Origin of the sequence: Pseudomonas sp. MWU12-2037 (assembly GCF_023242345.1) — a bacterium.
GTDB classification, from domain to species: domain Bacteria; phylum Pseudomonadota; class Gammaproteobacteria; order Pseudomonadales; family Pseudomonadaceae; genus Aquipseudomonas; species Aquipseudomonas gingeri_D.
Map to the genome: position 1 here is coordinate 340,180 of NZ_JALLIZ010000005.1, position 113,937 is coordinate 454,116.

The 113,937-nt window shown below is 61.5% G+C and carries 105 protein-coding genes, 1 tRNA gene and 1 pseudogene (2 of these 107 cut by a window edge); 73 read left to right on the forward strand and 34 right to left on the reverse strand.

The genetic code is table 11. The features are described from left to right. Positions 1-211: the start of a peptide-methionine (R)-S-oxide reductase MsrB gene (gene msrB / locus M5B42_RS11930; RefSeq protein ID WP_103495162.1), read on the reverse strand. 308 nt of this gene lie to the left of the window's left edge; only the first 211 of its 519 coding nucleotides appear in the window; the start codon lies at positions 209-211; its stop codon lies off the left edge, out of view. Between the two features lie 159 nt (positions 212-370). On the opposite strand from msrB, the gene M5B42_RS11935 reads away from it, so the two are divergent. Next, positions 371-1,087, forward strand: a complete 717-nt coding sequence (locus M5B42_RS11935) for a response regulator transcription factor (protein ID WP_177099060.1) — start codon at positions 371-373, stop codon at positions 1,085-1,087. Continuing rightward, a complete protein-coding gene (locus tag M5B42_RS11940) occupies positions 1,084-2,544 on the forward strand; it encodes a HAMP domain-containing sensor histidine kinase (RefSeq protein ID WP_152739734.1) in 1,461 nt (486 codons plus the stop codon). The genes M5B42_RS11935 and M5B42_RS11940 overlap by 4 nt, the downstream gene beginning before the upstream one ends. Before the next feature lie 3 nt (positions 2,545-2,547). On the opposite strand, the gene M5B42_RS11945 is transcribed toward M5B42_RS11940, so the two are convergent. Then, positions 2,548-3,135 carry a TetR family transcriptional regulator gene (locus tag M5B42_RS11945; RefSeq protein ID WP_248745939.1) on the reverse strand — a complete coding sequence of 196 codons (588 nt, stop codon included), beginning with the start codon at positions 3,133-3,135 and terminating at the stop codon, positions 2,548-2,550. 132 nt (positions 3,136-3,267) lie between these two features. After that, positions 3,268-3,855 (reverse strand): NAD(P)H-dependent oxidoreductase, encoded by a 588-nt coding sequence (locus M5B42_RS11950; protein ID WP_152739736.1) that lies wholly within the window; start codon positions 3,853-3,855, stop codon positions 3,268-3,270. A gap of 107 nt (positions 3,856-3,962) precedes the next feature. On the opposite strand from M5B42_RS11950, the gene M5B42_RS11955 reads away from it, so the two are divergent. Then, positions 3,963-4,868, forward strand: coding sequence for a LysR family transcriptional regulator (locus tag M5B42_RS11955; RefSeq protein WP_248745940.1), 906 nt, complete (start codon positions 3,963-3,965; stop codon positions 4,866-4,868). Here the strand turns inward: M5B42_RS11955 and M5B42_RS11960 are convergent. Continuing rightward, positions 4,813-5,736, reverse strand: coding sequence for a LysR substrate-binding domain-containing protein (locus M5B42_RS11960; RefSeq protein WP_152739737.1), 924 nt, complete (start codon positions 5,734-5,736; stop codon positions 4,813-4,815). The two genes, M5B42_RS11955 and M5B42_RS11960, sit on opposite strands and share 56 nt — an antisense overlap. 94 nt (positions 5,737-5,830) lie before the next feature. On the opposite strand from M5B42_RS11960, the gene M5B42_RS11965 reads away from it, so the two are divergent. After that, the gene (locus tag M5B42_RS11965) at positions 5,831-6,712 is read left to right on the forward strand and encodes an EamA family transporter (RefSeq protein WP_248745941.1); all 882 of its coding nucleotides are present in this window, start codon (positions 5,831-5,833) and stop codon (positions 6,710-6,712) included. Positions 6,713-6,723: 11 nt separating this feature from the next. Here the strand turns inward: M5B42_RS11965 and M5B42_RS11970 are convergent, their stop codons facing one another. Further along, on the reverse strand, positions 6,724-7,854 hold the full coding sequence (locus tag M5B42_RS11970) for a patatin-like phospholipase family protein (RefSeq protein ID WP_218222701.1): 1,131 nt from the start codon (positions 7,852-7,854) through the stop codon (positions 6,724-6,726). Between the two features lie 523 nt (positions 7,855-8,377). Here M5B42_RS11970 and M5B42_RS11975 point away from each other — a divergent pair. The 3 genes from M5B42_RS11975 (at position 8,378) to M5B42_RS11985 (ending at position 10,074) form a co-directional block, all read left to right on the forward strand. Next, the gene (locus M5B42_RS11975; RefSeq protein ID WP_218222702.1) at positions 8,378-8,803 is read left to right on the forward strand and encodes a YciI family protein; all 426 of its coding nucleotides are present in this window, start codon (positions 8,378-8,380) and stop codon (positions 8,801-8,803) included. A gap of 32 nt (positions 8,804-8,835) precedes the next feature. Further along, a complete protein-coding gene (locus M5B42_RS11980) occupies positions 8,836-9,252 on the forward strand; it encodes a VOC family protein (protein ID WP_177099245.1) in 417 nt (138 codons plus the stop codon). A 153-nt stretch (positions 9,253-9,405) separates the two neighbouring features. Beyond that, complete coding sequence (locus M5B42_RS11985; protein ID WP_218222703.1) at positions 9,406-10,074, forward strand: HAD family hydrolase; 669 nt, start codon at positions 9,406-9,408, stop codon at positions 10,072-10,074. Here M5B42_RS11985 and M5B42_RS11990 read toward each other — a convergent pair. Continuing rightward, positions 10,036-10,230, reverse strand: coding sequence for a hypothetical protein (locus M5B42_RS11990; RefSeq protein WP_218222704.1), 195 nt, complete (start codon positions 10,228-10,230; stop codon positions 10,036-10,038). The two genes, M5B42_RS11985 and M5B42_RS11990, sit on opposite strands and share 39 nt — an antisense overlap. A gap of 224 nt (positions 10,231-10,454) precedes the next feature. Here M5B42_RS11990 and M5B42_RS11995 point away from each other — a divergent pair. Continuing rightward, a pseudogene (locus tag M5B42_RS11995) lies at positions 10,455-12,170 on the forward strand (hydrogenase maturation protein). Here the strand turns inward: M5B42_RS11995 and M5B42_RS12000 are convergent. From M5B42_RS12000 to M5B42_RS12015, 4 genes are all read right to left on the reverse strand, one after another. After that, a complete protein-coding gene (locus M5B42_RS12000) occupies positions 12,167-13,240 on the reverse strand; it encodes an ABC transporter ATP-binding protein (protein WP_248745942.1) in 1,074 nt (357 codons plus the stop codon). The pseudogene M5B42_RS11995 and the gene M5B42_RS12000 overlap by 4 nt on opposite strands. Then, entirely contained in the window at positions 13,237-14,847 is a 1,611-nt protein-coding gene (locus tag M5B42_RS12005) for an iron ABC transporter permease (RefSeq protein ID WP_248746004.1), read from the reverse strand. The genes M5B42_RS12000 and M5B42_RS12005 overlap by 4 nt, the downstream gene beginning before the upstream one ends. Before the next feature lie 3 nt (positions 14,848-14,850). Further along, complete coding sequence (locus M5B42_RS12010; protein ID WP_152739743.1) at positions 14,851-15,867, reverse strand: iron ABC transporter substrate-binding protein; 1,017 nt, start codon at positions 15,865-15,867, stop codon at positions 14,851-14,853. Positions 15,868-16,131: 264 nt separating this feature from the next. Continuing rightward, positions 16,132-17,226: an AbrB family transcriptional regulator gene (locus tag M5B42_RS12015; RefSeq protein ID WP_248745943.1), complete on the reverse strand. Its 1,095-nt coding sequence runs from the start codon at positions 17,224-17,226 to the stop codon at positions 16,132-16,134. Positions 17,227-17,357: 131 nt separating this feature from the next. Between M5B42_RS12015 and M5B42_RS12020 the strand changes: the two genes are divergently transcribed. Then, positions 17,358-18,287, forward strand: coding sequence for a LysR family transcriptional regulator (locus M5B42_RS12020; RefSeq protein WP_103499620.1), 930 nt, complete (start codon positions 17,358-17,360; stop codon positions 18,285-18,287). Here M5B42_RS12020 and M5B42_RS12025 read toward each other — a convergent pair. The 11 genes from M5B42_RS12025 to M5B42_RS12075 form a co-directional block, all read right to left on the reverse strand. Further along, entirely contained in the window at positions 18,265-19,056 is a 792-nt protein-coding gene (locus M5B42_RS12025; RefSeq protein ID WP_248745944.1) for an amino acid ABC transporter ATP-binding protein, read from the reverse strand. The genes M5B42_RS12020 and M5B42_RS12025 overlap by 23 nt on opposite strands. Next, the gene (ehuD, locus tag M5B42_RS12030; protein ID WP_152739746.1) at positions 19,049-19,699 is read right to left on the reverse strand and encodes an ectoine/hydroxyectoine ABC transporter permease subunit EhuD; all 651 of its coding nucleotides are present in this window, start codon (positions 19,697-19,699) and stop codon (positions 19,049-19,051) included. Before ehuD ends, M5B42_RS12025 begins: the two co-directional genes overlap by 8 nt. 2 nt (positions 19,700-19,701) lie before the next feature. Continuing rightward, a complete protein-coding gene (gene ehuC / locus M5B42_RS12035) occupies positions 19,702-20,373 on the reverse strand; it encodes an ectoine/hydroxyectoine ABC transporter permease subunit EhuC (protein WP_103499617.1) in 672 nt (223 codons plus the stop codon). Between the two features lie 41 nt (positions 20,374-20,414). Beyond that, positions 20,415-21,290, reverse strand: coding sequence for an ectoine/hydroxyectoine ABC transporter substrate-binding protein EhuB (ehuB, locus tag M5B42_RS12040; protein WP_103499616.1), 876 nt, complete (start codon positions 21,288-21,290; stop codon positions 20,415-20,417). A 333-nt stretch (positions 21,291-21,623) separates the two neighbouring features. Beyond that, complete coding sequence (locus tag M5B42_RS12045; RefSeq protein ID WP_248745945.1) at positions 21,624-21,983, reverse strand: Na+/H+ antiporter subunit G; 360 nt, start codon at positions 21,981-21,983, stop codon at positions 21,624-21,626. Next, positions 21,980-22,258 (reverse strand): K+/H+ antiporter subunit F, encoded by a 279-nt coding sequence (locus M5B42_RS12050; RefSeq protein ID WP_100943305.1) that lies wholly within the window; start codon positions 22,256-22,258, stop codon positions 21,980-21,982. Before M5B42_RS12050 ends, M5B42_RS12045 begins: the two co-directional genes overlap by 4 nt. After that, on the reverse strand, positions 22,255-22,743 hold the full coding sequence (locus M5B42_RS12055) for a Na+/H+ antiporter subunit E (protein ID WP_177099044.1): 489 nt from the start codon (positions 22,741-22,743) through the stop codon (positions 22,255-22,257). The genes M5B42_RS12050 and M5B42_RS12055 overlap by 4 nt, the downstream gene beginning before the upstream one ends. Next, positions 22,740-24,407, reverse strand: coding sequence for a monovalent cation/H+ antiporter subunit D (locus tag M5B42_RS12060; protein WP_248745946.1), 1,668 nt, complete (start codon positions 24,405-24,407; stop codon positions 22,740-22,742). The genes M5B42_RS12055 and M5B42_RS12060 overlap by 4 nt, the downstream gene beginning before the upstream one ends. Then, positions 24,404-24,748 carry a Na+/H+ antiporter subunit C gene (locus M5B42_RS12065; RefSeq protein ID WP_177099042.1) on the reverse strand — a complete coding sequence of 115 codons (345 nt, stop codon included), beginning with the start codon at positions 24,746-24,748 and terminating at the stop codon, positions 24,404-24,406. The genes M5B42_RS12060 and M5B42_RS12065 overlap by 4 nt, the downstream gene beginning before the upstream one ends. Beyond that, entirely contained in the window at positions 24,748-27,666 is a 2,919-nt protein-coding gene (locus M5B42_RS12070; protein ID WP_248745947.1) for a monovalent cation/H+ antiporter subunit A, read from the reverse strand. Before M5B42_RS12070 ends, M5B42_RS12065 begins: the two co-directional genes overlap by 1 nt. 116 nt (positions 27,667-27,782) lie before the next feature. Beyond that, positions 27,783-28,733 carry a DMT family transporter gene (locus tag M5B42_RS12075; protein ID WP_177099040.1) on the reverse strand — a complete coding sequence of 317 codons (951 nt, stop codon included), beginning with the start codon at positions 28,731-28,733 and terminating at the stop codon, positions 27,783-27,785. A gap of 83 nt (positions 28,734-28,816) precedes the next feature. Between M5B42_RS12075 and M5B42_RS12080 the strand changes: the two genes are divergently transcribed. The 12 genes from M5B42_RS12080 to M5B42_RS12135 all read left to right on the forward strand — a co-directional run bounded on the left by M5B42_RS12080 (position 28,817) and on the right by M5B42_RS12135 (position 40,332). Further along, the gene (locus M5B42_RS12080) at positions 28,817-29,380 is read left to right on the forward strand and encodes an XRE family transcriptional regulator (RefSeq protein WP_103499610.1); all 564 of its coding nucleotides are present in this window, start codon (positions 28,817-28,819) and stop codon (positions 29,378-29,380) included. A gap of 281 nt (positions 29,381-29,661) precedes the next feature. Continuing rightward, positions 29,662-30,864, forward strand: a complete 1,203-nt coding sequence (locus M5B42_RS12085; RefSeq protein ID WP_248745948.1) for an SfnB family sulfur acquisition oxidoreductase — start codon at positions 29,662-29,664, stop codon at positions 30,862-30,864. A gap of 9 nt (positions 30,865-30,873) precedes the next feature. Beyond that, positions 30,874-31,329, forward strand: coding sequence for a hypothetical protein (locus tag M5B42_RS12090; protein WP_177099038.1), 456 nt, complete (start codon positions 30,874-30,876; stop codon positions 31,327-31,329). Next, a complete protein-coding gene (locus tag M5B42_RS12095) occupies positions 31,319-32,716 on the forward strand; it encodes an LLM class flavin-dependent oxidoreductase (RefSeq protein ID WP_177099037.1) in 1,398 nt (465 codons plus the stop codon). The genes M5B42_RS12090 and M5B42_RS12095 overlap by 11 nt, the downstream gene beginning before the upstream one ends. A 75-nt stretch (positions 32,717-32,791) precedes the next feature. Beyond that, a complete protein-coding gene (locus M5B42_RS12100) occupies positions 32,792-33,787 on the forward strand; it encodes an acyl-CoA synthetase (protein WP_177099036.1) in 996 nt (331 codons plus the stop codon). Further along, positions 33,784-34,560, forward strand: coding sequence for an ABC transporter ATP-binding protein (locus M5B42_RS12105; protein WP_177099035.1), 777 nt, complete (start codon positions 33,784-33,786; stop codon positions 34,558-34,560). Before M5B42_RS12100 ends, M5B42_RS12105 begins: the two co-directional genes overlap by 4 nt. Further along, positions 34,560-35,441: a branched-chain amino acid ABC transporter permease gene (locus M5B42_RS12110; protein WP_103494303.1), complete on the forward strand. Its 882-nt coding sequence runs from the start codon at positions 34,560-34,562 to the stop codon at positions 35,439-35,441. The genes M5B42_RS12105 and M5B42_RS12110 overlap by 1 nt, the downstream gene beginning before the upstream one ends. A gap of 3 nt (positions 35,442-35,444) precedes the next feature. Further along, positions 35,445-36,494, forward strand: coding sequence for a branched-chain amino acid ABC transporter permease (locus M5B42_RS12115; protein ID WP_248745949.1), 1,050 nt, complete (start codon positions 35,445-35,447; stop codon positions 36,492-36,494). Between the two features lie 35 nt (positions 36,495-36,529). After that, positions 36,530-37,870 (forward strand): ABC transporter substrate-binding protein, encoded by a 1,341-nt coding sequence (locus M5B42_RS12120; protein ID WP_248745950.1) that lies wholly within the window; start codon positions 36,530-36,532, stop codon positions 37,868-37,870. Positions 37,871-37,873: 3 nt separating this feature from the next. Next, positions 37,874-38,641, forward strand: coding sequence for an ABC transporter ATP-binding protein (locus tag M5B42_RS12125; RefSeq protein WP_103494300.1), 768 nt, complete (start codon positions 37,874-37,876; stop codon positions 38,639-38,641). A 14-nt stretch (positions 38,642-38,655) separates the two neighbouring features. Continuing rightward, the gene (locus M5B42_RS12130) at positions 38,656-40,110 is read left to right on the forward strand and encodes an FAD/NAD(P)-binding protein (RefSeq protein ID WP_248745951.1); all 1,455 of its coding nucleotides are present in this window, start codon (positions 38,656-38,658) and stop codon (positions 40,108-40,110) included. Between the two features lie 148 nt (positions 40,111-40,258). Continuing rightward, a tRNA-Cys gene (locus M5B42_RS12135) sits at positions 40,259-40,332 on the forward strand. Between the two features lie 281 nt (positions 40,333-40,613). Here M5B42_RS12135 and M5B42_RS12140 read toward each other — a convergent pair. Continuing rightward, positions 40,614-40,994: a hypothetical protein gene (locus M5B42_RS12140; RefSeq protein WP_152739211.1), complete on the reverse strand. Its 381-nt coding sequence runs from the start codon at positions 40,992-40,994 to the stop codon at positions 40,614-40,616. Positions 40,995-41,387: 393 nt separating this feature from the next. Here M5B42_RS12140 and M5B42_RS12145 point away from each other — a divergent pair, with 393 nt between their 5' ends. Further along, entirely contained in the window at positions 41,388-41,912 is a 525-nt protein-coding gene (locus M5B42_RS12145; RefSeq protein ID WP_248745952.1) for a hypothetical protein, read from the forward strand. Positions 41,913-42,328: 416 nt separating this feature from the next. Next, positions 42,329-42,934 carry a DUF6338 family protein gene (locus M5B42_RS12150; RefSeq protein WP_248745953.1) on the forward strand — a complete coding sequence of 202 codons (606 nt, stop codon included), beginning with the start codon at positions 42,329-42,331 and terminating at the stop codon, positions 42,932-42,934. A gap of 375 nt (positions 42,935-43,309) precedes the next feature. Here the strand turns inward: M5B42_RS12150 and M5B42_RS12155 are convergent, their stop codons facing one another. The 3 genes from M5B42_RS12155 to M5B42_RS12165 form a co-directional block, all read right to left on the reverse strand. Next, a complete protein-coding gene (locus M5B42_RS12155) occupies positions 43,310-43,984 on the reverse strand; it encodes a polysaccharide lyase family 7 protein (protein ID WP_248745954.1) in 675 nt (224 codons plus the stop codon). Between the two features lie 156 nt (positions 43,985-44,140). Then, positions 44,141-44,509, reverse strand: coding sequence for a VOC family protein (locus M5B42_RS12160; RefSeq protein ID WP_248745955.1), 369 nt, complete (start codon positions 44,507-44,509; stop codon positions 44,141-44,143). 136 nt (positions 44,510-44,645) lie between these two features. After that, positions 44,646-45,176, reverse strand: coding sequence for a GNAT family N-acetyltransferase (locus M5B42_RS12165; protein ID WP_152739193.1), 531 nt, complete (start codon positions 45,174-45,176; stop codon positions 44,646-44,648). A gap of 246 nt (positions 45,177-45,422) precedes the next feature. On the opposite strand from M5B42_RS12165, the gene M5B42_RS12170 reads away from it, so the two are divergent. The 3 genes from M5B42_RS12170 (at position 45,423) to M5B42_RS12180 (ending at position 47,434) form a co-directional block, all read left to right on the forward strand. Continuing rightward, complete coding sequence (locus M5B42_RS12170) at positions 45,423-46,115, forward strand: hypothetical protein (protein WP_177099030.1); 693 nt, start codon at positions 45,423-45,425, stop codon at positions 46,113-46,115. Positions 46,116-46,336: 221 nt separating this feature from the next. Continuing rightward, positions 46,337-46,969 carry a LysE family translocator gene (locus M5B42_RS12175; RefSeq protein ID WP_152739188.1) on the forward strand — a complete coding sequence of 211 codons (633 nt, stop codon included), beginning with the start codon at positions 46,337-46,339 and terminating at the stop codon, positions 46,967-46,969. Positions 46,970-47,035: 66 nt separating this feature from the next. Then, positions 47,036-47,434 carry a DUF3224 domain-containing protein gene (locus M5B42_RS12180; RefSeq protein ID WP_248745956.1) on the forward strand — a complete coding sequence of 133 codons (399 nt, stop codon included), beginning with the start codon at positions 47,036-47,038 and terminating at the stop codon, positions 47,432-47,434. 45 nt (positions 47,435-47,479) lie between these two features. Here M5B42_RS12180 and M5B42_RS12185 read toward each other — a convergent pair whose 3' ends face one another. Further along, on the reverse strand, positions 47,480-48,619 hold the full coding sequence (locus tag M5B42_RS12185; RefSeq protein ID WP_248745957.1) for a lactonase family protein: 1,140 nt from the start codon (positions 48,617-48,619) through the stop codon (positions 47,480-47,482). Positions 48,620-49,109: 490 nt separating this feature from the next. Here M5B42_RS12185 and M5B42_RS12190 point away from each other — a divergent pair, with 490 nt between their 5' ends. From M5B42_RS12190 to M5B42_RS12280, 19 genes are all read left to right on the forward strand, one after another. Next, positions 49,110-50,192, forward strand: a complete 1,083-nt coding sequence (locus M5B42_RS12190; protein WP_248746005.1) for an efflux RND transporter periplasmic adaptor subunit — start codon at positions 49,110-49,112, stop codon at positions 50,190-50,192. Positions 50,193-50,244: 52 nt separating this feature from the next. Next, a complete protein-coding gene (locus M5B42_RS12195; RefSeq protein WP_152739180.1) occupies positions 50,245-53,310 on the forward strand; it encodes an efflux RND transporter permease subunit in 3,066 nt (1,021 codons plus the stop codon). Beyond that, positions 53,310-56,423: an efflux RND transporter permease subunit gene (locus M5B42_RS12200; protein ID WP_283099743.1), complete on the forward strand. Its 3,114-nt coding sequence runs from the start codon at positions 53,310-53,312 to the stop codon at positions 56,421-56,423. The genes M5B42_RS12195 and M5B42_RS12200 overlap by 1 nt, the downstream gene beginning before the upstream one ends. A 2-nt stretch (positions 56,424-56,425) precedes the next feature. Further along, entirely contained in the window at positions 56,426-57,868 is a 1,443-nt protein-coding gene (locus tag M5B42_RS12205; protein ID WP_248745958.1) for an efflux transporter outer membrane subunit, read from the forward strand. A 181-nt stretch (positions 57,869-58,049) separates the two neighbouring features. Further along, on the forward strand, positions 58,050-59,096 hold the full coding sequence (locus M5B42_RS12210) for a phytoene/squalene synthase family protein (protein WP_177099027.1): 1,047 nt from the start codon (positions 58,050-58,052) through the stop codon (positions 59,094-59,096). A 63-nt stretch (positions 59,097-59,159) separates the two neighbouring features. After that, positions 59,160-60,362 carry a DUF3142 domain-containing protein gene (locus M5B42_RS12215; RefSeq protein WP_248745959.1) on the forward strand — a complete coding sequence of 401 codons (1,203 nt, stop codon included), beginning with the start codon at positions 59,160-59,162 and terminating at the stop codon, positions 60,360-60,362. After that, positions 60,349-62,514, forward strand: a complete 2,166-nt coding sequence (locus tag M5B42_RS12220; protein WP_248745960.1) for a hypothetical protein — start codon at positions 60,349-60,351, stop codon at positions 62,512-62,514. The genes M5B42_RS12215 and M5B42_RS12220 overlap by 14 nt, the downstream gene beginning before the upstream one ends. A 111-nt stretch (positions 62,515-62,625) precedes the next feature. Continuing rightward, complete coding sequence (locus M5B42_RS12225; RefSeq protein WP_103497472.1) at positions 62,626-62,856, forward strand: hypothetical protein; 231 nt, start codon at positions 62,626-62,628, stop codon at positions 62,854-62,856. A gap of 351 nt (positions 62,857-63,207) precedes the next feature. Then, positions 63,208-64,188, forward strand: coding sequence for a nucleoside-specific channel-forming protein Tsx (locus M5B42_RS12230; RefSeq protein WP_103497471.1), 981 nt, complete (start codon positions 63,208-63,210; stop codon positions 64,186-64,188). Between the two features lie 23 nt (positions 64,189-64,211). After that, positions 64,212-65,249, forward strand: a complete 1,038-nt coding sequence (locus tag M5B42_RS12235; protein ID WP_248745961.1) for a purine nucleoside permease — start codon at positions 64,212-64,214, stop codon at positions 65,247-65,249. A 67-nt stretch (positions 65,250-65,316) separates the two neighbouring features. Next, entirely contained in the window at positions 65,317-66,039 is a 723-nt protein-coding gene (locus M5B42_RS12240; protein ID WP_248745962.1) for an alpha/beta fold hydrolase, read from the forward strand. Positions 66,040-66,121: 82 nt separating this feature from the next. After that, on the forward strand, positions 66,122-67,603 hold the full coding sequence (locus tag M5B42_RS12245; protein WP_248745963.1) for a helix-turn-helix transcriptional regulator: 1,482 nt from the start codon (positions 66,122-66,124) through the stop codon (positions 67,601-67,603). Positions 67,604-67,744: 141 nt separating this feature from the next. Next, positions 67,745-67,987 carry a DUF1652 domain-containing protein gene (locus tag M5B42_RS12250; RefSeq protein ID WP_248745964.1) on the forward strand — a complete coding sequence of 81 codons (243 nt, stop codon included), beginning with the start codon at positions 67,745-67,747 and terminating at the stop codon, positions 67,985-67,987. 214 nt (positions 67,988-68,201) lie between these two features. Further along, the gene (locus tag M5B42_RS12255; protein WP_248745965.1) at positions 68,202-68,870 is read left to right on the forward strand and encodes a GntR family transcriptional regulator; all 669 of its coding nucleotides are present in this window, start codon (positions 68,202-68,204) and stop codon (positions 68,868-68,870) included. A 72-nt stretch (positions 68,871-68,942) separates the two neighbouring features. Further along, positions 68,943-69,749: an ABC transporter substrate-binding protein gene (locus tag M5B42_RS12260; RefSeq protein ID WP_103497465.1), complete on the forward strand. Its 807-nt coding sequence runs from the start codon at positions 68,943-68,945 to the stop codon at positions 69,747-69,749. 12 nt (positions 69,750-69,761) lie between these two features. Continuing rightward, a complete protein-coding gene (locus M5B42_RS12265) occupies positions 69,762-70,538 on the forward strand; it encodes an amino acid ABC transporter permease (protein WP_152739157.1) in 777 nt (258 codons plus the stop codon). A 2-nt stretch (positions 70,539-70,540) separates the two neighbouring features. Then, positions 70,541-71,320: an amino acid ABC transporter ATP-binding protein gene (locus tag M5B42_RS12270; protein ID WP_248745966.1), complete on the forward strand. Its 780-nt coding sequence runs from the start codon at positions 70,541-70,543 to the stop codon at positions 71,318-71,320. A gap of 30 nt (positions 71,321-71,350) precedes the next feature. Beyond that, the gene (locus M5B42_RS12275) at positions 71,351-72,961 is read left to right on the forward strand and encodes a gamma-glutamyltransferase family protein (RefSeq protein ID WP_248745967.1); all 1,611 of its coding nucleotides are present in this window, start codon (positions 71,351-71,353) and stop codon (positions 72,959-72,961) included. A 164-nt stretch (positions 72,962-73,125) separates the two neighbouring features. Continuing rightward, entirely contained in the window at positions 73,126-74,424 is a 1,299-nt protein-coding gene (locus M5B42_RS12280; RefSeq protein ID WP_248745968.1) for a chloride channel protein, read from the forward strand. A gap of 173 nt (positions 74,425-74,597) precedes the next feature. Here M5B42_RS12280 and M5B42_RS12285 read toward each other — a convergent pair whose 3' ends face one another. Further along, positions 74,598-75,017, reverse strand: a complete 420-nt coding sequence (locus M5B42_RS12285; RefSeq protein WP_103497461.1) for a hypothetical protein — start codon at positions 75,015-75,017, stop codon at positions 74,598-74,600. A gap of 82 nt (positions 75,018-75,099) precedes the next feature. Further along, positions 75,100-75,972, reverse strand: coding sequence for a LysR family transcriptional regulator (locus tag M5B42_RS12290; RefSeq protein WP_103497460.1), 873 nt, complete (start codon positions 75,970-75,972; stop codon positions 75,100-75,102). Positions 75,973-76,074: 102 nt separating this feature from the next. Between M5B42_RS12290 and M5B42_RS12295 the strand changes: the two genes are divergently transcribed. The 18 genes from M5B42_RS12295 (at position 76,075) to M5B42_RS12380 (ending at position 94,543) form a co-directional block, all read left to right on the forward strand. After that, positions 76,075-77,196, forward strand: coding sequence for a muconate cycloisomerase family protein (locus M5B42_RS12295; protein ID WP_103497459.1), 1,122 nt, complete (start codon positions 76,075-76,077; stop codon positions 77,194-77,196). A gap of 24 nt (positions 77,197-77,220) precedes the next feature. Next, positions 77,221-77,511 carry a muconolactone Delta-isomerase gene (gene catC, locus M5B42_RS12300; RefSeq protein ID WP_152739138.1) on the forward strand — a complete coding sequence of 97 codons (291 nt, stop codon included), beginning with the start codon at positions 77,221-77,223 and terminating at the stop codon, positions 77,509-77,511. A 53-nt stretch (positions 77,512-77,564) separates the two neighbouring features. After that, entirely contained in the window at positions 77,565-78,470 is a 906-nt protein-coding gene (gene catA / locus M5B42_RS12305) for a catechol 1,2-dioxygenase (protein ID WP_152739135.1), read from the forward strand. 99 nt (positions 78,471-78,569) lie between these two features. Beyond that, a complete protein-coding gene (locus tag M5B42_RS12310) occupies positions 78,570-79,538 on the forward strand; it encodes an AraC family transcriptional regulator (protein WP_248745969.1) in 969 nt (322 codons plus the stop codon). Between the two features lie 85 nt (positions 79,539-79,623). Next, positions 79,624-81,000 carry a Rieske 2Fe-2S domain-containing protein gene (locus M5B42_RS12315; RefSeq protein WP_248745970.1) on the forward strand — a complete coding sequence of 459 codons (1,377 nt, stop codon included), beginning with the start codon at positions 79,624-79,626 and terminating at the stop codon, positions 80,998-81,000. After that, positions 80,997-81,485, forward strand: a complete 489-nt coding sequence (benB, locus tag M5B42_RS12320) for a benzoate 1,2-dioxygenase small subunit (RefSeq protein WP_152739126.1) — start codon at positions 80,997-80,999, stop codon at positions 81,483-81,485. The genes M5B42_RS12315 and benB overlap by 4 nt, the downstream gene beginning before the upstream one ends. A 10-nt stretch (positions 81,486-81,495) precedes the next feature. Beyond that, complete coding sequence (benC, locus tag M5B42_RS12325) at positions 81,496-82,518, forward strand: benzoate 1,2-dioxygenase electron transfer component BenC (RefSeq protein WP_248745971.1); 1,023 nt, start codon at positions 81,496-81,498, stop codon at positions 82,516-82,518. A gap of 10 nt (positions 82,519-82,528) precedes the next feature. Further along, positions 82,529-83,290, forward strand: a complete 762-nt coding sequence (locus M5B42_RS12330) for a 1,6-dihydroxycyclohexa-2,4-diene-1-carboxylate dehydrogenase (RefSeq protein WP_152739120.1) — start codon at positions 82,529-82,531, stop codon at positions 83,288-83,290. A gap of 175 nt (positions 83,291-83,465) precedes the next feature. After that, a complete protein-coding gene (locus tag M5B42_RS12335) occupies positions 83,466-83,819 on the forward strand; it encodes a DUF2946 domain-containing protein (RefSeq protein WP_248745972.1) in 354 nt (117 codons plus the stop codon). Between the two features lie 85 nt (positions 83,820-83,904). Further along, positions 83,905-84,930: a hypothetical protein gene (locus M5B42_RS12340; protein WP_103497451.1), complete on the forward strand. Its 1,026-nt coding sequence runs from the start codon at positions 83,905-83,907 to the stop codon at positions 84,928-84,930. 26 nt (positions 84,931-84,956) lie between these two features. Continuing rightward, entirely contained in the window at positions 84,957-85,460 is a 504-nt protein-coding gene (locus M5B42_RS12345; protein WP_248745973.1) for a TlpA disulfide reductase family protein, read from the forward strand. Between the two features lie 335 nt (positions 85,461-85,795). Next, positions 85,796-87,280, forward strand: coding sequence for a carbohydrate porin (locus M5B42_RS12350; protein WP_218171191.1), 1,485 nt, complete (start codon positions 85,796-85,798; stop codon positions 87,278-87,280). A gap of 110 nt (positions 87,281-87,390) precedes the next feature. Continuing rightward, entirely contained in the window at positions 87,391-88,530 is a 1,140-nt protein-coding gene (locus tag M5B42_RS12355) for a hypothetical protein (RefSeq protein ID WP_103497448.1), read from the forward strand. Beyond that, positions 88,527-89,831: an iron uptake transporter deferrochelatase/peroxidase subunit gene (gene efeB / locus M5B42_RS12360; protein WP_103497447.1), complete on the forward strand. Its 1,305-nt coding sequence runs from the start codon at positions 88,527-88,529 to the stop codon at positions 89,829-89,831. The genes M5B42_RS12355 and efeB overlap by 4 nt, the downstream gene beginning before the upstream one ends. A 77-nt stretch (positions 89,832-89,908) precedes the next feature. Beyond that, on the forward strand, positions 89,909-90,934 hold the full coding sequence (locus tag M5B42_RS12365; RefSeq protein WP_177099012.1) for an iron ABC transporter substrate-binding protein: 1,026 nt from the start codon (positions 89,909-89,911) through the stop codon (positions 90,932-90,934). Next, positions 90,935-92,515, forward strand: coding sequence for an iron ABC transporter permease (locus M5B42_RS12370; RefSeq protein WP_248745974.1), 1,581 nt, complete (start codon positions 90,935-90,937; stop codon positions 92,513-92,515). It begins immediately after the preceding gene. An 8-nt stretch (positions 92,516-92,523) separates the two neighbouring features. After that, a complete protein-coding gene (locus M5B42_RS12375) occupies positions 92,524-93,582 on the forward strand; it encodes an ABC transporter ATP-binding protein (protein WP_248745975.1) in 1,059 nt (352 codons plus the stop codon). Positions 93,583-93,877: 295 nt separating this feature from the next. Continuing rightward, the gene (locus M5B42_RS12380) at positions 93,878-94,543 is read left to right on the forward strand and encodes a dienelactone hydrolase family protein (RefSeq protein ID WP_248745976.1); all 666 of its coding nucleotides are present in this window, start codon (positions 93,878-93,880) and stop codon (positions 94,541-94,543) included. Between the two features lie 47 nt (positions 94,544-94,590). Here M5B42_RS12380 and M5B42_RS12385 read toward each other — a convergent pair whose 3' ends face one another. Then, positions 94,591-95,667 carry an alpha/beta hydrolase gene (locus M5B42_RS12385; RefSeq protein ID WP_248745977.1) on the reverse strand — a complete coding sequence of 359 codons (1,077 nt, stop codon included), beginning with the start codon at positions 95,665-95,667 and terminating at the stop codon, positions 94,591-94,593. 297 nt (positions 95,668-95,964) lie between these two features. On the opposite strand from M5B42_RS12385, the gene M5B42_RS12390 reads away from it, so the two are divergent. The 4 genes from M5B42_RS12390 (at position 95,965) to M5B42_RS12405 (ending at position 101,886) form a co-directional block, all read left to right on the forward strand. Continuing rightward, a complete protein-coding gene (locus tag M5B42_RS12390) occupies positions 95,965-96,951 on the forward strand; it encodes a universal stress protein (RefSeq protein WP_248745978.1) in 987 nt (328 codons plus the stop codon). 95 nt (positions 96,952-97,046) lie between these two features. Next, positions 97,047-99,443: a phosphoketolase family protein gene (locus tag M5B42_RS12395; protein WP_248745979.1), complete on the forward strand. Its 2,397-nt coding sequence runs from the start codon at positions 97,047-97,049 to the stop codon at positions 99,441-99,443. 29 nt (positions 99,444-99,472) lie between these two features. After that, entirely contained in the window at positions 99,473-100,681 is a 1,209-nt protein-coding gene (locus M5B42_RS12400; RefSeq protein ID WP_248745980.1) for an acetate/propionate family kinase, read from the forward strand. A gap of 227 nt (positions 100,682-100,908) precedes the next feature. After that, positions 100,909-101,886, forward strand: a complete 978-nt coding sequence (locus tag M5B42_RS12405) for a 2-oxoglutarate and iron-dependent oxygenase domain-containing protein (protein ID WP_248745981.1) — start codon at positions 100,909-100,911, stop codon at positions 101,884-101,886. 54 nt (positions 101,887-101,940) lie between these two features. Here the strand turns inward: M5B42_RS12405 and M5B42_RS12410 are convergent, their stop codons facing one another. From M5B42_RS12410 to M5B42_RS12430, 5 genes are all read right to left on the reverse strand, one after another. Continuing rightward, the gene (locus M5B42_RS12410) at positions 101,941-102,705 is read right to left on the reverse strand and encodes an ABC transporter substrate-binding protein (protein ID WP_152739083.1); all 765 of its coding nucleotides are present in this window, start codon (positions 102,703-102,705) and stop codon (positions 101,941-101,943) included. Between the two features lie 136 nt (positions 102,706-102,841). After that, entirely contained in the window at positions 102,842-104,224 is a 1,383-nt protein-coding gene (locus M5B42_RS12415; RefSeq protein ID WP_248745982.1) for a heavy metal sensor histidine kinase, read from the reverse strand. Beyond that, complete coding sequence (locus tag M5B42_RS12420; RefSeq protein ID WP_103497435.1) at positions 104,221-104,892, reverse strand: heavy metal response regulator transcription factor; 672 nt, start codon at positions 104,890-104,892, stop codon at positions 104,221-104,223. The genes M5B42_RS12415 and M5B42_RS12420 overlap by 4 nt, the downstream gene beginning before the upstream one ends. A 145-nt stretch (positions 104,893-105,037) precedes the next feature. Beyond that, complete coding sequence (locus M5B42_RS12425) at positions 105,038-105,292, reverse strand: DUF2790 domain-containing protein (RefSeq protein ID WP_248745983.1); 255 nt, start codon at positions 105,290-105,292, stop codon at positions 105,038-105,040. 185 nt (positions 105,293-105,477) lie between these two features. After that, the gene (locus tag M5B42_RS12430) at positions 105,478-105,711 is read right to left on the reverse strand and encodes a hypothetical protein (protein WP_177099007.1); all 234 of its coding nucleotides are present in this window, start codon (positions 105,709-105,711) and stop codon (positions 105,478-105,480) included. Positions 105,712-106,122: 411 nt separating this feature from the next. Between M5B42_RS12430 and M5B42_RS12435 the strand changes: the two genes are divergently transcribed. The 6 genes from M5B42_RS12435 to M5B42_RS12460 form a co-directional block, all read left to right on the forward strand. Continuing rightward, positions 106,123-108,777, forward strand: coding sequence for a glycosyltransferase (locus tag M5B42_RS12435; protein WP_248745984.1), 2,655 nt, complete (start codon positions 106,123-106,125; stop codon positions 108,775-108,777). Then, on the forward strand, positions 108,777-110,216 hold the full coding sequence (locus tag M5B42_RS12440) for a radical SAM protein (RefSeq protein WP_248745985.1): 1,440 nt from the start codon (positions 108,777-108,779) through the stop codon (positions 110,214-110,216). Before M5B42_RS12435 ends, M5B42_RS12440 begins: the two co-directional genes overlap by 1 nt. Positions 110,217-110,228: 12 nt before the next feature. After that, positions 110,229-111,032 (forward strand): hypothetical protein, encoded by an 804-nt coding sequence (locus M5B42_RS12445; RefSeq protein ID WP_152739066.1) that lies wholly within the window; start codon positions 110,229-110,231, stop codon positions 111,030-111,032. Then, positions 111,029-112,192: an MFS transporter gene (locus tag M5B42_RS12450; RefSeq protein WP_248745986.1), complete on the forward strand. Its 1,164-nt coding sequence runs from the start codon at positions 111,029-111,031 to the stop codon at positions 112,190-112,192. The genes M5B42_RS12445 and M5B42_RS12450 overlap by 4 nt, the downstream gene beginning before the upstream one ends. A 45-nt stretch (positions 112,193-112,237) precedes the next feature. Continuing rightward, the gene (locus M5B42_RS12455) at positions 112,238-113,023 is read left to right on the forward strand and encodes a hypothetical protein (protein WP_248745987.1); all 786 of its coding nucleotides are present in this window, start codon (positions 112,238-112,240) and stop codon (positions 113,021-113,023) included. 177 nt (positions 113,024-113,200) lie between these two features. Further along, positions 113,201-113,937, forward strand: partial view of a substrate-binding domain-containing protein gene (locus tag M5B42_RS12460; protein ID WP_248745988.1) — the 5' portion only. 10 nt of this gene lie beyond the right edge of the window; 737 of the gene's 747 nt are visible here — the first part of the coding sequence; the start codon lies at positions 113,201-113,203; the stop codon falls past the right edge of the window.

The following is a 113,937-nucleotide window of genomic DNA, read 5'->3' on the forward strand; positions in this document are numbered from 1 at the left end:
GCTCGGTACCTTCATGGCGCAGCACTTCGTATTGCTCATCGCTGAGCATCGATTTCCACTCGGCGTCGGTATGGCTGACTTCGAAGGTCTCGCCGGTGTCGGCCGAACGACTGCCGCTGCCGAAGGTGGCGCCGACGGCGCGCCAGTCGAACAAACCGGCGGCGAGGAGGGTGGCGGCACTGGAAACAAGAAAGCGTCTTCTGGAGGACATGGCGTCGCGTCCACGGTGATTGATCAGGCTTTCATTGTTGAGCGGCGGGGGTCGCCAAATCCTCCCGTAAACTTAACTTATTTGTGAACATTGCCTCTTGGCGATCCGGCACAATGATTCAGGCGTCGTTTTCGCCGATTACCAGCACAAAGGTTGCCCATGGATTCACCCAAACGCATTCTGATCGTCGAAGATGACCTGCACCTGGCGGACTTGCTGAGCCTGCACCTGCGGGACGAGGGGTATGAGGTCACCCACTGCGCCGACGGCAACCTGGGCCTGGCGCAATTGAGCAAGGGCTCCTGGGATGCGCTGATCCTCGACCTGATGCTGCCGGGCGTCGATGGCCTGGAAATCTGCCGGCAGGCGCGGGCCATGGCGCGCTACACCCCGATCATTATCACCAGTGCCCGTTCCAGCGAGATGCACCGGGTGCTCGGGCTGGAACTGGGCGCCGACGATTACCTGGCCAAGCCGTTCTCGATGCTGGAACTGGCGGCGCGGGTCAAGGCCTTGCTACGGCGGGTCGATGCCCTGGCCAAGAGCCTGAAAATCGAGGCCGGGACCCTGGAGCAGGGCGGCCTCAGCCTTGATCCGCTGAGCCGTGAAGCCCGGGTCGACGGCAAGTCCCTGGACCTGACCCCACGGGAATTCGACCTGCTGCATTTCTTTATGAAAAACCCCGGCACCGTGTATTCGCGCATGGACCTGTTGAACCAGGTCTGGGGTTACCAGCACGACGGCTATGAACACACGGTCAACACCCATATCAATCGCCTGCGGGCCAAGATCGAAGTCGACCCGGCGCAACCCGAGCGGATTCTCACGGTCTGGGGTCGCGGCTATCGTTTCTCGCCGGTGAGTCGCCCGTCATGAACCTGACCCTTTCCCAGCGCCTGTCCCTGGCTTTTTCCATCCTGCTGCTGGCCTGTTGCGGGGCCTCGGTGTGGTTGCAGGTGCGGGCCAGCGACATGCATGAAAAGGAAGTGGTCCAGGGACTGTCCCGGGACCTGGCCCAGAGCATTGCCCTGGACAATCGGCTGGTGGGCACCGAAGGCCTGACCATGGAGGGCGTGCGTGCGCTGTTCGGCCAGTTGATGAACGTCAACCCGAGCGTGGAAGTCTATCTGCTCTCACCCAGCGGCAAGATCACCGGCGATGCCGCGCCCCAAGGCCACCTGCGCCGCGATCACGTCGACCTGGCGCCGATCCGCCGCCTGCTCGACGGCCAGCCGCTGCCGATCCTCGGTGACGACCCGCGCAGCGATGACGGGCGCAAGGTGTTCAGCGCGGCGGCCTTGCGCGGTGGCGGCAAGGAACTGGGCTATCTGTACGTGGTCCTCCAGGGCGAAGAGCATGATCGCCTGGCGGCCCAGGTGTCGGCCAGTTCGGTGCTGCGCACCACCTTGTGGGCCATGAGCCTGGTGGCTCTGTTGGGGCTGATCGCCGGCCTGATCGCCTTCCGCCTGATCACCCGTCCGCTGCGCCGCCTGACCGAGACCATGCGTGATTTCGATACCGATGCCGCCCCGGCACAGTTGCCGGTGTTGTCCCGGGCCGGAGCCGGGCGTCGCGATGAAATCGAGGTGCTGGAAGCCAGCTTTGCCCAGATGGCCACGCGCATCGGCGAACAGTGGCGCAGCCTGACCCAGCTCGATCAGGACCGTCGCGAGCTGGTGGCGAATATTTCCCATGACTTGCGCACGCCCCTGGCGTCCTTGCACGGTTACCTGGAAACCCTGTCCCTCAAGGACGCGGTGCTGGCGCCGGATGAGCGTCGACGTTACCTGGGGATCGCCCTGGCCCAGAGCAGCAAGGTCGGGCAACTGGCCCAGGCGCTGTTTGAACTGGCGCGCCTGGAGCATGGCGCGGTGCGGCTGCAGGTCGAGGATTTTTCCCTCAGCGACCTGATCCAGGACGTGTTCCAGAAGTTCGAACTGATGGCCGAGACCCGCCAGTCGAAGCTGCTGGCGGTCTTGCCCCGTGGGGCGTCGATGGTCAGCGCGGACCTGGGGATGATCGAGCGGGTCCTGACCAACCTGATCGATAACGCCCTGCGCCATACCCCCGAAGGCGGCACCATCGAGGTGGCGCTGACCCATGGCCGCGGCAAGCTTCAGGTCACGGTCAGCGACACCGGTCCGGGGATTGCCCCGAGCTTGCTGGAAAACCTGTTCCGCCGGCCGTTCAACCAGGACGGCGACCGGCGTTCCGGCGGCCTGGGGTTGCTGATTGTGCGGCGCATCCTGCAATTGCACGACAGTCAGATTCGCTTGTTGTCGATTCCGGGCAAGGGCGCGGTGTTCTGTTTCGAACTGACGGCGGTGGGCTGATTTTCAGCTCGCTTCGGCCAGCAGGAAATCCCTGGCTGCTGTCAGGAACTCGTCCGATAGCGCCTGGCCCCGGGTCGAACGGGCCAGGGTCAGGGCGCCGACCAGCAGCGCCTGCTGCACCAGGGCTTTTTGCCGGACCTGCGGGTCGTCGGTACCCAGCAGTGAGGCGTAGGTGTCGAGCAGTGTCTCCAGGCCCTTGACGTAGTTGCGATGCAGCGCGGTCCCTGGGGCTTCATGGGTCAGGTCGCCGCAGAAGGCCGCCACCGGGCAGCCTTCGCCCGGCGTGTCGCGATGTTTCGTACTGAGGTAGTGCTCGACAATGGACTGGCGCGCCGCTTCGCCGTGGCCCAGGGTCTCGGCCTTCTGCCGCCAGCGCTCGGTCGACTGCTGGAAGCTGCGGCTGCAGGCCTCGGCGGCCAGGGCTTCCTTGGACTCGAAATGCCCATAGAAACCGCCATGGGTCAGGCCGGCGGCGCCCATCACCTCAACCAGGCTCAGACTTTTCAGACCGCGCTCACGAAACAGCCGCGCGGCGGCGTCGGTGATGCTTTCGCGATTGAGTTCGGCCTGTTTGCGCGAGACGCGGGGCATGGGGGGCTCCTGAAGGGATGCGGTGATTGGCTTAGCATCCTTCAGATTATAGATTGTTGTAAACATCTATCTGTTCTTTTCCATACCTTGGACGACTTCCTTGTCATGAGTGGCAGGTGGCATGAACAACGCTTATCGAGTGTTGAACACCTGCTCCAGATGCCGCTTGTAGCGCAGCTGGTCGTTCTCATGTCCGGGGTTTTTCACGACGTCGAAGCAGGCGAAGGTCGGCAGCGCTTGCAACCCGATCAACTGATGAGCCTTGTGGAACGGGAAGTAGACGGCATCGATATCCTTGCCTTCAAAAAAATCATCTTCGGCTTCAAAAGCGTGCCTGGGGGCGTTCCAGGTTGCCGAGATCATGTATTTGCGACCCTGCAGCAGCCCTCCGGAGCCATAACCAAGGGAGGGGGTTTCAGCGCTGCGCCCATCGCTGGCATAGAGCTGGCCATGGCCCACGGTGAAGACTTCGTCGATGTATTTCTTCAGTGTCCAGGGCGCGCCCATCCACCAGGCCGGCATCTGATAGATGATCGCATCGGCCCAGAGGAACTTGGCGACTTCTTCCTCCTCCCGGTAACCCTCTGTCAGGTGGGTGGAGCGGACCTCGTACCCGGAGCGGGTCAGCAGGCTGACCGCGGTGTCATGCAGGCTGCGGTTCAAGTCGCCTTTGGCAAAGGCATAAGGGGTGCCGGCGTTGATCACGAATATCTTGTCCATCACGATGCTCCAGTTGAGTAGGAGTAGACGATAGCGATGAACATCGACTGGAAAAATGGTTTGTAGATCCGTTTAGAATGGACTCTGGAGTCATTAATGGGATGGGTATGGACAGTCTGAGTGCAATCGGTGTGTTTGTGCAGGCCGCCGAGGCCCGCAGTTTCGTGGCGGCCGGACGCTTTCTGGGGATTTCAGCATCGGCGGTCAGCAAGAGCATGGCGCGGCTGGAGGAAAAGCTCGGCGTGCGCCTGTTTCATCGCAGCACCCGGAGCATCGCGCTAACGGGCGAAGGGATGCTGTATCTGGAGCGCTGCAAGCGGGTACTTGGGGAGTTGGATGCCGCTAACGCCGAGCTGTCGCAGCTGTCGTCAATGCCCCAGGGGCGGCTGCGTATCAGCCTGCCGATGATCGGCAAGCCCTTTCTGCCAGTCTTTACCCAGTTCCAGCGACGCTATCCGGATATCCAGCTCGACCTGGAGTTTACCGACCGGGTGGTGGACGTGATCGAGGAGGGGTTCGATGCGGTGATCCGGACCGGGGAACCCAAGGATTCCGGGCTCAGTGCCAGACCGTTGGGGGGCTTTCGGATGCTGGTCGCCGGTTCACCGGCCTATTTCTCCCGGCGCGGGGTTCCACTCACGCCTGCGGATCTGTGGGCCCATGCCTGCATTCATTTTCGTTACCCCCTGACCGGCAAGCTACAGAGCTGGATGCTGTCGGGGGCTGGAGAGGACGCCGAAGCGGGGTTGCCCTGTTCGATGGTCTGCAATGCCCAGGATGGTCGAACGGCTTTCGCGGTTGAGGGCCTGGGGCTGATTTACGTGGCGGATTTCCTGATTGCGCGGGAGCTGGAAAACGGTGAACTGATTACCGTGCTGGACAGCTTCACCCAGGAAACCGGTCAATTCAATGTACTGTGGCCCTCAGGTCGGCACGTGGTGCCCAAGCTGCGGGCGTTTATTGACTTTCTGCAAGAGCACCTGCCGTTTCCGAAGTCAGCGACCGGGGCATGATGATATTCAACTCTTCCCCGAGGAAGCTTTGCAGCGCCTGGACCGCGGCGGCCTGGACCGCCGGTACCCGGCGGACATAGAGGGCGAAATCGACGATGGGCGGCGCCGGCAGGCCATCGGCCGGGCCCAGTACACGCATGCTTTCGCTGCGGATATTGCCTTCCAGCAACACCGTGATGCCCAGGCCGGCCTCGACCGCCGACTGTACCGCCGGCAGGCTGGTGCTGCTGCAGACCACGCGCCAGGGGATGTTCGCCCGCTTGAGGATTTTCACCACCTGGCCATGCCACAGGCAGCCACCGCCAAAGGTCACCAGGGGCAGGCTCTGGGTGCTCAGGTCGGCGGGCAGGGCCAGGCCGCGAGCCCCGACCCAGAACAACGATTGGGTCCAGCAGGCCTGGGGCTGGGCAGTGATCGCCGAGGCGTCACCGATGATCACATCCAGGGTACCGTCCGCCAGCTTGGCGGACATGGCCACGCTGCTGTCGATCACGATTTCCAGGGAAATGTGTGGATAGGCTGAGGAGAAGCGCCGTAGCGCCCGGGGCAGGCTGCCCACCGCAATGTCTTCGAGCAGACCCAGGCGCACGGTGCCGGCGATCTGGCTGGCGGACAAGGCCCGTCGGGCATCGGTCCCGGCGCCAAGAATGCTGTGGGCGTAAGGCAATAGCAGGTGGCCGGCCTCGGTCAGGCGCAGGCCCCGTGGCGAGCGGTCGAACAGGCGGCGTTCGAGGTCTTCCTCCAGCCGCCGCAACTGCATGCTGACCGCGGCCTGGGTGCGTGCCAGGCGCCGGGCGGCCGTGCCCACCGCACCGGTTTCGGCGACGGTGACGAAGGTTCGCAACAGACTGCTGTCGAGATCGCGCATTATCAATATTCGTGAAGTCTGGATAAGAAATATCAGCTTATTTGAAGTCTCTGCGACTGGCTAGGATGGCTCGACATTCACAGGAGACTTCAGCATGCAGGAAAATGCCACCGGACTACCGCTCTCCGATACCGGCAGGACACACCGCCGCGCGCTGTTATGGGCGGCCATGCTCTGCGTGCTGTCGATGCTCTTTGTCCAGTTCGGCGCGGCGCTGTCGTCGCCGACCATGGAGACTTATGGCACCTTCAGTACCACCTGGCTGCGCCTGTGCTGGGCGGCGGCGGTTCTTGCGCTGCTGGTGCGGCCGCGCCTGCATCGGTTTTCGCTGTCACGCTGGCTGGCCGCCGGGAGTCTTGGCCTGGCGATGGCGGTGATGACCACCTGTTTCTTCGCGGCGATCCAGCGCATTCCACTGGGGCTGGCGATCGCCATCGAGTTTCTCGGTCCATTGCTGGTGGCCAGCCTCGGGGTACGTAGCTGGCGAGCGTTGATCTGGCCTTTGCTGGCGGTAACCGGGGTGTTGCTGCTGGCACGTAATGAGGAGGGCTGGATCGGCGAGCCACTGGGTGTGTTGCTGGCGTTCGGTTCGGCGGCGGGTTGGGCGGCTTATATCCTGATGATGAAAAAGGTCGGTCGGCTGTTCCAGGGCTTTGAAGGGTTGTCGGTATCGCTGCTGGCCGCTGCCCTGATTGCCACGCCCCTGGGGCTTTGGCAAAGCGGCGGCCATCCGCCGCTGTTGCAGATCGCCAACTGCGCGGGCTTGGCCTTGTTCGTACCGCTGCTGCCTTATGGCCTGGAGATGGTTGCGTTGCGGCGGATGCCGGCGTCTTCGTTCGGCATCCTGATGAGCGCCGAACCGGCAGTGGGCGCCCTGGCCGGTTATGTGGTGCTGGCCCAGCCGATGATCCCGATGCAGTTTGTCGGCACCGCCCTGGTGATCAGTGCCAGCCTGGGCGTGCTGGCGCTGCCCTGACTGTTGCGGCCTTACGAGAGCACGAGGAGCTCCGCTGTTTTCGAGGCCACGGGCAATAGCGGGTACTCCCGGTCGGTCGCTTGCGCCACGGCATAGCCATGTCGGGCGATCCGCTCGAACACCTCGGGCTTGAGGCGATTCAGGGTGGTGGGGAAACCCGCGGCAAAGGCCGCATCGCTGCCTTTGAACGAGTCGATCAGGGAGCTGGCGATACTCAGGTAACCGCCGCGTCCCGGGGCTTTCTTCAGGTATTCGACAAAGGTCCGGCTGCGCAACGCCCGGGTCTGGTCGGACATGATGTCCGCCAGGCGCTTGAGTCGCCAGGGGCTCAGCACCCCGGCGTCAAACCCCGGCTTCAGCGGTGCGCCCGCGTCCGAGAGAATGATCGGGTATTCGTAGCGCTTGGTCTGTCCGGTAGCTGCGTCGAAAAAAGGTTCCAGGCCGAGGTTGTCATAGACGCCGCCGTCGTAGAGCCGCAGCTTCTTGAACGGCAAACGCATCTCGACGGCGCTGTTGAGTGGGGCTTCCCATTCGCGCTGCATCCATTTGAAACGGCGGGTCTTGAGCGACAGCGGGCCGATGCCACCGGGGAACGCCGCCGACACCGCCAGGGCCTGGGCCAGGGGGAAGCCGGCGGTGCTGGCGTAACCGATGGAGTAGTCACCCATATTGCTGCGCTTGAAGCGAAAGCGCTTGCCGTTTTCCGCCGTGGTGCCGTTGATCGACCAGTCGGGTTTGGCGGCGATCTCCGGCAGCAGGGCGGTCACTCCCCATTCCTTTTGCAGGGCCAGGGCCAGCAGGTTGGCCCGGGACAGCAGGAAGCGCCAATTCAGCGGGTTGCACAATTGGCGCAAGGCGCTCCAGAGCAGGCTGCGTGAGCACAGCCTGGCTTGCAGGGCGGGGTAGATATGTTGCAGGAAGGTCGCGGAGTCGGGCCACTGGCCGTGGTTTTCGTGAAGCATCAGGCCCACCAGCAGACTACCGCCGGACACCGTGGAAATCTGCGTGACCCGTTCCAGGGCCTGTTGTTCGGCGAGGTATCTGAGCACGCCGAGGTGAAACACCATGGCTCGAACGCCACCGCCGGAGAGCGCAAGGGCAAAATCTGAACGCGGGTCGATCGAGACTGCAGGAGACTCCATGTTTCCTCTCTGGTGGGGGGGGCGTAGGCAATGGTTCTTCGATGTTAGTGCGTTCTCGGGGTGCGGCATAGAGCCCCGATGCCATATCAGTCAGGTAAGCGGCGTGGGCTTGTAGGCGCTTGGCTGGTCAGCGAATCTTTTAGCGATCTTGAGGGCCTATTCGCGGGCAAGCCCTGCTCCTACAGATCTATGTCGTACACAGGATTTGTATTCGACGCTGAACTGTAGGAGCAGGGCTTGCCCGCGAAGCTTCCAGCGGCTGGCGGATGATCTATGCCTTTCTGGCTCGGGGCCGCCGGACGGGTTTATCGGGGCGCGAAAGATCTACTTCTATGCTTAGGTTCAGTCGAATGAGGGGCGGCGATATCGACCGCCGATCTTCTGCGCGCTCGGAAACGGACCAACGGCGATCAGAAAAAAGTTGTCGCAAGTTGTCGATTTCGTGCTCGCCCGTTCGATTAGTCGACACAGCCGCCTGCCGGCTTGTCGATTTTGTCTACCACCACCATCAGGAGAAATGACCATGCGATTTATGGTGATCGTCAAAGCCAGCCCGGAATCGGAAGCCGGCGAAATGCCCAGTAACGAATTGTTGACGGCCATGGGCGCCTATAACGAAGAACTGGCCAAGGCCGGTGTAATCCTTGCCGGGGAGGGGCTGCACCCCAGCGCCAAGGGTGTGCGCGTGCAGTTCAGCGGCAAACAGAGGCGTGTGGTCGACGGACCCTTTATGGAGACCAAGGAACTGATTGCCGGTTTCTGGATCTTCAATGTGCAGTCACTGCAAGAAGCCATCGACTGGGTCAAGCGTTGCCCGAACCCGATGGCCAGCGACTCTGAAATCGAAATCCGCCAGATCTTCGAGGCCGAGGACTTTGGCGAGAGCCTGACCCCCGAGTTGCGCGAACAGGAAGAACACCTGCGCGCGAAGATGTCCGGTCAATCCTGAAAACCTGCCAGAACAGGAGATCCATCATGAGCCTGAAAATCATTCCTTACCTGACCTTCAACGGCAACTGCAAGGAGGCCTTTGCCCTGTACAAAAAGGTGCTCGGTGGCGAGCTGTTTTCCCTGTCGTTCGCCGATGCGCCGGAAGAGGCCTGCATCCCCAAGGATGCACCGAACCGGGACAAGATCCTGCATACCCGCCTGACGGTGGGGGATTTCAGCCTGATGGCCTCCGATTGTCCGCCGCATCAGCCGTACAGCAAAATGCAGGGCATTTCGGTGTCGCTCAATGTCGACAGCGTTGACGAGGCCAAGCGACTGTTCGCTGGCCTGAGCGACGGCGGCAACATCCATATGGCGCCGGCCAAGACCTTCTGGGCCGAGTACTTCGCAATGTTCGAAGACCGTTTTGGCGTGAGCTGGATGATCAATTGCGAGACGGGCCACTAAGCCTCTGAGATAAACCCGCTCCCGCAGCCAGGCGGTCAGTTGCGGGAGCGAGCGGGCTCGTGAGGGAAGGGCATTGGCGACACCTGTCGTTCAGGCAATTGTCGTGCAGGAGTGAGACACTGTGCCCGTTCGGTTTATGAGCGTGGAACAGCAATGACGATTTCAAACAGTGCCGTGCAGGAAGCTGGAACCTGCGTGGCCTTCGATTTTGACGGCACCATTACCACCACCGACAGCCTGCGGGATTTCGTCCGTTACCAGGTGGGTAACCGGCGTTTTCTGATCGCCGGACTGCTGGTCTTGCCCTGGCTGGCGGGTATGTATACGGGGCTGTGCAAGCGGGCCGAGGCCAAGGCCCGGTTTCTGGCGTTCACCCTGCGTGGCAGGAGCCAGGTCGAGCTGGAAGAGGCCGCGGCGCGTTATGTCGCCGAGCGCCTGCCGACGCTGATCCGTCCGGAAATGCTCGAACGGATCGAGGCGCACAAGCGCCTGGGGCACCGTCTGGTGCTGGTCAGTGCATCGCCCACGCTCTATCTCGAGCACTGGGCCCCGGCCGCCGGTTTTGATGCGGTACTGGCCACGCAACTGGAGTTTCGCAACGGACGTTTTACCGGACGCCTGGCGTCGCCCAACTGCTGGGGGCCGGAAAAGGTCCGGCAGTTGCAGCACTGGCTGGGCGATGCGCGCGGGCGGGTATTGTTTGCCTATGGCGACAGTCGCGGCGACCAGGAGATGCTGGCGTTTGCCGAACACGGCTGGTTGCGCGGACTGGGCGCCTTGCCTTCACTCGACGCCCGGCCGGATGGGCTGCACCACGGCTGAAGGCCTGTCGCTCTCGATCAGGCGGCGCTCTTGCAATACATTGATCAGGGCAACGCGGGCGGACGGGTCCAACTGATGTTCCCGTTCCTTGAGTTCCAGCAGGATGGGGCTGGACCAACTGCGATAGGCACGCTCTGCAAGACGAACTGCACTCATTTCTCTCTCCTTGTTCAAAAGCCCGCTGAATAGTCGGGCGACTCCATGAGCGGAAAATCCTAGCCGAGAAATCGATGCTGCGCGAATGCTCCCGCCGTACGGTTGTCTGTTGACCTCGGTCAAGGTGCCGCGGGTGGGGCGCTTTACTGTAGCGGCTCCGGTCGGGCCATGGATTGCTCGTTGCAGCGTGGGGCCCGGCGTATTGCTCAAGGAGGAGTTCCGTTATGCGTTCATTGAAAATCATTCTGCTGGCATCGGCATTCAACGGCTTGACCCAGCGCGCCTGGTTGGAACTGCGCGAAGCGGGGCACGTGCCCAGTATGGTGCTGTTCAGCGACGAAGATACGGTTTGCCAACAGATCGAAAACACCGATGCGGCCCTGGTGATCTGCCCGTTTCTCAAGGACCGGGTGCCGGCCCGGTTGTGGCAGGACCCGCAGCGCCCGGTGGTGATCATCCACCCCGGGATTGTCGGTGATCGCGGCGCCAGTGCGCTGGATTGGGCGATCACCCGGCAGTTGCCCACCTGGGGCGTGACCGCCTTGCAGGCCGCCGAGGAAATGGACAGCGGGGCGATCTGGGCCACCTGCGAATTCGAGATGCCGGCGGGCGTTCGCAAGTCCGAGCTCTACAACGGCCCGGTGGCCGACGAGGCCATGACCTGCATCCACGAGGTGGTGGCCCGGTTCGGCAGAGACTTCGTGCCCCAGCCCCTGGATTACCGTTTGCCGGAGGTTCGCGGGCGTCTGCAAGCGAATATGAAGCAGAGCGACCGCGCCTTCAGTTGGTAGGATGACGCCGAACTGATCCAGCGGCGCATCGACGCCGCCGACGGCCAGCCCGGCGTGCTCGCCGAACTGCTGGGCGAATCCTGCTACCTCTATGACGCCCATCTCGACAGCCGCTGTGGAACGCCGGGCCAACTGCTGGCGGTGCACGACGATGCGGTGCTGGTGGCGACCGGAGACCGCAGCCTGTGGATCGGCTCATTGCGGCGCAAACCCCGGCCGGGGGAAGAGACGTTCAAACGCCCGGCGCGGCATGTGCTGGCCGGTCGGCTCGACAAGGTGCCGACCTTGAATTGGTCTGTCGCCAGCCAGCCGTATTGCAAGGAGGCCTACCAGCCGATCCGTTATCGTGAACTGGACGGCGTGGGCGAGCTGACCTTCGAGTTCTACAACGGCGCCATGAGCACCGAGCAATGTCGACGGTTGGTCAGTGCCCTGCGCTGGGCCAAGGCCCAGGACACCGAGGTGCTGCTGTTCCGTGGCGGGCGCGGCAGTTTTTCCAATGGTGTGCACCTCAACGTGATCCAGGCGGCGGCGGTGCCCGGGCTTGAGGCCTGGGCCAATATCCGCGCGATCAACGATGTCTGTCGTGAGCTGCTGACCGCCCGGCAACTGGTGGTCAGCGGCCTGACCGGCAGTGCCGGCGCCGGTGGGGTGATGCTGGCCCTGGCGGCCGACGGGGTGTTCGCCCGCAGCGGCGTGGTGCTCAACCCTCACTACAAGAGCATGGGCCTCTATGGCTCCGAATACTGGACTTACAGTCTGCCTCGCGCGGTGGGCTATGAGCGTGCGCTGCAGCTCAGCGAAGACTGCTTGCCGATCAGCGTCGCCCAGGCGCTGGAAATCGGCCTGGTCCAGGACATCGGCCCGCGTTGCCCGCAGGCCTTTGGCAACTGGTTGATGGCCCAGGCGCAGCGTGTCGCCCACGACCCTCTTTATAAAGCCGTACGCGAGCGCCGGCGTGCCCGGGATGTCGAAGACATGGAGCGCTGCCGCGACGAAGAGTTGGCCCAGATGCGTCTGGATATGGTCGAGGATCGTAATGGCTTTGCCGAAAAGTGCCGGCACTTCGTATTCAAGCACCGGACCTGCGGGACGCCTCGGCGACTGGTTGCGCCCTGGGCGAACAGCGCCGAGGTGGTGAACGGCTAGCGGACGGCCTGGCGCCCCAGCACATGGGCATGGCCCAGGGCCGAGACCAGCACTTGGCTGCCGACCCGGGGTGCGTGCATGCCGGAGCTACGCACCAGCAATGAACGTTTCTGTCCGTCGGCGGCCGGTGCCTTCAGTTCCACGGTCAAGGTGCAGGTGTTGCCGCCGAAGTCGCATTCGGTGACCACCGCCGGGCTGCCGTTGCCGTCCGCTTGTCCCGGCGCCTGGGCCGCGAGTTGCAACTGCTCGGGGCGCAACATGATCTGCGCCGGGCCGTGACGGCCTTCATCATTGACCGCCAGCCGGCCCAGGTCGCATTGCGCCCAGCCGTTTTCGATCAGGGCAGGCAGGATCACCGCATCGCCAAGGAACAGCGCGGTGTCCTCATCGTCCGGACGCAGGTACAGGTCCATCGGGTGTCCGGCCTGTACCAGCCGGCCCTTGCGCATTACCGCCAACTGATCGGCAAAGGACAGGGCTTCGGATTGGTCGTGGGTGACCAGGATAGTGGTCACCCCGGCTTCGGACAGCAGCCGCGCGACCATCTTGCGCATGGATGCCCGCAGCCCGGTGTCGAGGGCGGAAAAGGGTTCGTCCAGCAGCATCAACCGAGGGCGTTGCGCCAGGGCGCGGGCCAGTGCCACCCGCTGTTGCTGGCCGCCGGACAACTCGTGGGGCCAGCGTTTGCCCATCTGCGGCTCCAGGGCCACGCTGTCCATCAGCTCGGCCACCCGTTGTTGCCGGGTAGCCTTGTCGACGATACCGAAGGCGATGTTATCGGCCACTGTCATATGGGGAAACAGCGCGCCGTCTTGCGGCACATAACCAATCAGCCGCTGGTGGGCCGGGACCTGGGTCTGGGCATCCACCAGCGGTTGGCCGTCGAGGGTGATACGCCCGGCGTCGGGAAATTCGAAACCGGCAATCATCCGCAGCAGGGTGGTCTTGCCCGAGCCGGATGGGCCGACGATGGCCGTGCGGCTACCGGTGGCAATCGACAGATGGATATCTTCCAGGGCCGCTTGCGAACCGAAGGACTTGTACAGCGCGTTGATTTCAAGAGCGTTCATCGGCCAGCCGTGCGTTTGGATTGATGATAGAGAAGCCCGGTCAGCGGCAGCGACAGCAGGATCATGAGCAGCGCATAGGGCGCGGCACCGGCATAGTCGATTTCACTGGTCATGGCCCAGAAACCGGTGGCCAGGGTCCGTGTGCCGTTGGGCGCGAGCAGCAGGGTGGCGGTCAGTTCGTTGGTAATGGCCAGGAACACCAGCGCGGCACCGGCGGCGGCCCCCGGCGCGGCAAGGCGCAGGGTGATCGACCAGAGCGCGCGGACCGGTGAGCGCCCGAGGCTGCGGGCGATATTTTCCAGTTCCACCGGCGCCTGGGCGATGCCGGCGCGCAGGCTGACCAGGGCGCGGGGCATGAACATCAACAGGTAAGCCAGCAGGACGGTGATCGAGGTCTGGTAGATCGGTCGGGCGAAGTTGATGGTGACCGTGACCAGGGCCAGGGCCACGACGATGCCGGGCAGGGAGCTGGTGATGTAGTTGCAGCTTTCCAGCAGGCGATGCAGGCGTCCGGGCGAGCGGATCGACAACCAGGCCACGGGCACCGCCGCGCAGGTGGTCAGCAGGGCGCCGGCGGCACCGAGCAGCAGCGTCTGTTCCAGGGCCGGCAGCAGGTCGCCCATTTGCCAGACCTCGCGGCCACCGGCGATCAGCCAGTTGCCCAGGGTGACCAGCGGCACGCCGAGGGCCAGCAGGCTGCTGACGATCGGGATGCTCAGCGCCAGCAGCTTGGTGTTGCGGCTGAGGCGTACCGTGCGTTGTTGCCGCGCGCTGCCGGAACCGACCCGGGCATAACGGGCCTTGCCCCGGGCGGCCGACTCGACGGTCAACAGGCCCAGGCAGCACAGCGCCAGGATCCCGGCCAGGGTATGGGCCGCCGGTCCGCTGAAGGTCGACTTGAACTGGTCGAAGATCGCCGTGGTGAAGGTGTCGAAGCGGATCATCGCGTAGAGGCCGTATTCGGCCAGCAGGTGCAGGCCGACCAGCAAGGCGCCGCCGCAGATCGCCAGGCGCAGTTGCGGCAGGACAATGCGGAAAAATACCGCCCAGGGTTTGAGCCCCAGGGACTCGCCGACATCCTCGATGGCCGGGTCCAGGCGGCGCAGGGTCGCGGCAATCGGCAGGTAGAGAAACGGGAAATAGGCGATCACCGAGACCAGCACCCCGGCGAACAGCCCGTGGATCGGCGGCACCAGGCTGACCCAGGCGTAGCTGTGGACGAACGCCGGTACGGCCAGGGGCGCGGTGGCCAGCAATGACCAGGCGCGGCGGCCGGGCAGGTCGGTGCGTTCGGTCAGCCAGGCCAGGGCCAGCCCGAGTGCCACGCACAGCGGAATGGTGATGACCATCAGCAACAGGGTGTTGGTCAGCAGCTCGGCCACCCGCGGACGCCAGACCAGCGCTTCAAGGGTGGTCCACCCGGTTTGCCAGGAAGACAGGATCACGAAGGCGATCGGCAACAACGCCAGCAGGGACACCAGCACGGACAGCCCGATGATCCAGGCATTGCCCTGGCGCCCGAAGAAATTTCTGGATCGCTTGCGCGAAAGCGCCGCAGGCGCGTAAGCGACTGCGGCGGGGTCCAGGGGGGAAATGGACTCTGGGATCAATTACAGGATTCCGGCCTGGGTCATCAACTCAACCGCTTTCTTGCTGTCGAGTTTCGAGGCATCGACCTTGGGTGCGTCGAGGTCCTTGAGCGGCACCAGTTTCGCATTGGATTCGGCACCCACGCCCACCGCGTATTCAAACGAGTTGCCGTTCTTGAGAACCGCCTGGCCATCTTTGCCGGTGATCCACTTGAGGAAGGCCTGGGCCTCTTCCGGGTGTTTGCTCGACTTCAACACGCCACCGCCGGAGGTGCTGACAAAAGCGCCCGGGTCCTGGTGCTTGAAGTAGTGCAGCGAGGTGTTCTTGCTGTTCTCGCCGGTCTTGGCCTGGTCGCCGAAGCTGTAGTAGTGGTAGATCACACCACTTTCGACTTGCCCGGCATTGACCGCCTTGAGCACCGCGCTGTTGCCGCGATAGATCGAAGCGTTGGTCTTCATTGCCTTGAGCCAGTCCAGGGTCGCGGCTTCGCCCTTGAGTTCCAGTACGGCGGCGACGATGGCCTGGAAGTCGGCACCGGCCGGCGAGGCGGCCCAACGACCTTTCCACTCAGGCGAGGCGAGGTCGAGCAGGGACTTGGGCAGTTGGGCTTCGGTCAGCTTGCTCTTGTTGTAGACGAACACGGTGGAGCGGGCGGCGATGCCGACCCAGTTGCCGTGGGCCGGACGGTAGGCTGCACCGATCTGTTCCAGAGTGGTCGGGGCCACGGGTGCGAACAGTTTGGCGTTGTCCACCAGGACCATGGCCGGGGAGTTCTCGGTCAGGAACACGTCGGCTGGCGACTTGTCGCCTTCCTGGACGATCTGGTTGCCCATCTCGGTGTCGTCGCCATTACGCAGGGTCACCTTGATCCCGGTTTCCTTGGTGAAACCATCGACCCAGGCCTTGGTCAGGCTTTCGTGCTGGGCGTTGTAGACCACGATGCCGTCGGCGCTTGGGGCCGCATAGGCGTGGCCGGCGCTGAGCATGGCGGTGGTCAGAAAGGCGGTTTTCAGAAACGAAGGCAGACGGGGAATCATTGCGTGGGTAGCTCCTGCAGTCTTTTAGTAGTCGAGGTGGCTGGCGATTTTCGGCGCATCTACACCCGGTTCGCCGGCCCAGTTAAACAATGGGAATCATTCGCATGTTTGTCTGGGGCGGCAATTTAGAGGGTTAAATGAGAAAAAAACGTCAAAATCAGCATGACTCTCAAACAAATCTTAATCAATGTCGTTCGTATTTTGACTAAGGTAACGACGCAGATTGTGCCATGAATGCTTCGTCATCGGTGAGTCTTGTCGTGCCTAAGGCTTGATGGGTAGGGAGAAGCGAATCACCAGCCGGGCAAAGAACGCACCGGTGAAGATCACCGCCAGCAGGCGCAAGGTCTGCATCGCCAGGACCAGGCCGACATCCGAATGGGTGTCGACTGCGATGATCGCCATGGTGTCGAGCCCGCCAGGGCTGGTGGCCAGGTAGACCGAGAGGAAGTCCAGGCCGAGCCACTTCGCCAGGACCCAGGCCGAGGCGGCGCACAGGGCGATCAGGCTGATGGCGCTGAGGATCATGGCCGGCAGGTGTTTCCAGACATAGAGCACGGTGGGGCGGTCGAAACGCAGGCCGACGTAGCAGCCGATGGCGCCGTAGGCGATTGCCAGCAGCCAGGCGGGCAGGGTGATATGCAGCAGCCCGGACAGTTGCAGGACGGCACCGATCAGCAGCGGTACCAGCAGGGCGCCCGCCGGTACGCGCGCGCCCAGCACCACGCCGAACACCACGGTGATCAGCGTCAGCCCCAGGTTGAGCAGGTTGAAGCCATGCAGCGCGGCATCGGCGGCATGGGATTCGCTGCCGTTGACCGGTGCTTCGAGCATATGGCTGACCAGCGCCCCGATCATGACCACGCAGACCACCCGCACATACTGCATGGTTGCCACGACCCGCCCGTCGGCGCCGAAATCATCGGCCATGGCGACCATGGCCGATGCCGCTCCAGGGGAGGTGCCCCAGGCGGCGGTGCTGGCCTGGATCCCGCCGAAACGCACCATCGCCAGGCCCACCATGGCGCTCAGGCATACCGTCAGTACCGTGGCGAACAGCATCAGGTGCCAGGAGTCGGACATTGACGTCAGTACCGCCAGGGTTATGGAGTGGGCGGCGAGCAGGCCGATGCAACCCTGGCCCAGGCGGAACGCCTGGCGGTGAACACGGATGCTGGCGCCACTGACGCCAAAGGCGATTGCCACCAGCATCGGACCGATAAATTGCCCGGCGGGCAACTCGGCGTACTTGAGCAGTTGTCCGCTGCCGCCGGCCAGCAACAGCAGGGCCAGCCATTGCAACGAGCGCGGCCAGGTGGTCAGGGAAAGCCGGGAGGATGAGGATGATAATGTGGTCAAGAGCACTCTCCAAAGCGCTGGACGCTCCTGTTGCAGGGCGTTGAAAGCGGCGCAGTGGGTAAATTATTGATAGCCTGATCGATCAAGTCTAGTTTCTAATTGTGATGAAACGATAACTTTGGTTGATTGATATGGACCTGCGGGATCTCACCTATTTCGAAACCATTGCCGAGCTGGGTCATCTGGGCCGCGCGGCGCAGAAGCTCAATCGCAGCCAGCCGGCGCTGACCAAGAGCATCCAACGGCTGGAGGAGTCGTTCGGCACCAAGCTGTTCGAGCGCGAGGGCCGACGGATCAAGCTGACGCCGGTCGGCGAGTTATTGCAGCAGCGCGGTCGGCAGTTGCAGCAGAGCATTGCCGAGACCCACCGTGAAATACGCGATTTCGCCAGTGGCGTGCTGGGCAATATCCGCCTGGGCTGCGCGTCGAGCATGGCCGAATACCTGCTGCCGCAACTGACTGCGGCCTTGCTCGAGCGGGCGCCGGAGATCACTTTGAGCCTGGCGATCGGCCAGGACGATATGTTGCGCGAATCCCTGCGTTCCGGACGCCTGGACATGGTGATCTGCCCACTGTTCGACGATGACCCCCAGCTGTTGTCGCATCCGCTGTTCGATGACGAAGCGGTGGTGGTTGCCAGTCGCAATCACCCGATCTTCGACGCGCCGATTCGCCTGAGCGAGCTGGGGCGTTATCGTTGGGTGTTGCCTGCGTCGGGTGTTTCATCCCGCCGCTGGATCGACAATGTGTTCCTGGCTCACGATCTGCCGCTGCCCTCGGTGCAGATCGAGACCAACACCATTTCGCTGCTACCGCGGCTTATCGGCCAGACCCGCCTGTTGAGTTTCCTGGCGCGGGAAACCCTGGAGGATGTGAAGGGCGCGACGCACCTGCGGGAAGTGCGGCTCAAGGAAACCACTATGAAGCGTACCTTGGTGGTGTCGGTGCGTGCTGGCGCCTACTTGTCGCCAGCGGCGCAGACCATGCTCGACCTGCTAAAACGCGATGGCCGGGCGTTTTTCAGCGCACGGCGAGCCGTTAACGCTGCTCGACCCGATTGAGAAAGCGCCGGGTGCGTTCGTTGTCCGGCTCCACCAGGATCTGCCGGGGCGTGCCGTCGGCGACAATACGCCCGGCCTCCATGAACAGCACCCGGTCGGCGATGTCCTGGGCGAACTTCATTTCGTGGGTCACCAGCAGCATGGTCACCTGTTGCTCATGGGCAATCGTGCGAATCACCTCCAGCACTTCGCCCACCAGTTCCGGGTCGAGGGCCGAGGTCACCTCGTCGAACAGCATCACCTTCGGACGCATCGCCAGGGCCCGGGCGATGGCCACCCGTTGCTGTTGGCCGCCGGACAGCTGGGCGGGATAGGCATCGGCCTTGTGGCTCAGGCCGACCATTGCCAGATAGGCCTGGGCGCGGTCCAGGGCTTCTTCGCGACTGACCTTGAGCACCTGCAACGGCGCCTCGGTGATGTTTTCCCGCACGGTCAGGTGCGGGAACAGGTTGAACTGCTGGAAGACCATGCCGACCCGATGCTCCACCGGGGCTTTTTTCGTGCCGGGCCAGCACCAGCCGCCGCCCTTGGCGCTGACCGCCACGCCGTCGACCTCGATGTGGCCCTGCTCGTAGCTTTCCAGGCCCTTGATCAAGCGCAATACGGTGGATTTCCCCGAACCGCTGGGGCCGATCAGCGCGACTTTCTGCCCTTGGGGAATGCTCAGGTCGAGGTGGTCGATGACCCGGGTCGCGCCGAAGTGCTTGACCACCTGGGTGAGGCGGATCTGTGCCGGCGCCGTGGCCGCGAGGTGTGCAACGTCAGACATGGCTGCGCCTTTCCAGGTACTTGAAGAGCAGGGAAGTCGGCACGCTGATGATCAGGAACAGCACGGCCATCAGCGTATAGGGTTCGGTGTAGCGATAGCTCATCCCGGCCACCTGCTTGGCGGCCTGGAACAGCTCCGGAATGGTGATCACCGCCAGCAGTGGGGTTTCCTTGAACATGCCGATCAGGTAGTTGCCCAACACCGGCAGCATCGGTTTCAGGGCCTGGGGCAGGATGATCCGGCGCCAGGTGGTGGCGGTGTCGAAGTCCAGCGCCCGGGCGGCTTGCCACTGGCCCGCCGGTACACCGTCGATGGCACCGCGATAGGCCTCGGCGATATAGGCGCTGTAGTAGAGCCCGAGGCCGATCACCCCTGTGGAGATCGCCGGCAGGGTAATCCCGGCCGAGGGCAGGGCAAAGAACAGCACATAGAGCTGGACCATCAGCGGCGTGTTGCGAAAAAAGCTCAGATAGCCCTGGCAGCCGCGCCGTATTGCGCTGACCGATGAGCGTTGGGCAATCGCCAGGATCAGCCCGAGCAGTACCGCCAGCAGGAAACCGAGCACCACCACCTGCACGGTGACCAGCAAGCCACGCAGCAGGTCGGGCAGGATCGACCAGGCAAACTCGAAGTCGAATTCCATGGTTACTCCCGGCGCCAGGCCGAACTGTGGTGTTCATAACGCCGCACCAGCCAGGTCAATGGCCAGGCCATGACGAAGTAGCAGACCAGCACGATGCTCCAGATCAGCGTCTGTTGCCCCAGCGTGGTCACCAGCTGATTGCCGGAAAAGGTCAGGTCGCTCAAGGTGATCAACGACACCAGCGAAGTGGTTTTCATCAACTCGACCAACTGGTTGCCCAGTGGCGGCAGCATAAAGGGCAGGGCCTGGGGCAGGATGATCCGCCGAAAGGCCGCCAGCGGCCCGAAGTCCAGGGCGCGCAAGGCATCACGTTGCCCGGCGCTGACATTCACCAGCGCCGCGCGGACGATCTCCGAGCCGTAGGCCGAGAAAGTCAGGCCCAGGCCGATCACCCCGGTGGTCATCGGCGACAGGCTGATACCGAACAGCGGCAGGATAAAGAACAGGTAGAACAGCAGCACCAGGGCCGAAATGCCGCGCAGCAGCTCGACATAGGCGGTGGCGAACCAGCGCAGCGCGCGCCAGGGCGACAGGCGCATCAGCGCGATCACCAGCGACAGCACCAGTACCAGCAGTTCCGCGAGGAAGGTGATTTGCACGGTTACCCACGCGCCATGGGCCAACTGGCGCGCGATGAACAGGGCCGTTTCCACGGCCGGGGTATCGAGGGACATGGCCTGTACTCGTGTGGGTTTGAGGCCGTTTCAGCGTCTGGTTACTGGCTGCAACGTTGGGCGGCGGTGACGTCCAGGTCGGGCAGCTCGTTTTCGGTGTAGTCGTATTTCTGCAGGATCTTCAGCAACTCACCGGAGGCCCGCAGCTTGGCCAACTGTTCGTTGAAGGCCTGGGTAAAGGCCGGATCGTTTTTCGGCAGGCCATAGGATTGGTAGTTCCAGCTTGGCTTGCCCTGGGCATCGGGGATCTGCGCGAAAGGCAGGGCGCGTTCGATAGCTGGGTTGGCGGCTTTCTTGAGCAGGCCGATGATTTCCGCGTCGGGGAAATACACCACGTCGATACGTCCGGCCTCAAGGGCGGAGAGGGCTTCGGTGTCCTTGTCGAACAGCACCAGATTGGCCGCTGGAACGCCGCTGTCGCGGGCTTCCTGGACCTGATTGGTGCCGGCCTGGGTGGCCAGGCGTGCCTGGCCGTTGTTGGCGACATCCTTGAGGCTGTGCAGGTTCAGCGGGTTGCCGGCCTTGACGATAAAGGCGCCGCCGGAGCGGGTGATCGGGTTGGAGAAACCGATGACCTTGCAGCGATTGGCGTTGATGAACAGGCCTTCGCCGATCAGGTCGAAACGCTTGGCGGTGACACCGGGGACCAGGGAACCGAAGTCGGTGATCGGGGTTTCCAGCTTGTGGATGCCCAGCGGTTCGAGAATCGCCTTGAGTACATCGACATAGGCGCCGGTGACCTTGCCGTCGGTGCCGATGTAGGCGTACGGCTGCTCATTGGCGATACCGGCGCTGAGGCCTTGGCTACGACCCTTTTCCAGCAGGCCCGCGGCCAGGGCCGAGGAGGACGGGGCTAGGTTCAACAGCACGCTGGCGCACAGCGCGGCCGGCAACGACAGGGACTTGATAGCGTTCATGGAGGACCTGGAGAGAATGGAAAGGGGTGCCAGACAGTTAAGCCGAATACATGACCTGTAGGGGCCGGCTTGCTGGCGAAGAGGTCCGTGAGGACGCTAAAAGCTTCGCGGGCAAGCCCTGCTCCTACAGGTTAGGTGGCATTTTTGAGATCCCATTTCCTTAACTGACTGGCACCGGCGACAAGTCCGCTTGTCGCCAGTCCGGCCTGGCCCGAGGGGGTGTTCAGCCTCGACTGACAGAATCTGAAAATGATTTTATCGATATAAGCGAAAAGTTTTAAATATCGTTAAGTGATAAGCATATGTTGTTTGCCGAGGGTAAAGCGGGTGCCCTCAACTCCCGCCTTCGGGACGCCCGCTGCTGACTTCCGCCGGCACATCATCCCCAGCCATGCGCTTGCGGAACAGCCCGGTCCGGGCCAGCAGCAGGGTGGTCACCGGCACAGTGATCGACAACAGGATCGGAATCAGCCAGGCGTGGATCACCGGCTCCGACTTGAGTGCCGAAAAGTACAGGATCGAGGCCAGCGCCACGCACCAGGCGCCAAGGGTCGAGGCCAGTGCCGGCGGGTGCATGCGCTGGAAGAAGTCCTTCATGCGCAACAGGCCGATGGCGCCACACAGGGCGAGCAGGCTGGCGGCCACCAGCAGAAAGGCCACCGGAATTTCGATCCAGAGGGATAACGGGTTCATTCGATCACCTCGCCACGCAGAAGGAATTTGGCCAGGGCAAACGAGCCGACAAAGCCGAACAGGGCAATCAGCAGCGCCGCTTCGAAGTAGGTATCACTGGCGTAGCGGATGCCCAGTACCAGCATCATCAGCATGGCAATCAGGTACAGGTAGTCCAGGGCCAGGACCCGGTCTTGCGCCGACGGGCCCTTGAACAGCCGGACCACGGTCAGCACCAGCGCCACGCTGAAGATGAACAGGCTCAGCAGGATCGCATTGGCGAGCAGTGCGCTCATTCGAAGATCTCCATCAGAGGACGTTCGTAAGTCGTCTTGAAGTGCTGGATAAAACCGCTTTCGTCGTCCAGGTCGAAAACGTGCAGTAGCAGGACGCTGCGGTCCAGGGCCAGTTCCGACCAGACGGTGCCGGGAACCACCGTGCAGATCATCGACAGCACGGCCAGGCCGTTGGCATCGCGCAGGTCCAGGGGCACCTTGACGAAGGCCGAACGCGGCGCGCGGCGTCCGGCGTTGAGCACGCCCCAGGCAACGGCGAGGTTGGACAGCACCACGTCGGCACCGACCCGAAAAAACAGGCGCAGCATCACCCCGGGGCGACGGATACGGATCGGCCGCGGGCGCAAGGGCGCCATCATCACCGGAGCGAAGACGCCGAGGGCCGCACCCAGCAGCAGGTTACCCGGGCTGACCGACAGGTTCAGCACCAGCCACAACAGCCAAAGCGCAAGGGACAGCCACGGCGCGGGGAACAGGCGTTTCATGGCTGTACCTCCACGGCGGTGGTCGGGTTCGGCACCGGGCGAGCGGCCTGCACGGCGCTGATGTACTGTCCGGGGTTGTCGAGGGAGCCAGCCGCCGCCTGGGTGTAGCGCAACAGCGGCTCGGCCTTGACGGTCAGCAGGATGCACAGGCCCAGCAGGGCAAAGATGGGCAGGCATTCGAAACGCCGTAGCGCTGGCGACGGACGCTCCTGGGGTGTCCAGAAACGCGAGATGCCCATGCGCGAGAAAGCCAGCAGCGAAGCGAGCCCGGACAGCACCAGCAAGGCCAGCAGGCCCCAGGCCGCCGGGGAGATCGGCGCATCGATGCCCAACCCTTTCGGATTGAGCAAGGCGCTGAGCAAGGCCAGCTTGCCGATAAAGCCGGACAGCGGCGGCATGCCGATGATCAGCAGGGCGCAGGCGATAAAGCTCAAGCCGAGGAAGGCCATGGTCCAGGGAATGACCTGGCCGACCACGGCTTTCTGTTCATCGTCCAGGTTGGTGCCGGGCCTTGGGTGCAAGGACTCCAGCCGCCGGGGCAGCGGGTCGATGTCCTCTTCCAGCGGTAGTTCGTTGGCCGAACGTGAGCGTTCGATCAGTTCGGCCAGCAGGAACAGCGCACTCAGGGCCAGGGTCGAGCTGACCAGGTAGAACAGCGCGCCGGCCGTGAGGTTCGGTTGGGCGAAACCGATGGCCGAGAGCAGGATCCCCGCCGAGACCAGGATACTCAGGCTGGCCATGCGTTCCAGGCGCTGGGCGGCGAGGATTGCCACGGCGGCGCAGGCGATGGTCGCCATGCCGCCGTAGATCAGCCAGTCACCGCCGAAATGCCCCGAGGCACCGGCCTCGCCGGAAAACAGCAAGGTCCACAGCCGCAGCAGCGTGTAGATCCCGACCTTGGTCATGATCGCGAACATCGCCGCCACCGGGGCGCTGGCCGAGGAGTAGGCGGGCACCAGCCAGAAGTTCAGCGGCCACATCCCGGCCTTGGCCAGGAAGGCCACGGCGAGAATCGCCGCGCCCGCATGCAGCAGCCCGCGATCGGCTTCCGGCACCAGCGGGATCTTCAGCGCCAGGTCGGCGAAGTTCAGGGTGCCGGTAACGCCATAGATCAGCGCCGCGCCGATCAGGAACAACGACGAGGCCAGCAGGTTGATCGCGATGTAGTGCAAGCCCGCCGACACCCGCGAGCGCCCCGAACCGTGCAGGACCAGGCCATAGGAAGCGGCCAGCAGGACTTCGAAGAACACGAACAGGTTGAACAGGTCGGCGGTCAGGAAAGCGCCGTAAAGGCCCATCAACTGGATCTGGAACAACGCGTGGAAGCTGGCGCCGGCACGGTCCCAACGGGCCATGGCGAACAGCAGCGCGCTGACGCCGATGATCCCGGTCAGCACCAGCATCAACGCAGAGAGACGGTCGACCACCAGCACAATGCCAAATGGCACCTGCCAATTGCTCGGCAGGTAGACGCCGATGGAGCCGGTTTCGCCGGCCTGGGTGCCGATCAGCAAGAGTATCGAGATGCCCAGGCCGATCAGGCTCGAGCCCAGGTTGAGGCGGGCCTTGAGTGGCCGGTGCTTCTCGCCGAGCATCAGCATCAGCGCCGCCGTAAGCAGCGGCAGCAGGATCGGGGCGATGATCAGGTGCGACATCGGGTTCATTCCTTGGGCTCCCGGCCATCGACATGGTCGGTACCGGTCAGGCCGCGCGAGGCCAGCAGCACCACCAGGAACAGCGCGGTCATGGCGAAGCTGATGACAATGGCGGTGAGCACCAGGGCCTGGGGCAGCGGGTCGGTGTAGTTGAGCAGGTCCTGGGGCACGCCGTCCTTGATGATCGGCTCCTTGCCGATAAACAGGCTGCCCATGCTGAAGATAAACAGGTTGACCCCGTAGGACAGCAGGCAGAGGCCCATCACCACCTGGAAGGTCCGTGGACGCAGCATCAGCCAGACCCCGGAGGCCGCGAGCACGCCAATGGCAATTGCAATGACTTCTTCCATCAGGCGGCTCCTGGCTTGGGTTGGGCGCCGAGTTGCTGGCTCGGCCGATGGGCGCGGACCGACTGGTGCGCCAGGGCGGTTAGGATCAGCAGGGTCGAACCGACCACCACCGCGTACACGCCGATATCGAAGAACAACGCGCTGGCGACATGGATATCCCCCAGCAACGGCAGATGCAGGTGGGCGGTGTGGGTAGTCAGGAACGGATAACCGAAAGCCATCGCCCCCAGGCCCGTGACCGTGGCGAACAGCAGGCCGGTGCCCATCCAGCGCAACGGCCGCAGGCTCATCTGTGCTTCAACCCACTGGGTGCCGGCGACCATGTATTGCAGGATAAACGCCACCGACATCACCAGCCCGGCGACAAAACCGCCACCCGGTTGGTTATGCCCGCGCATAAACAGGTACATCGAGACTACGAAGGCGATCGGCAGCAGCAGGCGCACCAGCACCGCCGGCACCATCATGAAACCCAGGGCGGTGTCGCTGGCGCTGCGCGGGTTGACCAGATCGGTGACCACGTCCGGGGCCAATTGGCGCTGCTGGTTGGGCAACTCAAGACTTTCCTTCGGCGGACGGAAGCGGCGCAGCAGGGCGAACACGGTCAGGGCGGTGGCCATCAGCACGGTGATTTCACCGAGGGTGTCGAAGCCACGGAAGTCCACCAGCATCACGTTCACCACATTGCTGCCGCCCCCTTCGGGCAGGGCGCGACTGAGGTAGAACGAGGAAATGTCATTGGGCGTCTGGCGGGTCAGCATGGCGTAGGACAGCAGGGCCATGCCGCCGCCGACCCCGACCGACAGCAGCAGGTCGCGCAGACGACGAATCCGTGCCTTGCGCAGGCCGCTCGGCAACGGCGAGACCTCTTCGATACGCCGTGGCAGCCAGCGCAGGCCCAGCAGGATCAGCACCGTGGTCACCACTTCCACCACCAGTTGGGTCAGGGCCAGGTCCGGCGCGGAGAACCAGACAAAGGTGATGCAGGTCATCAGGCCGCAGACGCTGACCATGATCATGGCCGCCAGCCGGTGGTACTTGGCTTGCCAGGCGGCGCCCAGGGCGCAGGCGATGGCCAGCAACCAGAGGGTGACGAAGACAATGGAGCCGGGGATCTTCGGCCGGTCGCCCCAGGACAGGCTGCTGTGCAGCATCGGGATCAGGCCGGCAACCACCGCCGCCAGCACCAGCAGGAACAACTGGGTTTGCAGGCGCTGGGTGCTGACCCGGCGCTCGATGCGCCGGGCGTAGCGCATGATGGTCACCAGGCAGCGCTCGAACAGGCGCTTGCCGTTGAGGCGACCGATCAGCGGCGGACGACTGAAACGGCCACGCTTGAGTTGCTTGCGTAGCAGCAGATAGAGCAGCACGCCGCCGGACATGGCGATCAGGCTCATGATCATCGGCGCATTCAGGCCGTGCCAGATCGCCAGGCTGTACTCGGGCAAGACCCCGCCGACCACCGGCAGGGCCGCGGTGGCGAGGATTGAACCGACCACCTGGGCCGGGAAAATCCCCACCAGCAGGCAGGTGAACACCAGCAGTTCCACCGGCGCGCGCATCCAGCGCGGCGGCTCGTGAGGCGTGTGGGGCAGGTCGGTGGCCTTGGGACCGAAGAACACATCGACGGTAAAGCGCAGCGAGTAGGCGACGCTGAAGGTGCCGGCGAGGGTGGCAATCACCGGCAGGGCCGTTTCGACCCAGGCCGTGGAATTGATGAACACCGTTTCGGCGAAGAACATTTCCTTGGAGAGGAAGCCGTTGAGCAGCGGCACCCCGGCCATGGAGGCACTGGCGACCATCGCCAGGGTCGCGGTGAACGGAATCAGCTTGATCAGGCCGCTGAGCTTGCGGATATCGCGGGTGCCGCTTTCATGGTCGATGATGCCGGCGGCCATGAACAGCGAGGCCTTGAAGGTCGCATGGTTGAGAATGTGGAACACCGCGGCCACGGCGGCCAGTGGGCTGTTCAGGCCCAGCAGCAGGGTGATCAGGCCCAGGTGGCTGATGGTGGAGTAGGCCAGCAGGCCCTTGAGGTCGTTCTGGAACATGGCGCAGTAGGCGCCGAGCATCAGGGTTGCGGCGCCGGCACCGCCGACAATCCAGAACCACTCGTCGCTGCCGGAGAGCGACGGCCACAGTCGGGCGAGGAGAAACACCCCGGCCTTGACCATGGTCGCCGAGTGCAGATAGGCCGAAACCGGAGTCGGCGCGGCCATGGCGTGGGGCAGCCAGAAGTGGAATGGGAACTGTGCGCTCTTGCTCAGGGCGCCGATCAGGATCAGCGGCAGCAGGACCGGGTACAGGACGTGGGCGCGGATTTTATCGCCGGCCGCCAACACAGTGTCCAGGTCATAGCTGCCGACCACATGGCCGAGAATCAATACCCCCGCCAGCAGGCACAGACCGCCGGCGCCGGTAACCGTCAGCGCCATATAGGCACCGCGACGGGCATCACTGCGGTGGTGCCAATAGCCGATCAGCAGGAAGGAGAACAGGCTGGTCAGTTCCCAGAAGAACACGATCTGGATCAGGTTGCCGGACAGCACCAGGCCGAGCATGGCGCCCATAAAGGCCAGGAAAAAGGCGAAAAAGCGCGGCACCGGATCTTCCGGCGACATGTAGTAGCGAGCGTACAGCGACACCAGGGTACCGATGCCCAGCACCAGCATGGAGAACAGCCAGGCGAAGCCATCCAGGCGCAGGACGAAGTTCAGCCCCAGGCTGGGCAGCCAATTGATGGTTTCGTGAATCACACCGCCGTGGGCGATCTGCGGGTAGAGCAGCGCCATCTGCAGGGTGCCGACCAGGGCGATGACACCGGCCAGGATGGATTCACTGTTGCGGGCGTTATGCGGCAGCAGGGCCGCCAGACAGCTGCCGATAAAAGGCAGAAGCAGTAGAACTATCAGGGACATAGGCTTCTAATCTGCAGGAGTTTGCGAAGGATCATACGTGGCGCGCCGGAGATCACCAACCCAGAACCTGTGGCAGAATCCTACAAGGTAGGTGGCAAATGCCTGATTTGCCCTGTTTATTTGTTCGGATCCAGCCCTTCGGCTTCCGCAGCCTCTTCGACAGCCTCGGCCCGTTGTTTGCCCTTGGTCTTCAACTCACTGACGATCACCGCCGCGACAATCAACGCGGCCCCCAGCAGCGCAATTCCCGGCAACCGCTCACCCGCCAGACGCCCGGCAATCCCCGCCCAGACCGGTTCCCCGGCATAGATCAAGGTGGCACGGGTCGGCGAAACACTCTTCTGCGCCCAGTTCATCGCCACCTGAATCGCCGCACTGGCGGCCCCGAGGCCGACGGCACTGGCCAACAACAACCAGGAAAACTCCGGCAACGCCTCCTGGGTCGGCACGATCATCAGAAACGCCAGGATCGACGCCGTGGCCAACTGCACCACGGTCACCCGCCGTACATCGACCTTGCCGGCATAGTTGCTGATCAGGATGATTTCGGCGGCAATCGCGATGGCGCTGATCACCGTGGCGATCTCCCCGGAGCTGAAATTCAGCTTCGCGCCATTGGGCCCGGACAACAGCATCAAACCGGTAAACGCCAGCATGATCCCGACACTCGGCATCAGCCCCGGACGCTTGCCCAGCACCAGCCATTGCAGCAGCGGCACAAAAGGCACGTACAACGCGGTAATAAATGCCGACTGGCTGCTGGGAATACTTTGCAGGCCCACGGTTTGCAGACCGTAGCCGAGCATGATTGCGGTGCCGATAAAGAATCCCGCCTTCAGCTCGAAAGCCGTAATGCCCCGCAGGCTGCGGGCCGAGAACAAGGCGACGATGCACGCCGCCGCGGCAAAGCGCAGTCCGACGAAAAACATCGGGCCGCTGACGGTCATGGCGTTCTGCACCAGCAGAAAGGTACCGCCCCAGACCATGGTGATCAGGATCAGCACGCACTCGGCCTTGCTGAACCGCAGGGTCGAGGCAAACGAGGTGTTGGGGTTCGCCGCAGTCATGGCCTTGCACACTATTCGGGTGAGACGCACAATGCGCCGAAGCTGGGCAGTATACTGCGCAAACCAACCAAGTGAGCAATATAGTGCACAAAGAAACTTCGCAACGGGCTTCGGTGTTGCAACACGTCAGCTTGAACGTGCGTCGACTGCGCCATGAGGCTCAGTTGAGTCAGACCGCGTTGTCGGAAAAGTCCGGGGTCAGCCGCCGTATGCTGGTGGCGATCGAGGCAGGGGAGAAGAATGTCAGCCTGACCACCTTGGACCGGGTGGCCGAGGCGTTGGGTGTGGCTTTCAGCGATCTGATCCAGGCGCCGGATGTCCGCGACCCGAGTCGGATCAACGAGGTGGCCTGGGCCGGGGTGATTCCGGGGAGCAAGGCGGTGTTGCTGGCCAAGGCCATGGCCAGTCGCGAAGTCGAACTCTGGGAGTGGCGCCTGGAGCCGGGGGAGCGTTATGACTCGGAGCCGGACTGCGATGGCTGGAGTGAGCAGATCTATGTCTTCGAAGGTTGCCTGACGGTGGTGCTCGGGGAGCAGCCGCGGTTGGTAGCGGCGGGGGAGTTCTTTATGTTTCCCAGCAACCAGCCCCACGGCTATCGCAACGATGGTGATGTGGCGACGCGCTTTATCCGCAACGTTGTATTGTAGGCGCGTGGCTTGCCCGCGAAGCTTTTGGCGGCCTCAAGGGCCTCTTCGCTGGCAAGCCAGGCTCCTACAGGTTCGCGGTGTTCTTAAATTTCCATCTCCATCTGCCCCAATACCAACTGTTGCCAGGGCAACAGTGTCTGGACAGTTTGCTGTTTTACAGCTGCGATCAATTCTAGGTTTTTATTTTAAATGACTGAAAAATATAGATTTTAATTTCAGGCACGACTCCTGCTATGTCCTTGTCATGCGTTTTGCATTTTCAAGGACTCGGGAGTCGGTCTATGACAACTGTCGCCAAACCTGCTTACACCGCCCATATCATCCGTTCGGATGAAGAGGCCATTGCCGCGGCCAGAACCCTCGCAGCGCGTTTTGCCGTCGAAGCCGGCGTACGCGACCGCGAGCGACGCCTGCCCGCCGCCGAACTCGATGAATTCGCCGCCAGCGGCCTGTGGGGCATCACCGTTCCCAAAGCCTATGGCGGTGCCGGTGTTTCCTATGTGACGGTGGCGCAAGTCATCAAGATCATTTCCGCTGCCGACTCGTCCCTTGGCCAGATCCCGCAGAACCACCTCGGTGTGCTGGACATCCTCCTGCAAACCGCCAGCGAGGAACAAAAGCATTACTACTTCGCCAAGGTGCTGCAAGGCTATCGCTTCGGCAATGCCTTCTCCGAAGCCAAGAGCAAGAATGCCGGCACCTTCAACACCGGTATCCGTTTCGACGGCGACACCGCACATATCGACGGTGAGAAGTTCTACTGCACCGGCGCCTTGTTCGCCCATATCGTCCCGGTGGTCGGGCTCGACGAGGCCGGTAATGCGCAGATCGCCTTTGTCGAGCAGGGCACCGCGGGTCTGACTATCGTCGATAACTGGGACGGCTTCGGCCAACGCACCACCGCCAGCGGCAATGCGCTGTTCAACGACGTGAAGGTACCGCGCAGCAGCGTGATTCCAGCCCACCAGGCCTTCGACCTGCCCACCGCCAACGGCCCGATTTCCCAGATCATCCAGGCCGCGGTCGACACCGGTATTGCCGTCGGTGCCCTCGAAGAAGCCAAGCGTCATGCCCGTCAAGCGCGGCCGTGGATCGACAGCCAGCAGGAACATGGCTGGCAGGACCCGTTCACCCAGGCTGCCATCGGCGATCTTGAATGGCGGGTACACGGCACCGAAGCCATCCTGGAAAAGGCCGGCCTGGCAGTCGACCACGCCCTGGCGCAGCCCAGCGAAGACAGTGTTGCCCTGGCCTCCGTGGTGGTGGCCCAGGCCAAGGTGCTGTCCGCCGAAATCGCGTTGCTGGCCAGCAGCAAGATTTTCGAGCTGGCCGGCACCCGTTCGGTACTGGCCAGGCACAACCTTGATCGCCATTGGCGTAACGCCCGCACCCACACCCTGCATGACCCGGCGCGCTGGAAATATCACCTGATCGGCAACTACCTGCTCAACGGCGTCAAGCCGGCCCGACATGCCTGGAACTAGGAGCCCACGATGAACGCATTGACTCATCCCGCCAGCCACCAGCCCGCCCTGGCCCGAGTGGCGAGCGACCTGCATAACGCCCGCCAATCCCTGGAACGGACCCTCGGCGTTGCGCGCGCCCATGCCCAACTGGCCAACGATCACCAGGTCATCGGCAAGTTCGGCGACCTGCAGATTCGCATCGAGGTGGCGGCGGCGCTCCTGGAGCGCGCCGAACGCATTGCCGCCGGCAACCAGGACGAGGCCGAAAAGACCATTGCCGTCGCCGAAGCCAGTATTGCCATCGCCGAAGCCCTGGCGCAGGTCGGCCAGGTTGAACAGGAACTGACCGGCCAACGCCCCGAGTGGTCGCCCAGCCATGATCCGCTCCAGGATCCGTTGCATCTCAAATACCGATTGATCGGTGACTTGCGCCTCAATGGCGTGGTTCCGCCGAGTGCCAGGAGTGCTGTCGATGTCCCGTGAAATCCGCCTCAATGCCTTCGACATGAACTGCGTCGGCCATCAGTCGCCCGGACTGTGGGCTCACCCGCGTGACCGTTCCTGGCAATACAAGGACCTGGAGTACTGGACCGACCTGGCGAAGATCCTTGAGCGTGGCAAGTTCGACGGCCTGTTTATCGCCGATGTGCTGGGCATCTATGACGTTTATAACGGCAATGGCGATGCGGCGATTCGCCAGGCGGCCCAGGTGCCGGTGAACGACCCGTTGCAGTTGATTCCGCCCATGGCGCTGGTGACCGAGCACCTGGGGTTCGGCCTCACGGCTTCGCTGTCCTTCGAGCATCCGTATCCCTTTGCCCGACGTCTTTCCACCCTCGATCACCTGACCAAGGGGCGCGCCGGCTGGAACATCGTCACTTCGTACCTGGAAAGCGGTGCGAAGAACCTCGGCCAGCGTGCCCAGACCGAACATGACGCCCGTTACGACTATGCCGAGGAGTATCTGGAGGTCTGCTACAAACTCTGGGAAGGCAGTTGGGAAGACGGCGCGATCCTGCGCGACCGGGCGCGCAAGGTGTTCAGCGACCCGAGCAGGATCCACGAGATCCAGCATGTCGGCAAACACTTCCAGGTGCCGGGTATTCACCTGTGCGAGCCGTCGCCGCAACGTACCCCGGTGCTCTACCAGGCCGGCGCGTCCAGCCGTGGCAAGCAGTTCGCCGCCGAGCATGCCGAGTGCGTGTTTGTCGCCGCGCCGTCCAAGGTGCTGCTGAAAAAGGTCGTGGCCGATATCCGTCGGCGCGCGGCCGAGGCCGGTCGGGACCCGAAAAGCATCCTGATCTTCAACCTGCAGACGGTGATCCTTGGCGAGACCGATGCCAAGGCCAAGGCCAAGTTCGAGGAATACAAATCCTATGTCAGCTACGAGGGCGCCATGGCGCTGATCTCGGGCTGGACCGGGATCGACTTCAGCCAGTTCAAGCCCGATGAGCCGCTGCGGCATGTGCACACCAATGCCATCCAGTCGGCGGTGGAGACCTTTTCCACGGCGGACCCGAACCGGATCTGGACGCCCAATGAACTGGCTGACTGGGTCGGGATCGGTGGGTTTGGGCCGCTGTTTGTCGGCAGCCCGGAAACCGTGGCGGATCTGCTGCAGGAGTGGGTTGAAGAGACCGATGTCGACGGTTTCAACCTGGCCTATGCGCTGACCCACGAGACCTTTGTCGACGCGGTGGACTTGCTGGTGCCGGAGTTGCAGAAGCGTGGTGTGTACAAGACCGAGTATGCCCCGGGGACCTTGCGCGAGAAGCTGTTCGGCGCGGGGCCGAAGCTGGCGGATATCCATCCGGGGGCGGGGTATAGGGATCTGGCGGCGTTGCGGGAGAAGAGCCTGCGTTCGGCCTGATTACCGACCGAAAAACCTGTATTTCACAATCGCCAGCGGACCACCGCACGCCAAACGACTGAACGAGGTTCCGCCATGAGCGTGCATGAACTGAAACGTCCGCCCGTCATCCATCCGCCGCACCCTGAAACGGTTTCGATCTTTACGGGTGCTCTTGAGCAGCTGCGCCACTGGGCCCAGGTCAGCCCGTTGCAGAGCGCCTTGCGCCACAAGCGCCACGGGCAATGGCACAGCTGGCGCTGGATCGATGCCTTGCGCGAAGTCGAGCGTTTGGCCGATGGCCTGCGCCAACAAGGCTTCACTGCCGACTCGCGCCTGGCCGTCAGCGGCGCCCAGGAACCGAACCTGTTGCTGCTGGCACTGGCCGCCCATTCCATCGGTGGCCTGGTCTTCAGCCTGGCCTCGGACCTGAACGCAGAAGCCCTCGACCAAGCGTTCTGGCGCCTGCACCCCAGCCACGGCTTTGTCGACAGTCGCCAGCAACTGCTCAATTGGCTAGCTGCCGGCGATTCAAGTGCCGCCCCAGCAGTGCTGATCGCCAATCAGCTGCCGGGACGCCAGCCGGGTTCGCCGAGGCAAAACGTGCTCGCCTTCGCCAGCCTCGGTGGCGACAACCAGGAGCCGCGTCCGCTGGTGCGGTGGCGTGCAACAGGCGCCCAACCTCAGCTATGGAGTGAAGAAGATACCCAATGGCGGGGCGGCTTGAGCGTGGTCCTGGAGCAATGGCTGAACACCGGCCACAGCCTGGCCTTCCCGGAAAGCCGCGACAGCGCCAGCCGTGATCGACGGGAACTCGCGCCGTCCGGCCTGCTGCTGTCAGCGGAGCGCCTGCAAGTGCTGGCCGACGAAATCGAACAACGCTTGGCTCCTCCGGGCAGTTGGCGCCGGCGCCTGTGCGAATGGTCACTGGCCCATCCCGAACGACTCGTGGCCCGCCTGCTCAAGCAGCGTGTGCGGCGCCTGCTGGGCTTTCAGCGCCTGCAATACATCTGGCAACCGGCGACGCCATCGAAAGTCCCGGCGGCCTTCAATCAATGGCGGGTCGATGCCCCAGGACGGAAAAGCGCATGAGTACGCTCGAACCTATTTTGCAAGTACGTGACGTGTCGCTGTCGTTCAAGGGCGTGAAGGCCATCAATGCACTGTCATTCGACGTGCCGCGCGGCGAGATCTGCGCCCTGATCGGGCCCAACGGCGCGGGCAAGAGCTCGTTGCTCAACCTGTTGAACGGGGTCTACCGCTTCGACAGCGGTGAGATCGTCTTCGAGCAGCAGCGCTTTCACCGTATCGATCCCCTGGACGCGGCCCGTCGCGGCATTGGCCGGACCTTTCAGAACAATGCGCTGTTCAAGAAGATGAGCGTGATCGACAACCTCCTGACCGGGCTGTCGCGGCATATGCGCAGCCACTTTCTCGAACAGGCCCTGGGCCTGTCCCGGGCGCGTCGGGAGGCCGAGGCCTTTCGCCTCAAGGCCCAACACATTCTCCAGTTGCTTGAACTCCAGGCCGTGCGCGATGTGCCGGTGGGCACCTTGTCCTATGGCCGGCAAAAACGCGTGGAGCTGGGCAGGGCGCTGATTGCCGGTCCCACGCTGTTGCTGCTGGACGAGCCCATGGCCGGCATGAATGCCGAAGAAAAGCAGGAAATGGCGCGGTTTATCGCCGACGTCAATCGCGACCTCGGCACTACCGTGGTGCTGATCGAACATGACATGGGGGTGGTGATGGGCTTGTCCGATCATGTGGTGGTGCTCGACTACGGGCGCAAGGTCGGCGACGGCACGCCGGCCGAAGTGCAGGGCAATCCCGAAGTGATCGCGGCCTACCTGGGAGCAGTGCACTGATGGCGTTTTTTCTCGAAACCCTGATCGGCGGATTGCTCGCCGGGACCCTGTATTCGCTGGTCGCCATCGGCTTCGTGCTGATCTACAAGGCCAGCGGCGTGTTCAATTTTGCCCAGGGCTCGATGCTGCTGTTTGCCGCACTGACTTTTGTCAGCCTTCACGACCAAGGCGTGCCGTTCGCCCTGGCGTTGCTGCTGACGGTCGGAGTGATGGTGATCGGCGCGCTGCTGATCGAGCGCCTGGTATTGCGGCCGCTGGTCAACCGTTCGCAGATCACCCTGTTCATGGCGACCCTGGGCCTGTCGTTCATTATCGAAGGCCTGGCACAAGGGCTGATGGGCTCCCAGGTCCGTGCGCTGGATCTGGGCATCGACGACGTGCCGCTGTTTGTCCACGGGATGATGCTCAGCCAGTTCGACCTGATTGCCGCCGCTGCCGCCGTGGTCCTGGTGGTGGTCCTGGCGCTGCTGTTCAACAAGACCCGGATCGGCGTATCGCTGCGGGCGGTGGCCGACGACACCACGGCGGCACTGTCCATCGGCATCAACCTCAACCGCATCTGGCAGATCGTCTGGGCGGTGGCCGGCTGTGTCGGTCTGGTGGCGGGCCTGCTCTGGGGCGCGCGCCAGGGGGTGCAGTTTTCCCTGTCGCTGGTGGTGCTCAAGGCCTTGCCGGTGTTGATCATCGGCGGCTTTACCTCGATCGGCGGGGCGATTGTCGGCGGGTTGATCGTCGGCGCCTCCGAGAACCTCGCCGAAGTCTATATCGGGCCGCTGATCGGCGGCGGCATCACGCCCTGGTTCGCCTATGTCCTGGCGCTGGCCTTCCTGTATATCCGCCCGGCCGGCCTGTTCGGCGAGCGGGCCATTGAGCGAGTCTGAAGCATGTCCGTTCCCGTAATGAGTGAAACCGCACCCTGGGTGCTGATCGAGCGGCGCCTGCCATGGTCGTTGCTCGGCCTGCTGGTGCTGGCATTTGGCGTTGTGCCGCTGGTGGGCAACGATTATTGGCTGAGCGCGATCCTGATCCCGTTCCTGGTGCTGTCCCTGGCAGGGCTGGGGCTCAACCTGCTGACCGGCTACACCGGGCAGACCTCGGTCGGCGCGGCGGGCTTCATGGCAGTGGGGGCCTTTGCCACCTACGGCTTTCTGCTGCGTCTGCCGGAATTGGGCTTGCCTCTGGCGCTGCTGGGCGGCGGCATCATCAGCGGCTTTGTGGGCTTGCTGTTCGGCCTGCCCAGTTCGCGGATCAAGGGCTTCTACCTGATGGTCACCACCCTGGCCGCGCAGTTTTTCCTCGAGTGGTTGTTCGTCAAGTTTCCCTGGTTCTACAACTACGGATCGTCCGGGACCATTTCCGCTCCGAGTCTGTCGTTGCTCGGGCATGACCTGAATACCCCGGTGGGCCGCTACCTGTTGACCCTGGTCACGGTGCTGCTGCTGACCTGGGTGGCGCGCAACCTGGTGAACAGCCAGACCGGGCGCAACTGGATGGCGATCCGCGATATGGACACGGCCGCGGCGGTGATCGGTATTCCGGTGGCACGCTACAAACGCCTGGCGTTTGCCGTCAGTTCGTTCTACCTGGGCATCGCCGGGGCGTTGTGGGCGTTCGCCTACCTGGGCACCGCGAGCGCCGGCAGTTTCGATATCAATCGGTCGTTCCAGATCCTCTTCATCATCATTATCGGCGGCATGGGCAGCATCGCCGGCAACTTCGTCGGTGCGGCGTTTATCTGCCTGCTGCCGATCCTCCTCAGCCACCTCGGCCAGGCCTTGCTCGGTGGCGCGGTGGATGCCGGGCAGTTGCAGAACCTGCAAAAAATCATCTTTGGCGTGCTGATCATCCTGTTCCTGATCAAGGAGCCGGAAGGGCTGATCCGCCTGCTGAGCAACACCCGCGAACGGCTCCGGCACTGGCCGTTGCGCTTCTGACTTCCGACTTCCCATCCCTGGAGAACGATTCCACCATGCGTGCACTTTTCAAGCGTTCACTGACGGCTGCGGCCCTGGCCCTGACGGTTCTCGGCACTGCGGCGCCGATGGCCCAGGCCTCGCCCGACCAGCAATTCTTCCCCCTGGCCACCTACCGGGTCGGCGCCTATGCCTCCAGCGGCGTGCAGGTCTGGGCCGGGATGATCGACTACCTCAACTACATCAACGAGGTGGAAGGCGGGATCAACGGCGTCAAGCTGGTCTGGCAGGAGTGTGAAACCGAATGGACGGCGGAGAAGGGCATCGAGTGCTACGAGCGCTTCAAGAACGGTCTGGATGGTGCGCCGGTGGCGGTCTATCAGCCTAACGGCGCGCCGGCGGCCTACGCCCTGAGCGAGCGCGCGGAAGTCGACAAGATCCCGCTGATCACCCTCGGTTACGGTCGTACCGAAGCCACCGACGGCAAGGTCTTCCCCTATAACTTTCCGGTGATGCTGACCTTCTACAGCGAAGCCTCGACCCTGGTGAACTACATCGCCCAGCGCGAAGGCGGCTTCGACAAGCTCAAGGGCAAGAAGATCGCCACCGTCTACCATGACTCGGCCTATGGCCGTGAAACCCTCGGGCCGCTGAAACTGCTGGCGGAAAAATACGGCTTCGAGAATATCCAGATTCCAGTAGCTGATCCGGGCAACGAACAGTCGGCGCAATGGCGGCAGATTCGCCAGCTCAATCCGGACTGGGTGTTCCTGCGGACCTGGGGTGTATCGACGCCGGTAGCGGTCAAGACCGCCGCGCGCTTTGGCTTCCCGGTGGACCATATCGTCGGTGATATCTGGGCCAGTTCCAGCGAAGATGTGTTGCCGGCGGGTGCGGCGGCCAAGGGTTATCTGGCGTTGACGCCTTACCCGGCGGGCGCGGACTTCGAGATCCACAAGCGCCTCAAGCAATACATCCTCGACAAGGGCAAGAGCGACCTCAAGGACCTGAACAACTTCGGCAGCGTCTACTACAACTCCGGGCTGGTGAACGCGGCGATTGCGGTGGAAGCCATTCGCACCGGGCAGGCCAAGTTCGGCAAGCGGCCGCTGCATGGCGAAGAAGGGCGTTGGGGCCTGGAGCATCTGGATATCGATGATGCGCGACTCAAGGCCATGGGCTTCTACGGCCTGATGCAGAACCTGAAACTGTCCTGCAGCGACCATGAAGGCGGCGGTTCGGCGCGGGTCCAGCAATGGGACGGTAGCCACTGGAGCCTGGTCAGCGACTGGATCGCGGCGGATCGGGCGCTGTTGCGGTCGTTGATCGACGAGAAGTCGGCAGCCTTTGCGGCAGAAAAACACCTGACTCCGCGCACCTGCGCGGCGGGCGAGTAAGCCATGGGCCGGCCCGCGCTTGAAGCGAGCGGTGCGCCGCTGTTGCAGGTCTCGGACATCGAGGTGATCTATGACCGGACGATCCTGGCGGTGTCCGGGGTTTCCCTGAGTGTGCCCAAAGGCGGCATTGTCGCCTTGCTCGGGGCCAACGGTGCCGGCAAAAGCACCACCCTCAAGGCGATCTCCGGGCTGGTGCGGGCCGAACGGGCGCAGGTCACGCGCGGCAGCATCCACTTCCAGGGGCATGACAGCCTGGCGGTCGACCCGAGCCAGCGCGTGCGTGACGGCCTGGTGCACGTGCTGGAGGGGCGACATGTATTCGGGCAACTGACGGTGGAGGACAACCTGCGCAGCGGTGGGTTTGTCCGCGGGCTGAGTCGACGGCAGATGCTGGAAGACCTGGAGCGGGTCTATGCCTGGTTCCCGCGCCTGAAAACCAAGCGCAAAACCCAGGCCGGGCTGACTTCCGGGGGCGAGCAGCAGATGGTCGCCATCGGTCGGGCCTTGATGACACGACCGACTTTAGTCTTGCTCGACGAGCCATCCATGGGCCTGGCGCCTATTATCGTTCAGGAAATCTACGAGATCGTGGCTCAGCTCAATCGCGAGCAGCAGGTCAGCTTCCTGATTGCCGAGCAAAACATTAATGTAGCGCTCAAATACGCGACCCAGGCCCATGTGCTCGACACCGGCCGGGTGGTGCTCAGCGGTACGGCGGATGAATTGCTGGCCAGGGGCGACCTGCACGACTTCTACCTGGGCAAGCACTGACAAGAGAGTGAAGAATGAGTGGAACCCTGAGCGGACAGGCGACAGACGCCATCCCGGCTGCTGATGTGTTGATTATCGGCGGGGGCTTGAGCGGCGCGATGCTGGCGGTGCAGTTACTGCGCCTGGAAGGCCGGCGGCGGATCCTGATCGTCGAGCCGCGTGCCGAATTGGGTCGGGGTGAGGCCTACAGCGCCACGGAGCTGGGGCATACGTTGAACGGTAACGCGGCGCGGATGAGCGTCGACCCGGACAATGCCGATGACCTGACGCAATGGTTGCAGGCTTATATAGCAGACGGTGGCTGGCCTGAGTCGGATCAACAGCATGTTCCGGTCAGCGAGCTGTTCATGCCCCGGGGGATCTTTGGCCTTTACGTCCAGCAGCGCCTGGCCGAAGCCCGGGAGCAGGGGGCGACCTGGGGATCGACGGCCGAGCATGTGCGGGGCGAAGTGGTCGATCTGCAAAGCGACAGTGATGGGGTACTGCTAATGCTGGCTGATGGTCGGCAATTGCAAGGTACCAGCGCGGTGCTGGCGACCGGCATGTTCCCTGCGGCGCGTACCCGGCAGAAACAATCCAGTGGCTTGAATGCTGCGGCGGTGGACCCTTGGGATGTGGCGACCCTGTCGCGGCTTGATCCGCAAGGGACGGTGCTGATCATCGGCTCCGGCCTGACCATGGTCGATGCCGTGGTCTCGCTGGAACAGGCCGGGCATCGTGGGCCGATCCGGGTGATTTCCCGGCACGGGCTGTTGCCTCATGTGCGGCGTCAGCCGCCGAGCTGGGTGGATTTCCTGGCGGCCGATCACAGTATTCGCAGCCCACGGCAGTTGCTGCGCGAGGTGCGTCGCCAATGCACCTTGGCGTTGGAGACCGGGATTGACTGGCAGGCGCCGTTGGACACGGTGCGGGCGCATATCGGTCGGCTCTGGAGCCAGGCCAGCGATGTGCAGCGTCGGCAGTTCGTGCGGCATGTGCGGCCGTGGTGGGAGAGTCATCACCACCGTTCGCCACCCTTGAGTGCCGAGTTGGTGGAGCGGTTATATAAAGAAGGGCGGCTGACCATCGAGGCGGCGTCACTCAAGGGCCTGGACGAGCCACGGGATGGGCAGGTGAGTATTTTCATCCGGCCAAGGGGGGAGACGCAGACACATACGGTTACGGGCGCGGCGTTGATCAACTCCACGGGTATTGAATATGACTGGAGGCGGGTGGATCGCCCATTGCCCCAGCAATTGCTGGCGCGACGATTGGTTCGGCCAGGGCCGCTGGCGTTGGGTATCGCGGCGGATGTCGGTGGCGCTGTGGTGGATGCCGAGGGCAATATCTCCACCCGCTTGTTCGCCATGGGCCCGCCGTTGCGGGGCATGTGGTGGGAGAGCACGGCGGTGACGGATGTGGCCAGCCAGGCGAAGGCACTGGCGGTGCGTCTGGCGCAATTGAGCGCCTCGGAGAAAGACCGAAGCTGACCTAAAAATTATTAGAATTCAGGGGGTTGCCAGTGTCATTCAACTAGGACATAATGCGCGCCATCAGCAGGGACGGCAACGTCACCAACGCTGAAGAATCAAGGAGTTGCGGCAAGCCAGTCTTGCAAGGGCGCTCGATTCGACCTGAGGCCGAGTAGCAAAATGGTTATGCAGTGGATTGCAAATCCATCTACGCCGGTTCGATTCCGACCTCGGCCTCCACCTTCAAAGCCCCGTAAATCAACGATTTACGGGGCTTTTTTAATGCCCGAAAAATGAAAAGAGTTCCGCAACTCTTGGTAGGAGTTCCGCAACTCGGCGTCATTTTGTGGGGTTGACGATCTTGCCAACCCGACGATATACCTTTTTCGTCATCTCTTCGGTCGAGTGGCCAAGCAACCTGCAACTCTTCAGGCACTCTGAGGACGTCACGCTCATAATAATAAGGTTGAACAAAAAAGCCCGGCGCTGGGCCGGGCTTCAAGGGCGTTGCGCATTCAACGCTATTGGAAATTTTTCGTGATTGCTCGCTTACCTATTGCTGCCTCAATATTGCAATAAGTACGCTTATCGGCGGCGCAGAGAAGATACCTCCCATCCCTTAGCTGCATCGAAAAGGTCAGCTCGATCTCATCACCAGCCAGCATCACGCCGGCCATGGCTCCAATCGGGCCGAGAGCCAACGCTCCAGCCAGCCCCAGACCAACAGCACTCGATACGTCCCGGTACGAGGCCTCACTGATAATCCTGATGTCGAGTATTTCGGAGGTGGCAATCTTAAGTCCAGGCCACGGATACACAGCAGTTTGTATAGTTATAAAGCCGGGCTCAAGTATTGCAAATCCCTCAAGGAAATCCCCCGCCAGGATTTTTATTTTTGCCATGCGGTGTCCTCCTTGTATCAACTGCTATGAAATTGAACGCTTAGCGGGACGGGGCGTCAATGGCCTGTGGGTAATGGTCCTCAATGACCCGACAAATGGATGAGAACGAAAAGCCCGGCGCTTGGTCGGGCTGAAATCGATTGGCTCTTGCTAAACCACACGTAGTCGCCCAGGGCCGCTCCATCCTCCAGCAACGCGGCGTTGATGCTTCGGTGACTATCAAGGCCAACAGTGAGGTCGGGGTAATCGACTGGTTTGTGATGACCTCGCAATGCCCCTACCAACTTCCTACACCAATGAAACATTTGTTAGTTGTCCCGCGCCGCTATGGCATGGACCATGGTCCATGGTAAACGCCAATCACGCTACTTCAGCACGAGGAAAATGGCTTCCATGCTTCAGAAGAAACGCTCGCCGCAGCACACGGTCATTCACTGTCTGGGCAGGCTTAGCCTGCGCACAGCGGGTGCCGTCGCAATCACCCTCGCTACCTTGGGTGGCGCACAAGCGGCTACGTCCACCACCGATACCATCAAGGCATTCAAACTCTGCACTGGCGCGGATAACGACTCCCACGTACTGGAAGGGACCATCGACCAGCACATGCGCAACGACGTGACCGCCATTCACTTCAAGCAAACCCCGGCGCATGCCTCCTTTGATTGGCACAAGGACCCGGAGCCTCAGTACGTCATTACATTGTCCGGTACCCTGGCGTTCGTGACCAAAACCGGTGAGAAATTCACCCTGCATCCGGGTGAAGTGCTGATCGCCGAAGACAATACCGGCTCAGGGCATCGCTGGAATCTGGTCGACGATCAACCCTGGCGGCGTGGGTATGTGGTCCTGAAGCCTGGCGCGCCGGATTCGTTTATCCCGAATGACCCGGTTGCTGCGAAAGTATGTAAAGCGCCTTAAGAATGCTGTCCTGCGCACCGCTGTAGCGTGCCACTGGCCCGGCAATCAACTGCCGGGCCAGCTCATCATTTGTCATGCGGCCAAGACCCAGACCCTCTGCAACCTCTTTGGATAGAGGTGATTCCGCTTATGGGGACTTCATTGACGGGGAGGATCGCATTTACCTCGCACGATTTCATCTATCTTCTGAACACTTTCCATTAGTGCATCAAAAAACTTGCTCATTAATATGTTCTCACTGTTTTATGGCGCTTGAAAAATATTTTCGCCGCATTCTACTACGTTGATTTGACCGTAAGATAATTCTCCTTTTGTTGAGTGATATTTCTTGGAGTGCTTTTCTGTCTTGTGGATTGATGGTGATTTGATTTTTAGTGGAGTATTACAGGCGTCCGAATGCAAGTGGCTACCCGCAAATGGATGATCTCGTAAAAGATGTGATACCTCTGCTGCAATACCTGATTCCGGGCTTCTTAACCGCTTGGATCTTCTATTCGCTAACCGCCTTTAAACGGCCTGATACCTTCGGGCAAATAGTGCAGGCGCTGATTTTTACATTTGTTGTGCACGGGGTTGTGCTTGCAATTGGCGAGCTATGCCTCTGGGTTGGATCGAAGGGTCTGGCAATTGGAAAATGGGACGCAAAAGCCGAGGCATTTTGGTCCTTCATGATATCCGTTTTACTCGGATTGCTTTCATGCTGTCTCGCCACCAGCGATAAACTGCATAGTTGGTTAAGGAGCCGCGATATCACTGAGCAGACTTCATACCCGAACGAGTGGTACAGCACCTTCTCGAGATATCCGCGCTTTGTAGTCTTGCATTTGAATGACGAGCGCCGCCTTTATGGATGGCCTTCGGAATGGCCCAATGAGCCGGCCCAGGGGCAATTTGTCATCCAGAACCCCGCCTGGCTTGACGAGCGAGGGGGGCAAAATCATTGTGGTGCGCAGTTTTTGGTTATCGACGCTTCGAAGGTACAATGGGTAGAGTTTGATCAAGAGATAGAGGACGAGAAATGACCAGTAAAGCGCCCCAACCAATGCCAGCGTCCGGACGAAAGGGCATTGCGCATGACGGCAAAAATCCACTTCCCAGAGCCGTTGTTAGGCCAACGGCCCCCTCTGCTCCTCCGCCGCCGAAGAGATGAGAGCAGGGCCCTGGTGATCAAGATCGGACCTGAGGACGCTTCGGCGGACAGGTCCCGTTTAATAACGTTGACCGGCCGGAAGTCGTTACTGGCCCCTGATCAGTCCGGCATGCCTGACGGCCGGCGTGGTGGCGCAAGCATCGGATTTTCTTCTCGCTGCTCCAGTCTGATGTACGCGGGCCAATTGGTAACAAAAGGTTCAGTCATCCAGCGAATAGAGCAGTATTGGGCTGCGGCTAATGCCAGATTAAATGTGAGTCACGGACAGTTGGCTGATAATGCAAATTGAGCCGTCGGTTGACGGTGTGGCATCCGTATAGTCAATCTGATTATAAATCCCTCCATGGAAATCGAAGGATTTGGACAGCCAGGAGCTTCCCAATTGAAGCGTTGGAGAGGAGGCGGACTGACCGCCGCTACTGGCACTCAGGATAATCGCGCCCGTAGAGTTACTATGGATGCTCACCTTGAACTTCGCACCTAATGCAACGTTACCCAGTAGAAATGCAGGCGTTGGGTCGGCACCGTTGAATTCCTTTCGAAATGCATAAGTGAGTGAGTTCTTCTCCCAAAACACCTTGATTGCCGGGTCTACATCGTCCTGAACGTGCATCTGTGAAACCACGACCTTCTGAGCCGAGTTCACCTTCACCAGGGTCATCTCTTGCCGGTTCCAATGATTGGCGGCGCTAAGCAGGGTCCAGTAAATCGGCTCTTTCCATTCGCAGCGCGTTCGATGTGTACTCTTGCTGGATGCCCCCTTGGTAGGGGCCGTGAGCTGAATAGATCCATCTGGCAGCCGGGTTATTACGGTAGGGCACTCTGCGAGAGCCATAGTACCGTTCAGCTCCAGCGCTACCGGGTTGGTGGCTGACGTCGGCAATGGAGTGGCGATGTCGAAGTTGCTGATATCTACAGTCATGATGGTCATCCTTGGTCATGGGAACTGTTTTTAATTGACGCTGGCTAGTCTGATACCTGTGGACGGTTATAGTTCACCGATTGGAAGTCATTGAGGGCGGGTATCGAACCTCGCGACGTCCTTGATCCCTGCCGCGTCCAAACCGCCCGCTTTGGATCAGCTTGATGGTTTTGAAAAGACGTTTACCAGGCTGCCATCCGGATCACGGAGCAGCAGGGAGGTATTGCCCCATGGCATTATCGTTATTGGCATCACAACTTCCGCATCACTGACCCGAAGCAGCACGGCCTCGACGTCATCCACTTGAAACTCCAGGATTGCCGAGCGGTTGCTGGCGGCGACGGCCAATCCGTTGTTATGAAGACGGATCAGGCGCTCATCGCTTATCGCCAGGATGACTCCGTCGAAGTGTATTTCGGCGAACCCGTCAGCAAGATGCCTGGGCTCAATGGTCGAGAGACTTTGATAGAACTGGACGAGGTGTTCGAACTTACTGGTGACGAGGCGGACAGACGAGAATTTCATGATTTGACCTGACAGAAATGAGAGGCCTCAGCCTACGTCAGGCCTCTGTCAGTTTCTGGCAGTATCGTTTTGCAAAACCCGGAAAAAGGAGCAAAAAGTGGGGTCCCACTTTTCGCCGTGGGCAAATGGCCGGGTGTCAACCCTCAAATGTTGCCCGCTCAATTTTATAAAAATAGTTTTCTTGCTGACCCACGGTGAGCTGTTTTATTGATTTATGGGAGAAAGTCCCCCCGATCTTCTCCACTGCCCGCTGCGACCTAATGTTTTGACTGCCGATGTGGAACCAAACGGTGTCGACCCACTGAAAGGCATGCTTGAGCATCAGGTGTTTAAGTTCTCCATTCGCGGCGCCGCCCCATTTTTCGCGAGCTAGAAAGGTGTATCCGATAGCAACCTCACGCTTTTTCTCGCTGAATTCATAGTAGCGAGAACTACCGACTACGCTGTTGCTGTCACGGTCGATAACGACCAGCGCGCTCTGCGAGGTGAGGGCTTCGTTAAACCATTCGCGAAAGACAGGTTCCTGGTAGCGCGTCGGGCTCGGGTGTTGAACCCAGATCAATGGGTCGGATGCGACGCGGTAAAGTGATTCGAAATCCCCGGCCTCCAGCGGGCGCAGCTCAAGTGACTCACCAAGAATTGATGGGGAGACGGGTAGTGCTTGCATCATTTTCTCCTGAGGTTCGGATGACTTGACCCTGGGGTTTCCTTGTACCCAGGCTCAGATTAACGCTCAATCAACATGAGAAATAGCCTTCTGGAAAAACTCGTATTTCCCGCGCATCTTAGGCACGGGAGAATATTACGTGTGCCAAACGCGGAGGATAATGTTCAAGTGTCGCTGCAAATTCAGCGATACGGGGTTTTCAGCCCGGAATAACAGAGTTCCTTTTCGTAGCAGAGGAGCTTTATCGTGACCAAAAAGAACATTCCCGATTCACATCCGATCAGCAGCGCGCTAAGCACCACCGACGACATCTACTCGCGTAAGATATCTGATGCCTCTACCGACGGAAATGAGGAGGTCCCGGCCAACGAGCCGCGTTTGCTCGACACCCTCGCGTTCACCGGCGCCAAATCCGTCATTCTCGAAGCCCCGTACAACAATCATCCGATTGATCGCTCTGATCGGTGTAGGCTGGACCGTCAAGAAAAGACGAGGAGGGCAGCCGCCGCAGTTCAACCTGCACATCGGAGTTCATCGTTGCCCCGATGTGCAGGCTGTCATGATCAACACCCACCTGACAGATCAGCCTTTGACGGTGACCGGGCCATGGTTGTCGCAGTGGCCACCATGCGGATGGTGCAGATGCCCCTCCACCAGATAGTCCACATGATCCCCATGTGTGACAGCTTCATGCCCACAGCCCGGGCCATGCACATGATCCTTGGCATGTCCGCCGCAGCTATGATCAGGTGTGCAGCTAGCGGGATTGCGCGCGTTGATCTCCAGGCTGTGCTCATCGACGTGATCGCCATGCACATGGTGCAGGTGACCATCGTGCAGGTAGTCGACATGGCCATTGTGCTCAATCGCCGTATGTCCGCAGCCCGGGCCATGCTGATGGGTGTGATTGGGATGCTTGTCGCACGTGCTCATACCTGATTCCTCTTTCTCTTCATGTTGGAGATTGGGTGTATTCAGGTTAGGCACATGTCCGATTTCGTGCCTCAATTACCCATGAAATGATTTACCAGTCGTCGTTTGCGTAATACGTAGTCTCGCGGATCCGGGCTAAAGGGGCGCGTGACTGACCACGGTGGCATACCACTTGCTTGCGGCTAGCAGCATCTTTGACAACTCCCACTGGATTAAGGATTTTCCCTTTGGCACTGCACCTTTGGTTTACTTTCGCCCTGGCCTACCTGGCAACGACCCTGTCTCCCGGTCCAAACGTACTCTTGGTCGTACGCAATGCCTTGCGTTATGGCCCCCCTGCCATGGCTGTAACACTGCTCGGCAACCTTGTCGCTCAGTTGCTGGTGACCAGCGGCGTGGCACTGGGCGTGGGTGCTATCCTCATTGCCGTGCCTACGGCATTCCTTGCGCTAAAAGTCATTGGCGCCGGTTATCTGATCTACCTCGGGTTGCGCCAGCTGTTGGCCCGTACGCCAGTGGTCCGGTCAGAAGGTGAGCCGCAAACCAGCCCACCGTCATCGAAATGGAACATTGGTATGGAGGCGTTTCTGGTCTCCGCGAGCAACCCCAAAACGCTGATTTTTCTCTGCGCTTTTTTACCGCAGTTTCTTGATCATGATCGGCCCATTCCCGGGCAGTTCCTGATGATGTACCTGACCATTGCAGCTATCGTAGTGATCGTCCATTCGGTTTACTGCTACACCGCTTATCGATTCAGTAAACGCCTCAGCGCCGCGCATTGGGTCGTGGCCTTGAAGCGCACCACTGGGGCGATATTCATCGGTCTGGGCGTACGCTTGCTGAACACCAAGGCGCTGTAAGCCGAAATCCGGTAAATCCAATTTATCAGTATGGAAGTCACCCATTCCTTTCTTGAAGAACACTCCATGAAAAGCACACAAGCAAATGGCTCTTTTGAAATCAGACTAAACCCCGAAGCCCTTAGCGAACCGGCTGCCGGGACAGGTCTTGGACGCATGTCCTTCAACAAGGTCTTCCAGGGCGACCTCGTGGCGACCAGTCAAGGTGAAATGCTTTCTTTGCGCAGCAGTGTGCTGGGTTCCGCCGGCTACGTGGCGATGGAAACGGTGACCGGCACGCTTCAGGGGCGCAATGGCAGCTTTGTGTTGCAGCACAGCTCGACCATGACTCGCGGCGTAGCGGAGCAGTCCATTAACGTTGTGCCTGATTCCGCTACCGGGGAGCTTGCAGGGCTTGCCGGTCGCCTGGTGATCACGATTGAGGAAGGCCAGCATTCCTACCAGTTTGACTACTCACTGTCCTGAGACCAGCAGGGAGAGGCGAGGGTGGTCGTGCCTCTCCCCGGCACTTCACGGATAGCTGACTGCCTGCACCCAGTTGGCGCCCTTGCCAGAAGGTGCGCCGGAGCTACGCGTCAGCGTGCCGTGTAGCGGGTCGATGGCATATACACCCACCTCAGGGCTTTTCTCTCCGGTCACCAGCAGCCATTTCCCCGACGGATCGACGGTGATCCCCCGCGGTTGCTGTTCGACCTTGATGTTCTGCAGAAAGCTCAGCTTGCCGCTTTTGCCGTCTACCGAAAAGGCACTGACCGTGCTGCCGGTGCGCTCCGAGGTGTAGAGGAAACGCCCGTTGGGGGTGAGCTTGATATCGGCGGCCCAGATCAGATTGGCCGCCAGCGGCGGCGGTGTCGGCTGGCCAGGCTTGATCATCGGCCGGGCGATGCCGCGTACCAGGCCCGAGTCGGCGGGGATGGCATTGACTTCGGACAGCGCATTCAGGCGTCCGCTCTTCGGGTCGATGGCGAATGTGGTCACGGTGCCGGCCATTTCGCTGAGCAGGTAGAGAAAGCGGTTATCAGACGAGATCACCGGATGACGGGGACCACTGCCCTTGGGCATGTCGATATGCCCCAGTGGCGTGAGCTTGCCGCTGATGGCGTCGAACCTGAATTCCAGGTACTGATCGGAACCCAGGCTGGCGGCGTACACAAAGCGATTGGTCTTATCGACAATGATCGAGTGGGCGTTCGGGCCGGTCTTGATGACTTGTCGTACATCATCGCTCACCACACCCTTGGCATCGATGGCATTGACGCTGATCAGGTCCTCGCCGTATGAAGCACCAAACAGATAGTGACCGGCCTTGTCCGTAGAGATATAGGCCAGGCTGTCGGCGACTGTGGAATTCTTCAGGTGCTTGAGAGCCCCGTTGGCCGGGTCGATGGCGTAGGTCGCTACCGAATAGGGTCTGGCGCGTATGGACGCATAGAGTTTGCTGCGGTCGGGGCTCAGCGCCAGGGGCATCACGCCGGCCCCGACGTCGGTGGTGGCCAGCGGTTGCAATTGCCCCTTTGCCGACAGCTCATAGCTGCTGAGCGTGCCGTCGTTGGCATTGGAGACGTAGACGTAGGTGTTGGCCCAGGTCAGTGGGGTGATCATCAATAGTGCGGCACCGGCGAAACCTTGAAGGGTTTTGGTTCGACTCATTTCAGGGACTCTTTATTGTTGTTTTTAATTGTCTGTCATCGTATGACCTGGCTTGATTGTTAAGCGGCCGCGCCTCCCTTGTCAATCCTGAGGCTGATCAGGGAGACAGGGTTTGCCTGTGTCGTTTGTGATCGATGTGGCATCCATCCGTATGACGGGCTGCTCCATGGTTTGGACTCCGTGACGTCTTCACCAACGGAGCTGACTGCCGACCCGACGACTTGGGGAACTTCAGACTATTTCGAATGAGAAGGCGTAAAGGCTAGGCCGCGCGCGGGCATTTCTCCACGCCGCTCGTCACTTGCTTAACTGACAAGAGTTTCACGATCGGCGTACCGCCCCAGAAAGCTTAGGTTCAGGTTGCCGGGCGCAACCTCGATAGCAGACTAATCTTCAGGGGCATGGCCAGTGGCCGTTACCCGTAAAGAAACAAGCCCCAGGGGAGAGATGAGTGAAGCACAGCAAGGGAACAAGCATTCTGCTGGTGGTCGTGGTGCTGGGGCTTCTGGTGGGAGGCTGGGTGCTTTATCACAGCTTGAACAAGCCCAAGGGCAAACCGCCTTCGGTGGGCGATCCGGTGACCGCCGTTGCCGTCAAGTTGATGGATGTGCCGGTGTACATCGATGCCCTGGGCACGGTGACACCGACCCGCAGCGTGACTGTGGTCAGCCAGGTTTCCGGCATTCTGTCCTCGGTGGACTTCAAGGAAGGCCAGCGGGTCAACAAGGGCCAGGTGGTGGCGCGCATCGATGACCGCGCGCTCAAGGCCCAGCTGGCCCAGGCCAAGGGCGTGCTCGCTCACGACCAGGCGGTGCTGGTCAATGCCCAGCGTGACCTGGCGCGCTTTCGCGAATTGATCAAGGTCGGCTCGGTCAGCCAACAAACCCTCGATACCCAGGTTGCCACGGTGCAAGAGCAAGTGGGGACAGTGGCCGCCGACGATGGGGCGGTGCAGAACCTGCAAGTGCAGGTGAGTTATTGCACCATCACCTCGCCGGTGGATGGCATCGTCGGCCTGCGCCTGGTGGACCCCGGCAACTTTGTCTCCGCCGGTAGCACCACGGGGATCGCGGTGATCACCCAGATGAACCCGGCAACCGTGGTGTTCGCGGTACCGGAGGACGATCTGGGGGCCATCGATCAGGCAATGGCCAAGGGCAAGGTCGATGTCCTGGCCTATGACCGCAACAAACATAACCTGCTGGCCAGCGGGACCTTGCTGGCCCTGGACAACCAGGTCGACACCACCACCGGCACGGTACGGGTCAAGGCGCAATTCAGCGACACCGGCAATGCGTTGTTCCCCAATCAGTTCGTCAATGCCCGGCTCAAGGCCGATACCTTGCAGCAGGTTGCGGTGGTCCCGACCCTGGCGATCCAGCACGGCAGCAAGGGTGATTTTGTCTTCGTGGTACAGGGCAACAAGGCCAGCCTGCGCACTATCAAGAGCGGGCCGGTCAGTGGCGACCTGACGGCGGTGCTGGACAATGGCGTGAAAGTCGGCGAGCAGGTGATTACCGAAGGGGCCGACAAACTGGACAACGGCTCCACGGTGAAGGTGGTCAGCCAGTGAGTTCAGCAATGTCTCAGACACTCTATTTGTGCCGCCCAGGTAGTCATTGCTCATGAATGTCTCCAGACCCTTTATCGAGCGCCCCATCGCGACCACGTTGTTGATGGTCGCCATCTTCCTGCTGGGGCTGCTCGGCTATCGCTTTCTGTCGGTTTCGGCCCTGCCTGAAGTCGATTACCCGACTATCCAGGTCTTCACCCAATACCCCGGGGCCAGCCCGGATGTGATCAGCTCCTCGATCACCGCGCCGCTGGAGCGCCAGTTCGGCGAAATGCCCGGCCTCAAGTCGATGGGTTCCACCAGTTCCAATGGTGCTTCGGTTATCACCCTGCAATTCGACCTGTCGCTGTCGCTGGATATCGCCGAGCAGGAAGTGCAGGCCTCGATCAATGCCGCCGGTACCTTCCTGCCGGCCAACCTGCCGTACCCACCGGTCTACAGCAAGGTCAACCCGGCCGATGCGCCGGTCCTGACACTGTCGCTGACCTCCGATGTATTGCCCCTGACCAAGGTCGAGGACCTGGCCGATACCCGCCTGGCGCAGAAGATCTCGCAGATATCCGGGGTCGGGCTGGTCACCATCAGCGGCGGCCAGCGCCCGGCGGTACGGATCGAGACCAACACCTCGGCGCTCAACAGCATGGGCCTGTCCCTGGAGGATGTACGCACCGCCCTGGGCGCGGCCAACGTCAACCAGGCCAAGGGCAATATCGACGGCAAGTTCCAGGCGTTTTCCATCGGCGCCAACGATCAGTTGCAGTCGGCCGAGGAATACCGCGACCTGGTGATCGCCTACAAGAACGGGGCGCCGATCCGCCTGGCGCAGATCGCCACCTCGATCCAGGGCGCGGAAAACCCACGGCAGGCGGCCTGGACCAACGACACGCCGTCGATCGTGCTGAATATCCAGCGCCAGCCGGGCGCGAACGTGATCCAGGTGGTCGATCGGGTCCAGCAACTGCTGCCCAAGCTGCGCGCCAGTTTGCCGGGGACCTTGAAGGTCAGCGTGCTGACCGACCGCACCCAGACCATTCGCGCCTCGGTCACCGACGTCCAGTACGAGCTGGGGGTTGCGATACTGCTGGTGGTGCTGGTGATCTTCCTGTTCCTGCGCAATGTACCGGCCACCATCATCCCGGCCGTCACCGTGCCTTTGACCTTGATCGGTACCCTGGCGGTGGCCTACGTCCTGGGCTTTTCCCTGAACAACCTGACCCTGATGGCGCTGACCATTGCCATCGGTTTCGTGGTCGATGACGCCATCGTCATGATCGAAAACATCACCCGTTACCTGGAGGAGGGCGATACACCGTTGCAGGCCGCGCTCAAGGGTTCGGCACAGATCGGTTTCACCATTATCTCGCTGTCGGTGGCACTGATCGCGGTGATGATCCCGCTGCTGTTCATGGGCGATGTGGTCGGGCGGCTGTTCCGCGAGTTCGCCATGACGGTGGCGGTGACCATCGTGATTTCCGCGATCATCTCCCTGACCCTGACGCCGATGATGTGTTCGCGCATGTTGCGCAATCACAGCGGGGAACGGCGTCCGGACTTTTTCGACAAGATCAACGGCTATTACGTGCGTGGCCTGGACTGGATACTGCTGCACCGCACCCTGACGCTGATTTCCATCGTCTTCACCGCGCTGCTGACCCTGTTCATCATCGTGGTCATGCCCAAGGGCTTTTTCCCCGAGCAGGACACCGGGCTGATCCAGGGGATTTCCCAAGGCTCGCCCACCGTGTCGTTCCAGCAGATGGAACTGCAACAGCAGAAGCTGGCCGCGCGGATTCTCAAGGACCCGGCAGTGGCCAGCCTGTCGTCCTTTGTCGGTATCGACCAGACCAACCCGACCATCAACCAGGGCAACCTGCTGATCAACCTCAAGGATCGCGGCGAGCGCGACAGCGCGGCGGTGGTGATTCGTCGGCTGTCGGATGCCAATGCCGATGATTCCGGGGTGCGCCTGTACCTGCACAGCGTGCAGGACCTGACCCTCGATGCGACGATCTCGACCACCAGCTACCGCCTCGGCTTGCAGGCCACCGACCCGCAGGTCCTGGAAGAGTGGACGACCAAACTGCTCTCGGCCATCGGCAAGGACCCGATGTTCAGCGATGTGCAAAGCCAGGCAATGCAGTTCGGCAACCAGATCCAGATCAATATCGACCGCGCCACGGCCTCCCGCCTGGGCGTCACGCCACAGGCCATCGATAACGTGCTGTACGACGCCTTTGGCCAGCGCCAGGTGTCGACCATCTACACCCAGCTCAACCAGTATCACGTGGTGATGGCCACCGACCGGCCGCCGCGCAATATCGCCGACCTGCTGACCGGGCTTTATGTCACCACCAGCAGCGGCGCCGTGACGCCCCTGGCGAGCATGGCCACCCAGCAGGTGATCCGCACCCCGATCACCATCAACCGGCTGGGCCAGTTCCCCTATGCCGACATCTCCTTCAACCTGGCTCCCGGCCAGACCCTGGGCGCGGCCGTGACGCGCCTGGATCAGATTGAAAAAGACGTCGGCCTGCCATTGACGGTACAGGCCAACCTGGAGGGCGCCGCCGCGACTTTCCAGTCCTCGCTGTCGAACCAGATATTCCTGGTGGTGGCGGCGATTGTGGTGGTCTACCTGATGCTCGGTATTCTCTATGAGAGCTTCGTGCACCCGGTGACCATTCTCTCGACCTTGCTCTCGGCGGCCCTCGGCGCCTTGTTGGCGCTGCTGATCACCGGCACCCAGTTCGACATCATCGGCTTGATCGGCATTGTGCTGCTGATCGGGATCGTCATGAAGAACGGCATCATGATGGTCGACTTCGCCCTGGAGTTGCAGCGCAACGACGGGCTCGACCCGGTGGCGGCGATTCGCAAGGCAGCGGAACTGCGTTTCCGGCCGATCCTGATGACCTCCATGGCCTCGCTGTTCGGCGCGGTGCCGTTGGCCCTGGGCACCGGCATCGGCTCGGAGCTGCGCCATCCGCTGGGCATCGCGATCATCGGCGGGCTGTTGCTCAGCCAGTTGCTGACGCTGTTTTCCACGCCGGTGATTTTCCTGGCGATGAACCAGCTGGAACGTCGCTTCAGCAAGCGTCACGCCGAGACTGAGGGCTGATGCCGATGAACATCAGCGCGCCGTTTATCCAACGCCCGATTGCAACCATCCTGCTGGCGGTCGGCCTGGCCCTGTTCGGCTGGCTGGCCTTCCTGTTGCTGCCGGTGGCACCGTTGCCGCAAGTCGACTTCCCGACCATCAGCGTGCGCGCCTCGCTGCCGGGCGCCGATCCGGAAACCGTCGCCACGTCGGTAGCCACGCCACTGGAGCGGCAGTTCGGGCAGATCGCCGGGGTGACCCAGATGACCTCGTCGAGCAGCCTGGGCTCGACCCGCATCAACCTGCAATTCGACCTGAGCCGCAATATCGACGGCGCCGCCCGTGACGTCCAGGCGGCCATCAATGCCGCCCGCAGCAACCTGCCCAGCGATTTGTCGGGTAATCCGACCTACCGCAAGGTCAACCCGGCCGACTCGCCGATCATGATCATCAGCCTGACCTCCGACAGTGCCACGCCGGGCCAGATGTATGACGTGGCCTCGACCTTGCTCGAGCAGAAACTGCTGCAGACCAGCGGCGTCGGCGACGTCAACGTCGGCGGCGGGGCGCTGCCGGCGGTGCGTATCGAACTCAATCCGGACCGGCTCAACCATTACGGTGTCAGCCTGGAGCAGGTGCGCGCGGCGATTACCTCCTCGAACGCCAACCTGCCCAAGGGGGCGTTGTCCATCAACGACCAGTCCTACGGGATCGGCGCCAACGACATGCTGTTCAAACCCGAGGATTACGCGCCGCTGATCGTCAAGCAGAGCAACGGTGACGTGGTGCATATCGCCGATCTGGGTTATGTCCGCGAGGATGTCGAGGACCTGCGCAACTTCGGCCTGTCCAACGGCCGGCCGGCGGTGCTGCTGGTGGTGTTCAAACAGCCGGGGGCCAACGTCATCGAGACGGTGGACGCGGTCAAGGCTTCGTTGCCGTTCCTGCAAAGCTCGATCCCGGCCTCGATCAAGCTCAATATCCTGCTGGACCGCACCACCACCATCCGCGCGTCGTTGCACGATGTGGAAGTCACCTTGCTGGTGTCGATTTTCCTGGTGACCCTGGTGACCTTCGGCTTCTTCCGCGACTGGCGCAGTACCCTGGTGCCGGCCATCGTCGTGCCGCTGTCGTTGCTCGGCACCTTTGGCGCCATGTATTTCCTCGGTTACAGCCTGAACAACCTGTCGCTGATGGCGCTGACCATTTCCACCGGCTTCGTGGTGGACGATGCGATCGTTATCGTGGAAAACATCATGCGCCACCTGGAACGCGGCGAAAGCCGGGTGCAGGCGGCACTGGCCGGGGCGCAGGAGGTCGGTTTCACGGTGTTGAGCATCAGTGTCTCGCTGATTGCAGTCTTCATTCCTTTGCTGATGATGGGCGGCATCGTCGGGCGGCTGTTCCGCGAGTTTTCCATCACGCTGTCGGTGGCGATCCTGATTTCGATGCTGATCTCCCTGACCGTGACGCCGATGCTCTCCAGCATCCTGCTGCGCCCGAGCGAGGAGACGGGCTCGGATCACGAATACCCGGACTCGCGCTTCCATCGCTTCTATGACCGGACCCTGCTCTGGGTCGTCGAGCATTCGGCCTTGATGGGCTTGCTGACCGTGCTGGTCATCGTCCTTGCCGGTGTGCTCTATGTGCTGGTGCCCAAGGGGTTCTTTCCCCAGGAAGACACCGGGCGGCTGCAGGGCAGCATCATCGCGCCACAGAGTATTTCCTATGCGGCGATGCAGGAGGCCTTCAGCAAGATCAACCAGACCGTGTCGAAGAACCCGAATGTCGAAACTGTCGGTGGTTTTATCGGTGGTGGCGGTGCGATCAACAGCGGCCAACTGTTTATTGCCCTCAAGCCGGTCGGTGAGCGCAAGGATAGCGCCGACCAGGTGATCGCCCAGGTACGCAAGGCCCTCGGTGACCTGCCGGGAACCCGGCTGTACCTGCAATCGGCCCAGGACATCACGGTCGGCGGCCGGCAGAGCGGGGCGCAGTACCAGTACACCATGACCGCCGATGACCAGGCCACCCTGGATGAATGGGTGCCCAAGGTCGTCGCGGTGCTGCATACCCTGCCGCAACTGACCGATATCAACACCGACCAGCAGGACAACAGCCTGCTGGCCAACATCAGCATCAACCGCGACACCGCTGCCCGCCTGGGGGTCAATATCGGCAATATCGACCAGACCCTCTACGACGCTTTTGGCCAACGCCAGGTCTCGACCATCTACAAGTCGGCCAACCAGTACCACGTGGTGATGGAAGTGGCGCCGCCGTACTGGACCGATCCACAGACCCTCAAGTCGATCTATGTCCCGACCGGGCCGGTGAGCTCCAGCCAGGCGGCCAACGCTACAACGCTTTCGGCAAGCGGCAAGACGCTGGTGCCACTGTCGGCGCTGTCGGATACCGGCATCCAGCGCACGGCGATCTCCATTGCCCACCAGGGTACCTTCCCGGCGGTAACGGCCTCGTTCAACCTGGCGCCGGGCACCTCCATCGGCCAGGCCACGGTGCTGGTGGAAAATGCCGTGGCCCAGTTGCGCATGCCGGCCAGTGTGGTCGGGCAGTTCGCCGGCACGGCCCAGGTGTTCCAGTCGTCGGTGGCCAGCGAGCCGCTGCTGATCGTCGCGGCCCTGTTGTCGGTGTATATCGTGCTGGGGATGCTCTACGAGAACCTGATGCACCCGCTGACCATCCTCTCGACCTTGCCCTCGGCCGGTGTCGGCGCGCTGATCGCCTTGCTGCTGACCGGCACCGAGCTGTCGATCATCGCCCTGGTGGGGGTGATCCTGCTGATCGGGATCGTCAAGAAGAACGCCATTATGATGATCGATTTCGCCATTACCGAGCGGGTCCAGCACGGGCGCAGTGCCCGCGAGGCGATTCACCGGGCCTGCCTGATCCGCTTCCGGCCGATCATGATGACCACCCTGGCGGCCATTCTCGGGGCCTTGCCGCTGGTCCTGGGCAGTGGCTACGGTTCGGAGCTGCGCCGTCCGCTGGGGATTTCCATTATCGGCGGGTTGCTGCTCAGCCAATTGCTGACGCTCTACACCACCCCGGTTATCTATTTGTGGCTGGACAGCGCTTCCGAGCGGCTGCGCCGGCGCGGCAAGGAGTCTTGAACATGATGATGGGTCGACGCGCCCCCTGCCTGGTCCTGTTGCTCAGCCTGAGCATCAGCGGCTGCATGGTCGGGCCGGATTACCAGAAACCGCCGATCGAACTGCCGCAGACCTTCAAGGAAGGCGCGCAGTGGCAGCGGGCGGCCGCCAATCCCCAGGGGGCGCTGGACAGCCAGTGGTGGCTGGATTACCACGATCCGGTCCTCAACGACCTGATGATCCGCGCGGCCAAGGCCAACCAGTCGATTGTCGCCGCCGAGGCGGCTTATCGCCTGGCGCAAGCGCAAGTCGCCTCCAGCCGGGCCGGGCTCTGGCCGACGGTGACCGCCGGACTGTCCGGTTCCCGTGGGGTGGGCAAGAGCGGCAGCAGCGGGGCAACCACGAGCACTTCGGGCGGTTCGGTCGAACAGAGTGTCAGCGCCACCCTCGGCGCCAGCTGGGAGCCGGACCTGTGGGGCCTGGTACGCCGTGGCATCGAGTCGAGCCAGGCCTCGGCCCAGTCCTCCGATGCCCTGTTGGCGGGAGTCCGGCTGTCCATCGGCGGTAGTGTCGCCAGCAACTATTTCGGCATCCGCCAGCTGGATATCGATATCCGCTTGTTGAACGAACAACAACGGATCAATCAGCACCTGCTGGACATCACCCAGACCGAATACACCCAGGGCACCGCCTCCAACGACCAGTTGCTGGTGGCCCAGGACCAACTGACCACGGTGGTGGCTGCCCTGCAGACCTCGCAGCGTTCGCGCGAGCAGTTCGAGCATGCCCTGGCGGTGCTGGTGGGCGTGGCGCCGGCGCAGTTCAGCCTGGCGCCGGTCGACAGCTTTGCCTTCAACCTGCCGGCAACCCCCCTGAGCCTGCCGTCGGGGTTGTTGCAACGGCGTCCGGACGTGGTCGCCGCCGAGCGTTCGGTGGCCGCGGCCAATGGGAAAATCGGCGTTGCCGAGGCGGCGTTCTATCCCAATCTCGATCTGACGGCCCAGGTCGGCTACACGGGCAGCGCCCTGGGCGGCCTGTTCTCCTTGCCGAACCGGATCTGGAGCGTCGGCCCGGCGCTGGCCGAAACCCTGTTCGACGGCGGTGCGCGTTCGGCGGCGGTCAAGGAGGCCGAAGCCAGCTATGACGAGGAAGTCGCCAACTATCGCGGCACGGTGCTCAGCGCCTTGCAGAACGTCGAAGACAACCTCTCGGTACTCAATCACCTGCAGATCCAGGCCCAGGCCTACCAGCAGATCTACCAGCGCAACCAGCAATTGTTCGGCAGCCAGCAGGCCCAGCAGAAGGCCGGCACGGTCAGCCTGCAAGGCGTGTTGACCCAGCAACTGATCCTGTTGCAGACCGAGCAGAGTCTGCGTGACACCCAGGGCCAGTTGACCCAGGGCAGCGTCAGCTTGATCCAGAGCCTGGGCGGTGGTTGGCAAGGGGGCGATTTGACCGGTAAGTGAGGCGTCGTAGCCTGTCGGTTTGCCCAGGAGGAGGCCACTCCGACGAGGGTGTCGGTAATATTTTTTGCGGTGGGCGCGGGCTCGTTATAACAATCTGTTGCAAGACGGTATCTTGTCGGTGTTTTCCAGCCGTTAAGATGCACACGCCGCAAGCGATTTCTTTTATTCAACGAGCCTGACCATGCCCTTTACCCAAGCAACCGGAGCATTGGCACCGCAGAGCGCCCTCGGTTATCAGGAGGCGATTTTCCCTCAGGTGTCTCGGTCTTTTGCCCTCACCATCCCGCAATTGCCGCCGCCGTTGAACACGGCCATGACCACCGCCTACCTGCTCTGTCGGATCGCCGATACCATCGAGGACGAGCCGACGCTGTCGATTACCGACAAGCAGCATTATGAAGCGGCGTACATCCGGGCAGTTCTCGGTGAGATCGATGCCCGGCCGTTCTGTGATGAGCTGGGCCCTTTGCTTTCCGAGGCCAGTTCGCCGGCGGAAAGAGCACTGTTGAGTCAGTTGCCACGGGTACTGGAGGTGCTGCGGACCCTTGACGAACCCCAGCAGGCGACCATTGTGCGGTGCCTGCGGGTGATGTGCCTCGGCATGGGGGATTTCCAGCGGGTCGTTGGTTTGCAGGGGCTGGAGACCTTGTCCGAGCTCAAACGCTACTGTTACTGCGTTGCGGGCGTGGTGGGCGAAATGTTCACCGAATTGTTCGTCGACTTCGCGCCGGAACTGGTGGTTCATCAGGAGCGGATGGCCTCACTGGCCCTGTCGTTTGGCGAGGGGTTGCAGCTGACCAATATCCTCAAGGACCAATGGGAAGACCGGCGGCGTGGCGTTTGTTGGTTGCCACGGGACCTGTTTGCGCGACATGGCGTGTGCTTGTTGTCGTTGCACACGAGTACGCAACCTGGCTATGGGCCGGCGCTGACAGAACTGATCGGCATTGCCCACGCACATCTACGCCGAGCCTTGGACTACACGCTGCTGATTGCACCCGAGCGCGCCAGCTTGAGGTTTTTCTGCCTGCACTCCATTGGCCTGGCGATACTGACGTTGCGTAACCTGCATCGACGTGCCGACTTTCATTCCGGGTCGCAGGTGAAAGTGCCCCGCGGCCTGGCAATGACAACCCTCGGCACTCTGCGCTCGCTGGGTGGAGACAACGCCGGCTTGCGGGGGCTGTTCGATCGGGCGACGCGTTCGTTGCCGTTGACCCGTCTCTGAAGTGCCGCGCTGTTGAGGTAAGATGCCGGCAAAACAGGCCCGCCGTGTTCGATAAGGGTTCGTATGTCCTTGATTTTTTCTGCCCGCAGGCTGGTGCCCCTCGGCCTGCTCTTGCTGTTCAGCGGCTGCCAGCCCGCACCGACAACGCCCCTCGACCAACAACTCTATATCTGGCAACGCCAATGGCGCCCGGCCCATGAGCAGGCCCTGGCCCGGAGCCGGGCTGACTTCTCGACCTTGCGGGTGCTGGCCCTGCAGGCCCAGCCCAAGGCCGGGTGGAGCAGGGCGCGGGTGGATCTGGCGCAACTCAAGGCCGATGGCCGGCCGGTGATCGCGGTGGTTCGCCTCGACGGCCAGCTTCCGGCCCTGGATCTGGACCTCGCGCGCACGCAAATCTCGACGCTGCTGGCCGATTGGCAGGCTGGCGGCGTGGCGCCCGCCGGGCTGGAAATCGACCATGACAGCGGTAGCGCACGCCTGCCGGGTTATACCGATTTCCTGGTCAAACTGCGCGGCCTGTTGCCTCCTTCATTGAAACTGAGCATCACCGCCTTGCCGGCCTGGCTCGACAGCCCGCAGTTACCGGCCTTGTTGCAGGCGGTCGACAGCAGCGTGTTGCAGGTGCATGCCGTGAGCAACCCGAGGCTCGGGCTGTTCAATCCTGGCCAAGCCAGGGACTGGGCCGAGCGCTGGGGGCGGGTTAGCGACAAGCCGTTTTACCTGGCGCTGCCGGCCTATGGCGTGGCCTTGTTGCCGGACGACCAGGGCGGGCCCGTGGTCGAAGGCGAAGTCGCGCTGAACCGTGGCGGCGAACGCCGCGAACTGTTGGCCGATCCGCAGCAACTGGCAACCCTGGCCCAACAACTGCGGACCAAGCCGCCGGTGCATCTGGCCGGGCTGATCTGGTTTCGCCTGCCGCTGCCCGGTGATCGCCGCGCCTGGAGCCTGGCGACCCTGCGCGCGGTGGCCCGTGGCGAAGCGCTCTCAAGTCAATGGCAGGTTGAACTGTCGGCCCACGACGGCCTCTACGACATACGCCTGGCCAATGTCGGCAATCTCGACCGGCCGCTACCCGAGCGCGTGATACTGGATGCCGAGCAGTGTGATGGCGTCGACGGCATCAATGGCTACACCTTGCAGCAAACACCGAAGCAGCTCATTTTTACCCGCCAGTCCAGCGCGCGTATCGCCGCTGATGGCCAACGTGCGCTCGGCTGGGCGCGCTGTACCCGAATCGATCAAGGAGCGTGGAATGTCTACCCGTAACTGGCCTCGGCACCTGCTGTGCCTGTCCCTCAGTCTGCCGTTATCGGCATTGGCCTGCGGTCCGGACTTCCCCCTGCGTCTGCTGAACGATCGCGCCCAGTCCCTGGCCGATCTGCCGGAAACCAACTTCGCCTTCGAAGTCAGTCGTATTGGACAAGCCGTAACCGGCCTGAAAGCGGCGACCGATGCGACCCTCACGCCGTACTGGGACAGCGACGACAGCAACAAGCCTTATCGCGAGCAACGGGATAAGGTCGAGGCCAGCGAGCTGCCAGAAAACCTGCGCGCCGAGGTGACTCGCCTGCGCGGCCTACAAGACCCGCAACAGGTCGAGACCCAGGGCGCCAGCCTGCCGGCCGAGCTGCGGCTGTATATCGCCGGTGCCGTGGCCTTCCAGGCCGGTGATGCGCAGCGGGCGGTAGAGTACTTCCGTCAGGTCCTGGCCTTGCCGGCCGACCAGCGCAAGTTGCGCAGCACCTGGGCTGCGTACTCCCTGGGACGGGCGCTGGTGGCCCTCAGCGTCCAGGCCGAAGGGGAGACCGATAACGCCGGGGGCAGCACGCCCGCGGTTGTCACCGATGCCCAGTTGTTGGCCCAGGCCCGGCTCGCGTTCCAGCAGACGCGGACCTTGAGTGCCGGGGATTTCAGCGATCCGCTGGAGCTGGGGATTGCCAGCCTCGGCGAGGAAGCCCGGCTGGCCATGCTCGACAACGACTGGGAGGGTGCCATCGCGCTGTATGCCAGCCAGAGCCAGTTGGGGTCCGGCACGGGCAACTCCTCGCTTCAGCAGGTCGTCGGTGAGCTGACAAAGTTGCCGGATGAACAGTTGAGCGTCGTGCTCAAGGAGAAAAACGTCCAGGCACTCTTGACCGCTTATCTGTTGAGCCGAGTTGGCTGGATCTTCGATGAGTCGCCTGAGGGCCAGCAGCGACTGTCCAAGATGTTGCTGGCCAGTGCCGCCGGCAGCCTGGACAACGCTGATCGCCTGGCGGCCCTGAGTTACCAGAAGGGTGACTACGCGGGAGCCAGGGCCTTTGTCGAACACGCCGGCGACGGTGGCCTGGCATGGTGGGTGCGGGCCAAGCTGGCCTTGCGCGACGGCGACAAGGTTCAGGCCGCCAGCGCTTATGCCAAGGCGGCCAAGGCCTTTCCCAAGGATGAAGCCTGGGGCACGCGGCGGGCGCCGGACTGGAGCTTCGAGACCGTGCAGCCCGGCTGCCGGGTCGAGGGTGAAAGCGCGATCCTGGCACTGGACCGTGGCGACTACCTGCAAGCGTTCGACCAGCTTTACCGCAGCCAGGATATTTATTGGCTGGATGCCGCGACCGTGGCCGAGCGGGTGCTGACGACCGACGAACTGAAAACTTATGTCGATGCCCATGCGCCCGCAGCCGCGGCCAAACCCGAAGGCAAGGACATGGAGAGTTACGTGCGGCGCCCGCAGCTACGTGAACTGCTGGGCCGACGCCTGCTGCGTGAGGGGCGCTATGATGAAGCGCCGGAATACTTCACCAGCCCCGAATTGCAGGCCACCGCGCAGGACTATGGCCGCGATCGCCAGCAGGCAGTGTCGCGTTGGACCGCCACCGGGCGTGCCGAGTCGTTGTTTGCCGCCGCCACGTTGGCGCGCAAGTCGGGCATGGAAATCCTCGGCTATGAGATGGCGCCGGATTACCGCTCCCTGGACGGAAACTACAGCCTGGAGATGCCCCCGTTGCAACCGGTGCCGTTTTTGCAAACTGCGGAAATCCAGCGACAGCAGGCCACCGTGGCTAAGCCCGACCGGCGTTATCACTATCGTTGGGTCGCGGCGGACCTGGCCAGCCAGGCCGCCGACCAGTTGCCCCATAGCAGCCAGGCTTTCGCCGCCGTGTTGTGCAAGGCGGCGAGCTGGGTTGCCGGGAGTGACGAGGAAATCCAGTTCTACCAGCGTTATGTCGAGCAGGGTCCGTATGTGAGCTGGGCGACGAATTTCGGCCAGCAATGCCAGGAGCCGAACTTCGACCAGGCCAACAAGCGTTATCTGACCGAGCCGTTGAACGCCGTACGCTCGGCGTTGCGGCCTTACAAGGTGGCGCTGATCGCAGGCGTCCTGGCGCTATTGGCCGGGTTGGCGACACTGTGGGTACGTCGGCGTAAAGCTAAGCTTTGAGGCAAGGAGGGCCAGGGCGTGCTATTGCTTAGGGATGCATCGCCTTGAACCTTTCATGAAGGGGCGGCTCTGGAACTTCATGTATTGCCCACAGAACCAAGAGGTGACGATATGCCGGTCAAGCACGATTTGCTCGCGGACCTGAAGTTGAACAAAGAGGCGCTGGCGCAACACAGGAGCAAGGACCCCAGGCTCAACCAACTGCTTGATCAATACGACGATATCGACAAGGAAGTGCTGGCGGCCGAGTCGGCCCAGGCGGCGGATGATCCGTTGCGAACGCTGAAGGAACGGCGACTGAAAGTGAAGAACCAGATCGTCGAGCGTCTCCAGGCGCTTTGATCCCCCCCTGTAGGAGCTGGCTTGCCGGCGATGAGGCCCTTGAGTCTTGCGACGCCCATCCGGATGCCATCGCCAGCAAGCCGGCTCCTACAAATCCGCGCATCACCACACACCGTCGTCGTGCCCGACCCTCTGTAGGAGCTTGCTTGCCGGCGATGGCGATCCAGCATTCGCCCCCGAAATCCCTGACCCAATCGACAGTTTTGATATTATATTTCCATATATTTCAATATTTTGTAGGAGCTTTATAAAGCCTGTGTAAGGCTATCGGTGAGGCCAGGGAGTGCCGCACCATCGGAGGACGGTACGCCTGGCCGTTTCCACCGAGCACCATAAAAACAGGGAGTTTCAATGTCCGTCTTGTTCCAGCCGCTGCTCCGGCACGCCGTGCCATCCCCGCGTTTTACCCGTCTTGCTTTATCCCTGCTGTTCGGCAGCCTGACGCTGCTGACCCATGGCGAAGCCCAGGCCCAATCGGCCCCTGTCGATGAGTCCGCCCAAGGCGAAGCACTGAGCCCCGATGCAGGACCTGCGGCGAAGCAGGGCGCCTACCTGTCCGACTGGTTCAACCAGGACCTGACCGTGATCGGCAGCAAGGACATCAGTTTCGGGCCTCGTCCGGCCGATGACGTCTACCTGGAATACGAATACTTCGGTCGTAAGGGCCCGTTCGAACTTTACGGCTATGTCGATATCCCGAAGGTCTTCGGCATCGGCAACAGCCATGACCAGGGCGCCTGGGACCACGGCTCGCCGGTGTTCATGGAGCACGAACCACGCATCTCCATCGACGCCCTCAGCGGCCGCAGCCTGGCGATCGGCCCGTTCAAGGAATGGTATGTGGCCTTCGACTGGATCTACGATCACGGCAGCCGCACCGCCAACCGCGCCAATACCCTCTACAGCGGCCTGGGTACCGATATCGACACCCATTCGCGGGTCAATCTGTCGGCCAACTTCTACGGGCGCTACCAGTGGGAGAACTACGGCGCGAACAATGAGTATTCGTGGGACGGCTACCGCGCCCAGCTCAAGTACATCGTGCCCATCGACCACTTCGGCAATGGCGCGTCGCTGACCTATATCGGCTTTACCAACTTCGATTTCGGCTCCGACCTGCACAAGACCGATCCGGCGCGTACCGCCAATGCCACGGTGGCGACCAACGTGCTGCTGTATTCCTTTACACATTTGCGTTTTACCCTGGTGGGACGCTACTTCCACAACGGCGGCAACTGGCGCGACGGCAGTCAGCTGAATTTCGGCGACGACGATTTTCGCGCCCGTTCCAACGGCTGGGGTTATTACGCCGGCGTCGGCTACCAATTCTGAAACCCTCGTTAATAGGAGCGTTCATGCGTACTGTGACTCGTCACACCCTTATCGCTGGCCTGCTGCTCGGCAGCCTGGCCGGACAGCTGGCCTGGGCCGCACCGACGGCGCCGATCAAGCCCAAGGTCATGTTGATCACCATGTTCGCGCCGGAAGCGCAGACCTGGATCGATCGCCTGGCCCTCAAGCATGAAATCCCGGTACCGGGCCTCAGCGCCGAGTACCCGAACATTCGCTGCAATGACCAGGACACCTGCCTGCTGGTAACCGGCATGGGCCAGACCAACGCCGCCGCCTCGACCCTGGCCCTGGCGTTGTCGCCGCAGTTCGACCTGCGCCAGTCGTACTTCCTGATTGCCGGTATTGCCGGGATCAACCCCCATCAAGGCACCATCGGCACCGCGGCCTGGGCCCACTACCTGGTGGAGTTCGGCACCCAGTGGGAACTGGACGCGCGGGATGCGCCGAAAGACTGGCCCACCGGCTACATCGGCATCAACACCCGCGGGCCGAACGAGAAGCCGCCGCTGGACTACAAGACCGAAGTCTTCGAACTCAACCCCAAGCTGCAGGCCAAGGCGTTTGCCCTGTCGTATCAGGTGAGCTTGAGCGAGAGCAAGGAATCCGCGGCCTGGCGGGTCAAATACCCTTATGCGCCAGCCAACCAGCCGCCGGTCGTGAGCCGCTGCGACACCCTGGCGGGCAATACCTGGTTCTCCGGGACACGCCTGAGTGAACGGGCCGAGGTCTGGACCCGCTTGCTGACGGACAACAAGGGCGTCTACTGCACCACCCAGCAGGAAGATAACTCCACCTACGAAGCCTTGCTCCGCGCGAGCAAGGCCGGGCGGGTGGATATCAATCGCCTGGCCGTGGTCCGTGCCGGTTCGGATTTCGACCGGCCGTATCCGGGCTACAGCGAAGTCGACAACCTGCTCAAGTATGCCGACCAGGGCGGTTTTGTCCCGGCCCTGGAAAACCTGTACCGCGCGGGTAACCCATTGGTGCAGGCGATCCTCGGCAACTGGAAAGCCTGGGAGCAGGGCGTTCCCGAGAACTGAGTGATTCGGTGGGGCGCGCCGCCAGTGCTAAGCTGGCCGCCCACCGATCGCCCGGAGAACCCCGACCATGCTCAAACCCCTGGCCCTGGCCTTGTTGCTGGCCTGCACCGCGTCGGCGGCACAGGCCGAACTGCTCGCCGATATGCCGTTGACCTACCAGGCCCAGGCCAATGCCGATACCCACGACCAGCCGTTGGTGATTTTCCTGCATGGTTACGGCAGCAACGAAGACGATCTGTTCGGCATCAAGGACGACCTGCCGGCCAACTACACCGTGCTTTCGGTGCGCGGCCGCCTGGAACTGGACCTGGGCGCCTACCAGTGGTTCCACAAGAAGGTCGGGGAGGCCCAGTACGACGGCGACAGCGGCGACCTGTTGCAGAGCACCGCGGCCATCACCGACTTTGTCACCCGGGTCACGGAGAAATACCACACCCAGCCCGACAAGGTGTTCCTGGTGGGTTTCAGCCAGGGCGCGATGATGACTTATGAGGTTGCGCTGCGGCATCCCGAGGTCCTGCGCGGTATCGCCTCCCTCAGCGGCCGGGTGTTGCCGGCGTTGCGTTCGGAACTCAAGGGCGGGGCGAAGTACTCTGGGTTGAAGGTCTTTATCGGTCACGGCACCGCCGATCCGCAGGTGCCTTATGCCGGGGCGACCGAGGCCCTGGGCGTGCTGAAGGGCCTGTCCATCGAGCCGCAGTTTCACTCCTATCCCGGCGTCGGCCACACCATCAGCGCCACGGAAGTCGAGGATCTGAAAAACTGGATCAGTGCTTCGTTGCAACACTGACCGGCCCGACGTTTTTCCAATTGCACTTGCGCGTTGCTCGGGGGTCAGATGTTTGACCTAACCGGGCCACTTGGGAGAAACGATGAGCCAGGATGTCCTCGCGACCGAAACCAACCGCCGCCAGTTGCAGCAGATCATCGCCGGCCTGTCCGAAGGCGTGATCCTGATCGAGGTCGACCAGAGCATTCTCTGGGCCAACGATGCCGCACTGGCCATGCATGGCGTCAGCCAGCTCAGCGAACTGGGCGCCAATGCCGAGCAGTATCAGGAACGCTTCAACCTGCGTTATCGCAACAATCATCCCCTGAGCGCCGACCAATACCCCATCGTCCGGGTCGCCAATGGCGAGACCTTTGACGATGTGGTGGTCGAGATGAGCGTCCAGGCCGATGAGCAGACGCCCCTGTGCGTGCTGCGTATCAGCAGCATGATCCTGACCAATCGCGCCGGCGACCCCGAGTCCCTGGTGCTGATCATCAGCAACGCCACCGACTGGGCCAGTGCCGAACAGCGCTTCGAGAAAGCCTTCAGTGCCAACCCGGCACCGGCGGTGATCTGTCGGCTCAGCGACCTGCGCTACGTCAAGGTCAACCAGGGCTTCCTGGAGATGACCGGCTACAGCCGCGAACAGGTCATCGGTCGCTCGGTCTACGAACTGGATGTGCTCGAAAACGCCGAGCGCCGGGACCTGGCCATCCAGCGCCTGGGGGAGGGCGCCACCATTGCGCAGATGCAGGCGGAGATCAGGCTGGCGGACGGTGGCAGCAAACTGGTGATCGTCGCCGGCCAGCCCCTGGATATCCACGAGGACAACTGCATGCTGTTTTCCTTTATGGACCTGGAGCCGCGGCGCAAGATCGAAATCGCCTTGCGTCAGAGCGAGGAGCGTTTTGCCAAGGCCTTTCGCCTGACACCGGTACCGACCCTGCTCTGCAGTGCGGACAACCAGCAACTGATGGACGCCAATGAAGCCTTCCTGAACATCACCGGTTATGCCGCCGAAGAATTGCTTGGGCACAGTGTCCAGTCCGTGGGGTTTATCGAGGATGGGGTGTTGTGCGAACGACTGTTCGTGGCCCTGGAAAAAACCGGCCGCCTGGAGGGCCTGGACCTCAGGCTCCGCCAGAAAAACGGTGAGCCCATCGATTGCGTGCTGTCGGCCGACACCGTGCTGATCCAGGACGCGCCCTGTTACCTGCTGGTGCTGACCAATATCACCGAGCGCAAACGTTCGGAGCTGGAGCTGGTGACGGCCATCGAAGCGGTGATGCAGGACGCCTCCTGGTTCAGCCAGAAGCTGATCGAAAAGCTCGCCACGGTGAAAAGTGTCAGTGCGCCCAACCTGCCAGGCTTTTCCCTCGCCGACCTGACGCCGCGCGAACGCGATGTGCTGGGCCTGATCTGCGAGGGCCTGGCGGACAAGGAAATCGCCGCACGGCTCGAACTGGCCCTCAATACCGTGCGCAATCACGTCGCCACGGTGTACTCCAAGCTCGACGTGCACAGCCGCAGCGAGGCGATTGTCTGGGCGCGCGAACGTGGCTTGTTTGTCACCAGGCGCTGACGGTGCAAATGCACCAGTGCCACCAGTGCATATACGGGTGTAGAGCTTCCACGGTTTTTCTTAGCATGGTTGCCTGACGCGCGGGCGGGTCGCCCGCGTGACGAATAACCAGGTACGGGACTCACCGGTGTGCTCTCTCTAATGGAATTACGCAGCTTGCTCGAAGGGGGCTTTGCGCCTCTGGCCTGTGAATGCCTGCTGGGCGAAGCGTCGCTGAGTGTCAGGGTCTATGACCCCGAGAGCGGGCGGGTCGACCTGATGGTCACGGGCATAGCCCTGAACCTGTTGCACCGGCGCGAAGGGGCACTGCGGCTACTTGAGGAACTGCGCGAGGAACTTGAGTCCAATACGCTCAAGGTCGAGCGCGCTTCCGGCGCCCGTTAGCCGAGGTGTTACCGGATACTTTGCTTCACCTCTTTGGCGCGTCCCTGCGCGCTTTTGTAGCAGTCAGCCGTTACGCCACTCTCTCCTGAATGGCCCTGTTTCTGACAAAAGCCTATTCCTATCAAACCCTTGAATGCATTTTCAGGAAGCTGGCACGCGTTATGCTTTTTTGTATTCATGGATAATTGGATACAAAAAGACAAAGGTGCTTCCCATGCAATTCGCTCCCGCTTACGTTGACCGTCAGCCCCGGACCGCCGAGGAGGAGGCTTATACCTTTCTGCTGGAGGCTATCTGTGGCGGTCGTTACCGCAAAGGCGACCGGCTGATCGCCGAGGACATCGCCGGCGAGATCGGCATGAGCCGAATGCCGGTGCGCGAGGCCTTTCGTCGCCTGGACGCCCAGGGCCTGGTGACCCTGCGGCCCAATCGCGGGGCGATTGTCAGCGGCCTGGAGTTCGACGAGCTGCAGGAAGTCTTCGATATGCGCAGTGCCCTCGAAGGCCTGGCGATCCGCGTGGCCGTGCCGAAGATCGGCGAACGCCAGTTGGCGGCCCTGGAACGGATGCTCGACGAGATGGACGACTACCGTGACGAAAGCGCCGAGTGGGTCAGCCGGCATCGGGCCTTCCATGAACACCTGTGCAGCCTCAGCGGCCGGCCACGGCTGATGAAGCAGATATCGGCCCTCTATTCACTGATCGAGGCGCCGATGCGCCTGTGGTTGCAACACAGCGAAAAGCCCTTGAGCGCACGCCAGGAACACGCGGTGATCCTCGACGCGATTCGCGCGGGCAATGCCGCGCACGCCGAGGCCGTGGTGCGCCAGCACATCGAGGGCACGGTGCCGGCGCTGATCGATTTTCTGCAAACGAAAAAATAGAACCGGGCTCAAGCCCGGCCGTGTCTTGACTTTGAGAACTGCCCCGTTATCAACGAACAGGAGTGTCTGGTCATGCATAAACCTCGCGTGTTGTTTGCCGCTGTATCCCTGGTGCTGCTGGTGCAGGGGGCGGTCGCCGCGCCCCAGGTGCCGGAGCGTTTGCAGAAGGTCGCAAAACTGACCTATTGCTCGGGCATGGATTCACCCCCGCTGGTGTCGTTCGACGAGGCCCAGAAGCCCAGGGGCCTGACCGTCGACCTGGGGCTGGAAATTGCCAAACGGCTGGATAACAAGACGGTGCAATGGCGGGTCATTCCCTTCTCCGGGCTGCTGCCGGCGCTGTTGGCGCAACAATGCGACATGATCGTCGATCAACTGTTCGACAAGCCCGAACGGCGGGAAGTGATCGACATCGTCAACTACATGTATTCCAGCCAGTCGGTGGTGGTGCCCAAGGGCAATCCCAAGCACATCAAGGCCCTGGACGATCTCTCCGGGCACAAGGTGGCGGTGCTCAACGGCTCGACCATCAAGACCCTGCTCGACGCCGAAAACGACACCCTGGCCAAGGCCGGCAAGACGCCGATGAAACTGGTGGTCTACAACACCGACACCGATGCCTTCCAGGCCCTGCGTATCAGCCAGGTCGACGCCTACGGCACCACCGTGGAAACCGCCGGTTACTACGCCGCCATGGCCCCCGATCTGTTCGAAGAGGGCGTGCCGGCCTTCAGCCGGATTCTCACTGGCCTGGGGATTCGCAAGGACGATCCGCAACTGGGCAAGGCCGTGCAGCAGATCGTCACTGATATGCGCAGTGACGGCAGCTACGCCCAACTGCTGGGCAAATGGCATGTCGCCAGCGACACACTCGACTGAGGCGGGCGCCCGATGAACTTCAATTGGCAAGTGTTCTGGCAGTACCTGTTGCAGCCCAGCGGGGTCTACCTCACCGGGCTCTGGCTGACCTGCCTGATCAGCGTGCTGGCGATGTCGCTGGGCTGTGTACTCGGGCTGGCCGCGGCGTTGCTGCGGCTGTCACGCAATCCCTTGCTGCACCTGCCGGTACGTTTCTACGTGTGGCTGATGCGCGGCACGCCGTTGCTGGTGCAGATCGTCTTTCTCTACACCGCGCTGGCGGCCGGCGGGATCTTTCGTTTCGAGGACCTGGAACTGTTCGGCCTGGTGATACCGGGCAATATCCAGGCGGCGATCATCGCCCTGGGCCTGAACGAAGGCGCCTATATGGCCGAGATCATCCGCGCCGGGATCGGTGCGGTGGACAAGGGCCAGTACGAGGCCGGACGTTCGCTGGGCATGACCTTCGGCAAACTGATGCGGCGCATCGTCCTGCCCCAGGCCTTCCGGGTGATCGTGCCGGCGCTGGGCAACGAGTTCAACGTGATGCTCAAGAACACCACGCTGGTCAGTGTGATCGGGGTGCAGGAGTTGTTGCTGAGTACACAGATGGTGACCTCGGCGACCTTCCGGGTGTTCGAACTGTACCTGGTGGTGGCGATCTATTTCCTGTTGCTCACCACACTGTGGGGCTTCTTCCAGCGCTGGCTCGAAGCACGCTTCGGTCAGTCGGACCGGCCGTCGTCACCGCCGCCGGCCTCCAGCCGGATGTTTGGTCGCAGTGCCTTTAAACTGCTGAGGGGGCGTTGAACATGGTGCACAAGAGCGAAGAACTGATCATCGAAGCGCTGGACATTCAAAAGTCCTTTGGTGACTTGCAGATCCTCAAGGGCATTTCCCTGCAGGTACGCCGCGGTGAAGTGGTGGTGCTGATCGGCGCCTCGGGCTCGGGCAAGACCACCTTCATCCGCTGCATCAACCTGCTGGAAGATATCCAGGGTGGGCGTATTCGCGTCAACGGCCGGGCCATGGGTTACCGCGAGCGTGCCGACGGCAGCCTGGTGCGTGACTCCGAACGCAATATCGCCCGTCAGCGCCGGGATATCGGCATGGTCTTCCAGCGTTTCAACCTGTTCCCCCATATGACCGCCCTGGAAAATATCATCGAGGCACCGATCCAGGTGCTCGGCATGTCGCGGGCCGAGGCGCTGGAACAGGCGCGGGCCTTGCTCGCCCGGGTCGGTCTGGCGGACAAGGCGGGGCATTACCCCTCGATGCTTTCCGGCGGTCAGCAGCAGCGGGTGGCGATCGCCCGGGCCCTGGCGATGAAGCCCCAGGCCATGCTGTTCGACGAGCCCACCAGCGCCCTCGACCCGGAAACCGTCGGTGAGGTGTTGCAGGTGATGAAGCAGTTGGCCGAGGAGGGCATGACCATGGTGGTGGTCACCCACGAAATGGGCTTTGCCCGGGAAGTCGCCGACCGCGTGGTGGTCCTCGACCAGGGGGAACTGATCGAGCAGGGGCCACCGGAGCAGATTTTCAGTCGGCCCGCGCATCCGCGTACCCAAGCTTTTCTCAGCCGTGTGTTGTGAAACCAACCCTTGTTTGGAAGAACTTTTGCCATGTTGAAATTTTCTGCCCACGAATATCCTTATCCGTCGCAACGCCAGAGCGTGTTTGCCCGCCGTGGCATGGTGGCGGCCTCGCAACCCCTGGCCGCGGAAGCCGGCATCGAGATCATGCGCAAGGGCGGCAATGCGATTGACGCTGCCATCGCCACGGCGGCGGCGCTGACGGTGGTCGAGCCCACCGGCTGCGGCCTCGGTGGCGATGCCTTCGCGCTGGTCTGGTGCAAGGGCAAACTGCACGGCCTCAACGGCAACGGCCAGGCCCCGGCGGCCCTGAGCATCGAGGCGGTCAAGGCGGCGGGGCATACACAAATGCCGCTGTATGGTTGGACGCCGGTAACCGTACCGGGCTGCCCGTCGGCCTGGGCCGAATTGTCGAAACGCTTTGGCAAGTTGCCCTTTGCCGAGCTGCTGCAGCCGGCCATCAGCCTGGCCCGGGAGGGTTTTCCCGTGTCGCCGGTCATCGCCTACAAATGGCAGCAGGCATTGGTGGAATTCAGCCCCCATCGCGACGCCGTGCTCGAGCCCTGGTTCGAGACGTTCCTGATCGAGGGCCGCGCCCCCCGGGCCGGCGAGCTGTTCCGCAATCCGGCCCAGGCCCGGACCCTTGAAGAGCTGGCCGCCACGGCGTGCGAAAGCCTGTATCGCGGTGAACTGGCCGCGCGCCTGGATGCCCATTCCCGTGCCACCGGCGGTTACCTGCGCGGCAGCGACCTGCAGGGTTATCGCGCGCAGTGGGTCGAGCCGATCCATATCAACTACCGCGGTTATGACGTCTGGGAAATCCCGCCCAGCGGCCAGGGGCTGGTGGCGCTGATGGCGTTGAAAATCCTTGAAGGCTTCAGCTTTGACCATCGCGACAGCCAGCAGACCTGGCATCGCCAGCTGGAGGCCATGAAGCTGGCCTACAGCGACGGCCTGCACTACATCACCGACCCCTTGCATATGCGGGTAGCGGTGGCGGACCTGCTCAGCGACGACTACAGCGCCCGCCGCCGCGGGCAGATCGGCGAGCAGGCGCTGCCACCCAAGCCCGGCGATCCCCATGCCAGCGGCACGGTGTACCTGGCCAGCGCCGATGCCGAAGGCAATATGGTTTCGTTTATCCAGAGCAACTACCACGGCTTCGGCTCCGGTGTGGTGCTGCCCGACAGCGGCATCGCCTTGCAGAACCGTGGGCAGGAATTCAGCCTCGACCCGGGCCATGCCAACTGCCTGGTGCCCGGCAAGAAGACCTATCACACCATCATCCCCGGCTTTCTCAGCCAGGGCAGCGAACCCCTCGGGCCGTTCGGTGTGATGGGCGGCTATATGCAGCCCCAGGGCCACGTGCAGATGGTGATGAACCTGGTGGACTTCGCTCTCAACCCCCAGGCCGCCCTGGATGCACCGCGCTGGCAATGGCTGGGGGAGATGAAGGTGGGTATCGAGCAGGGCGCTTCACGGGACCTGGCGATGGGGCTGGCGCGGCGCGGCCATCAGGTGCAAATCACCTGTGACCTCACCGAATATGGACGTGGCCAGATCATTCTGCGCGACCCGCTCAGCGGTGTGCTGTGCGGCGGTACCGAACCGCGTACCGATTCCCATATCGCCGTGTGGTAACGGTGCTCAGATCCTCAAGGTGACTGCCCAATACCGGAAGGACGGAGGTGCTTGAGGATAGGATGGCTGGCAGAGCGGGATGTGCAGATGTCGCGACAGGCGACATAATCACCTCCGGCGTGCGGCCATCCGGTCGTTGTGCACCAGACCTCGCGGAGTCTTGAATGGCCTTGCCGGAATCGCCGCTACACCCTGAAGTCAAGGTTCGTTCCAGAGCCCACGCATTATTCGTTCTCTGTCTTGTGGTGATCCTCACCGGTATTGGCGCCGGCCTCGGCGGCACGCTGCTGGCGATGTTGTTGCACGCGATCCAACACCTGGCCTATGGCTATGGCCAGGACAGCCTCACCAGCCATGAAAGTTTCCTGATCGGCGTGAGCAGCGCCTCGACGTCGCGACGGATCCTGGCCCTGGCGCTCTGCGGTCTGGTGGCGGGCCTGGGCTGGTGGGCGATCTATCGATTCGGCAGTCCGCTGGTCGGTATCAAGAAAGCCGTGGCGCCCGAGGGGCCGGCGATGCCGCCCAAGACCACGGTGTGCCATGCGCTGTTGCAGATCATCACCGTGGCCCTGGGCTCGCCGCTGGGCCGTGAAGTCGCGCCCCGGGAGGTCGGCGCACTGGTCGGTGCCTGGTTATCGCGCAAGGCGCAGTTGCCCCCCGAAACCCACCGGCTGCTGATTGCCTGCGGGGCCGGGGCCGGGTTGGCGGCGGTCTATAACGTGCCGTTGGGGGGCGCGGTATTTGTCCTGGAAGGGTTGCTGGCGGTGTTCAGTTGGCCGGCGGCGATCATGGCCCTGGCGACTTCGGCGATTGGCGCCGCCGTGGCCTGGGTCGGACTGGGCGCGCAGGTGCAATACGTGGTGCCGAGCCTGGCGCTGACACCCGGGCTGCTCGCCTGGTCGATGCTGGCCGGGCCGCTGTTCGGGCTCGCCGCTTATGGTTTTGTGCAACTGACCGGTCGCGCCCGGATCCAGGCTGCCCGCGGCTGGCGCTTGCCGGTGTTGTCCTTGATCAACTTCACCCTGATCGGTTGCGTGGCGGTCTATCTGCCCCAGGTGCTGGGTAACGGCAAGGGGCCGGCGCAGTTGGGCTTTGACAGCGAACTGACGTTGGGGCTGGCGGCCGCGCTGTTGGTGGCCAAGGTGCTGGTGACCAGCGCCAGCTTGCGGGCTGGGGCCGAAGGCGGGCTGCTGACGCCCGCCCTGGCGATTGGTGCGCTGATGGCGATTCTGCTGGGGGGATTATGGAGCCTGGCATTTCCAGGTGTTGCCCTGGGGGCCTTTGCCATTGTCGGTGCGGCGGCATTCCTGGCGGCCTCCATGAGCATGCCGATCACGGCCATTGTGCTGGTGGCGGAGTTCACCCGGATCGATCACGACTTCCTGGTGCCGATCATTCTCGCGGTGGTGGGCTCGGTGTGCATGAGTCGCTTGTGTGAGGTGATCAACAGGTCTAAGCGCTGACTCCCCTGGCGTCGGTGCTGTAGCTCTGCGGTGAATGGCCGCTTGCAGCGGTTCGCGAGCAAGCTCTGCTCCTACAGGTTCATGTGGTACGCAAGATCTGTATTCAACAGCCCACTGTAGGAGCAGGGCTTGCCCGCGAAGAGGCCCTCAAGGCTGCCAACGCTTCGCTGCTCCTACTCTCGTGGCGCGGCGACTGGGCGCAAGCCGCTGGCAAGTATCTTGCTGGCTCTCTTGGCCTTGGCCAAACCATCCGGATCGCCATTCAACAGGCCTTGCAGCGCACCGGCACACAGCCGCGACTGGAAGTCATCGCGCCCGGCGAATTGCTGATGCAGCAGCTCGACGCCTTGCAGCGCCATGGCCAGGATCGCCTCGATACCGCCCGGCCCCTGGATCGAACTGATCATCACATGCCGCAGGGCCTTCTTGTACTGGCTCTGGGTGTGGATCGCGGTGATATCGACGCCGCTATCGGCAAAGACTTTCTCCAGCAGCCCGCGCACGGCGTCGTCCTGGAGAAAGGGTTCGCCACAGTCATCCTCGAACACCAGGCCCTTGGCAGTGAGTGTGACCCCCGTGCTGTGCTCGGTCATTCTGGCTCCTTGTAAATCACGGTAGATTTGCAGTTTGCAACCTGCCGTGGGATCAGACAAATGAAAAGCGCTCGAAAAAGTGCTACTCGTCATGACTGTTCAACAGGTTCAGACAACGCTGCAACACCTCCGAGACGTCGCCCGCCCGGTAGCTGAGCACGATGGGCGAGGTGATGCTGCTGTCCTGCAACGAGGTGTAACCAATGTCATCCCGGTGCAAGCGCTGAACCGAGGCCGGTACCAGGGCAATGCCGACCCCGGCGGCCACCAGGCCGATGGTGGTCTGCAGTTCGTTGGCCATCTGCGCCACGTGGATACTCAGGCCATGCCCGGCGAACACCCCCAGGACATGGTCGGCATAGCTGGGGCGCGGGCTGGCGGGGTAGAGGATAAACGGCTGCGCGGCCAACTCCTTGAGGCTGACCGGTCGCCCGAGCAGCGGATGCCCGGCCGGCAAGGCTGCGACCAGGGGATCCTGGCGGAGGACTTTCTGGACGATGGCCGGATCATCGAACAGCATCCGCCCAAAGCCGATATCGATCCGCCCGCTTTTCAGCGCCTCCAGTTGTTGCAGGGTGATCAGCTCCGACAGGCCCAGCTCGATATCGCCAAAACTGCGCAGGCGGCGGATCAGGTCGGGCAGGGCACCGTAGAGGGTCGAAGGCGCAAAGCCGATACCCAACCAGCGCTTGCGGCCGGCGGCCACGCGCCGGGTATCGTCACAAACCCGCTCAAGCTGTTCGAGCAGCTGGCTGGAATGCTCCTGGAAAAAACGCCCGGCCTCGGTCAGGCGCAAGGGCCGCGAACGCTCCAGCAGCGCCACCCCCAATTCATCTTCCAGTTGCTGGATCTGCCGGCTCAGGGGCGGTTGGGCGATGTTCAACAACTCGGCCGCACGGGTGAAGTTCAAGGTCTGGGCGAGCACCTTGAAATAACGCAAATGACGAAGCTCCACGATACCTCCTGGGTATGAAGCGAGACTTATTCAATATTGGACCGGCACCGCCTTGAGCGTCAATCATGGCGGAAAGACCAATACCACGTAGATGGATACGCCATGAGCGCTGTAACGATCGAACACTTCGATACCCAGATTGTCGATTTGCCCACCATTCGTCCTCACAAACTGGCGATGCACACCATGCACGGCCAGACGCTGGTGATCCTGCGTATCCGTTGCAGCGACGGTATCGTCGGCATCGGCGAGGCCACCACCATTGGTGGCCTCGCGTATGCCGGGGAAAGCCCGGAAAGCATCAAGGTCAACCTCGATACCTGGTTCGCGCCGCTGCTGATCGGCCAGGACGCCAGCAATGTCAACGCCGCCATGCAACGGGTCGACCGGGCCATTCGCGGTAATACCTTCGCCCGCTCGGCGGTGGAGACCGCGTTGCTCGATGCCCAGGGCAAACGCCTCGGGCTGCCGCTGGCCGAACTGCTCGGTGGTCGGCTGCGGGACGGTGTGGAAGTGGCCTGGACCCTAGCCAGCGGCGACACCGGCAAGGACATCGAGGAAGCCGAGCGTATGCTCGACCTGCGCCGCCATCGCCATTTCAAACTCAAGATCGGTGCCGGCGAACCGGCGCGGGATATCGCCCATGTCGCGGCGATCAAGCGCGCACTGGGTGACCGCGCCAGCGTGCGGGTGGACGTCAACCAGGCCTGGAGCGAGGCCGTGGCGGTGCGTGCCTGTCGCCAACTGGCCGAGGCCGGGGTCGAGCTGATCGAGCAGCCGCTGTCCCGCCATGATCGTGCCGGCATGGTGCGTTTGAGCGCCCATAGCCCGATCCCGCTGATGGCCGACGAAGCCATCGAGTCGGTGCAGGACAGCTTTGCCCTGGCGCAGATGGGCGCCGCGAGTATTTTTGCCCTGAAGATTGCCAAGACCGGCGGCCCGCGTGCCGTGCTGCGTACGGCAGCGATTGCCGAGGCGGCGGGTATCGGCCTGTACGGCGGCACCATGCTCGAAGGCAGTATCGGCACCCTGGCGGCCGCGCATGCTTTCGCCACCCTCGACAGGCTGGAGTGGCACACCGAACTGTTCGGCCCGTTGCTGCTGACCGAAGACATTCTGGTCGAACCGCCGACCTATCGTGATTTCCAGTTGCTGATCCCGAAGACTCCCGGGCTCGGCCTGGTCATCGATGAAGAACGCCTGGCGCGTTTTGCCCGCCACTGACTTCCTGAACCCAGAGGACACACCATGCTTTTTCACGTACGCATGACCGTCAAACTGCCCACCGACATGCCGGCCGAACAGGCTGCGCGACTCAAGGCCGATGAACGCGAACTGGCCCAGCGTCTGCAACGGGAGGGCACCTGGCGCCACCTTTGGCGCATCGCCGGGTTGTATGCCAATGTCAGCGTCTTTGATGTGCCGGATGCCCAGGCGCTGCACGATACCCTGATGCAACTGCCGCTTTATCCCTATATGGAGATCGAGGTCATGGCGCTGTGCAGGCATCCCTCTTCGGTCCGTGACGACGACCGCTGAGCCGGGGTTTTCCAAGGTTTGCATCCACAAGAACAATGATGAGGAACAGCAGCATGACCGTTCGTATTTCCCAAACCGCCGAAGTCCAGAGCTTCTTCGAAGGCGCCGCCGGCCTTGACCAGGCTGCCGGCAATCCACGGGTGAAGCAGATTGTCCACCGGGTGTTGAGCGACAGCATCCGCCTGATCGAAGACCTGCGGATCTCGCCGGAAGAGTTCTGGAAGGCCGTGAACTACCTGAACGAACTGGGCAGCCGCCAGGAGGCCGGCCTGCTGGTCGCCGGGTTGGGCCTGGAACACTATCTCGACCTGTTGCTGGATGCCGAAGACGAGCAGGCCGGTCATGTCGGTGGCACGCCACGGACCATTGAAGGACCGCTGTATGTGGCCGGTGCGCCACTCTGCGAAGAAGAGGCCCGGCTGGATGACGGCCTTGATCCGGGCACCGTGCTGTTTATGCGCGGTCAGGTCCGCGGCCTCGACGGCAAGCCACTGGCCCACGCGCTGGTCGATGTCTGGCATGCCAACACCGGTGGCACCTATTCCTACTTCGATCCTTCGCAGTCGGAGTTCAACCTGCGCCGGCGCATCCGTACCGACGCCGAAGGTCGCTACCGCTTCCAGAGCATCGTGCCTTCCGGCTACGGTTGCCCGCCGGACGGCCCGACCCAGCAGTTGCTCGATCAACTGGGCCGGCACGGCCAGCGCCCGGCGCATATCCACTTCTTTATTTCCGCCCCGGGTCATCGTCACCTGACCACACAGATCAACCTGGCGGGCGATCCCTACCTGCACGACGACTTTGCCTACGCCACCCGCGACGAGTTGATTGCCGAAATCGTCTTCAAGGAAGATGCGAACGGCCGGCATGCCGAGATCGACTTCGATTTTGCCTTGCAGTCGACGGATGCCGCCAAGGAACAGGACAAGGGTGAGCGGGTGCGGGCACTCGAAGCCTGACCCTCGCCGCGTTCCGGCGTTACAGGTCCCGCGTGCGTCTGCCCGCGGGACTTTTGTCGTCCTGCCAGCCTTGATGGAAAAACAAGAGAGGCTTATCCCATGACCACTTTGTTGAGTGAGCGCAGCCGGATTTTCGAACAGGCCGATGCCCATGCGGTCTCCGAGTATGTCAACCAGCATGTCGGCAGCCATTGCATTCGCCTGCCGCCCAGGGGCCGCCCGCAAGCGAGTATCAAGCACCGGACCTTTTCCAGCCTTGACCTGTGCCGCATCAGCTACGGCGCCCGGGTCCAGGTAACGTCGCCGGCCCTGGAAACCATCTATCACTTGCAGATACTGCTGAGCGGACACTGCCGTTCAAGCTCCCGGGGCGAGGAGCGGATCTATACGCCCGGTGAGATCCTGCTGATCAACCCGGATGATCCTGTGGACCTGACCTATTCGGCCGATTGCGAGAAATTTATCGTCAAGCTGCCGGTGCGCTTGCTGGAAAATGCCTGCCTGGACCAGCATTGGCTGCTGCCGCGCCAGGGCATCCGCTTCGACAGTGAGCGCCGCGACCTGGCCGGGTTGGATGGCTTTGTGCAATTGCTGGGGCTGATTTGCCACGAGGCTGAGAGCTGCGCGGAACCGGAGATTCAAACCCTGTATGAGCGCATTGTCGCCAGCAAGCTGCTGGGCCTGCTGGCGAGCAATGTGCAACGGGTCTGCCCCGAGGCGGAGAGCGCTGGTGGCTTCGAAGCGGTCCGCCAATTTATCGAGGCGCATCTGCACGATGAGATCGGTGTAGAGCAATTGCGCGAGGTGGCGCGGGTCAGCGAGCGCTCCCTGTATTTGCTGTTCGAACGGCATGTCGGTCTTTCGCCCCGTGACTATGTACGCCAGCGCAAGCTGGAGCGGGTGCATGCGCTATTGCAGCTACCGGGCGCCCGCAGTGTCACCGAAGTGGCGCTGGACCACGGTTTTGTTCACCTGGGGCGCTTCTCCGAAACCTATCGCAAACGCTTTGGCGAGCTGCCTTCGCACACCTGGCGCCGCCAGCGGCAGGGGGCTGCACGTAGCGGATAGCGATTTGCAGGGGGCGGATATTGTGACGGTCAGGGCAGGCATAAGGTGAGGGCGCCTGAGACAAGAACAATGGAGGGCCCAGCCCATGACCGACACACTCGACAGACTCGCCTGCCAGATCCGCGAGTCGGTTCAGGAAGACCCCGCCAGCGGAACGTTCCGCTGCCGCCGCGACATCTTCACCGACACCGAACTGTTCTCGCTGGAAATGAAACACATCTTTGAAGGCGGCTGGGTCTACCTGGCCCATGAAAGCCAGGTCCCGGAGATCAACGACTACTTCACGACCTTTATCGGCCGCCAGCCGGTGGTGATCACCCGCGACAAGCAGGGCCTGCTCCATGGCCTGGTCAACGCCTGCGCCCACCGTGGCGCCATGCTCTGCCGCCACAAGCAAGGCAACAAGGGTTCGTTTACCTGTCCGTTCCACGGCTGGACCTTCAGCAACACCGGCAAGCTGCTCAAGGTCAAGGATGGCAAGACCGGCGCCTACCCGGACCGCTTCGACTGCGACGGTTCCCATGATCTGCGGCGCCTGGGACGCTTCGAAAACTATCGTGGCTTCCTGTTCGGCAGCCTCTCGGAGCAAGTCCCGACGCTGAACGATTACCTGGGGGAAACCCGGGTCATCATCGACCAGATGGTCGACCAGGCACCCGAAGGCCTGGAGGTGCTGCGGGGCAGCTCGTCCTATGTCTACGACGGCAACTGGAAGCTGCAAATCGAGAACGGTGCCGACGGTTACCACGTCAGCTCCGTGCACTGGAACTACTCGGCGACCATGCAGCGGCGCAACTACGAGTCCGAGGGCACGCGCACCGTGGATGCCAACGGCTGGTCGAAAAGCCTGGGCGGCGTCTACGCCTTCGAGCATGGCCATATCCTGCTCTGGACCCGCTTGCTCAACCCGGAGGTCCGTCCGGTGCATGCTCATCGTCAGGCTCTGGCTGAGCGCTTGGGTCAGGAACGTGCCGACTTTATCGTCGATCAGACCCGCAACCTGTGCCTGTACCCCAACGTCTATCTGATGGATCAGTTCTCCACGCAGATCCGTGTGGTGCGGCCGATCGCGGTGGACAAGACCGAGGTGACCATCTATTGCATGGCGCCCAAGGGTGAAAGCGCCGAGGAACGCGCAACCCGTATCCGCCAATACGAGGACTTCTTCAACGTCAGCGGCATGGGCACGCCCGATGACCTGGAGGAGTTTCGCTCCTGCCAGACCGGCTACCAGGGCTCGATCCCGTTGTGGAACGACCTCAGCCGTGGCGCCAAACAATGGCTGGAGGGCGCCGACGAGAATGCCCGGGCGATGGGCATGCAGCCGCTGCTCAGCGGTATCAAGACCGAGGACGAAGGTCTGTTCGTGCGCCAGCACGCGCATTGGGCCGAGAGTTTGCTCACGGCGCTGGAGCGCGAGCGCAAAGGTTTGATCGCCACGGACAAGGAGGGCCAGGTATGAACCTTTCACGTGATCGTTTGCTGGATTTCCTCTACCGCGAGGCCCGACTGCTCGACGACCGCCAGTGGGACGAATGGCTGCAATGCTATAGCCAGCAGGCGCAATTCTGGATGCCGGCCTGGGATGACCACGACAGCCTGACCGAAGACCCGCAGCGCGAGATTTCGCTGATCTACTACCCCAACCGCGACGGCCTGGAAGACCGCGTGTTCCGGATCAAGACCGAGCGCTCCAGCGCCAGCACCCCGCAGCCGCGCACCGTGCACCTGATCGCCAACCTGGAAGTGCTGGACGGTGATGAGCGTGAAGTCGAGCTGCGCTTCAACTGGCACACCCTCAGCCATCGCTACAAGACCACGGATTCGTACTTCGGGACCTCGTTCTATCGCCTGGATATCAGCGGCGAGCAACCGCTGATCACCCGCAAGAAGGTGATACTCAAGAACGACTATATCCACCAAGTTATTGATATCTATCATATCTGAGGGCCGCCCCATGACGTATCGCATTGCCCTGAACTTCGAGGATGGGGTCACTCGTTTTATCGACTGCAAGGCCGGCGAGAAGGTGCTCGACGCCGCCTTTCGCCAACGGATCAACCTGCCCATGGACTGCTCCGACGGCGTCTGCGGTACTTGCAAATGCCGTTGCGAAAGCGGCGCCTATGACCTCGGCGAAGATTATCTCGAGGAAGCGCTGGGGGCCGATGAGGTCGAGCAGCGCCAGGTGCTGACTTGCCAGATGATTCCCGAAAGCGACTGTGTGCTGGCCGTGCCGGTGCCGTCCGGCACCTGCAAGACCGGCACCTCGCGGTTCGACGCGACCCTGGCGGGGATCACCGCTCACGCCGACGCAGCTCTGGAAGTCCGTTTCGAACTTGATCAGGCACCAGCGTTCCTGCCGGGACAGTACGCGAATATCGGCGTCCCCGGCAGTGAACAGACCCGCTCGTATTCGTTCAGCAGCCTGCCCGGCGAGCACCATGTCAGCTTTCTGATCAAGCATGTCCCGGGTGGGTTGATGAGCGGCTGGCTGGGTCGGGCCCAGCCCGGCGAAAAGGTCTCGATGAGCGGGCCGCTGGGCAGTTTCTACCTGCGCACGGTGACCCGGCCGTTGCTGTTCCTGGCCGGTGGCACCGGACTGGCGCCGTTTCTGTCGATGCTCGAAGTGCTCGCCGAGCGCAACGAACGTCAGCCGATCCACCTGATTTATGGGGTTTCCCGGGACCAGGACCTGGTCATGGTCGAGACGTTGCAAGGGTTCAGCGAGCGCTTGCCGAATTTCACCTTCGTCACCTGTGTCTCCGACCCGCGGACCCTGCACCCGCGCCAGGGTTATGTGACCCGGCACATCGCGCCCGGGTTGCTCAACGGCGGGGAGGTCGACGTTTACCTGTGTGGCCCGCCACCGATGGTCGATGCCGTACGGCAGCACTTCAAGGCAGAGGGCGTGACCCCAAGCAGCTTCCACTACGAGAAATTCACCGCCAATACCCTGGTGACCGGCGATGCCGCCTGAGGAGATCGTGATGAACCCACGTTTCAAGGACAAAGTCGCGCTGGTCACCGGCGCGGCCCAGGGCATCGGTCGACGAGTGGCCGAACGCTTGCTGGAGGAGGGCGCCTGGCTGGTGGCCGTGGACCGTTCCGAACTGGTCCACGAGCTGCGTGGCGAACGGGTCCTCAGCCTGACTGCCGACCTGGAACAGCATGCTCCTTGCACAGAGGTCATGCGCGCCGCCCATAAGCGTTTCGGGCGCATCGATATCCTCGTCAACAACGTCGGAGGGACCATCTGGGCCAAACCTTTCGAGCATTACCAGGAAACCGAGATCGAAGCGGAGGTGCGCCGCTCACTGTTCCCGACCCTCTGGTGCTGTCATGCGGTATTGCCCTACATGCTGGAGCAGGGCGGCGGGGCGATCGTCAATGTCTCGTCGGTGGCTACGCGCGGGATCAATCGGGTGCCCTATGGCGCGGCCAAGGGCGGGGTCAATGCCCTGACTGCCTGCCTGGCCTTCGAGACCGCCGGCCGCGGGATTCGGGTCAATGCCACGGCACCGGGCGGCACCGATGCGCCGCCGCGGCGTATCCCGCGCAATGCCCAGGCACCCAGCGGCGATGAACAAGCCTGGTATCGACAGATCGTCGAGCAGACCGTGGACAGCAGCTTGATGAAGCGTTATGGCAGCATCGACGAACAGGCAGGGGCGATCCTTTTTCTCGCCAGCGACGATGCTTCCTACATTACTGGCGTGACCTTGCCAGTAGGAGGAGGTGATCTGGGCTGAGCTGACGCGCCGGGCCGTTATATAAGCTATATATAGACTGTTGCCTGAAACGTGTTGCGGCACAATGTCGCAACCGTTGCCGACACGTTGTACTGGTGACCGTTGTTTGTCACCCTTGGCGCCAATAATAATCAGCGACGTCACTTTCGTGTCCATGCCCCGGTTTTCCCACTCATTGCGTCAGCTTGCCATTTGCCTGGCCATGCTTGCGGCGTTGCTGCCGAGCGTGATGCTATTGCTGCCGGCTGCCCATGGGCAGTCGATGATGATGGGCGAGCATTGCAACATGGTCGGCATGACCGGACACGACACGTCCTCCGGCAGCCGCGATCCCTCGCCGGACCAGTACCATGAATGCCATTGCCTGCTGTGTGTCGTCCATGCGGTCGATATCGGTTTACCGCCCAGCGTCGTTCAGTGGCAGCTTTCCGGTCGCACTGACGTCGTACTGGCACAAGCGATCTACCCTCCCTACGCCAGCACAGTCTGGCTGGTCTCCGAGCCGCGCGGCCCGCCCGCTTTTTCCTGATTCTCCTTGCAATGGCAAATCCTCCCCAGTCTGTTTGGGTGGTTTGCCCCTATGCGTTGCAACTTAATCCAGGAATGCCAACCCCATGGTCATGCCATCACTGCGCCGTACCCGTCGAAGCGTATTGCCGCTCGCGGCTTTGTCTGTCACCGCTTTATTTCCGCACCTCGCGTTGGCTTGTGCCAGCTGTGGCTGCACCCTCAGTTCCGATTGGGACAATCTGGGCATCAGCAGTTCGTCGGGGCTGAAGCTGGACCTGCGTTACGACTATCTGAACCAGAACCAATTGCGTAGTGGTAGCCACAGCATTTCTCCAGGTGCCGCGAGCCAGATCTCCAACAATGGCAACCCGCAGGAGGTGGAAAAGTACACCCGCAATGACTACCTGACGATGGGCCTGGACTACAGCTTCAATGCGAGCTGGGGCGTGGATCTGCAAGTGCCGTATATCTTTCGCAGCCATAACACCCTGGGCACGGCATCGGATGGTGTGACCCCAGGTGATGGTGGGGGTCAGTACAGCTCCAGGACCTCCAGTCTCGGCGACGTCAAGGTCATCGGTCGTTATCAGGGGTTCACACCGCAGCACAACCTGGGAGTGTTGTTCGGCTTGAAACTGCCCACGGGGGCCCATGACGACACCGCCCCGTCCACCGACCCCACCGCCCCAGGCCCTGTGGCGATAGACCGTGGCCTGCAACCGGGTACCGGGACCACCGACGGCATCCTGGGTGTCTATTACATGGATACCCTGAACAAGAACTGGGACTACTTCGGCCAGGCCTTGCTGCAGAAGGCGCTTGATTCCAGTGATCACTATCGCCCAGGCGATGGCGTCAACCTGAATGTCGGCCTGCGCTACATGGGCAACGCCTACGTCACGCCGCAGCTCCAGCTGAATGTGCGACATGTCGAGCGCGACGTGGGTGCCAATGCCGACACCGTCAGCACCGGCGGCACTCTGGCCTACCTCAGTCCGGGTGTGACGGTGCCGGTCGGCAAAAAGACCTCGCTCTACAGCTTCGTGCAGGTGCCGGTCTACCAGAATGTCAACGGCGTGCAGCTTGCTCCGCGCTATACCGCGACCATCGGCGCCCGATACGCGTTCTAGTGATCCATGACACGGAGGGAAACCTGATGAGCACAAAAAGACTGCTGCCCTGGTTCGCGCTCTGTTGCAGCCTGGTTTGTCTGCCCGCCTGGGCGATTGATGTGGGTGAACACGCGCCGAACCTGACCGCGAAAACCCTGGATGGCGAGACCTTTGATCTGCGCAAGCAGGCCGGCCAGGTGGTGATCGTGAACTTCTGGGCCTCCTGGTGCGAGCCGTGCCGGGCAGAAATGCCCGCCATGGAAGCCTATTACCAACAGCACAAAGGCGAAGGGCTGAAGATTATTGCGATCAGCATGGATGAACCGGAGGACGACGCCATGGTGCACAAGGTCATGGCCGCCTACAGCTATCCCGCAGCGTTCCAGCGGGACGCCGATTTCAAGGGGTTTGGCCGGGTCTGGCGGATGCCCATGACCTACGTCATCGACAGGCAGGGCGTGGTGCGCAAGGACGGTAGCGTGGGCGATCCGAAAATCGATCGGGCGCTGCTGGATCAGTTGGTGAACCCGTTGCTGGCGACGCATTAGCACTGACAGCCTGAAAACCGCCGAGTGCTTTGGCACTCGGACCGGCCATGCTCCGCTATAGCGGAGCCAATTACAGATATCACATCGTGCTTTTCTCCGGCCGGCGCCGAGAAGGGCGGGGGGATATCGTTCTGTGAGGCCCGAACCAGAGCCTGGGGAAAAAGTTTCATGTTCTGGAGGCGAAGTTTCATCTGAAACAAATTGTATTAAAAAATTCCCAGGCCTAAGATGCGCGCAATTCGAGACCGGTTCTCATTTCGATTCTCATTTTGATCCTTTCCCGTGGCCCGAGCCTGTTGCCGCGGTGTGAGGATCAAGTCCTTATGGAGTCATCGATGCGCGCAATGTCGTACCACCGATCCACCCAGCGTGTTGTTCTGTCGACCGCCCTGGCTTGCTCTGTCGCCTGGCTGTGGGTCGCTCCCGCCAACGCGGCGCAAGCAGTACCGACGGCCAATCCGTCCATGGCGACAGATGACGTCAACCCTGCGGACCTGCCTGAAGCGGATCTGGCGATCAAGGCCGCGCCAGCCGGTCAGTGGACCGGTTTCTGGACGCGCCAGAACATGCTCGGCGATATCGGCGGGCTGCGCTCGAGCCTCGCGGCCTATGGCGTGACCCTGGGCCTGACGGAAACCAGCGAATACCTGAACAATGCCAAGGGCGGCTTGAATCGCGGTGGGGACTACGACGGTCTCACCACCATGACCCTGAAGCTCGACACCCTCAAGATGTTCGGCCTGGCCGGCGGTACCCTGAACATCAGCGCCATAAGCGTCCATGGGAAAAATCTCAGCGCCGACAAGCTGGGCACCCTGCAGACCGCCAGCGGTATCGAAGCGGACACCGGCACCCGTCTGTGGGAAGCCTGGTACCAGCAGAAATTCCTCGACGAGACCCTGGATTTGCGCGTCGGCCAGCAGAGCATCGACCAGGAGTTCATGGTCAGCCAGTACGCCAGTACCCTCGTCAACACCATGTTCGGCTGGCCGGCGGTGCCGTCCTACGACATGCCGGCCGGTGGCCCGGCCTATCCATTGTCGGCCCTGGGTATCCGTGTGCGGGTCCATCCGACCGATGCGATCACCGTCCTCGCGGGTGTCTATGACGGTAACCCGGCCGGCACCAACGACGGTGATCCGCAACGGCAGAACGCCCACGGCACCAACTTCGACCTGCACACCGGCGCGCTGTACATCTCCGAGCTGCAGTACGCCGTCAATCCGGCTTCTCTGGGCCAGACGGAGACCGCCAACCCCGGTCTGCCGGGTCTCTACAAACTCGGCGCCTGGTACAACACGCAGAACTTCGCCGACCAGCGCTACGGCACCGACGGCCTGTCGCTCGCCGATCCGAACAGCAACGGCACCGCCACCGAGCACTCGGGCAACTACAGCGTCTACGCCGTGGCCGACCAGATGATCTGGCGCCAGGCCCCGGACAGCATGCGTTCGGTGGGCGTGTTCACCCGCCTGATGGGGGCGCCGGGCGATCGCAACCTGATCAGCTTCAGTGCCAACGCCGGTGTGACCCTGGCCGCGCCTTTCGAAGGCCGCGATGCCGATACGGTCAGCCTGGCGCTGGGTTACGTCAAGGTCGGCAGTGGCGCCGCGGGTCTGGATCTCGACAGCGGCAACCGCGTGCGCAATGGCGAGACCTTTCTTGAAGCGACCTATCAGTACCAGTTGACCCCGTGGCTGCAACTGCAACCGGACATTCAGTACACGCTCAATCCAGGGGCGGGCCAGAACCCGAACGATCCGACGCTGCGAATGGGTGACACGCTGGTCTGGGGCTTGCGCACCAACATCACCCTCTAGACCGGACACTGGCCGAGCGCTTTGCGCCGGCCCGAGCGCACCGATCCGCTTTGTTTGATTTCGGCCCTGCCCGACAGGGCCTGTCGACTTCGAGAAATCAGGAGTATTGCATGACGTATTCGAGCCTGCCGCGTCTGGGCAAAGGCCTCGTGGCCCTGGCCACGCTATTGACCTTCAATGTCGCCCTGCCGGCGCACGCGGATGATGCCCAGGGTTTCCTGACCGGCATCCACAAGCACCTGCCCCTGACGTCCACGGTCCCGGACAATGGCGACCAGAACCCGTACGCCATTGCCGTGGCGCCGGTGTCCGCCGGGAAAATCCAGAAGGATGACGTGCTGGTCGACAACTTCAACAACGCCGCCAACCTGCAGGGCGTCGGCACCACCATTGTCGATTACAACCCGACCACCAAGCAGCTGTCGTTGTTTGCCCAATTGCCCCATGACCTGCCGCAGTGCCCGGGCGGCGTCGGCCTCAGCACCGCGATGACCATGCTCAAGAGTGGCTGGGTGATCGTCGGCAGCACCCCGAGCAATGACGGGACCACCGACACCAAGGGCGCCGGTTGCCTGGTGGTGCTCGACCCGAACGGCAAGGTGGTGGATGTCTGGTCCGGGCCGAATATCAACGACCCGTGGGGCAATATGGCGGTGATCGACAACGGTTCCAGCGCGACCTTGTTTGTCAGCAACGCCGGTTTTGGTGTCGGCAGCGCCAAGGGCACGCCACCGGTGGTGATTCAGTCCACGGTACTGCGCCTGGACCTGAAGATCCCGGAAGGCAAGCCACCAGTGATCACCAACCAGACCGTGGTCGGCAGTGGCTTCAGCGCCCAGGCTGACAAAGGTGTGTTCCTCGTCGGCCCGACCGGCCTGGCGATGGGCAAGGACGACAAGCTGTACGTCTCCGATACCCTGGCCAACCGCATCAGCGAAATCTGGGATGCCACCACCCGCACCACCAGCGCCGGTGTCGGCCGCACGTTGACCAAGGACGGCATGTTGCTGCGTCCGCTGGCCCTGACCACCGCGCCTAACGGCCATCTGCTGACTACCAACGGCTTGAACGGCAAGGTCGTGGAAATCGACCCGGAAACCGGCAAGCAGCTCTTTGCCCAGTGGATCGATGCCAACAAGGCCCAGACACCACCGGGTAACGGCGATCTGTTCGGCCTGGTCATGACACCGACCGGTGATGGCTTCTACTACGTGGAAGACGACGTCAACATGCTGGTCCTGGCCAAATGAGTACATACGACGACAGTGTTCCTGGCCTGTCCCGGCGTCGTTTCCTGAGCGCGGCCAGCAGCCTGGCCGTTGCCGCGGGAGTGATCGGCACCGGCGGCGCGGCCGCGGCCGAAAGCCTGGCAAAGCCCAAGGCCGGCCAGGCGTTGGCCGCAGTCGAGCCGTTCTATGGCGTGCACCAGGGCGGCATCGTCACGCCACAGCAGACCCATTCGCTGTTTGCCGCGTTCGACCTGGAAACCACTGCGCGGGCGGATGTGATCGCGCTGCTCAAGCGCTGGACCGCTGCGGCCAATCGCATGAGCCATGGCGAGACCGCGCAACCACTGGCGGTGCCCAAGGATGCCGCGCCACTGGACGGCGGTTCGGCCGAGGGGCTCAGGCCGTCTCGCCTGACCGTGACCTTTGGCTTCGGTCCCGGCTTGTTTGTCGGCAGTGATGGCAAGGACCGTTATGGCCTGGCATCGCGGCGCCCGGAAGCGCTGGTCGATCTGCCAAAATTCAACGGCGACCAACTGGTACCCGAGAAGTGCGGCGGCGACCTGAGCATCCAGGTCTGTGCCGATGATCCGCAGGTGGCTTTCCATGCCCTGCGTGAGCTGCTCGCCCTGGCGGATGGCGTGGCCCTGATCAAGTGGATGCAGTCCGGTTTTACCAGCCCCCCGGCTGGCGGCGGCACCACCCGAAACCTGATGGGTTTCAAGGATGGCACCAACAATCCGTCCACTCGCGACAGCAAGATGATGGACGAGGTGGTCTGGGTCGGCGATGAAGGCGGCTGGATGAAGGCCGGCTCCTATGTCGTGGTGCGGCGTATCCGTATCGCGCTGGAGCACTGGGACAGGACGGAACTGGGCTTCCAGGAAGAGGTGGTGGGTCGTGACAAGGCCAGTGGCGCGCCGCTGGGCAAGACCCACGAGTCCGACCCGCTGGATCTTGAAGCGCAAGACAAGGACGGCAACCCGATCATTCCGGACAATGCCCATGCGCGGCTGTCCGCCGCCGCTGAAAACGACGGTGCGCAGATTCTGCGGCGTGCCTACTCCTACAACGATGGCGTGGGTTTTTATGCCGAGCGTTGGCCACCATGGCGCCAGGGCATGATGCTCGATGCCGGGTTGTTCTTCGTGGCTTACCAGCGCGACCCGCGCAGCGGCTTTATCAAGATCAACAAGAAACTGTCCACCCTGGACATCATGAACCAGTTCACCACCCATGTGGGGAGTGGGATCTTCGCCTGCCCACCGGGTGCCAGCGAGGGTTCGTTCATCGGTGCCGGGTTGTTCGAAGGGCTCGACAGCTAAGGGCTGTCGAGCAGGGCGCAGCCTGTATCGGGCTGCGCCTCTTTGGCTGTAATCATCGCTGTATTGGGAGTATTCGAATGTCTTTCAAGGTTTTCAACGCCACGCTGCCGCGCACTGTCCAACTCGCCTGCCTGGCAGCCGCGATGCTGGCGTGCGGCGTCTCTCAGGCCGCCTCGCTGACCCTGTACAGTGCGCAACATGAGCAGACCGTCAATCAACTGGTCAAGGATTTCGAAAAGCAGACCGGCATTTCGGTCAAGGTGCGCACCGGTGAAGGTCCGGAACTGGCGGCGCAACTGCTGGCCGAAGGCAGTGCCTCGCCCGCCGACGTGTATTTCACCGAAAACTCTCCCGAGCTGATGTTGCTGGAAGAGAAGGGCTTGTTGGCCCCCGTGCAACCCGCCACTTTGTCGACTATCCCGGCCCGTTACAGCTCGCCGAGCGGTGATTGGGTCGGGGTGCTGGCCCGTGAAAACGTGCTGGCCTACAACACCAAGCTGGTCCAGGCCACTGAATTGCCGGCCTCGTTGCTCGACCTGGCCGAGCCGGCCTGGAAAGGCAAGGTGGCCATTGCGCCGGCCGATGCCGACTTCCTGCCCCTGGTCAGCGCGATGCTGGCGGTGAAGGGCGAAGCCACCACCTTGCAGTGGCTCAAGGGCCTGCGCACCAACTCGCAGATTTTCAACGATGACGAAGGCGTTACCGCTGCCGTCAACCGTGGTGGTGTTGCCGTCGGGGTGATCAACAGCTACTACTGGGCGCGCCTGCACACCGAAGCCGGTGACAAAGGGACCCACAGTGCGCTTTATCACTTCGCCAACGGTGATGTCGGGGCGCTGGTCAACGTGTCGGGCGTCGCGGTCCTGAAGACCACCCGCAACCAGGAAGCCGCGAACAAGTTTGCCGCCTACCTGACCAGCGAAGGCGCTCAACAGTTGATGGCCAGCAACAAGGTGACCTACGAGTATCCGCTGCGCGCGGGTGTTGCTCCGGACCCTGTACTGCTGCCGTTCAGCAAGCTTTCGCCACCGGCCCTGGATATGAAGACCCTGGGTGACGATAGCCACGCGGTCAAGTTGCTGCGCCAGGCCGGCCTGCTGTAAATGGCCAATGCGACCATTGCGGTCAAGTCCGAACGGCGTACGCCGTTCGGACTTTTGTTTGTCTGTGTCGTCGCGGCGCTGCTGGTGCTGGCGCCGCTGGCCTTCACCCTGAAGCAGGCGGCGAGCTTCAGCTACGATGACGCGGTCGAATTACTGTTCCGGCCCATTGTCGGCGAGCTGGCGGTCAATACCTTGTTGATTGTCCTGGCGGCGACGTTCGCCTCTGCCTTGATCGGTACGGCGGTGGCCTGGTTCGTCGAACGCACCTATCTTCCGGGACGAGGTGTCTGGGCGGTGCTCGCGGCGGTGCCGCTGGCCATGCCGCCCTTTATCACCAGCTATGCATGGGTTTCCTTGAGCCTGTCGTTGCAGGATTTCTCCGGTGCCTTGCTGGTAGTCACCACCGCCTACTTTCCACTGGTTTACCTGCCGGTTTCCGCTGCGCTCAGGGGCATGGACCCGGCGTTGGAGGAAACCGCCCGTTCCCTCGGGCTCGGGCCGTGGCGCTGCTTCTTTCGCGTGGTGCTGCCGCAGCTCAAACCGGCGTTGCTGGGCGGGGTACTGCTGGTCGCCCTCAGCGTACTGTCCGAGTTTGGCGCGTTCGCACTGTTGCGTTTCCGGACCTTTACCACCGAGATCTATGCCGAATATCGTGCCAGCTTCGACGGTGCCGGTGCGGCCTTGCTGGCCTGCGTGCTGGTACTGCTGTGCCTGATCTGCCTGGTGGCGGAGTTCAAGGTGCGCGGCCTCACGCGTTATGACCGGCTCGACCGTGGCACACGCCGATCGGCCACCCGCTACGAACTGGGCCGGGCGAAATGGCTGGTATGGGCCGGGTTTGCCGGTTTGACCGTGACCACCCTGGGCGTTCCCCTGGGTATGATCGGCTACTGGCTGCTGCAGCACAGCGAGGCCGCCGTGACGCCCTCCGAGTTCTCGCTGGAGCAATTGATCAGCACGACCTGTGCCTCCTTGGGCCTTGGCCTGGCCGGGGCGCTGCTCACCACCTTGCTCGCGTTGCCCCTGGGTTTTTTGTTGGCGCGCTTTCCAAGTCGTATCAGCACCTTGCTGGAGCGTATTGCGTATCTGGGGCAGGGCGTGCCGGGTATCGTCATCGCCCTGGCGGTGATTTCGATCTCGATCCGCTTTATCCAACCGCTTTACCAGAGTGCGGCGTTGTTGGTCCTGACGTATTCGATCCTGTTCCTGCCGCTGGCACTGGTCGGTGTACACGCCACGCTGGTGCAGATCGAACCCCGTCTTGAAGACACGGCCCGCTCGTTGGGCCTGCGGTGGTGGCAAACGGCATGGCGGGTGATTCTGCCGCTGGCCGGCCCCGGTATCGGTGCCGCCGCTTCGATGGTGTTTATCACCATCGTCACGGAGCTGACCGCCACCTTGTTGTTGTCACCCATCGGTACCCACACGCTCGCCACCCAGGTCTGGGTCGATACCTCGGCGATGGCCTTTGCCGCTGCCGCGCCGTATGCCGCCATGCTGGTCGGTATTTCACTGTTTTCCACCTGGCTGCTGATGTCGCTGTTCGGCAAATCGGCGGTGCTGGGTAGCTTCCAATCATAGGGATCGACATGGCTGATGTAGAAATTCGCGGCCTGCGCAAGACGTTTGGCAACACCCCGGTATTGCGTGGCGTCGATCTGTCGGTGTCGTCCGGCAGCCTGGTGGCGATTCTTGGACCGTCCGGCAGTGGCAAGACCACGTTGTTGCGGCTGCTCTGTGGCTTCGAGCGCGGTGACGCGGGGACGATTCAGATCAATGGCCAGCGGGTCAGCGGTCCCGGCGTCTATGTGCCGTCGGAGAAGCGTCATATCGGTTATGTGCCGCAGGAAGGCGCGCTGTTTCCGCATCTGTCGGTGGCCGAAAACATCGTCTTCGGCCTGTCGCGGCAACTGCGAAAAGCCCACCACCGCGTCACCGAGTTGCTCGAACTGGTGGGTTTGCCCGGCGACTTTGCCAAGCGTTCGCCGCATTCATTGTCCGGCGGACAGCAGCAACGGGTAGCGCTGGCCCGGGCGCTTGCGCCGGCACCGGCGCTGGTTCTGCTCGATGAGCCGTTTTCCTCGCTGGATGCCGCGCTGCGGGTGGAAACCCGGCAGGCGGTGGCCCAGGCCTTGTCGGCGGCCGGCGCCACTGCGTTGCTGGTCACCCACGATCAGTCCGAGGCGTTGTCCATGGGCAGCGAAGTCGCGGTGTTATGGAAGGGGGAACTGGTACAGGTGGCGAGCCCCGAGCAGTTGTACCGGATGCCGGTCAGTCCCGAGCTTGCGCGCTTTGTTGGCGATGCCATGTTGTTGCCGGGGATTGTCGACGGCGCCCGCGTGGTGTGTGCCCTGGGACCTTTGCGCCTGATGGCGGCCATGCCCGACGGGCCGGTACAGGTGTTGCTGCGGCCGGAGCAGATCAGGCTTTCAGCCGTGGAAACCGGCGTTGTCCAGGGGCGGGGCAGGGTGCTGAAAGTGGACTACTACGGGCATGATGCCTGTGTGCACCTGGGGCTGTCGGATGGTACGGGCCTATCGACCACGCTGATTGCGCGCGTGCCCGGCCATTTATGCCCGCGGCCGGGTGATGAGGTGGCCATCAGCGTGGAGGGGGAGGTACTGGCCTATGAAGTTTTCCGTGATTGATATGGGTCAAGCAAACCAGCCGATACCAGGCCGGAATCAAGCCATCCGCTGAATCTGTCAAAGCGCCCACCCCAGCTATCTCATGAAGGCTGCACGAGGTCGTATCTTTGTTGATCCAGGTCAACATTGCGATTGTCATTTCATGGAGGCTGCAAGGGCGCCATTGTTGCAGATCCAACCAGGGGAACACCCTGATAGTCCACCTCAACGTCCTCAGCATCCTGCTGTTGACCTGGACGACCACGACCGCTATTCCGGAAAAGGAACCTCTTGGATACGAACCGGGAGCACTCCGATGCTTGAGCCTCAATCTCGAACGCTGGACCTGATGGATGTCGAGTTGTCAGCCGACTTGTTCCTGCCGATGAATGCAAAGGGGCTGGTGATCTTCGTTCATGGCAGTGGCAGCGGCCGTACCAGCCTGGGTAATCGGCACGTTGCCCAAGCCCTTGCCAGGGAGGGACTGGGGACGTTGCTGTTCGACCTGCTCACGGAGACCGAGCAACGCCTGGACAACCTGACCCGCGAGTTGCGTTTCGATATCACCCTGCTGGGCAGCCGGTTGGTAGAGGTGATCGACTGGATCGGCCAGGATGTGGAGTTGCATTCGTTACGGATCGGTCTGTTTGGCGCCAGTACGGGCGCCGCCGCGGCACTGTTGGCGGCGGCTGAGCGCCCGGACAGAGTGCACGCGGTGGTCAGTCGGGGAGGGCGGACCGACCTGGCAACAGTGGTGCTGCCCCGGGTGAAGGCACCGACCTTGCAGATCGTCGGCGCACAGGACCCCTTGGTATTTGGCCTGAACTTCCAAAGCAGTCATGTCCTGCGCTGTGAGCAGCGGCTGGAGGTCGTGGCGGGGGCAACGCATCTTTTTGAAGAGGCCGGCACCCTTGGGGAGGTCGCCAGGCTCGCTGGCGAGTGGTTCGAGAAGTATTTGCAGATGGAGTTAGTCACCCTTTGACGGGGCTTGAACACCAAACCCAAGGGCGACGTCCCTTCAAATGGCTATCAAAGATGATCGGCGTCGATAATGGCCTTGGCAAAGGCCTGCGGATCCTCCTGCGGCAGGTTGTGGCCGATGCCGCCCTGGATAAGCCGATACTCATATTTGCCGGTGAAACGCTTGGCATAGTCCTCGGCGGCGGGATGCGGTGCGCCGTTGGCGTCTCCCTCAAGGGTGATGGTCGGCACTCCGATGGACGGGGCCTTGGCCAACTTCTGTTCCAGAGGATCGTATTTCGTTTCCCCTTGGACCAGTCCCAGGCGCCAGCGGTAGTTGAAGACCGTAATGGCAACCTGGTCGGGATTGTCCAGGGCAGCAGCGCTGCGATTGAAGGTGGCGTCGTCGAAGGCCCATTTCGGCGAGGCCGTCTGCCAGATCAGCCTGGCGAAGTCGTGGGTGTTCTTTTCGTAGCCGGCACGGCCCCGTTCGGTGGCGAAGTAGTACTGGTACCACCACTGCAGCTCGGCCTTGGGTGGCAGTGGGGTCTTGCCGGCTTCCTGGTTGCCGATCAGATAACCGCTGACCGAGACCAGCGCCTTGACCCGTTCCGGCCAGAGTGCCGAGACGATATCCGCCGAGCGCGCGCCCCAATCGTAACCACCGAGCACCGCCTGCTTGATCTTAAGTGCGTCCATGAAGTCGATGACATCGCTGGCCAGCGCGGCGGGTTGGCCGTTGCGCACGGTGTTGGCGGAAAGGAAGTGCGTATCGCCATAGCCCCGTGCGTAGGGCATGAGTACCCGGTAACCCTTTGCCGCCAGTAACGGTGCTACTGCGTCATAGCTGTGAATGTCGTAGGGCCAGCCGTGCAGGAGAATGACCACAGGACCATCGACCGGGCCTGTTTCGGCGTAGGTCACATCCAGCAAACCGGCATCGATATGCTTGAGCAGGCCGAACGGGGTGGACTGGGCCGCACCGCTGGTGCCGCCAGTATTCACCGTTGCCGGGGCCGCTGCGTTGCTGGCTTGCGCGTGGGCGACACCAAGCGCACCGAACTGCATCAGCGTGAATGCGAGGACGGACGAGCCAAGCAGGCGGCGTTTTTTATCAACGGGGTGTTTCAACAGGGTTGTCTTCATGTTCCGGTGTCCTTTCAAACGAAGGGGCAGGTGTTCTGGCTGACTCTTATTTGAACGCGGAGACGTATCTGGCCTGTTTCAAGATTGCCCTGTGAGTGTAAATGCTTGTATCGAGCCGGCTTGAGATACACGGTGATACACGACGGATTCTGCTGCGGACGGCGCGCTACAACAGCGTGCTTGTTGAGGGAGATCAAATTCGCCTGCTGCTTTGGGTCCACTATGGAAACAGACCATGAGCAGAACGGGCGTACATGGGTCAATCAACGGCGGGACTGCCAAATGCCGAGGTGAGTCATGATCCGATCATTGCGTCTACTGCTTATTGCACCTTCCCAACCGGTGCACACCCCTGCGTTGGAATATGCGGGGGGATTGGCGCAGACACTCAATTCGGCGTTGCATCTGGTTGCTTTCGTCCATGCAGCGGCACTCGATGTGGTCGGGCACGGCCATTCGGTCAATCTGGACAACGCCCGCAACGGCATGATGGATGTTTATCGGCAGTGGCTGAACAGCGAAGCGGTCTTGTTGCGCGAAAAGGGAGTTGAAGTGCAGTACGAGGTTATTTGGGGAAAACCATCCGCTTTTGAGCTGGCAGCCTACGCACAGAACCTGAAGACTGACTTGATTATCAAAGACTTGCGCGAAGAAGCTCATCTAAAACGTCTGGTGTTGTCGTCGCTCGATTGGGACTTGTTGTGTGCCAGCCAGACCTCGGTACTCTATATCAAGCAAGCACCAGCCCCTCGTCTGCGCAAGATTCTGGTGGCAGTGGACATTGAACTGGAGGGCGAGGCGCGCGCGACTGAAAATGACCAGATCATCAGCATGGCCCGGCAATTGGCGGATGCCTGTCATGCGTCGTTGCATCTGATTACGGTCTACCACTGCGATTCCGTAGGCTGCAAGAGCATTGCAGCAGCCCTCTCAAGTGCTGAGTTGCCGAGTTATGAGGCCCGCAGGAACGTATTCGATGCATTGGCGACTGAACATGGGTTCGCCAAGGAACATCGGCATTTCCTGGTGGGAGCACCGGCCAACGTCATTCGTAGCTATATCCAGCGTAATACTTATGATCTCCTGATCATTGGCTCTGCCAATCACCATCTTCTCAGTTCGACGATCGGGAGCACGGCGGAAGGGATTCTCGATAATCCCGTCTGCAATGTGCTTGCACTCAAACTGCCTCCCGCGTCCTGTAATTCGTATGCGCAGACGCAAGAGGGCGCGCAGGCCGATGGCGTGTCCCATCAATTGCAACCGGAGTTGATGGCTCGGTAAAGGCCGGGGAAACCAACTGGCTTGATGTAGATCAAGCAGCAAAGTGCTCCGACTCCGATAGTAAACGCTCGAGTTCGCACCCATCGGAGTTCTTCATGAGTGACTTTCTGAACAAGGATCAATTGGAAGGGCTCGATGCCTACTGGCGGGCTTCCAACTATCTGGCCGTTGGGCAGATCTACCTCAAGGACAATCCGCTGTTGCGCAGGCCCCTGGCACTGACCGATGTGAAACCTCGGTTACTGGGGCACTGGGGAACCAGTCCTGGCTTGAATCTGATCTACGTGCACCTCAACCACCTGATCAAGACCCATGACCTGAACCTGCTCTTTGTCACCGGCCCGGGGCACGGCGCGCCGGCCATCATGGCGCAGGCGTATCTGGAAGGGACCTACACCGAACTGAACCCGCGGGTGGAACAAAACGCCGACGGATTGCTGCAGCTGTTTCGACAGTTTTCCTGGCCTTATGGTATCTCCAGTCATGTGTCGGCGCAGGTGCCCGGGTCCATCAATGAAGGCGGGGAGTTGGGCTATTCCCTGGCGCACGCCTACGGTGCGGCCTTTGATAATCCCGATCTGATCGTCGCCTGTGTGATTGGCGATGGCGAGGCCGAAACCGGCGCACTGGCGGCCAGCTGGCATTCGAACAAGTTTCTCGACCCGCGGCGTGACGGCGCCGTACTGCCGATTTTGCACCTCAATGGCTACAAGATTGCCAACCCTACGCTGCTCTCGCGCATCAGCGAGGAAGAGCTCAGCGCCTTGATGTATGGCTATGGCTATGAGCCTTACTTTGTCGAGGGCGATGATCCCGAGACGGTGCATCAGGCCCTGGCTAAAACCCTGGACACCATTTTATCGGAGCTGCGCGAAATTCAGCGTACTGCACGTCGGCAGCCCAGGCAGTCGGTGCCGGAGCGTCCGCTCTGGCCGATGCTGGTACTACGCACGCCCAAAGGCTGGACCGGCCCCAAGTTCGTCGACGGCTTGCCTGTGGAAGGGACCTGGCGTGCCCACCAGGTACCGCTGGCGGACCTGCAACAACCCAGGCATTTGATGCAACTTCAGGAATGGCTCAAGAGTTACCGCCCGGAGGAGCTGTTCAGCGCCGGCGGCGCCTTGCTGCCCCACATTGCCGAATTGGCACCGGGCGGACACCAGCGCATGAGTGCCAATCCCCATGCCAACGGTGGGTTGCTGCTGCGCTCCCTGGAAATCCCGCGTTTTTCGGAATATGCGGTCAAACTGCCAAGCCCCGGGGCCTTACAGGCGGAACCGACACGTGTGCTGGGCGTGTTTTTGAAAGAGGTCATGAGAAGCAACCTGGCGTCTGCGAACTTCCGGCTGTTTGGCCCGGATGAAACAGCTTCCAACCGGCTCGACGCGGTCTATGAGGTCAGTGGCAAGACCTGGATGGCGGACCTGGAGCCGGGAGACAATCATCTGGCCGCCGATGGGCGGGTCATGGAAATACTCAGTGAACATGTGTGCGAAGGTTGGCTGGAGGGTTACCTGCTCACCGGGCGTCATGGGCTGTTTTCCTGCTACGAAGCCTTCATTCACATTGTCGGTTCGATGGTCAATCAGCACGCCAAATGGTTGAAAACCGCCGCCAGTGTGCCCTGGCGCAAACCCATTGCCTCGCTCAACCTGTTGCTGTCTTCCCATGTCTGGCAGCAAGACCATAATGGTTTTTCCCATCAGGACCCGGGATTCATCGATCTGGTGGCCAACAAGAAAGCCGAGGTGGTGCGTATTTACCTGCCACCCGATGCCAATTGCCTGTTGTCGGTGACAGATCACTGCCTGCGCAGTCGCAATTACATCAATGTCATTGTCGCGGGCAAACAGCCGGCCTGGCAGTGGCTGGATATCGAATCGGCCATCAGCCATTGCCTGCGTGGCATTGGTCGCTGGGCGTGGGCCAGTCATGACGATGAGGTCCCGGATGTGGTGATGGCCTGCGCCGGTGATGTGCCAACCCTGGAAACCCTGGCGGCGGTGACCTTGTTGCGCGATTACGTAGCGGATCTGAAGGTCAGGGTTGTCAATGTGGTCGACCTGATGGTGATCCAACCCGATAGCGAGCACCCCCACGGTCTATCGGAGGGGGCTTTCGAGGAACTTTTTCCCCGCGATATACCGGTTATCTTTGCCTTCCACGGCTATCCATCGTTGATCCACCGGCTTTTGCACGGTCGCGGACAGCAGGAGCGTTTTCATGTCCGGGGGTTCAAGGAGGAGGGGGCCACCACGACGCCCTTTGACCTGACGGTGATCAACCAGCTGGATCGTTACCAACTGGCCCTGGATGTGATTGAACGTGTCCCACGCCTGCAGCCGCAGGTCGAGACCGCGCGTGCACGTTATTGGGCCTCCCGGGAAAGGCATGCCCTGTACCTGATCGAACATGGCCAGGACCTGCCGGAAGTGGCGCAATGGCAATGGACGCCGGCCTCCGAAAACGGAGCGGACGGCCCAGGCCAGTAACGGCTGCGGCAAAACAGGAGTGCACCACGATGGATGATCCTTGCCCCGCGTTGTTGGTGTTTAACGCGGGTTCTTCGACGCTCAAGTTTTCCCTTTATGACGCGAGCCTGTCAGCGCCCCACTGTCTGGGGCATGGCAGTGTCGAAGTGCGCGAACACAAGGCCAGCCTGAGTTATCAGGACACCCGGCTCAAGGCCGGGCCGCAGGCGCACTGGTCGAGTGCCGGTGACGGCATGGACGCTGCCACCTTGAGCCACCTGATGGGCTGGATCGACAGCAATACCCGGTGGCGTGTCCGCGCCGCGGCCCATCGCGTGGTCCATGGCGGCCAGCGGCGCGAGGTGGCGGCGCTGGTCGATGGGTCGCTGATCCGCGAGATGCAGGCGCTGACGCCGATGGCGCCGTTGCACCAGCCGTTGTGCCTGGCGCCCATGCTCCACTTGGCCCGTGAGTATCCCGGTATGCCCCAAGTGGCCTGTTTCGACACCGCGTTTCACCACACCCTCGATCCACTGGAAACCCTTTACGGACTGCCCAAGGCCCTGAGTGAGGCGGGCATGCGCCGTTACGGCTTCCACGGCTTGTCCTATGAGTATATTGCCGGTGTTTTGCCCGATTACGACCGCGATGCGGCACAAGGGCGGACGATCGTCGCCCACCTCGGCAACGGCGCCAGTTTATGTGCGCTGCATGACCGGATCAGTCGCGCGACCACCATGGGCTTCTCCACGCTGGACGGATTGCTCATGGGCAGTCGACCGGGAAGCCTGGATCCCGGGATCGTGCTGTACCTGCTGCGTGAGCGCGGCATGAGCGCACAGGCAGTCGAACACCTGCTGTATCACGAGTGCGGCTTGCTGGGTGTCTCTGGCGGCGAGGCCAGCGATATGCGCACGCTGATGGCCAGCCGTTCGGACGCCGCCAAACAGGCCATAGCGTTGTTTGTACGCCGCGTCGTCAAGGAAATCGGCGCGCTGGCCGCGGTGCTCGGTGGCGTTGACGCGCTGGTATTCACCGGTGGCATCGGAGAACACGCGCATGAGGTGCGCGATGGGATTCTTGAGGGGTGCGCCTGGTTAGGCGTAGTTCGAAAAAGCGCCGGCAGTGAGAAGCCCGATCAGGCCGTGTCTGCCTGCCTTTCCCAGGCGCAGAGCAAAGTATCGGCATGGGTCATTGCCACTGACGAAAGCGCGGTCATCGCCCGGCACAGCCTGGCCTTGCTGCCTCAGGGGGTGTAACCGAAAGCCGCACCTGATACGTGCTCATTGCACACTGTTGGGGCGTATGGAAATCAATGGTCACGGGGAAATCCACCCCACCGGCGGTATTGAACAGTGGGTAGGCGCTTTGGCGTGCGGTAGAGGGGTGTCGGGCGAGAGGGACGGCACGGTAAATGCTTATGGCTGTATATACAGCTGAGCAATAAGTGCGTCATGTCCTCTCAACCACGCCCCCAGGAGTGCATATGTCTTCCAGCATCCGTCTTCCCCTGATTGATATGTCCGGTATTCGCGAAGGTGACCAGGCGAGTATTCGTCGAGCCGCCGATGCCATCCGGACTGCCTGCTGCGATACCGGCTTCTTCTACATCATCAATCACGGTGTACCGCAGCCGGTGATCGACAGGGCGATGTCGGCTGCCGCGGAGTTCTTTGCCTATCCGACCGAGGTCAAGCGCGAGGCGGCCGTCAACAAGCGCCATCGTGGCTGGCACGCGCTGGGCGGGGCGACCATGTACGAAGCCAGCAAACCCGATCACAAGGAGTTTTTCAGTATCGGGCTCGAGTTGGCTGAAGACGATCCCAGCGTACTCGCCGGTGAGGCGCTGCGCGGCCCGAACCAGTGGCCGGCATTTATGCCGTCGTTGCGCGAGGTCCTGGCCGAGTACTATCAGGAAATCGGCAAGGCCGGGGCGGATCTGCTGAGGGTGGTGGCGGTGGGGTTGGAGATTGACGAGCATTTCTTCATCGACAAATACACCAAGCCTTTGCAACGCACCCAGATGGTCTATTACCCGCCGCAACCGGCCCAGGCCGATGCCGATCAATTCGGGGTGGCGCCCCACACCGACTACGGTTGCATCACCTTGCTGTATCAGGACAACAGCGGCGGCTTGCAGGTCCGTGAGCTGGGCTCCAACAGCTGGATCGATGCGACGCCGATTCCGGGCAGCCTGGTGGTGAACGTCGGCGACCTGCTGGCGCGCTGGTCCAACAATCGCTTTCGCTCGACCTTGCATCGGGTGATCAACCGCTCAGGTCATGAGCGTTACTCCATCGCGACCTTCTATGATCCGACCTATGGCGCCCTGGTCGATCCCTGTGAACTGGGGATCGATTCAGCGCAGAGCCTGTATCCGCCGGTGGCGGCGGGAGACTACATACTCAAGAGAATCGATGACTCGATGGCGTATCGCAAGGGCAAGGCGCCAGGCGTTGAGTGAATGCCGTAAACGGCAGGGAGGATGGCACGTACAAAAGGGGCGCCCCTTCGCGAATCACTGCGACAGGTAGTCCTTTTGTATCCGTGCCAGCGTCCCGTCACGGCGAAGCGCTTCAATCGCTTGGCGCAAGTCGTGGACCTGTTCGGAGGAGCATTGCTTCGAGCAGGCGAGATAGAGATCCACCGTGCTCATGACGGGGCTCATCAGCAGCTTGCGGCTGGAGACCTTGGGCCAGATGTACTGGCTCTCGGGGACGCCGTTGAACCAGGCATCGATGCGGCCTTTCAAAAGCATTTGCGCGGGATTTTCCCCAATGGTCAAGGGGTGGATCTGCTTGTCGCTGAAACCTTGGGCACGCAGGATTTCCTCTTGCGCACTGCCCAGGCCCACGCCGATCACATGGTAGATCTTCCTGGCTTCGGCGAAGCTGCTCACCCGGTGCTCAAGGCTGAAAAAAGCACGGTCCATGCTCATGATGGGCGCGATCCAGGTGAAGTGATCTTCGCGCTCGGGCGTACGTGACAACGGGGCGATCAAGAGGTCCTGCTTCTCACTGACGTATTTTTGCGACCTGGCCCAGGGCAGCGCCTGTATATGAGCGACATAGCCGGCTTTGGCAATGGCCATCAGGGCGGCATCTCCGACGATGCCGTGCCCCTTGGCGTCATCGACAAGCGTCAGCGGGGGCGCGTCGATGATAAACAGGTCGATCGGTTGTGGCGCAGCCCATGCGTGATAGCTCAGCAGCAGGAACGCCGGCAGACACAGCTTGGCAAGGGCCTGGGTACGAGTATGGGCTACGCGCGTGATCTGGCTCATGACCTGATATCTCAAGCACGGCTGGCAGCTCCCGGAAAAGCCCGGAGAAATCATGGCGACCGCTGACTTAGCGTAGCGCGGATTTGAGAGAAAGCCGGAGTTTGGCGCAAATGAACGGGTGATCGATCCAACCGATTTATTGCTCGCGCATCGGGAAGGACAGCTCGAAACAGGTCACGCCACTCTCGCTGGTAACGCTGTAGTGACCACTGTGCAATTGCATGATGGTCGCTACGATCGACAGGCCAAGCCCGTTGGATTGGGCCGAGCGCTCACGCGATTGATCAACCCGATAGAACCGCTCGAACAGTCTCGGCAGGTGCTCCGCCGGGATGGTGGTGCCTTGGTTGCACACACGCAGATGGATGCCAGTGTCCGACGGTATGGCCTGGATCAACAGTTCGGAATGAGGTGCTCCGTACTTGATCGCGTTGGCACACAGATTGGCCAAGGCGCGGCGCAGCAGGACGGGTTCGGCCCAGATTACCCCTTCACCTTCCGCGCGGATGCTGATGTCGGCGTCTGCCGCCAGACCTTCGAAATAATCAGCCATGCGCTCCACTTCTTCAGCGGCGTCCAACTCCTGGCGCTGCTGACGGGCACTGCTGGGGTCGGTGCGCGCGAGGAAAAGCATGTTGTCGAGCATGCGCGCCAAGCGTTCCAGCTCTTCTACATTGGAGGCCAGCAGTTGCTGGTAATGTTCAACGCTGCGGTTCTGCTGCATGGCGACCTGGGTTTCACCCAGCAGGTTGTTGATGGGGGTGCGCAGTTCATGGGCCATGTCCGTAGAGACGTGAGCCAGTTGCTCAAAACCCTTGCCCAGGCGTTCGAGCATGGTATTGAAAGAGTCGATCATCGGTAACAGCTCCTTCGGCGCGCCCTGGCTGTCGAGTCGTTCGGTCAGGTTGCCGATGCCATGGGCGTGGCGTGCCAGGCGCCGCAGCGGCAGCAGGCCGCGGTGAACCATCAACCAGCCGGCCAGGGCCAGGACAATGGCCGCGAGGCTGGCGAGGATATAGACGCTGAGACGGTAGCTGGTCAGCACCGCGGTTCGTTCGGTCATCAGGCGGCCGATGGTCAGTTGCAGCTTGCCCGAGTCGATATTCGCAGACACCGCGGCGAAGGGCGCACCATCGACTTCCGCTACTTTATGGACATCACTCAACTCCAGGGTGTGCTCCATCGCGACCGGAACCAACTGGGGAATATCGAGGTTCCCGGGATTGACCACGAGCAACGGAGGCCCCCCTGGAGCACCAATGCTGAGTACCGATTCGCGGTTGCCCATCATGTTCTGAAACAGCGCGGGCTTGGTTCTGATCAGATCCCGGGTGTTGCTGTCATTGAGCAGGTTACGCAACTGATTGACGCGGAAGACGAGGGCGGCTTCGTCACGGTGTATCAGCTCGCTCTCCAGTTCGCGGTACAGCTCGACCCCCATGGTCGCCAGCAGGGCAAAGGCCAGCAAGGCAAACACCAAGGCCAGGCGCAGTGTCAGGGAATAATGACGACGCTTCATGGTTGCGTATCGAAGCGGTAGCCAATGCCACGCACGCTGTGGATCAGCTTGAGCTGGAAAGGATCGTCTATTTTCAGGCGCAGGCGGCGCACCGCCACGTCCACCACATTGGTGTCGCTATCAAAGTTCATGTCCCAGACTCGGGAGGCGATCAGTGAGCGGGATAACACCTGCCCCTGATGCGTGGCAAACAGGTGCAGCAGGGCAAACTCCTTGTTGGTCAGCGTCACTCGCACGCCAGCGCGGATGACGCGGCGTTTGATGACATCGATCTGCAGGTCGTCGATCTGCAGTTGCTCTTCCTCCCGGGTCGGACCGCGTCGGGTCAGTGTGCGCAGGCGGGCGACCAGCTCGGCGAAAGAGAAGGGCTTGATCAGGTAGTCGTCGGCCCCCAGCTCCAGGCCTTTGATACGGTCGGCGATATCATCCCGGGCGGTCAGGAACAGGACTGGCGTGTCGGCCTCCTTGCGCAGGCGGCGCAGGACTTCCCAGCCGTCCATCTTCGGCATCATCACGTCCAGCACGATGACGTCGAAGGACGTTTCCAGGGCCTGGTGCAAGCCGTCAACGCCATCGCGGGCCAGGCTGACGGAGTAGCCTTGTTCCTGCAGGCCATTGAGTAAATAGTTGCCCGCCTTGGGTTCGTCTTCCACTACCAGGATATTCATGGGTATTACCTTGGTTCAGTTTCGGTATTCGATTCACGAAAGCGGACCAGAAAGCCGCGAGCAGGTGGCGCGAGTATAGCCCGATCATCAACTGATACTGCGTGTGGCCCCCGCTCCTTGTCAGCCATCTTCGTAAAGCTCCCCATCAGTTTTCGTTCGAGCAGTGCCCTTGAACCTGATAGTCGAACACATGTTCCCGACCCTGATGATCCAGGTAATCGAGCTTTGCCGGGATCACGCCGCATTGATCCGAGAGGTCGGTCATGGACAAGACTTTCGCCACGTCCATCTGGACGAAAAAACCAGTCTTGTCATGAATCACCGTTGGACTATCGGTGGTGCTGGCGAAGGCTGAACCGGTGGCGAGGAGGGCGGCGAATCCGAGCATAAGAAGTTTCATGGCATTGTCTCTCTGTCTGAGTGGGCTGCCTGTTGTTTGGCAGTGGGTTCACAATAACGAGGCCACTCAAACAGCCGACGAACAAAACAATGACAAAGTTGTAATGCAAGCTCGTCCGAAACCGGGGCCTGTGAGCACCGGTTCGGATCGAGACACAGGAGGGTAGGGGGTGGCTGGAAGAGCCTCTACCTGACGGGATGTTCTGCTGCCTTGCATTCCGCCAGGAAAGCCCTGCCCATGGGGGTCATTTGAGCACCGCTGTAGACCAGTTGCGGATGGCTGACGTCGGCCAGCGCTTGCGCATAGTTGAAGCTGATCAAGCGTTCCAGCGTATCGACCTCGGCAGGATCCTTGATCTCACTTTTGCCCTGGGCGATTTCATTCAGGAGACTGTAGAAGGCGGTGTCTTGTTTGTTCACGATTTAGCCTCTTTCCGGGGTTGTGCCTGCTGATGAGGGCCGTGCCATCACTACCAATATAGCGCTCCCAGCCTTGGCGCACGCAATTCAACCGCCAGCCGCGCGCCGACCGAAGGCGGCAGTACCGAATCACGCTGGAGCAGGGGCCCGTAACAGGCTGCCTTTTACGCGGATGACGCTGTTGTCCTGGATACCGGAAATACCTTGTCCCCCATTTCCGGGCCATGAATAAATAAAACCAATACTCGTCTGTATGAGTTGTTGATTCGACTCGTACAGACGAGTATTTTAATTTCGAGAGGTTACTTATGACCCTCTCATAAAACAAAAAATGGATAAAGCATGATTCAAGGCTAGCCGTTTCGAGTGCGTGGTAATCAATGACTTCCTATTGGTTTGAGGGGTATGAGCATGCAGGCTGGAGCCATATTTATATCATTTGATGCTGTCGCGGTATCGGGCATTACGGTCGAAGCATTAAAGATGGCCAAATGCCTTGAGCAGAGTGAGATTACGTCCTATCTCGACCTGGGCTATGACATCAAGATCGACAAAGGCAATTTCAACAGGCCTTATGATCACGAGAAAAATATCTATCAGGGTGTGTTTGCCCTGGTTCGCATCGAAGATATAGAGACTGTCCCGCATTACAGCCGGGATTTCATAGAGTATTCGCACAGTGTCTTGATCGGTCAAAAGACCGCGGTTTCTCCAGAAGAGCAGGAACGGCTTTTAATCGCCATTCGCGAGTCGTCACAGGCACTGGCTCATCGAATGGTGCAGTTTTGGGAAACACTGGATATCCGTTATGTGATCGTTGAAAACGGAACGTTGCCGGAAAACATTATTTACACCCAAGCCTTGTACCTGGCCATCGACGCCTATGGGCAAAAGCATGGCCTGGGGAATTTCGTTATCTGGCGCGATCATGACCTGATGTGGAACAGTGAGAAGACTGTGATGAAATACGGTCCGGAGCCGTATCCCCATGCCGTCAAGCCGGTTCAATCCCGCTACATCACCTATGTGACCCTCAATCAGCACCTGAAGAACAAACTCGAGGAATGGTGCGATCACGCCGTCGACGTCAAGGTCAGGAAGAATACCTATGATTTCAGCGGGCAGGGGACCTGCACGAACATCAAGGAAAGCCTGGATATCCGCGACAGCGACGTCCTGATTGCCCGCACGACCCGCATCATTCCGCAAAAACGACAGGACAGGGATATCTACCTGGTCCATCGGTTGAACGCGCTTTTTGCTCGGAACGGTAGCCGCCGAAGAGTGTATCTCGCGGTCGCCGGCGATCCCCATGAGCATCCCGGCTACTTTGAAGCCTTGAATAAACTGGCCCGGGAGCTACAGGTCGAGGCCTTTATCAAGTTCATCGGCTCGCTGCCCCATGACTCTATGCCGACAAAGGAAAAGTCCACGACCATTGAGGATTTGTATTACTCCTGCGATCTGGTTTCCTTTCTCACTTCCTGGGGGTATGACAGCTACGGCAATCCCGTGGGGGAGGCGATCAGCAGCCGGCGCTGCTATATCACGAGCCGCTACGAATATTATCAGGAGGTCTATGGCCAGCATGGTTTTGAAGCGCCGGTCATGTCGATCTCGGAAGATCGGGATGGCCTGCCTGATGATGACTTTATTGACGATGTCTATCAGTTATTGAATAACAAGACGCTGATGGCTGAAGTGGCTCATAAAAACTTCACCATCGGTCAGCAGGTGCTCTCCAATAACGTCATTGGCATGCTGGACTTGAGTCCTTCTGGAGGAAATATGCGTGAGGCTGCCTTTGTCTCGGTTGTGCTGCCGGTTTATAACGAAAGTGATCGCATCGATAGTGTGCTGGATTCTTTATTCAATCAGAAAACACGGGGTGGCCTGATTACCCACGCCACCTATGAACTGATCATCGTGGATAACAACTCCACGGATGACTCGGTAAAAAAAATCAACGCCTTCAAGGCTGAAAACCCGACCTTGGATATTCACGTTATCCAGGAGACCACCCAAGGTGTTTCATCTGCCAGAAAACGCGGCATGGACTATGCCTCCTTGCGCTCAAAACAGCGCGACATCCGCCTGGGAGTCAAGAATAAACACTACATTGCTTCCGCCGATGCGGACTGCACCGTGGACCCTTACTGGCTGCACGCGCTGATTGAAAAAATGCTCGAGGAGAACGGCGATCTGGGCACCTGTAATTACTATTACAACGAAGCGTCCTTTCGCCATCGGCCGAACCTGCTCAACGAGATCCAGAAGACCCTGCGCTGCCGCGAGATGTCATTTTCACTGTTTGGCGGTTTTCCGGACGGCAAGGGGTTTGCCGTCGAGCGGGGTCTCTACGACAAAGTGGGCGGCATCGAGATTTTCTACCAGTTGGACAAGGGCCGCTTTGTCGAACACCTCTCCGATGACTGGGATTTCGGGATCCGGGTGATCGCCTGGGGCGGCAAGCCGGTCTACGCCCACGATTCCCGTATCGAGATCAACAGCCGTCGTGTGGATACCATTCTGGATGAGGTGATTACCGGCAACGCCTATGGGCAGGATGGAATCATCATCATGAAGGACGTACGCCCCGACGTCGAAGAGCAAACCCCAACGCTGCGGGACACCACGCCTGTGCAGTCGCAACAGGCCTGGGACTACTCGATCAAGGACTATGTGCCCAAAAACATCGTGCTGCCGGCGCTGCTCAACCCGCGGATTCTGCTGGAAAGCCCGGCGGTACGTGAGTTTTTCAGCGAGCCGGTGGCCGATCGTATGTATCAGCGTATCGATGAAATCAAACAGGGCTCGCGGGTCATCGATTTCAAACCGATTCACGCCTACAAGACCCCGTCCTATCGCCTCTATTTCGAGTTCCGCGAGGAGATTTTCAGTGCCCTGCGCCGTGCCGTCGGCGAGGACATCGGCTTCCCGCCGCCATTGCCGGCCTGCTTCGATGGGGTCAAACCGGAAGACTTCGAGCGCTTTGTCTACTACTTCGCCGAAGACCGCGAGTCCGGTGAAGCCCATAACTACTTTGCGAACGGAGGGGTATTCTGATGAATGGCGAAGCGCTGGGCTCACTGAACGATATCGACTTGAACTATCCAACGCCGCGGGTCTACGACTTTCTCTCGCGCCCCGATAACAGCGCCTTTCTGGAGTACGTGTTCAACGACCCGTTCGGCTGCCATGTTTTCCCTGGCGATATCCCCGACTATCCGCTGTCCTCTTTTTTTGCCGACATGGATCGCGATATCAAGCAGGCCAGGCAGATCCACCTCTGGGCCTATATTCCCACCTGCCGCTACCGTTGCCATTTTTGCCAGTATCCGACGGTTATCCTGAACCCCAAGGCCGCCTCGTCGCAGCAGGTGTTCCGGGATCTGGTGGATTACAACATCAAAGAGGCCACGATGTGGCTCCAGAAAGTCCCCGGTCTGGCTCAGGCTGAAGTGGGCGAATTCAACATCTTTGGCGGTACACCGTCACTGCTGCCTGAGCAGGAACTGCGTCGTCTGATGGCGTTCTACCGGAGCCATTTCAACTTCTCGGCCGCCACCCTGCGCTTTGAGGGCGAACCGGGCACCCTGAACAAACCCTACCTGTCGCTGTTGAAGGAGCTGGGGTTCAGCAAAATCAGCTTCGGCACCCAATCCTTCAATGACCGCATCATCTCGGCCTGCGGTCGCATGCACTCCGCTGACGAGTGCGTGGAAACCATCCATCACGCCCGTGAAATCGGCCTGGACTGGGTCAGCGTCGACCTTATCTACGGCATGCTCGGCCAAAGCGTGGATGACGTGAAATACGACATGGAGAAGTCCCTCGAGCTCGAGCTTTCCCATGTGGTCATCAGCAAGCTGCACATGGAAGAGTTCATGAAAACCCGTACCGGCGTGTCGGGAGAGAAAGAAAGCCACTGGCAGAGAAAAGGGCTGATCAGTGTCAACGACATGAGCTTCCCGGGTCTTGGCAAGCAGTATCAGATGCGCGAGTTGGTGGAGCAGCACCTGTCGTCCGGTTATCGCGAACACCCGACCATGTACTTCCACCAGAACCATCGGCAGCCGGAGAAATGGAAAGGGCTTATCACCGATCTCGATAAACAGTACCCGGAAGTGGCGATCGGTCTCGGTGGCAGCTCGAAATGTACGGGCTCCGAGGCCATCAATATCACCGGCTACAACAAGTACAAGCAGGCACTTGATGAAGGCCGCCTGCCGATTGATGAAAGCCGGGGGTTCTCACCGCTCCAGCGCGAAGTGAATGCTTTCAAAATGGCACTTTCCACGCTGATTCCAGTGAATGACCAGGTCTTCAAACAGCGTTTTGAAGGCAGAAGCTTTTACGACAATCCGATTATCGGCGGCACGCTCAAAACCCTGGTCGACAAGGCTCTCGTCAGTATCGATGGCGATCTGGTCAGCCTGACGCCCAACGGCGTAACGCTGGTCGAAGCCGTCATCAACACCCAGTTCGTGACGCCGCAAGCCTGAGGGAGGTATCCGATGGAACAGCAAAAAAGCTCATCCGTGCCGGTCTTCAGCCTCTACTACATTGCTATCGACACTGAAGCCGGCGTGACGCCAGAACAGTTTGAGCACTTTGTTCGCCACAAGGGCGTACATATTCCCAGCTATCCGGGCTGGAGCTGGACCTTGTTACGCGGGTTGCGGGGCGAACGGGCAGGGCAATACCTGATGCTGTTTGAGATCGACAGCGCTGCGCAGCGCGATTGTTATATGGCCGCGGATGGTAATAAAACAGAACTGGCCCACCAGTTCTGGCGTGAACATCCCGAAGCGCTGGATATTCTCGGGGAGTGGAAGCGTTACGCTACCTTCAGCGAGTTACCCACCCTTTACACCGATTATCGGCTGCTGGCGGAAAACAGCAAAAGCACCGTGCCCCATGGCCCGCGTTACCAGGAGCGGGCAGGGGAGGAGCCTGTCGCGCGGGTTATCGGCATCCACAATCTCGCGTTGCGCCCCGATGTCCAGGCGCAGACCTTCGAGACCTTTATTGCGCAAAACCACCAGCGCATCGAGGACTATCCGGACTGGAAATTCCGCTTGCTCAAAGGCGAGCGGGGCAACCGTCTGGACCAGTACGTGGTGCTGATGGAGATCGCGAGCCTGAAGGCGCTCGATGTGTTTTATCCAGAGCCGGATATCGCCACCGATGAAGCGGCGAAATTTGCCCGGGCACACCGGGACACCAAGCAGATGTACGAAGAGTGGAAGCAACTGGCCTCGTTTTCCGGCTCGCCGCAGATCTATACCGACTATCTGTCAGTGGCGCAAAGCCTGTGAGTACAAATGTATCCCTCTCGCAGAGCAGCGAGAATCTTCGTCAGCAGCACGCCACACGGGGCATCTTCTTTATTGCCGGGCTGGGCATGGCGTCCTGGGCGCCGTTGATTCCATTTGTCAAAGCCCGGCTCGATATTGATGACGGCACGCTGGGCCTGCTGCTGTTTTGTATTGCGGCGGGCTCCATGCTGGTAATGCCCTTTACCGGGCGCGCCATCGCCAGGCTCGGCTGTCGGACGCTGATCCTTGCCTGCGCAGCGGTCTTCTGTTTGATCCTGCCGTTCATGATGCACGCCACCTCTGCCGTGGAGATTGGCGGCGCATTGCTGGTTTTTGGCGCGGTGAACGGCCTGTTGGATGTGTCGATGAATGCCCAGGCGGTGATTGTCGAACGTGACAGCGGGCAGGCGAGGATGTCCGGATTTCACGGTTTCTACAGCATTGGCTGTGTCGCCGGGGCAGGGGGCGTCAGCCTGCTGCTGTGGGCGGGGCTGATGCCTCTGCAGGCCATTTTCCTGATCGTGCTGCTGATTGCACTTGTGGTGATGACGGCTTCCGGTCATCTGCTCGCCAAGCGGCCGCAGGAAAGCGGTGAGTCTGGCGGTACGTTTCAGGCGCTCTCTCACCCGGGGATTCTGTTTATTGCCGTGTTGTGCTTTTTCATCTTCCTGATTGAGGGCGCGATGCTGGACTGGTCGGCTGTGTTCCTTCATACGGAGCGCGGCATGGAAAAAAGCCATGCCGGTTTTGGCTACACCCTTTATGCCATCGCCGTCGCGCTGGGCAGGTTGTACGGCGATCGCCTGGTCAACGCGTTCGGCCGGCAACGCATGCTGATGCTGGGCGGTTCATGTGCCGCAGTCGGGTTGCTGCTGATCGTCTCGGTCGATCTCCCTGGTGTGGCCCTCGCCGGGTTCATCCTGGCAGGCATCGGCCTGTCCAATATCATCCCGATTCTGTTCACCACCGCCGGCAACCAGCCGGATGTCCCGTCGAGCTTCGCGCTTTCGGCCGTGACCCTTATCGGTTACACGGGGTTGTTGAGCGGCCCGGCGCTTATCGGATTTGTTGCCCACCATTCCAGCCTGACCACGGCTTTCAGCGCGGGTGTGGTGATCATGCTGCTGGTCTGTTCCAGTGCCCGACGCATTGCGCGTTGAGGCTATGACAGGGCTGTCCTGACGTTGTCAATCCATGGAGTCTTTATGAGTCAATTATCCGGTCCGGTGTTCAGCCTGCATTACATTGGCCTCAATTTGAAAAAGGGCGTTACGGCTGAGCATTTCGAAAATTTCGTGCGCGAACGCGGTGTCGGGATCCCGGCTTATCCGGGCTGGCACTGGACATTATTGAAAGGGTTGCGTGGTGAAAGGGAAAACCAGTATCTGATGCTGCAGGAGGCACCCAGCGCGGAACAGTACGCCCAGTATATTGACCGCAACGGCGATCAGACCATCCGTGCGCGGGGGTTCTGGCGGGAACATTCGCAGGCACAGGCTCTGATTGCCGAGTGGAAAACCTTCTCAACCTTCGCCGAGCTGCCGACCATCTTTTCGTACTATTCAACAGTGGCGGAGAACACCAACAGCTCACTGCCGGAAGGCCCTAACTATCAGGACAAAGCGCTGGCCCGCGTGGTGGGGATTCACAACCTGGCCCTGTGTTCCGGCGTGGCGCCGGAGACCTTCGAGGATTTCATCACCGGCAATATTCACCGGGTGGCAGACTACCCGGGCTGGAAATTTCACATGCTCAAAGGGCAGGGCGGTAGCCGCCTCGACCAATACGCGGTCATGCTGGAAATCGAAAGCCTGGAGTCCCTGAACGCCTTCCACCCTGAGCTGGATGTTTCGACGGACAAGGCCCTGACGTTCGTGCGCGAGCATCAGGAGAGCGAGCGTATGTACGACGAGTGGCGTGAACTGGCGTCTTTTTCTGGCGCGCCGCAGCTCTATACCGACTACATCACCATCGCCGGCAACAGTGGCTGAAAGGACGCTTGGCTAAGAGGTTTATTCCATCAGGCTGTGGGTGTTTTTCTGGCGGTTGATCAAGCGTAGGGGATTGGTTGAAATGCGCTTGCCCCAGGGCTAGTCTCATCCGGCCCCAGTGTTGTCTCAGCCGAGGGCGATGTCCCCGGGGTTCTAGCGTGATCTTCAGGTAGGGTTATGAAGTCAAAACTTGCAGTCGCTGTTTTATTGCTGACAGCCTTCAACGGTGCGCAAGCCGCTGAAATCAAGGTGTTGACCACGGGAGCATTCAAGCCGGTGTTATTGGCCATCGCGCCGGAGCTTGAGGCTTCGAAGCATATTACCCTGAACATCTCTAACGGTACTGCTGGGGAACTGAACAAAAGGATTGAGTCAGGGGAACGTTTTGATGTGGCGATTCTTACGGATTCGCTGGTCAGCAAGTTCGAAGCCGCCGGGAGTTTGGACAAGGATACTGCGAAGAACGTCGCGAAGGTCGGTATCGGTGTGGCCGTCCCGTTGAACGCTCCGAAGCCAGTGATTTCCACGGTCAACGACTTCAAGTCCATGCTGCATTCTGAGGCAAAAATTGCTTATATCGACCCCAAGTCTGGAGGCTCATCGGGGATCTACCTGACTGGGTTATTCGATAAGCTGGGCGTTTCTGAAGAGGTTGCCAGAAAGGCTGTCCTGGTGAATGGTGGGCTGGTGGGTACGAAGCTCGTCGACGGTGAGGCAAGCGTTGCCATTCATCAAATCAGCGAATTATTGGCTGTACCCGGCATCCAGTTTGTTGGAGCGCTCCCGGCCGAAATCCAGAGCTATACGACCTACACGGCAGCAATGGCGAAAGGTTCTCGGCATGCAGAGGACTCGCTCGAGTTGATCAAGGCGTTGGGTGAAGAAAAAGCCGTGAGTTTATTGCAGGCCAAAGG

What these genes read in the sequence shown, in the direction of transcription:
- M5B42_RS11935 (WP_177099060.1), top strand. Translation starts at nt 371, where the DNA reads ATGGATTCACCCAAACGCATTCTGATCGTCGAAGATGACCTGCACCTG.
- M5B42_RS11940 (WP_152739734.1), top strand. Translation starts at nt 1,084, where the DNA reads ATGAACCTGACCCTTTCCCAGCGCCTGTCCCTGGCTTTTTCCATCCTG.
- M5B42_RS11945 (WP_248745939.1), bottom strand. Translation starts at nt 3,135, where the DNA reads ATGCCCCGCGTCTCGCGCAAACAGGCCGAACTCAATCGCGAAAGCATC.
- M5B42_RS11950 (WP_152739736.1), bottom strand. Translation starts at nt 3,855, where the DNA reads ATGGACAAGATATTCGTGATCAACGCCGGCACCCCTTATGCCTTTGCC.
- M5B42_RS11955 (WP_248745940.1), top strand. Translation starts at nt 3,963, where the DNA reads ATGGACAGTCTGAGTGCAATCGGTGTGTTTGTGCAGGCCGCCGAGGCC.
- M5B42_RS11960 (WP_152739737.1), bottom strand. Translation starts at nt 5,736, where the DNA reads ATGCGCGATCTCGACAGCAGTCTGTTGCGAACCTTCGTCACCGTCGCC.
- M5B42_RS11965 (WP_248745941.1), top strand. Translation starts at nt 5,831, where the DNA reads ATGCAGGAAAATGCCACCGGACTACCGCTCTCCGATACCGGCAGGACA.
- M5B42_RS11970 (WP_218222701.1), bottom strand. Translation starts at nt 7,854, where the DNA reads ATGGAGTCTCCTGCAGTCTCGATCGACCCGCGTTCAGATTTTGCCCTT.
- M5B42_RS11975 (WP_218222702.1), top strand. Translation starts at nt 8,378, where the DNA reads ATGCGATTTATGGTGATCGTCAAAGCCAGCCCGGAATCGGAAGCCGGC.
- M5B42_RS11985 (WP_218222703.1), top strand. Translation starts at nt 9,406, where the DNA reads ATGACGATTTCAAACAGTGCCGTGCAGGAAGCTGGAACCTGCGTGGCC.
- M5B42_RS11990 (WP_218222704.1), bottom strand. Translation starts at nt 10,230, where the DNA reads ATGAGTGCAGTTCGTCTTGCAGAGCGTGCCTATCGCAGTTGGTCCAGC.
- M5B42_RS12000 (WP_248745942.1), bottom strand. Translation starts at nt 13,240, where the DNA reads ATGAACGCTCTTGAAATCAACGCGCTGTACAAGTCCTTCGGTTCGCAA.
- M5B42_RS12010 (WP_152739743.1), bottom strand. Translation starts at nt 15,867, where the DNA reads ATGATTCCCCGTCTGCCTTCGTTTCTGAAAACCGCCTTTCTGACCACC.
- M5B42_RS12020 (WP_103499620.1), top strand. Translation starts at nt 17,358, where the DNA reads ATGGACCTGCGGGATCTCACCTATTTCGAAACCATTGCCGAGCTGGGT.
- M5B42_RS12025 (WP_248745944.1), bottom strand. Translation starts at nt 19,056, where the DNA reads ATGTCTGACGTTGCACACCTCGCGGCCACGGCGCCGGCACAGATCCGC.
- ehuD (WP_152739746.1), bottom strand. Translation starts at nt 19,699, where the DNA reads ATGGAATTCGACTTCGAGTTTGCCTGGTCGATCCTGCCCGACCTGCTG.
- ehuC (WP_103499617.1), bottom strand. Translation starts at nt 20,373, where the DNA reads ATGTCCCTCGATACCCCGGCCGTGGAAACGGCCCTGTTCATCGCGCGC.
- ehuB (WP_103499616.1), bottom strand. Translation starts at nt 21,290, where the DNA reads ATGAACGCTATCAAGTCCCTGTCGTTGCCGGCCGCGCTGTGCGCCAGC.
- M5B42_RS12045 (WP_248745945.1), bottom strand. Translation starts at nt 21,983, where the DNA reads ATGAACCCGTTATCCCTCTGGATCGAAATTCCGGTGGCCTTTCTGCTG.
- M5B42_RS12050 (WP_100943305.1), bottom strand. Translation starts at nt 22,258, where the DNA reads ATGAGCGCACTGCTCGCCAATGCGATCCTGCTGAGCCTGTTCATCTTC.
- M5B42_RS12055 (WP_177099044.1), bottom strand. Translation starts at nt 22,743, where the DNA reads ATGAAACGCCTGTTCCCCGCGCCGTGGCTGTCCCTTGCGCTTTGGCTG.
- M5B42_RS12060 (WP_248745946.1), bottom strand. Translation starts at nt 24,407, where the DNA reads ATGAACCCGATGTCGCACCTGATCATCGCCCCGATCCTGCTGCCGCTG.
- M5B42_RS12065 (WP_177099042.1), bottom strand. Translation starts at nt 24,748, where the DNA reads ATGGAAGAAGTCATTGCAATTGCCATTGGCGTGCTCGCGGCCTCCGGG.
- M5B42_RS12070 (WP_248745947.1), bottom strand. Translation starts at nt 27,666, where the DNA reads ATGTCCCTGATAGTTCTACTGCTTCTGCCTTTTATCGGCAGCTGTCTG.
- M5B42_RS12075 (WP_177099040.1), bottom strand. Translation starts at nt 28,733, where the DNA reads ATGACTGCGGCGAACCCCAACACCTCGTTTGCCTCGACCCTGCGGTTC.
- M5B42_RS12085 (WP_248745948.1), top strand. Translation starts at nt 29,662, where the DNA reads ATGACAACTGTCGCCAAACCTGCTTACACCGCCCATATCATCCGTTCG.
- M5B42_RS12090 (WP_177099038.1), top strand. Translation starts at nt 30,874, where the DNA reads ATGAACGCATTGACTCATCCCGCCAGCCACCAGCCCGCCCTGGCCCGA.
- M5B42_RS12095 (WP_177099037.1), top strand. Translation starts at nt 31,319, where the DNA reads ATGTCCCGTGAAATCCGCCTCAATGCCTTCGACATGAACTGCGTCGGC.
- M5B42_RS12100 (WP_177099036.1), top strand. Translation starts at nt 32,792, where the DNA reads ATGAGCGTGCATGAACTGAAACGTCCGCCCGTCATCCATCCGCCGCAC.
- M5B42_RS12105 (WP_177099035.1), top strand. Translation starts at nt 33,784, where the DNA reads ATGAGTACGCTCGAACCTATTTTGCAAGTACGTGACGTGTCGCTGTCG.
- M5B42_RS12110 (WP_103494303.1), top strand. Translation starts at nt 34,560, where the DNA reads ATGGCGTTTTTTCTCGAAACCCTGATCGGCGGATTGCTCGCCGGGACC.
- M5B42_RS12115 (WP_248745949.1), top strand. Translation starts at nt 35,445, where the DNA reads ATGTCCGTTCCCGTAATGAGTGAAACCGCACCCTGGGTGCTGATCGAG.
- M5B42_RS12120 (WP_248745950.1), top strand. Translation starts at nt 36,530, where the DNA reads ATGCGTGCACTTTTCAAGCGTTCACTGACGGCTGCGGCCCTGGCCCTG.
- M5B42_RS12125 (WP_103494300.1), top strand. Translation starts at nt 37,874, where the DNA reads ATGGGCCGGCCCGCGCTTGAAGCGAGCGGTGCGCCGCTGTTGCAGGTC.
- M5B42_RS12130 (WP_248745951.1), top strand. Translation starts at nt 38,656, where the DNA reads ATGAGTGGAACCCTGAGCGGACAGGCGACAGACGCCATCCCGGCTGCT.
- M5B42_RS12140 (WP_152739211.1), bottom strand. Translation starts at nt 40,994, where the DNA reads ATGGCAAAAATAAAAATCCTGGCGGGGGATTTCCTTGAGGGATTTGCA.
- M5B42_RS12145 (WP_248745952.1), top strand. Translation starts at nt 41,388, where the DNA reads ATGCTTCAGAAGAAACGCTCGCCGCAGCACACGGTCATTCACTGTCTG.
- M5B42_RS12150 (WP_248745953.1), top strand. Translation starts at nt 42,329, where the DNA reads ATGGATGATCTCGTAAAAGATGTGATACCTCTGCTGCAATACCTGATT.
- M5B42_RS12155 (WP_248745954.1), bottom strand. Translation starts at nt 43,984, where the DNA reads ATGACTGTAGATATCAGCAACTTCGACATCGCCACTCCATTGCCGACG.
- M5B42_RS12160 (WP_248745955.1), bottom strand. Translation starts at nt 44,509, where the DNA reads ATGAAATTCTCGTCTGTCCGCCTCGTCACCAGTAAGTTCGAACACCTC.
- M5B42_RS12165 (WP_152739193.1), bottom strand. Translation starts at nt 45,176, where the DNA reads ATGCAAGCACTACCCGTCTCCCCATCAATTCTTGGTGAGTCACTTGAG.
- M5B42_RS12180 (WP_248745956.1), top strand. Translation starts at nt 47,036, where the DNA reads ATGAAAAGCACACAAGCAAATGGCTCTTTTGAAATCAGACTAAACCCC.
- M5B42_RS12185 (WP_248745957.1), bottom strand. Translation starts at nt 48,619, where the DNA reads ATGAGTCGAACCAAAACCCTTCAAGGTTTCGCCGGTGCCGCACTATTG.
- M5B42_RS12195 (WP_152739180.1), top strand. Translation starts at nt 50,245, where the DNA reads ATGAATGTCTCCAGACCCTTTATCGAGCGCCCCATCGCGACCACGTTG.
- M5B42_RS12200 (WP_283099743.1), top strand. Translation starts at nt 53,310, where the DNA reads ATGCCGATGAACATCAGCGCGCCGTTTATCCAACGCCCGATTGCAACC.
- M5B42_RS12205 (WP_248745958.1), top strand. Translation starts at nt 56,426, where the DNA reads ATGATGATGGGTCGACGCGCCCCCTGCCTGGTCCTGTTGCTCAGCCTG.
- M5B42_RS12210 (WP_177099027.1), top strand. Translation starts at nt 58,050, where the DNA reads ATGCCCTTTACCCAAGCAACCGGAGCATTGGCACCGCAGAGCGCCCTC.
- M5B42_RS12215 (WP_248745959.1), top strand. Translation starts at nt 59,160, where the DNA reads ATGTCCTTGATTTTTTCTGCCCGCAGGCTGGTGCCCCTCGGCCTGCTC.
- M5B42_RS12220 (WP_248745960.1), top strand. Translation starts at nt 60,349, where the DNA reads ATGTCTACCCGTAACTGGCCTCGGCACCTGCTGTGCCTGTCCCTCAGT.
- M5B42_RS12225 (WP_103497472.1), top strand. Translation starts at nt 62,626, where the DNA reads ATGCCGGTCAAGCACGATTTGCTCGCGGACCTGAAGTTGAACAAAGAG.
- M5B42_RS12230 (WP_103497471.1), top strand. Translation starts at nt 63,208, where the DNA reads ATGTCCGTCTTGTTCCAGCCGCTGCTCCGGCACGCCGTGCCATCCCCG.
- M5B42_RS12235 (WP_248745961.1), top strand. Translation starts at nt 64,212, where the DNA reads ATGCGTACTGTGACTCGTCACACCCTTATCGCTGGCCTGCTGCTCGGC.
- M5B42_RS12240 (WP_248745962.1), top strand. Translation starts at nt 65,317, where the DNA reads ATGCTCAAACCCCTGGCCCTGGCCTTGTTGCTGGCCTGCACCGCGTCG.
- M5B42_RS12245 (WP_248745963.1), top strand. Translation starts at nt 66,122, where the DNA reads ATGAGCCAGGATGTCCTCGCGACCGAAACCAACCGCCGCCAGTTGCAG.
- M5B42_RS12250 (WP_248745964.1), top strand. Translation starts at nt 67,745, where the DNA reads ATGGAATTACGCAGCTTGCTCGAAGGGGGCTTTGCGCCTCTGGCCTGT.
- M5B42_RS12255 (WP_248745965.1), top strand. Translation starts at nt 68,202, where the DNA reads ATGCAATTCGCTCCCGCTTACGTTGACCGTCAGCCCCGGACCGCCGAG.
- M5B42_RS12260 (WP_103497465.1), top strand. Translation starts at nt 68,943, where the DNA reads ATGCATAAACCTCGCGTGTTGTTTGCCGCTGTATCCCTGGTGCTGCTG.
- M5B42_RS12265 (WP_152739157.1), top strand. Translation starts at nt 69,762, where the DNA reads ATGAACTTCAATTGGCAAGTGTTCTGGCAGTACCTGTTGCAGCCCAGC.
- M5B42_RS12270 (WP_248745966.1), top strand. Translation starts at nt 70,541, where the DNA reads ATGGTGCACAAGAGCGAAGAACTGATCATCGAAGCGCTGGACATTCAA.
- M5B42_RS12275 (WP_248745967.1), top strand. Translation starts at nt 71,351, where the DNA reads ATGTTGAAATTTTCTGCCCACGAATATCCTTATCCGTCGCAACGCCAG.
- M5B42_RS12280 (WP_248745968.1), top strand. Translation starts at nt 73,126, where the DNA reads ATGGCCTTGCCGGAATCGCCGCTACACCCTGAAGTCAAGGTTCGTTCC.
- M5B42_RS12285 (WP_103497461.1), bottom strand. Translation starts at nt 75,017, where the DNA reads ATGACCGAGCACAGCACGGGGGTCACACTCACTGCCAAGGGCCTGGTG.
- M5B42_RS12295 (WP_103497459.1), top strand. Translation starts at nt 76,075, where the DNA reads ATGAGCGCTGTAACGATCGAACACTTCGATACCCAGATTGTCGATTTG.
- catC (WP_152739138.1), top strand. Translation starts at nt 77,221, where the DNA reads ATGCTTTTTCACGTACGCATGACCGTCAAACTGCCCACCGACATGCCG.
- catA (WP_152739135.1), top strand. Translation starts at nt 77,565, where the DNA reads ATGACCGTTCGTATTTCCCAAACCGCCGAAGTCCAGAGCTTCTTCGAA.
- M5B42_RS12310 (WP_248745969.1), top strand. Translation starts at nt 78,570, where the DNA reads ATGACCACTTTGTTGAGTGAGCGCAGCCGGATTTTCGAACAGGCCGAT.
- M5B42_RS12315 (WP_248745970.1), top strand. Translation starts at nt 79,624, where the DNA reads ATGACCGACACACTCGACAGACTCGCCTGCCAGATCCGCGAGTCGGTT.
- benB (WP_152739126.1), top strand. Translation starts at nt 80,997, where the DNA reads ATGAACCTTTCACGTGATCGTTTGCTGGATTTCCTCTACCGCGAGGCC.
- benC (WP_248745971.1), top strand. Translation starts at nt 81,496, where the DNA reads ATGACGTATCGCATTGCCCTGAACTTCGAGGATGGGGTCACTCGTTTT.
- M5B42_RS12330 (WP_152739120.1), top strand. Translation starts at nt 82,529, where the DNA reads ATGAACCCACGTTTCAAGGACAAAGTCGCGCTGGTCACCGGCGCGGCC.
- M5B42_RS12340 (WP_103497451.1), top strand. Translation starts at nt 83,905, where the DNA reads ATGGTCATGCCATCACTGCGCCGTACCCGTCGAAGCGTATTGCCGCTC.
- M5B42_RS12345 (WP_248745973.1), top strand. Translation starts at nt 84,957, where the DNA reads ATGAGCACAAAAAGACTGCTGCCCTGGTTCGCGCTCTGTTGCAGCCTG.
- M5B42_RS12350 (WP_218171191.1), top strand. Translation starts at nt 85,796, where the DNA reads ATGCGCGCAATGTCGTACCACCGATCCACCCAGCGTGTTGTTCTGTCG.
- M5B42_RS12355 (WP_103497448.1), top strand. Translation starts at nt 87,391, where the DNA reads ATGACGTATTCGAGCCTGCCGCGTCTGGGCAAAGGCCTCGTGGCCCTG.
- efeB (WP_103497447.1), top strand. Translation starts at nt 88,527, where the DNA reads ATGAGTACATACGACGACAGTGTTCCTGGCCTGTCCCGGCGTCGTTTC.
- M5B42_RS12365 (WP_177099012.1), top strand. Translation starts at nt 89,909, where the DNA reads ATGTCTTTCAAGGTTTTCAACGCCACGCTGCCGCGCACTGTCCAACTC.
- M5B42_RS12370 (WP_248745974.1), top strand. Translation starts at nt 90,935, where the DNA reads ATGGCCAATGCGACCATTGCGGTCAAGTCCGAACGGCGTACGCCGTTC.
- M5B42_RS12375 (WP_248745975.1), top strand. Translation starts at nt 92,524, where the DNA reads ATGGCTGATGTAGAAATTCGCGGCCTGCGCAAGACGTTTGGCAACACC.
- M5B42_RS12380 (WP_248745976.1), top strand. Translation starts at nt 93,878, where the DNA reads ATGCTTGAGCCTCAATCTCGAACGCTGGACCTGATGGATGTCGAGTTG.
- M5B42_RS12385 (WP_248745977.1), bottom strand. Translation starts at nt 95,667, where the DNA reads ATGAAGACAACCCTGTTGAAACACCCCGTTGATAAAAAACGCCGCCTG.
- M5B42_RS12390 (WP_248745978.1), top strand. Translation starts at nt 95,965, where the DNA reads ATGATCCGATCATTGCGTCTACTGCTTATTGCACCTTCCCAACCGGTG.
- M5B42_RS12395 (WP_248745979.1), top strand. Translation starts at nt 97,047, where the DNA reads ATGAGTGACTTTCTGAACAAGGATCAATTGGAAGGGCTCGATGCCTAC.
- M5B42_RS12400 (WP_248745980.1), top strand. Translation starts at nt 99,473, where the DNA reads ATGGATGATCCTTGCCCCGCGTTGTTGGTGTTTAACGCGGGTTCTTCG.
- M5B42_RS12405 (WP_248745981.1), top strand. Translation starts at nt 100,909, where the DNA reads ATGTCTTCCAGCATCCGTCTTCCCCTGATTGATATGTCCGGTATTCGC.
- M5B42_RS12410 (WP_152739083.1), bottom strand. Translation starts at nt 102,705, where the DNA reads ATGAGCCAGATCACGCGCGTAGCCCATACTCGTACCCAGGCCCTTGCC.
- M5B42_RS12415 (WP_248745982.1), bottom strand. Translation starts at nt 104,224, where the DNA reads ATGAAGCGTCGTCATTATTCCCTGACACTGCGCCTGGCCTTGGTGTTT.
- M5B42_RS12420 (WP_103497435.1), bottom strand. Translation starts at nt 104,892, where the DNA reads ATGAATATCCTGGTAGTGGAAGACGAACCCAAGGCGGGCAACTATTTA.
- M5B42_RS12425 (WP_248745983.1), bottom strand. Translation starts at nt 105,292, where the DNA reads ATGAAACTTCTTATGCTCGGATTCGCCGCCCTCCTCGCCACCGGTTCA.
- M5B42_RS12435 (WP_248745984.1), top strand. Translation starts at nt 106,123, where the DNA reads ATGCAGGCTGGAGCCATATTTATATCATTTGATGCTGTCGCGGTATCG.
- M5B42_RS12440 (WP_248745985.1), top strand. Translation starts at nt 108,777, where the DNA reads ATGAATGGCGAAGCGCTGGGCTCACTGAACGATATCGACTTGAACTAT.
- M5B42_RS12445 (WP_152739066.1), top strand. Translation starts at nt 110,229, where the DNA reads ATGGAACAGCAAAAAAGCTCATCCGTGCCGGTCTTCAGCCTCTACTAC.
- M5B42_RS12455 (WP_248745987.1), top strand. Translation starts at nt 112,238, where the DNA reads ATGAGTCAATTATCCGGTCCGGTGTTCAGCCTGCATTACATTGGCCTC.